General features: G+C 49.4%; 88 protein-coding genes (2 of these 88 only partly in view). 57 read left to right on the plus strand and 31 right to left on the minus strand.

Annotated features, from left to right (window positions below):
• The 10 genes from EXU85_RS21195 to EXU85_RS21240 form a co-directional block, all read left to right on the plus strand.
• On the plus strand, positions 1-740 hold the 3' portion of the coding sequence (locus EXU85_RS21195) for a RagB/SusD family nutrient uptake outer membrane protein (protein ID WP_142774007.1). It extends 904 nt beyond the left edge of the window; 740 of the gene's 1,644 nt are visible here — the last part of the coding sequence; its start codon lies off the left edge, out of view; the stop codon is at positions 738-740.
• Positions 741-849: 109 nt separating this feature from the next.
• Positions 850-1,611, plus strand: coding sequence for a rhamnogalacturonan acetylesterase (locus EXU85_RS21200; RefSeq protein WP_142774008.1), 762 nt, complete (start codon positions 850-852; stop codon positions 1,609-1,611).
• A gap of 216 nt (positions 1,612-1,827) precedes the next feature.
• The gene (locus EXU85_RS21205; RefSeq protein ID WP_142774009.1) at positions 1,828-2,529 is read left to right on the plus strand and encodes an NUDIX domain-containing protein; all 702 of its coding nucleotides are present in this window, start codon (positions 1,828-1,830) and stop codon (positions 2,527-2,529) included.
• Between the two features lie 185 nt (positions 2,530-2,714).
• Entirely contained in the window at positions 2,715-4,346 is a 1,632-nt protein-coding gene (locus tag EXU85_RS21210) for a ribulokinase (protein ID WP_142774010.1), read from the plus strand.
• A 168-nt stretch (positions 4,347-4,514) separates the two neighbouring features.
• Positions 4,515-5,999 (plus strand): L-arabinose isomerase, encoded by a 1,485-nt coding sequence (araA, locus tag EXU85_RS21215; RefSeq protein WP_142774011.1) that lies wholly within the window; start codon positions 4,515-4,517, stop codon positions 5,997-5,999.
• A 67-nt stretch (positions 6,000-6,066) separates the two neighbouring features.
• Complete coding sequence (locus EXU85_RS21220) at positions 6,067-7,608, plus strand: alpha-N-arabinofuranosidase (protein WP_142774012.1); 1,542 nt, start codon at positions 6,067-6,069, stop codon at positions 7,606-7,608.
• Between the two features lie 89 nt (positions 7,609-7,697).
• On the plus strand, positions 7,698-8,396 hold the full coding sequence (locus tag EXU85_RS21225) for an L-ribulose-5-phosphate 4-epimerase (RefSeq protein ID WP_142774013.1): 699 nt from the start codon (positions 7,698-7,700) through the stop codon (positions 8,394-8,396).
• Positions 8,397-8,504: 108 nt separating this feature from the next.
• Positions 8,505-9,662, plus strand: coding sequence for an aldose epimerase family protein (locus EXU85_RS21230; RefSeq protein WP_142774014.1), 1,158 nt, complete (start codon positions 8,505-8,507; stop codon positions 9,660-9,662).
• 151 nt (positions 9,663-9,813) lie between these two features.
• Positions 9,814-9,954 carry a hypothetical protein gene (locus EXU85_RS21235; RefSeq protein ID WP_210422395.1) on the plus strand — a complete coding sequence of 47 codons (141 nt, stop codon included), beginning with the start codon at positions 9,814-9,816 and terminating at the stop codon, positions 9,952-9,954.
• Between the two features lie 355 nt (positions 9,955-10,309).
• Positions 10,310-10,795, plus strand: coding sequence for a hypothetical protein (locus EXU85_RS21240; protein ID WP_142774015.1), 486 nt, complete (start codon positions 10,310-10,312; stop codon positions 10,793-10,795).
• Positions 10,796-10,866: 71 nt separating this feature from the next.
• On the opposite strand, the gene EXU85_RS21245 is transcribed toward EXU85_RS21240, so the two are convergent.
• From EXU85_RS21245 to EXU85_RS21255, 3 genes are read right to left on the minus strand one after another with little or no spacing between them, the layout of a single operon-like run.
• The gene (locus tag EXU85_RS21245; protein ID WP_142774016.1) at positions 10,867-11,937 is read right to left on the minus strand and encodes a dipeptidase; all 1,071 of its coding nucleotides are present in this window, start codon (positions 11,935-11,937) and stop codon (positions 10,867-10,869) included.
• A 9-nt stretch (positions 11,938-11,946) separates the two neighbouring features.
• A complete protein-coding gene (locus tag EXU85_RS21250; protein ID WP_142774017.1) occupies positions 11,947-13,062 on the minus strand; it encodes a D-TA family PLP-dependent enzyme in 1,116 nt (371 codons plus the stop codon).
• 3 nt (positions 13,063-13,065) lie between these two features.
• Complete coding sequence (locus EXU85_RS21255; protein ID WP_142774018.1) at positions 13,066-13,542, minus strand: RidA family protein; 477 nt, start codon at positions 13,540-13,542, stop codon at positions 13,066-13,068.
• A 101-nt stretch (positions 13,543-13,643) separates the two neighbouring features.
• Between EXU85_RS21255 and EXU85_RS21260 the strand changes: the two genes are divergently transcribed.
• A complete protein-coding gene (locus EXU85_RS21260) occupies positions 13,644-14,045 on the plus strand; it encodes a VOC family protein (RefSeq protein WP_142774019.1) in 402 nt (133 codons plus the stop codon).
• Positions 14,046-14,233: 188 nt separating this feature from the next.
• On the opposite strand, the gene EXU85_RS21265 is transcribed toward EXU85_RS21260, so the two are convergent.
• The gene (locus EXU85_RS21265; protein WP_142774020.1) at positions 14,234-14,890 is read right to left on the minus strand and encodes a CoA transferase subunit B; all 657 of its coding nucleotides are present in this window, start codon (positions 14,888-14,890) and stop codon (positions 14,234-14,236) included.
• Between the two features lie 5 nt (positions 14,891-14,895).
• The gene (locus EXU85_RS21270) at positions 14,896-15,591 is read right to left on the minus strand and encodes a CoA transferase subunit A (protein WP_142774021.1); all 696 of its coding nucleotides are present in this window, start codon (positions 15,589-15,591) and stop codon (positions 14,896-14,898) included.
• A gap of 274 nt (positions 15,592-15,865) precedes the next feature.
• Here EXU85_RS21270 and EXU85_RS21275 point away from each other — a divergent pair, with 274 nt between their 5' ends.
• The 9 genes from EXU85_RS21275 to EXU85_RS21315 all read left to right on the plus strand — a co-directional run bounded on the left by EXU85_RS21275 (position 15,866) and on the right by EXU85_RS21315 (position 31,093).
• Positions 15,866-16,591: a hypothetical protein gene (locus tag EXU85_RS21275; RefSeq protein ID WP_142774022.1), complete on the plus strand. Its 726-nt coding sequence runs from the start codon at positions 15,866-15,868 to the stop codon at positions 16,589-16,591.
• 2 nt (positions 16,592-16,593) lie between these two features.
• Positions 16,594-19,365 (plus strand): TonB-dependent receptor, encoded by a 2,772-nt coding sequence (locus EXU85_RS21280; RefSeq protein ID WP_142774023.1) that lies wholly within the window; start codon positions 16,594-16,596, stop codon positions 19,363-19,365.
• A 3-nt stretch (positions 19,366-19,368) separates the two neighbouring features.
• Positions 19,369-20,490, plus strand: a complete 1,122-nt coding sequence (locus tag EXU85_RS21285; protein WP_142774024.1) for a DUF4249 domain-containing protein — start codon at positions 19,369-19,371, stop codon at positions 20,488-20,490.
• Between the two features lie 100 nt (positions 20,491-20,590).
• Entirely contained in the window at positions 20,591-21,709 is a 1,119-nt protein-coding gene (locus tag EXU85_RS21290) for a DUF4249 domain-containing protein (RefSeq protein ID WP_142774025.1), read from the plus strand.
• Between the two features lie 47 nt (positions 21,710-21,756).
• Positions 21,757-24,171, plus strand: coding sequence for a hypothetical protein (locus EXU85_RS21295; protein ID WP_142774026.1), 2,415 nt, complete (start codon positions 21,757-21,759; stop codon positions 24,169-24,171).
• Between the two features lie 18 nt (positions 24,172-24,189).
• Positions 24,190-26,805, plus strand: coding sequence for a glycosyl hydrolase (locus EXU85_RS21300; RefSeq protein WP_142774027.1), 2,616 nt, complete (start codon positions 24,190-24,192; stop codon positions 26,803-26,805).
• A gap of 218 nt (positions 26,806-27,023) precedes the next feature.
• Positions 27,024-29,186 (plus strand): PQQ-binding-like beta-propeller repeat protein, encoded by a 2,163-nt coding sequence (locus tag EXU85_RS21305; RefSeq protein WP_142774028.1) that lies wholly within the window; start codon positions 27,024-27,026, stop codon positions 29,184-29,186.
• A 102-nt stretch (positions 29,187-29,288) separates the two neighbouring features.
• Entirely contained in the window at positions 29,289-30,173 is an 885-nt protein-coding gene (locus tag EXU85_RS21310; protein ID WP_142774029.1) for an ROK family protein, read from the plus strand.
• Positions 30,174-30,283: 110 nt separating this feature from the next.
• Complete coding sequence (locus EXU85_RS21315) at positions 30,284-31,093, plus strand: sugar isomerase domain-containing protein (protein ID WP_142774030.1); 810 nt, start codon at positions 30,284-30,286, stop codon at positions 31,091-31,093.
• Between the two features lie 32 nt (positions 31,094-31,125).
• Here EXU85_RS21315 and EXU85_RS21320 read toward each other — a convergent pair whose 3' ends face one another.
• The 6 genes from EXU85_RS21320 to EXU85_RS21345 all read right to left on the minus strand — a co-directional run bounded on the left by EXU85_RS21320 (position 31,126) and on the right by EXU85_RS21345 (position 40,412).
• A complete protein-coding gene (locus EXU85_RS21320) occupies positions 31,126-31,872 on the minus strand; it encodes a redoxin domain-containing protein (protein WP_142774031.1) in 747 nt (248 codons plus the stop codon).
• Between the two features lie 119 nt (positions 31,873-31,991).
• Positions 31,992-32,474: a hypothetical protein gene (locus EXU85_RS21325; protein ID WP_142774032.1), complete on the minus strand. Its 483-nt coding sequence runs from the start codon at positions 32,472-32,474 to the stop codon at positions 31,992-31,994.
• A 133-nt stretch (positions 32,475-32,607) separates the two neighbouring features.
• Positions 32,608-34,866, minus strand: coding sequence for a TonB-dependent receptor (locus tag EXU85_RS21330; RefSeq protein WP_142774033.1), 2,259 nt, complete (start codon positions 34,864-34,866; stop codon positions 32,608-32,610).
• 87 nt (positions 34,867-34,953) lie between these two features.
• Positions 34,954-36,276 carry a tetratricopeptide repeat protein gene (locus tag EXU85_RS21335; RefSeq protein ID WP_142774034.1) on the minus strand — a complete coding sequence of 441 codons (1,323 nt, stop codon included), beginning with the start codon at positions 36,274-36,276 and terminating at the stop codon, positions 34,954-34,956.
• A gap of 127 nt (positions 36,277-36,403) precedes the next feature.
• The gene (locus EXU85_RS21340) at positions 36,404-38,695 is read right to left on the minus strand and encodes a DUF4331 family protein (protein ID WP_142774035.1); all 2,292 of its coding nucleotides are present in this window, start codon (positions 38,693-38,695) and stop codon (positions 36,404-36,406) included.
• Positions 38,696-38,720: 25 nt separating this feature from the next.
• Positions 38,721-40,412 carry a DUF4331 domain-containing protein gene (locus EXU85_RS21345; protein ID WP_142776786.1) on the minus strand — a complete coding sequence of 564 codons (1,692 nt, stop codon included), beginning with the start codon at positions 40,410-40,412 and terminating at the stop codon, positions 38,721-38,723.
• A 950-nt stretch (positions 40,413-41,362) separates the two neighbouring features.
• Here EXU85_RS21345 and EXU85_RS21350 point away from each other — a divergent pair.
• From EXU85_RS21350 to EXU85_RS21370, 5 genes are all read left to right on the plus strand, one after another.
• Positions 41,363-41,995: a TetR/AcrR family transcriptional regulator gene (locus tag EXU85_RS21350; protein WP_142774036.1), complete on the plus strand. Its 633-nt coding sequence runs from the start codon at positions 41,363-41,365 to the stop codon at positions 41,993-41,995.
• Between the two features lie 428 nt (positions 41,996-42,423).
• Positions 42,424-45,249, plus strand: a complete 2,826-nt coding sequence (locus tag EXU85_RS21355; RefSeq protein ID WP_142774037.1) for a M14 metallopeptidase family protein — start codon at positions 42,424-42,426, stop codon at positions 45,247-45,249.
• Between the two features lie 322 nt (positions 45,250-45,571).
• The gene (locus EXU85_RS21360) at positions 45,572-48,382 is read left to right on the plus strand and encodes a M14 metallopeptidase family protein (RefSeq protein ID WP_142774038.1); all 2,811 of its coding nucleotides are present in this window, start codon (positions 45,572-45,574) and stop codon (positions 48,380-48,382) included.
• 207 nt (positions 48,383-48,589) lie between these two features.
• On the plus strand, positions 48,590-48,952 hold the full coding sequence (locus EXU85_RS21365) for a DUF4180 domain-containing protein (RefSeq protein ID WP_142774039.1): 363 nt from the start codon (positions 48,590-48,592) through the stop codon (positions 48,950-48,952).
• Positions 48,953-48,972: 20 nt separating this feature from the next.
• On the plus strand, positions 48,973-49,386 hold the full coding sequence (locus tag EXU85_RS21370) for a hypothetical protein (protein ID WP_142774040.1): 414 nt from the start codon (positions 48,973-48,975) through the stop codon (positions 49,384-49,386).
• 95 nt (positions 49,387-49,481) lie between these two features.
• Here the strand turns inward: EXU85_RS21370 and EXU85_RS21375 are convergent, their stop codons facing one another.
• Both EXU85_RS21375 and EXU85_RS21380 read right to left on the minus strand, forming a co-directional pair.
• Positions 49,482-50,966, minus strand: a complete 1,485-nt coding sequence (locus tag EXU85_RS21375; RefSeq protein WP_142774041.1) for a HAMP domain-containing sensor histidine kinase — start codon at positions 50,964-50,966, stop codon at positions 49,482-49,484.
• Positions 50,963-51,688, minus strand: a complete 726-nt coding sequence (locus EXU85_RS21380; protein WP_246859181.1) for a response regulator transcription factor — start codon at positions 51,686-51,688, stop codon at positions 50,963-50,965. Before EXU85_RS21380 ends, EXU85_RS21375 begins: the two co-directional genes overlap by 4 nt.
• A 232-nt stretch (positions 51,689-51,920) precedes the next feature.
• On the opposite strand from EXU85_RS21380, the gene EXU85_RS21385 reads away from it, so the two are divergent.
• The gene (locus tag EXU85_RS21385; protein ID WP_142774042.1) at positions 51,921-52,136 is read left to right on the plus strand and encodes a pentapeptide MXKDX repeat protein; all 216 of its coding nucleotides are present in this window, start codon (positions 51,921-51,923) and stop codon (positions 52,134-52,136) included.
• A gap of 163 nt (positions 52,137-52,299) precedes the next feature.
• Here the strand turns inward: EXU85_RS21385 and EXU85_RS21390 are convergent, their stop codons facing one another.
• Both EXU85_RS21390 and EXU85_RS21395 read right to left on the minus strand, forming a co-directional pair.
• On the minus strand, positions 52,300-54,438 hold the full coding sequence (locus tag EXU85_RS21390) for a tetratricopeptide repeat-containing sensor histidine kinase (protein WP_246859182.1): 2,139 nt from the start codon (positions 54,436-54,438) through the stop codon (positions 52,300-52,302).
• Positions 54,347-55,081: a LytTR family DNA-binding domain-containing protein gene (locus EXU85_RS21395; protein ID WP_142774044.1), complete on the minus strand. Its 735-nt coding sequence runs from the start codon at positions 55,079-55,081 to the stop codon at positions 54,347-54,349. The genes EXU85_RS21390 and EXU85_RS21395 overlap by 92 nt, the downstream gene beginning before the upstream one ends.
• 169 nt (positions 55,082-55,250) lie before the next feature.
• Here EXU85_RS21395 and EXU85_RS21400 point away from each other — a divergent pair, with 169 nt between their 5' ends.
• The 4 genes from EXU85_RS21400 (at position 55,251) to EXU85_RS21415 (ending at position 59,769) form a co-directional block, all read left to right on the plus strand.
• The gene (locus EXU85_RS21400) at positions 55,251-56,111 is read left to right on the plus strand and encodes a hypothetical protein (RefSeq protein ID WP_142774045.1); all 861 of its coding nucleotides are present in this window, start codon (positions 55,251-55,253) and stop codon (positions 56,109-56,111) included.
• Positions 56,112-56,211: 100 nt separating this feature from the next.
• Positions 56,212-56,823: a hypothetical protein gene (locus tag EXU85_RS21405; protein WP_142774046.1), complete on the plus strand. Its 612-nt coding sequence runs from the start codon at positions 56,212-56,214 to the stop codon at positions 56,821-56,823.
• 9 nt (positions 56,824-56,832) lie between these two features.
• The gene (locus tag EXU85_RS21410; protein WP_142774047.1) at positions 56,833-59,049 is read left to right on the plus strand and encodes a VWD domain-containing protein; all 2,217 of its coding nucleotides are present in this window, start codon (positions 56,833-56,835) and stop codon (positions 59,047-59,049) included.
• A 150-nt stretch (positions 59,050-59,199) separates the two neighbouring features.
• The gene (locus EXU85_RS21415; protein WP_210422396.1) at positions 59,200-59,769 is read left to right on the plus strand and encodes a DoxX family protein; all 570 of its coding nucleotides are present in this window, start codon (positions 59,200-59,202) and stop codon (positions 59,767-59,769) included.
• Here the strand turns inward: EXU85_RS21415 and EXU85_RS21420 are convergent.
• The gene (locus EXU85_RS21420) at positions 59,763-60,797 is read right to left on the minus strand and encodes a LacI family DNA-binding transcriptional regulator (RefSeq protein ID WP_142774048.1); all 1,035 of its coding nucleotides are present in this window, start codon (positions 60,795-60,797) and stop codon (positions 59,763-59,765) included. The two genes, EXU85_RS21415 and EXU85_RS21420, sit on opposite strands and share 7 nt — an antisense overlap.
• Before the next feature lie 439 nt (positions 60,798-61,236).
• Here EXU85_RS21420 and EXU85_RS21425 point away from each other — a divergent pair, with 439 nt between their 5' ends.
• The 4 genes from EXU85_RS21425 (at position 61,237) to EXU85_RS21440 (ending at position 69,145) form a co-directional block, all read left to right on the plus strand.
• Positions 61,237-61,830, plus strand: a complete 594-nt coding sequence (locus EXU85_RS21425; RefSeq protein WP_142774049.1) for an RNA polymerase sigma factor — start codon at positions 61,237-61,239, stop codon at positions 61,828-61,830.
• A gap of 388 nt (positions 61,831-62,218) precedes the next feature.
• Positions 62,219-63,334 carry a FecR family protein gene (locus EXU85_RS21430; protein ID WP_142774050.1) on the plus strand — a complete coding sequence of 372 codons (1,116 nt, stop codon included), beginning with the start codon at positions 62,219-62,221 and terminating at the stop codon, positions 63,332-63,334.
• A 444-nt stretch (positions 63,335-63,778) separates the two neighbouring features.
• Positions 63,779-67,324, plus strand: a complete 3,546-nt coding sequence (locus tag EXU85_RS21435) for a TonB-dependent receptor (RefSeq protein WP_168207841.1) — start codon at positions 63,779-63,781, stop codon at positions 67,322-67,324.
• A gap of 63 nt (positions 67,325-67,387) precedes the next feature.
• Positions 67,388-69,145 carry a RagB/SusD family nutrient uptake outer membrane protein gene (locus tag EXU85_RS21440; protein WP_142774052.1) on the plus strand — a complete coding sequence of 586 codons (1,758 nt, stop codon included), beginning with the start codon at positions 67,388-67,390 and terminating at the stop codon, positions 69,143-69,145.
• Positions 69,146-69,424: 279 nt separating this feature from the next.
• On the opposite strand, the gene EXU85_RS21445 is transcribed toward EXU85_RS21440, so the two are convergent.
• The 4 genes from EXU85_RS21445 to EXU85_RS21460 all read right to left on the minus strand — a co-directional run bounded on the left by EXU85_RS21445 (position 69,425) and on the right by EXU85_RS21460 (position 72,785).
• Entirely contained in the window at positions 69,425-69,766 is a 342-nt protein-coding gene (locus EXU85_RS21445) for an L-rhamnose mutarotase (RefSeq protein WP_142774053.1), read from the minus strand.
• A gap of 110 nt (positions 69,767-69,876) precedes the next feature.
• Complete coding sequence (locus tag EXU85_RS21450) at positions 69,877-70,689, minus strand: sugar phosphate isomerase/epimerase family protein (RefSeq protein WP_210422397.1); 813 nt, start codon at positions 70,687-70,689, stop codon at positions 69,877-69,879.
• Positions 70,689-71,726, minus strand: a complete 1,038-nt coding sequence (locus tag EXU85_RS21455; protein ID WP_142774055.1) for a zinc-binding alcohol dehydrogenase family protein — start codon at positions 71,724-71,726, stop codon at positions 70,689-70,691. The genes EXU85_RS21450 and EXU85_RS21455 overlap by 1 nt, the downstream gene beginning before the upstream one ends.
• Positions 71,727-71,837: 111 nt before the next feature.
• Entirely contained in the window at positions 71,838-72,785 is a 948-nt protein-coding gene (locus tag EXU85_RS21460; protein ID WP_142774056.1) for an aldo/keto reductase, read from the minus strand.
• A 598-nt stretch (positions 72,786-73,383) separates the two neighbouring features.
• On the opposite strand from EXU85_RS21460, the gene EXU85_RS21465 reads away from it, so the two are divergent.
• Positions 73,384-75,030, plus strand: a complete 1,647-nt coding sequence (locus EXU85_RS21465) for a hypothetical protein (RefSeq protein ID WP_142774057.1) — start codon at positions 73,384-73,386, stop codon at positions 75,028-75,030.
• Between the two features lie 93 nt (positions 75,031-75,123).
• Positions 75,124-77,514 (plus strand): DUF4962 domain-containing protein, encoded by a 2,391-nt coding sequence (locus EXU85_RS21470; protein ID WP_246859183.1) that lies wholly within the window; start codon positions 75,124-75,126, stop codon positions 77,512-77,514.
• Positions 77,515-77,540: 26 nt separating this feature from the next.
• Here EXU85_RS21470 and EXU85_RS21475 read toward each other — a convergent pair whose 3' ends face one another.
• The 4 genes from EXU85_RS21475 to EXU85_RS21490 all read right to left on the minus strand — a co-directional run bounded on the left by EXU85_RS21475 (position 77,541) and on the right by EXU85_RS21490 (position 80,045).
• Positions 77,541-78,167, minus strand: coding sequence for an MOSC domain-containing protein (locus EXU85_RS21475; protein ID WP_142774058.1), 627 nt, complete (start codon positions 78,165-78,167; stop codon positions 77,541-77,543).
• A 28-nt stretch (positions 78,168-78,195) separates the two neighbouring features.
• Complete coding sequence (locus EXU85_RS21480; RefSeq protein ID WP_142776789.1) at positions 78,196-78,645, minus strand: nuclear transport factor 2 family protein; 450 nt, start codon at positions 78,643-78,645, stop codon at positions 78,196-78,198.
• Positions 78,646-78,797: 152 nt separating this feature from the next.
• Positions 78,798-79,337, minus strand: a complete 540-nt coding sequence (locus tag EXU85_RS21485; RefSeq protein WP_142774059.1) for a carboxymuconolactone decarboxylase family protein — start codon at positions 79,335-79,337, stop codon at positions 78,798-78,800.
• Positions 79,338-79,484: 147 nt separating this feature from the next.
• A complete protein-coding gene (locus EXU85_RS21490) occupies positions 79,485-80,045 on the minus strand; it encodes a TetR/AcrR family transcriptional regulator (protein ID WP_142774060.1) in 561 nt (186 codons plus the stop codon).
• Between the two features lie 220 nt (positions 80,046-80,265).
• Here EXU85_RS21490 and EXU85_RS21495 point away from each other — a divergent pair, with 220 nt between their 5' ends.
• The 8 genes from EXU85_RS21495 (at position 80,266) to EXU85_RS21530 (ending at position 92,024) form a co-directional block, all read left to right on the plus strand.
• Positions 80,266-82,200 carry a glycoside hydrolase family 97 protein gene (locus EXU85_RS21495; RefSeq protein ID WP_142774061.1) on the plus strand — a complete coding sequence of 645 codons (1,935 nt, stop codon included), beginning with the start codon at positions 80,266-80,268 and terminating at the stop codon, positions 82,198-82,200.
• A 106-nt stretch (positions 82,201-82,306) separates the two neighbouring features.
• A complete protein-coding gene (locus tag EXU85_RS21500) occupies positions 82,307-83,524 on the plus strand; it encodes a glycoside hydrolase family 88 protein (protein ID WP_142774062.1) in 1,218 nt (405 codons plus the stop codon).
• 205 nt (positions 83,525-83,729) lie between these two features.
• On the plus strand, positions 83,730-84,497 hold the full coding sequence (locus EXU85_RS21505; protein ID WP_142774063.1) for an SDR family oxidoreductase: 768 nt from the start codon (positions 83,730-83,732) through the stop codon (positions 84,495-84,497).
• Between the two features lie 260 nt (positions 84,498-84,757).
• Positions 84,758-87,898 carry a DUF1553 domain-containing protein gene (locus EXU85_RS21510; protein WP_246859184.1) on the plus strand — a complete coding sequence of 1,047 codons (3,141 nt, stop codon included), beginning with the start codon at positions 84,758-84,760 and terminating at the stop codon, positions 87,896-87,898.
• Positions 87,899-88,065: 167 nt separating this feature from the next.
• Entirely contained in the window at positions 88,066-89,514 is a 1,449-nt protein-coding gene (locus tag EXU85_RS21515) for a DUF1501 domain-containing protein (RefSeq protein WP_142774065.1), read from the plus strand.
• Positions 89,515-89,634: 120 nt separating this feature from the next.
• The gene (locus tag EXU85_RS21520; RefSeq protein WP_142774066.1) at positions 89,635-90,729 is read left to right on the plus strand and encodes a 6-bladed beta-propeller; all 1,095 of its coding nucleotides are present in this window, start codon (positions 89,635-89,637) and stop codon (positions 90,727-90,729) included.
• Positions 90,730-90,810: 81 nt separating this feature from the next.
• Positions 90,811-91,545, plus strand: coding sequence for a hypothetical protein (locus EXU85_RS21525; protein WP_142773439.1), 735 nt, complete (start codon positions 90,811-90,813; stop codon positions 91,543-91,545).
• Positions 91,527-92,024, plus strand: coding sequence for a transposase (locus EXU85_RS21530; protein WP_246859644.1), 498 nt, complete (start codon positions 91,527-91,529; stop codon positions 92,022-92,024). Before EXU85_RS21525 ends, EXU85_RS21530 begins: the two co-directional genes overlap by 19 nt.
• An 88-nt stretch (positions 92,025-92,112) precedes the next feature.
• On the opposite strand, the gene EXU85_RS21535 is transcribed toward EXU85_RS21530, so the two are convergent.
• Entirely contained in the window at positions 92,113-94,389 is a 2,277-nt protein-coding gene (locus tag EXU85_RS21535) for a DUF5703 domain-containing protein (protein WP_142774068.1), read from the minus strand.
• Positions 94,390-94,557: 168 nt separating this feature from the next.
• Between EXU85_RS21535 and EXU85_RS21540 the strand changes: the two genes are divergently transcribed.
• The 8 genes from EXU85_RS21540 to EXU85_RS21575 all read left to right on the plus strand — a co-directional run bounded on the left by EXU85_RS21540 (position 94,558) and on the right by EXU85_RS21575 (position 104,530).
• Positions 94,558-95,490 (plus strand): AraC family transcriptional regulator, encoded by a 933-nt coding sequence (locus EXU85_RS21540; RefSeq protein WP_246859185.1) that lies wholly within the window; start codon positions 94,558-94,560, stop codon positions 95,488-95,490.
• 64 nt (positions 95,491-95,554) lie between these two features.
• On the plus strand, positions 95,555-98,062 hold the full coding sequence (locus tag EXU85_RS21545; protein WP_142774069.1) for a glycoside hydrolase N-terminal domain-containing protein: 2,508 nt from the start codon (positions 95,555-95,557) through the stop codon (positions 98,060-98,062).
• Positions 98,063-98,072: 10 nt separating this feature from the next.
• Complete coding sequence (locus EXU85_RS21550) at positions 98,073-99,023, plus strand: SGNH/GDSL hydrolase family protein (protein WP_142774070.1); 951 nt, start codon at positions 98,073-98,075, stop codon at positions 99,021-99,023.
• Between the two features lie 30 nt (positions 99,024-99,053).
• Positions 99,054-99,179 carry a hypothetical protein gene (locus tag EXU85_RS36010; RefSeq protein WP_256365994.1) on the plus strand — a complete coding sequence of 42 codons (126 nt, stop codon included), beginning with the start codon at positions 99,054-99,056 and terminating at the stop codon, positions 99,177-99,179.
• 194 nt (positions 99,180-99,373) lie between these two features.
• Complete coding sequence (locus EXU85_RS21560; RefSeq protein ID WP_142774071.1) at positions 99,374-100,426, plus strand: LLM class flavin-dependent oxidoreductase; 1,053 nt, start codon at positions 99,374-99,376, stop codon at positions 100,424-100,426.
• A gap of 116 nt (positions 100,427-100,542) precedes the next feature.
• Positions 100,543-101,799 carry a S9 family peptidase gene (locus tag EXU85_RS21565; RefSeq protein WP_142774072.1) on the plus strand — a complete coding sequence of 419 codons (1,257 nt, stop codon included), beginning with the start codon at positions 100,543-100,545 and terminating at the stop codon, positions 101,797-101,799.
• A 132-nt stretch (positions 101,800-101,931) separates the two neighbouring features.
• A complete protein-coding gene (locus tag EXU85_RS21570) occupies positions 101,932-102,759 on the plus strand; it encodes an alpha/beta hydrolase family protein (protein WP_142774073.1) in 828 nt (275 codons plus the stop codon).
• A 331-nt stretch (positions 102,760-103,090) separates the two neighbouring features.
• The gene (locus tag EXU85_RS21575; protein WP_142774074.1) at positions 103,091-104,530 is read left to right on the plus strand and encodes a GDSL-type esterase/lipase family protein; all 1,440 of its coding nucleotides are present in this window, start codon (positions 103,091-103,093) and stop codon (positions 104,528-104,530) included.
• A 119-nt stretch (positions 104,531-104,649) separates the two neighbouring features.
• Here EXU85_RS21575 and EXU85_RS21580 read toward each other — a convergent pair whose 3' ends face one another.
• On the minus strand, positions 104,650-105,699 hold the full coding sequence (locus EXU85_RS21580; protein ID WP_142774075.1) for a YafY family protein: 1,050 nt from the start codon (positions 105,697-105,699) through the stop codon (positions 104,650-104,652).
• Between the two features lie 344 nt (positions 105,700-106,043).
• Here EXU85_RS21580 and EXU85_RS21585 point away from each other — a divergent pair, with 344 nt between their 5' ends.
• Complete coding sequence (locus EXU85_RS21585; protein ID WP_142774076.1) at positions 106,044-107,570, plus strand: RtcB family protein; 1,527 nt, start codon at positions 106,044-106,046, stop codon at positions 107,568-107,570.
• A 45-nt stretch (positions 107,571-107,615) separates the two neighbouring features.
• Here the strand turns inward: EXU85_RS21585 and EXU85_RS21590 are convergent, their stop codons facing one another.
• From EXU85_RS21590 to EXU85_RS21610, 5 genes are all read right to left on the minus strand, one after another.
• Positions 107,616-107,999: a hypothetical protein gene (locus tag EXU85_RS21590; protein ID WP_142774077.1), complete on the minus strand. Its 384-nt coding sequence runs from the start codon at positions 107,997-107,999 to the stop codon at positions 107,616-107,618.
• A gap of 76 nt (positions 108,000-108,075) precedes the next feature.
• Positions 108,076-109,038 (minus strand): PHB depolymerase family esterase, encoded by a 963-nt coding sequence (locus EXU85_RS21595; RefSeq protein ID WP_142774078.1) that lies wholly within the window; start codon positions 109,036-109,038, stop codon positions 108,076-108,078.
• Between the two features lie 222 nt (positions 109,039-109,260).
• Entirely contained in the window at positions 109,261-109,653 is a 393-nt protein-coding gene (locus EXU85_RS21600; protein ID WP_142774079.1) for a hypothetical protein, read from the minus strand.
• 56 nt (positions 109,654-109,709) lie between these two features.
• The gene (locus EXU85_RS21605; protein ID WP_246859186.1) at positions 109,710-110,522 is read right to left on the minus strand and encodes a LytTR family DNA-binding domain-containing protein; all 813 of its coding nucleotides are present in this window, start codon (positions 110,520-110,522) and stop codon (positions 109,710-109,712) included.
• On the minus strand, positions 110,522-111,568 hold the full coding sequence (locus EXU85_RS21610) for a sensor histidine kinase (RefSeq protein WP_168207842.1): 1,047 nt from the start codon (positions 111,566-111,568) through the stop codon (positions 110,522-110,524). Before EXU85_RS21610 ends, EXU85_RS21605 begins: the two co-directional genes overlap by 1 nt.
• 211 nt (positions 111,569-111,779) lie before the next feature.
• On the opposite strand from EXU85_RS21610, the gene EXU85_RS21615 reads away from it, so the two are divergent.
• The 4 genes from EXU85_RS21615 to EXU85_RS21630 form a co-directional block, all read left to right on the plus strand.
• A complete protein-coding gene (locus EXU85_RS21615) occupies positions 111,780-112,706 on the plus strand; it encodes a hypothetical protein (RefSeq protein ID WP_142774082.1) in 927 nt (308 codons plus the stop codon).
• Complete coding sequence (locus tag EXU85_RS21620; protein WP_142774083.1) at positions 112,703-114,154, plus strand: radical SAM protein; 1,452 nt, start codon at positions 112,703-112,705, stop codon at positions 114,152-114,154. The genes EXU85_RS21615 and EXU85_RS21620 overlap by 4 nt, the downstream gene beginning before the upstream one ends.
• A 111-nt stretch (positions 114,155-114,265) precedes the next feature.
• Positions 114,266-115,114 (plus strand): bifunctional 2-polyprenyl-6-hydroxyphenol methylase/3-demethylubiquinol 3-O-methyltransferase UbiG, encoded by an 849-nt coding sequence (locus EXU85_RS21625; RefSeq protein ID WP_142774084.1) that lies wholly within the window; start codon positions 114,266-114,268, stop codon positions 115,112-115,114.
• Positions 115,111-115,343, plus strand: the start of a protein-coding gene (locus EXU85_RS21630) for a methyltransferase (protein ID WP_142774085.1). The gene runs 442 nt beyond the window's last position; 233 of the gene's 675 nt are visible here — the first part of the coding sequence; its start codon is at positions 115,111-115,113; the stop codon falls past the right edge of the window. Before EXU85_RS21625 ends, EXU85_RS21630 begins: the two co-directional genes overlap by 4 nt.

Here is a 115,343-nt window from a genome sequence, read left to right on the forward strand (position 1 = left end):
CCGGTATGGTACGTGACATCCTGAATGGCCGTCCGTTCAACCGCTACATGCCCACCCGCTTCCTGCTGGATCTCTATAGCGACGATGATGCTCGTTACGAAGGTTCGTTTAATGAGGTTTGGTATGCCAATTCAACCACGCGTCCTGCCGGCATGAACCTGGGCGATACAGCCGTGTATTGCACCCGGAAAGAAATTCCCGATGCGTTTGAGGCTACCCGCAAATACCAGACGTATGACCGGAGCAAGATCTACAATGCCAACGGAACCGTAAAAGACAACCTGCGCTACCCAAGCCTGTCGAAGTTTATGGACCCAACCCGGCCCAGTCTGAACGAAGCCCAGAGCGCCCGTGATGTGTTTGTTATCCGCCTGGCCGAAGTCTACCTGATTGCTGCCGAAGCCCAGATGAAGTTAGGGAACTTGCAGGCCGCTGCCGACAATATCAACGTACTACGCACCCGGGCTGCGAAAGCAGGTAAAGCAGCCGCAATGCAAATTACGTCGACACAGGTAACGCTCGATTTCATTCTGGACGAACGCGCCCGCGAACTGGCCGGAGAGCAAATCCGCTGGTTCGACCTGAAGCGTACTGGCAAGCTGGTGGAACGTGTTAAAGCCTATGCGCCTGATAATGCCGTCAATATCCAGGATTATCACGTCCTGCGTCCCATTCCGCAAACGCAGTTGGATGCCGTAACCAACAAAACAGAGTTCGCCCAAAACCAGGGGTATCAGTAGACAATAGAATGAATGATAGATAATGTAAAATGGATAATGTAAAATGGACAATAGTTGCCCAATTGGCCATTATTCATTGTCCATTATTCATTATCCATTACTATATAGCATGAACCGAAGCCGCTTTCTCCAACTCACTGCCTCACTCGGCCTTACCGCTTTGCTGGCGTTTACACCCCCGCCCGGCAAAATCACCGTCTACCTCATCGGCGATTCGACCATGTCGATCAAGGACGTGAAGGCCTATCCCGAAACGGGTTGGGGAATGCCGTTTGCCCATTTTTTCAATGAAAGCGTAACGGTTGATAATCGGGCAATGAATGGCCGCAGTACCCGAACCTTCATTGAAGAAAACCGCTGGCAACCCGTAGCCAACGACCTGAACGAAGGCGACTATGTACTGATTCAGTTTGGTCATAACGACGAGGTAAAAACCAAGAAAAGCTATACCACTGAAGACGAGTTCAGGAAAAACCTGATTCGATTCATCACCGAAAGTCGGGCCAAGAAAGCCAATCCGGTACTCGTCACCCCCGTTGCCCGACGCCAGTTTGATGCAGCCGGGAAAATCGAAGGCACCCATACGCTTTATTCCGAACTGGTGCGGGCTGTGGCCAGTGAATACAAAACCCCACTGATTGATTTAGACAAACAAAGTCAGGAACTCCTCCAAACCTTCGGCCCCGAAAACTCTAAACTGCTCTTTCTCCAGCTAGCACCCGGCGAGCATCCAAATTACCCCGATGGTAAAGTAGACAATACGCACTTCAATGAACTCGGAGCCCGCCGAATGGCCGAGTTAGTATTGGCTACTATTCGAACGTTAAAATTGGATCTGGCCGATCGGATTGTGAAACGGGAAACGAAATAGCAGGAATACCCAACCAACGTTTTGCACTTTATCCATTTATTGCGATAACCCAGGAAAGGAATTTACCAGAAGCGTATAAATGTTTTTTAGAACGAGTTATGTAAACTAAAAATTCATCCCTCAACAGTATATTGGCCTGCCTGATTAGCTTAAAGCACTAATTAGCTTATCCTGTATCACTATTTTCGGGACGCACGCTTTACAACCCGTTGCCCTATGATTCATTACACACACCCAAACCGAATTCTGGTTGCATTAGATTGTATCATTTTTGGTTTCGATGGCGGAGAACTGAAGCTACTACTCATTAAACGAAACTTCGATCCCGAACGTGGCAAATGGTCATTAATGGGTGGCTTTTTGAAGGAAAAAGAAGACCTGGAGGCTGCCGCCCAGCGTATCCTGTATGATCTCACAGGGTTAACGAATAACTACCTCGAACAGTTACAAACCTTCGGCGCGATAAACCGTGATCCGGTGGAGCGAACCATTTCGGTCGTGTATTACGCGCTGGTCAATATTCAGGAGCAGGACGTCAATGCTATCAACGCGCATAATGCCTACTGGATTAACCTGAGTGAAAAGCCGGATCTGATTTTTGACCATAATGCGATGGTTGAGCAGGCAATGCGCCAACTGCGATACAAGGCGGCCTTGCACGCTATCGGCTTTGAACTTATGCCCGATAAGTTCACCATTCCGCAGCTTCAGAAGGTGTACGAAGCCATCTACAACACCCAGCTCGACCGTCGGAACTTCAGCCGGAAAATTATGTCGACGGAACTCCTGACTGATACCGGAGAGAAAGACACGAACTCGGTGACCAAAAAAGGAAAGCTCTACAAACTAAACACCGAGAAATACCAGCAATACCTGACCGATTATGTCAGTTTCTTCCCGGAGTTAACACTTTCATAAGGGGCTCAAAAAGCGATACAAACCGCTTTCCTTAACGCAATCCAGTATAAACAAATAATAATTGCATTTTCCATGAAAATAACACAAAAGCGCTGTAATATTGTGTCACAAACACACTATTCAACAAAACTGTAAATCCCTGCTACTAAAACCGTACTTTTTAGTCAACCCGAGTACCTTTATCTATGAATAATCAATACGTTATCGGCGTCGATTTTGGTAGCGATTCGGTCAGAGCCTTAGTTGTGAATGCCCAAACGGGCGAAACCGTAGGAACGCATGTTCACGAATACACTCGCTGGAAACAGGGACTGTACTGCGACCCAGCCAGCTCGCAGTTTCGGCAGCACCCACTCGACTACCTCGAAGGACTAACGGAAACCGTCACCGGCGCGTTAGCACAGGCTCCCGCCGAAGTTCGCCAGCAGGTGGTAGGCATTTCCATTGACACCACGGGTTCTACACCCGGCCCCGTCGATGAAACCGGCCTCCCTCTAGCCTTACGGCCTGATTTTGCGGAGAATCCAAACGGCATGTTCATTCTCTGGAAAGACCATACCGCCAACGCCGAAGCGGAGGAAATCAATACCCTGGCACACCATTGGGATACGGATTACACCAAATATGTTGGCGGTATTTATTCTTCAGAATGGTTCTGGGCCAAGATGCTACGAACGCTCCGGGTCGATGAAGCCGTTCGTGAACACGCGTTTTCCTGGGTCGAACACTGCGATTGGATATCGGCTGTGTTGACGGGCAACACCAACCCGCTAACTCTCCGACGCTCCCGCTGTGCAGCTGGCCATAAAGCGCTCTGGCATAGCGAGTTCGACGGACTTCCTTCTGACGAATTTCTGACTAAACTTGATCCGTTACTCAGTGGATTACGTGATCGGCTATTCACGGATACGTATACTTCCGATCAGGCCATGGGCAAGCTATCCCCTGAATGGGCAGAAAAACTGGGACTGTCGACAAACGTAGTGATCGGTATAGGTGCCTTTGATGCGCATATGGGTGCGATCGGTGCCGAAATTGAACCCTACGCCTTCGTGCGCATCATTGGCACCTCCACCTGCGACATTCTGATGGCCCCCAACGAGGAAATCGGCCACCGGCTTATTCGGGGAATTTGTGGCCAGGTCGATGGGTCGGTGGCACCGGGGATGCTCGGCCTGGAAGCAGGACAGTCTGCGTTTGGGGATGTGTATGCCTGGTTCGCCCGCTTGATCACCGGTCCGGTGCGCGAGTTACTGGGAGCAGAAGCCGCCGAAACGCTAAGTCAACAACTAATTCCGCATCTATCGGCACAAGCCGCTAAGTTGCCCGTTACCGGGAATGATGTCATTGCACTCGACTGGATCAACGGTCGCCGGACACCCGATGCCAATCACACGCTTAAGGCGGCCATTGCCGGATTGAACCTGGGTACCGACGCCCCCAAAGTGTTTAAGGCACTGGTTGAAGCAACGGCCTTTGGCTCCCGTAGTATCGTTGACCGGTTTATTGAGGAAGGTGTCCCCATCAAAAAGGTAATCGCCATTGGCGGTGTAGCCAAAAAATCGCCCTTCGTCATGCAAACTCTCGCCGATGTGCTGAATAAGCCCATCCAGGTAGCTAGTGCCGACCAGGCTTGCGCCCTCGGTGCGGCCATGTGTGCATCCGTAGCGGCTGGCGTTCACCCGACAATGGAAGCCGCCCAGCGCGCTATGGGCTCCGGTTTCGATGCCGAATACATCCCCCGCCCCGACAACGTGGCGGTGTATGAAACGCTGTATACGAAGTATTTGACGTTGGGGAAGTTTATTGAGAATTGATTTTGTCATGCTGACGAAGGAAGCATCTTAAGGCATCCAGACTATTTAATAGACATACTTTAAGATGCTTCCTTCGTCAGCATGACAAAAAAGCATACAGTCATGTTAGCGGAACCGCCTGCATCGTTCTCAAAACTGGCACTATAATACCAAAAAATAAAAAGTACAATGATTGACCTGAAACAATTTGAAGTCTGGTTCGTAACCGGAAGCCAGCATTTATACGGGGAAGAAACCCTGAAGCAAGTCGATGCCCACTCGCTCATCATCGCCAATTTTCTGGGTGATAAAGTACCGGTACGCGTGGTTTTTAAGCCCGTCGTGAAAACGCCAGACGAAATTTATGCCATCTGCCAGGAAGCCAATGTAGCGCCCAACTGCGTCGGTATCATTACCTGGATGCACACGTTTTCGCCCGCCAAAATGTGGATTCGGGGGTTGAGCATCTTGAAAAAGCCACTTCTTCACCTACATACGCAGTTTAACCGGGATATTCCCTGGAATGACATCGACATGGACTTCATGAACCTCAACCAGTCGGCGCACGGCGACCGGGAGTTTGGGTTCATCATGTCGCGGATGCGTTTGAACCGCAAAATCGTCGTTGGTTTCTGGCAGGAGCAGGATGTGATCGACAAGATTGCTTCCTGGAGTCGGGTCGCAGTGGCCGCTTTTGAGCTAAAAACCATGAAAGTGGTTCGGTTTGGTGACAACATGCGGCAGGTAGCCGTAACCGACGGCGATAAAGTAGCCGCCGAAATGACCTTCGGCATGTCGGTGAATACGCATGGTATTGGCGACCTGGTAGCCGTTATCAACCAAGTGACGGACGCCGAAATCGACCGGCTCGTCGCCGAATATGCGGATAGCTACACGCTAATGGACTCACTGTTGAAAGGGGGTGCCCAGCATAGTTCTCTGCGCGATGCCGCCAAGATCGAGATTGGCATGCGGGCCTTCCTGAAAGATGGCAACTTCACGGCCTATACCGACACGTTTGAAGATCTGCACGGCATGACTCAACTACCGGGTATTCCTTCGCAACGCCTGATGGCCGATGGCTACGGCTTCGGTGGAGAAGGCGACTGGAAAACGTCGGCGATGGTTCGCACGATGAAAGTGATGGCTGCTGGCCTGAAAGGCGGCAACTCGTTCATGGAAGACTATACCTATCATTTCGATCCGGTAAATCCATTGGTGCTGGGTTCGCATATGCTCGAAATCTGTCCCTCTATCGCGGCAGGCAAACCAACCTGCGAGATTCACCCATTGGGTATTGGTGGCAAAGCAGATCCTGTTCGCCTGGTATTTAACGCACCGGCTGGGCCAGCCATCAACGTATCGCTCATCGACATGGGCAACCGGTTCCGACTACTGGTCAACGAAGTAGAAGCGGTTGAGGTGCCGGAAGCCCTACCGAAACTACCCGTAGCACGTGCCATCTGGAAACCCATGCCCGATATGCAAACCGGCTGTGCAGCCTGGATTCTGGCGGGTGGTGCCCACCACACGGTTTACAGCCAGAATCTGACGACCGATCAAATCGAAGACTTTGCCGACATCTTCGGTGTCGAATTAGTAGTCATCGACCGAAATACCAACCTTCGGCAGTTAAAGAACGAACTGCGCTGGAGCGAAGCCGCTTACCGGTAGCTTTGAGATAGCGCGATAGCGCGAACGTCTTCGTTCGCGCTATTCACAAGAAACCCAACCTTTTCCTATGAAAAAACAACTCCTAACCTTCCTTGTTGCCGGTAGTAGCCTGATGGCTTCAGCCCAGAACAAAGCGACGATCAATGCCAGCGAGGGCAAACACGTCATTAGTCGTCATATCTACGGCCACTTCGCCGAGCATTTGGGCCGTTCTATTTACGATGGTTTTTATGTGGGCGAGAGCAACACGAAAATCCCTAATAAAAACGGGGTTCGGCTGGATGTGGTCGATGCACTCAAAAAGCTAAAGATTCCGAACCTCCGCTGGCCGGGTGGCTGTTTCGCCGATACGTATCATTGGAAAGATGGTATTGGTCCCAAAGCCAAACGGCCTAAAATTGTCAATACCTGGTGGGGTGGCGTTACCGAAGACAATAGTTTCGGCACCCATGATTTCCTAAATATGTGCGAACTCCTGGGAACGGAGCCGTATCTGGCCGGTAACGTGGGGAGTGGCACCGTACAGGAATTGTCGGATTGGGTCCAATATGTAAACTTTGAAAAGAACAGTCCCATGTCGAACCTGCGCCAGCAGAATGGCCGACAAGCTCCCTGGAATGTGCGCTATTGGGGTGTAGCCAACGAAGCCTGGGGTTGTGGCGGCAATATGAAACCGGATTTCTATGCCAACCTGTACCGTCAGTACAGCACCTTTATGAACAACCGGGTGGGCAAGGAACGTATTTTCAGGATTGCGTCAGGAGCCAGCGACAACGATTATACCTGGACCGAAACCCTCATGAAAAATATTCCCGCCAGCATGATGGAAGGTCTGGCCATGCACCATTATTCCGTTCTGTCGTGGGGCGAGGGCAAAAAAGGTTCGGCTACGCAGTTCTCCGATCAGGAGTACTTCAAAACCATGCAACAGGCGTTATTGATGGACGAGTTAATCGAAAAGCACTCGGCCGTTATGGACAAGTATGACCCGGAGAAGAAAATAGCTCTGATCGTGGATGAGTGGGGTGGCTGGTACAACGTAGAGCCCGGCACCAATCCAGGGTTCCTGTATCAGCAGAACACCATGCGCGATGCCGTTCTGGCGGGAGCCACGCTCAACATTTTCCATAAACACTGCGAACGTGTCCGCATGGCGAATCTGGCACAGGCCATCAATGTATTACAGGCGGTCATTCTGACTAAAGGCGACAAGATATTGCTAACGCCTACTTACCACGTCCTGGAAATGTATAATGTCCATCAGGACGCAACGATGCTGCCCGTTGACGTGAAATCGGATGATTTTGTTATGGATAAGGAAAAATTACCTGCCGTATCCGTTTCCGCGTCCCGCGATAAGGCCGGTAAGGTGCATATCTCACTCGTGAACATCGATCCGAACAAACCGCAGGATATTTCGGTGGATCTAAAGGGGTTAAAAGCCGCGGGAATCACCGGACGCATCCTGACCTCCGCCAACGTACACGATCATAACACGTTCGAGAACCTGACTAAAATCAAGCCGGTCGCCTTCAATGGTGCCAAACTCTCCGGCGATAACGTAACAGTAACTCTGCCGCCGGTTTCGGTGGTAGTGTTAGAACTTTAAAGAGTGAAAGAGTGAATGAGTGACAGAGCGAATCCGTGTCTCGAGTACTCATCCACTCTTTCGCTCATTCACTCTTTCGCTCTTTAACCATGTACACATCCTTAAAAGAAGAATGTTACGAAGCCAATATGCAACTCCCCAAGCTGGGCCTGGTGTTGTTTACGTTTGGCAATGTAAGCGCCGTTGACCGTGAACGGGGGGTATTCGCAATCAAACCCAGTGGCGTTCCCTACGACGAACTGACGCCTTACGACATTGTCATTTGTGACTACGATGCGAAGGTGGTTGAAGGCACGATGCGTCCGTCGTCGGATACGAAGACCCATGCCCTGCTCTACAAAACCTGGGAGAAAATTGGTGGTATTTCGCACACGCACAGCACCCACGCGGTGGCCTGGTCGCAGGCGGGGATGGACATTCCTATTTTCGGAACCACTCACGCCGACCACACCCATCAGGACATTCCCTGCGCCCCCGCCCTAACCGACGAGATGATTCAGGGCGATTACGAGCACGAAACAGGCCACCAGATATTTAATGCATTTGCCGAGAAAGGGCTGCTGTATACCGAAATGGAAATGGTGCTCCTGCAAAATCATGGCCCATTTACCTGGGGCAAAACCGCGGAGAAAGCCGTCTATAATTCGGCCGTACTCGAAGAACTCGCTCGTATGGCGTACCTGACCTTGCAGATTAACCCAAACACACCCCGTATCAAAGACACCCTCCGGCTGAAACATTACGAACGCAAGCACGGGAAAGATGCCTATTACGGGCAAGGGTGTTGAGGCATTGATTCTATTTTTGTAGTAGTATAGCCGACAAACAGACTTTGTTTGTGGTGTCGGGTGGCGTACCACAGACAAATGTCCATTTCCCAAACCCCTTACTCGTTCATGAAATTTTTGACTCAATTTTTATCTCTGGCCCTGTTAGCGGGTTGCGTGACCATGAATTCCTGCACTTCCAAAAAAGAAACAACCGAGCAAAAGCCGGGAATCGAAAAAGCCGCATACGGCCAACTGCCCGATGGCCAAACGGCTGATTTATACACGTTGCATAACGAATCGGGCATGACCGTCAGCATCACCAACTACGGCGGCATCATTGTGTCGCTAACGACGCCTGATCGAAATGGCAAATTTGAGGATGTTACCCTGGGGATGGATTCACTGGCTGGCTACGTAAAAGGAGTACCTTATTTTGGTGCCTTAGTGGGTCGGTATGGCAACCGTATTGCCAAAGGGAAGTTTACGCTGGATGGCAAGCAATACACGCTCGTTACCAACAACTTTGGCAATCACCTGCATGGAGGTACCAAAGGGTTCGACAAAGTTCTCTGGACCGCCACACCCGTTGAAGGCGACGAACCCGCGCTCAAGCTTACCTATGTATCGAAAGATGGCGAAGAAGGTTATCCGGGCAATTTATCGGTAGAGGTAACGTATACATTGCAAAAAGATAACGCCCTCAAGATTGATTACCAGGCAACTACCGACAAGCCAACGGTTGTCAACCTGACTAATCACACCTACTTCAACCTGACTGGCGGTGCTAAACGCGATATTCTCGACCACGTTGTAACGCTCTACGCCGACAAGTTTATCCCGATTGACAAAACGCTGATTCCAACGGGCCAGCTACAACCTGTTGCGGGGACACCCTTCGATTTCACGAAGCCAACGGTTGTTGGTACGCGCATCAACGATTCGACCGACACACAGATCAAATACGGCGGAGGCTATGATCATGGCTGGGTGCTGAACGGTACAGGCGATTCGCTGAAGCTGGCAGCTACGGTTTATGAACCCACCAGCGGACGCGTCATGGACGTGCGCACAACGCAACCTGCCATTCAGTTCTACACCGGTAACTTCCTGGACGGAACATTGACTGGTCGTGAGGGATTCCCCTACAAAAAGCGGTATGCTTTGTGCCTGGAAACAGAGCACTATCCAGATTCACCAAACCAGCCTAACTTCCCAACAACGACACTACGGCCTGGTGAGACTTATAAATCCACAACGATTTACCAATTCTCGTCGAAGAAGTAGATTTTTAACCGCAAAGGGCGCTAAGATTAACGCAAAGAACGCTAAGGGTATGTCCATTGCGTTCTTTGCGTTAATCTTAGCGCCCTTTGTGCCGGGCCGACGATTCGGTTAAAATCCAATGTCAGATTAACCCATTACCGAACGGGCTACCATGCCCAGAGGTTACAATCCTATGCTGGAACGACGGCTCCAGGCTGTTGCTGATTATGGCAACTGGATTGCCGCCATCGGTGAGTCGGTGACGGTTTATTTGCTGGCTGTTGAAGCGCAGCAACCGATTGTTAGTCCATAATTTCAATTTTGGATTCGGCGTTTCCATTAACTCACCTAAGTACATTATGGCGACCAAATACCTTAGATTTCAACACATTGACAATCTTTTTGAGCTTATTCTTGTTGCTAAAAAAAAATACGTTTGTATATTCGGCATAGTTAGAGATAACAAAGCGCCTTTGCCATGGAAGAGCTAAAGCATTATAATAGCTTTGAGGAACTGAAAGATCACTCAGAATCGATCAATCCGGCTTCTGCTAAATCGATGGAACGTCATGATCGATTTGAGGAATTCATAAGTCTCTTGAGGAACGCACATGTCAGTGATACCCCGTCTACAGAGAATAATAAGGCAGTAGACAAACATACTGTGTATGCAGTATAACAGTGCCATACTTGAGATATTCGCTATATTTAAAAGAAATTTTGTAGAATATATGATTGTGGGCGGCACTGCCGTAGCGTATTATGGGTATTCTAGAAAATCAACAAATACAAAGGGAGAAATTGTAGACAAACCTGACTTAGATTTTTGGTACAATCCAACCTATTCGAACTATTTCAATCTAATTAATGCCTTAGAGGAGCTAGGGAAAGATGTAACAAAATATAGAGACGATTTTTCCCCTAATCCTAAGACTTCTTTCTTCAAATTAGAATTTGAGGATTATACGCTTGATCTTCTTCCAACTATAAAAGCCCCCTTAAAATTCAGTGTATCTTTTGCAAAGAAGAAAGTGGCTCAATATGATGGCGTTGACATTCCATTTATAAGCTTAGACGATTTAATCCAAGATAAACTGACTACACCAAGGCAAAAGGATATAGATGACATTGAGCAGTTGAGAAGGCTTAAATAGCTTCAATGATAAAATCTGCGAAAATCGTAATCATCATACTAGTCCGCCGTGTCCGCCCATGCGGTTCTACTTTACGCCCATACTCTCCGCAAAAACCGTAACCAGTTACCGTGCATAACATTGGCAATATCTTCCTCGGTATAACCGCGCTGGCGTAGTAAATCCGGCACTTTCTGTAAGTCGGCAATGGTTTCCAGATCGTAGGGTGACTGTTCCTTGCCGAAGGCACCGTCTAAATCCGAGCCGATGCCGATGTGGCGGGCGTTACCGGCAATCTGACAGATATGATCCAGGTGATCGATCATTTTGGCCAGATTACAGTTCATGCTTTCGGGGGTCGATTGACCGCGCACCCAGCCAGGCACCATCATCCAGGCATCCAACGCCCCGCCAATAACGGCATCACGAGCAATGAGCTCCCGAAGTTGTTCGTCGCTAAACTGGCGATTGTGGTCGACCAGTGCGCGACAATTATTGTGGCTTGCCCAAACTGGCCCTGTGAAGAAATCGAGTGCTTCCCAGAAACTATCGTCGCAGAGGTGGGTGGCATCCAGGATCATATTGAACCGTTGCATTTCCAGCAACAGATCCCGTCCGGCCATCCCTATGAAACCTATGGCATCGGTGCCCTGTGCGTAACGTCCCGGCCCATAGTGAGCGGGTCCAATAGCCCGCAAGCCATAGTTATAGGCCGTTTCAACATAAGCGGGTGTCACCATTGAATCGGCCCCTTCCAGGCTTAGTATATAACCCACCGGTTTTGACTCGTTCGGCGTTCCATCGTTCCAGAGCGTGAGGTGTTTCTCCAGACCTGCCAGATCCCGGATTTGAATCATCTCACCGGCGGCTTCCATTTGTTCATACCAGATTCGCTGCGCCTGTGTTTGTGCCCAGGCCTGCTCTGGCGAATGCCAGCCGGGAAGTGGGTTATCAGGGGCAACATAACGACCAATCTGTGTAGCCACAACTAACCCAATGTTACCCTGGCGTAAGTCAGGCAACGATACAGTACCCTTGGCCCGGTCTGGCTTATCGGTCATACCGTGTTCGCGTTCGCGCAATCGCGCAACCGGCTGTCGCAGGTCGCGATTCCACTCCATCGCGTTCATACTCAGGTCGAGGTGGGCATCTATTGTAAACATGAAAGAAAATTAAATGGTAATGACCCGATCCCGGGAAACAGCCAGCCATTCACCCGTAGTGAGGCCGTTTTCGATGGTATAGCCCCGTTCGTACAGGGCAACGGTTGGGCAAACGTGGTTGGGTATCCCGTAAAATACATCACCCACTTTGTAGGAATGCCCCTCCCCTGCTTCCAGAACCAGATGCTCTTCACTCTGACCAACGGCTTTCAACTCCGGCGCATTCAGAAACGTGACCCGACTGAGTAAATCGCCTTCGGGAGCGATGGATTTATGCCCCAGATCAACGCAGATTTTCGAGGATTCAGGCAGAGAAATTACCCGCGACACAACCAACGCGGCTGGCAGAAACCCCTGCTCCGGCAAAATGGTCTGGTAGCCTTTATCCCAATAGATAAACGTACCGGGGCTACACTCAACATCCGGCCGTTTGGCATGAATCGGGAACGTGGGGCTACCCCCAATTACAATGACCGGTTTTGCAAATCCGCGTGCAGTCAGGGTTTCGCTGAGCAGTTGCACGGGCCAGAAAGCCGCATCACATTCAGACGTGCGAATGGCCAGGTCGGAATTCCGAAGGTGACCGTCGTAAGCATGTAAGCCTACTGGCCGAACGCCCGGCAGTTGATCAAGTTCGGAATAGAGCGTTAGTACAGCCCCGCCCGGCGCAATGCCTGTGCGGTTCATCCCTACGTTCAGGTCGATGTATACGGGCACAACCAGGCCAGCCGCCACCGCTAGTTCTGATAGCGTGGTGGCGGTAGTAATAGTATCGACCAGACACGAAAAATGCGTATCTGGGTAGGCTTTCATCAACGCCAGCAGGCGATGCATTTTGGCTTCGTTTGGCTGATAGGCCAGCAACACATCGGGGGCACCGATCATGGCCAGCATTTCGGCTTCGGCAATGGTGGCACATTTGAACTTCCGGATACCCGCTTCCAGCAGCAGTCGGGAGGCTTCCCGCGATTTATTGGTTTTTACATGCGGTCGCAACCGACTCACATCACCGATCATGCTTTTCAGCAGGGCGATATTGTGCTTCACCCGGTCGGGATACAGCACCAGTGCGGGCGTATCGAGTTGGGCAACATCATCAATCAGGTACCAGGGTGCTTGCTCCATCGATCAGACCAGTTCAAATAAGGCTTCTACTTCAACCGGAATATTGTCGGGTAAAGAACCCATCCCCACTGCCGACCGTACACCAATCCCGTTATCGGGTCCCCAGACGGCAGAAAACAGTTCGCTACATCCGTTGATGACATAGGGATGACGGCCAAAATCAGCCGTACAGTTCACCATACCCAGCACCTTTATAACGCGTTTCACCCGGTCGAGGCTCCCTAAATGGGTTTTGATGGTCGATAAAATGGTCAGACCTACCTGACGGGCGGCCAGTTTCCCCTGCTCAATATCCATATCGGCCCCAATGCGGCCAATAATCAGGCTTTTGTCGTCCTGCACAGGGCCGTGGCCTGATACATATAGGTATTTGCCATCGATCAGATACGGTTTATACACTCCTAATGGCTGGGGAGCGGGTGGCAACGAAAGGCCGGTTTGCGCAAAAGCTGCTTCGGGCGATAAAGTGGAAGTTTCCATACGAATTGGTAGTCAGTAATCCCTCTAGGCATAGGGTTTGCAAACTTAATCGAAACTCTGCGTCCGGTTGCTATCTTGCCCTGTATTTACAAAACCACAACATGAAACAACGAATTGCACACATTGCCCTCGTCGTGGATGATTATGATGATGCCATCCAGTTTTACACCCAAAAGCTCAACTTCACCCTTCTGGAAGACACGACCTTGAGCGAGACAAAACGCTGGGTGTTAGTGGCTCCCCCTGGCTCTGCCGAAACCTGTTTGTTGCTGGCCAAAGCGGATGGCGAGGAACAACGAACCCGAGTTGGGAATCAGACTGGCGGTCGGGTGTTCCTGTTTTTATTTACCGATGACTTCTGGCGGGATTATCATAACATGCGGGCAAACGACATTCATTTCGTAAGAGAGCCTATTGAAGAAGCCTATGGCACGGTAGCAGTCTTTGCCGATTTGTACGGAAATTTGTGGGATCTTTTGGAACCGAAAAGTGTAACGGTGTAAGCTGTTATATCTTTCGGTGGTGTTGGTTACTACCGTTAGTACTGTCGGTTACTCGTTAGTGCTGTCGGTTACTAATAACCGACATACGAGGTTTCTCAAAACCTACTAGTGGCACCGTTAGGTTTTGAGAAACCTAAGCTGTCAGATGAAAGCATCTGACAGCACGAAAACCCAATAGCCAGCTTTGCCTAAAACTGCATCTCCGGAATCGTCCCCTCCACAATCAACCTACCTTCCGTAGCCTGCCGAACCTCCTCGATGGTTACACCGGGGGCAGTTTCCAGAAGTTTAAATCCACCTTCGGGGAGCACGTCTAGTACGGCCAGCTCTGTAATGATTTTCTTGACACAACGGAGTCCCGTCAGCGGTAAGGAGCAGGCTTTCAGGAGTTTCGATTGACCCGCTTTATTGACGTGTTGCATGGCCACAATGATATGTTTGGCCGAAGCCACCAGATCCATTGCCCCACCCATGCCTTTCACCATTTTGCCCGGAATTTTCCAGTTAGCAATATCGCCGGTTTCCGAGACTTCCATCGCCCCCAAAATCGTGAGGTCGACGTGCCCACCCCGAATCATCGCGAAGCTATCTACCGAACTAAACAGCGATGAACCCGGTAGCATCGTAACCGTCTGTTTGCCCGCATTGATCAGGTCAGGATCAACTTCATCTTCGGCAGGAAATGGCCCGATTCCCAGCAGTCCATTTTCAGATTGCAACACCACATTCATGCCATCAGGAATGTAATTGGCCACCAATGTGGGAATGCCAATGCCCAGATTGACGTAATAGCCATCGCGAAGTTCCTGTGCAATTCGGCGGGCAATTTGATGTTTATCCAGCATATTAGTTACAATCTGACAGTCCGTTGTTCGATACGCTTTTCGTAGTTACTACCCTGAAAAATCCGGTGAACACAAATGCCCGGCGTATGAATCTGATTAGGATCGAGTTCGCCAGCGGGTACCAGTTCTTCGACTTCGGCAATGGTGATGTGGCCCGCAGTCGCCATCATCGGGTTGAAATTGCGGGCGGTTCCTTTAAAAATCAAGTTGCCGGCTGTGTCGCCTTTCCAGGCTTTCACCAGTGAGAAGTCGGCTTTAAGCCAGCTTTCGAGCAGGTACTGCTTTCCATCAAACTCACGAACTTCTTTTCCTTCAGCAACTTCGGTCCCCACACCAGCGGGGGTAAAAAACGCAGGAATGCCCGCGCCACCTGCCCGTATCCGTTCAGCCAGCGTGCCCTGTGGAATTAAATCAACGAGTAACTCGCCCGACAGCAATTGGCGTTCAAATTCCTGATTTTCACCCACATAGGACGAAATCATTTTTCGCACCTGCCTCGTTTTCAAGAGCATACCAATACCAAAATCGTCGACCCCCGCATTGTTTGAAATGCAGGTCAGATTTTTTACGCCCGTTCGGAGCAGAGCTGCAATACAGTTTTCGGGAATGCCACACAGGCCAAAACCACCCAGCATCAATATGGCTCCATCGGGAATATCGGCAACAGCCGCATCGGCCCCGGCTACTACTTTGTTTATCATTAGCTTACACGAATACCTGAGATTGAATTGGGGTAATTAATGCCACAATATAGCAAGACCACCAGCAAACAAACCTAAGGTTTCTGTGGATTTTATAACCGCCCCTAGCAGTCAGTTGAAATTGTCTGTTTTAAGCCAAGTAGAAATTCATTTGGCCTGTTTTTTTAGATTAGAGCACAAATTCTCCCTGCAAACACTGTTTTCTGCGCCCTCTATACTATCTTTTGCATCTGAATTGGCAACTTGAATGTTGCGTTTACGCTAACCAGGCTCTATGCGGTATACGATACTGACCCTTTGTTTTATCTCACTAGCTACCCGAGCCGCCGGGCAGACTACCGCTCCAGACAGTTCATTTGTGCTGCTTGCCAAAGAACAAGCTGTCCGTTCATACGAGCAGGCTATGTATAAGCAGGAACATGTTTACGAAGGCAATGGGTACATTAACCATGATCACCGGATAAAAATCCATCCGTATTACCTTGTTGATAGTTTACAGGCCGGAACAATCACCTATAATGACGTACACTATCATGATGTGCGTATGCTCTACGATATTGTTCGCGACGAACTCGCCATTCAACCACCCGAAGGAGGCTATCGGCTTCAGTTGAATAGCAACAAAATCAGTACGTTCACGATTGGGCAACACCAGTTTACCCGACTCATTGGGGATAGCGCCCTGGGCGTCCGTACGGGCTTTTACGAGATCCTGTATAACGGAAAAGCAAAGGTGCTGGCTCACCGCGTAAAAACGGTTCATGAGGATATTTCCAGTGGGACATATAAAGCGGACTACTTGTTCAAAGACCGATTTTATATCCAGAAAGAGGGCAATTACCATGAAGTGAAAACCAAAGGCTCTTTTCTGGCTTTGTTTCCCGACCAGGCAAAAGCATTACGAAAATACCTTCGCGCCAATCGACTTAAATTTAACGACGAACAACGCGAATCGGCTATTACCCAAGCGACTAAACGTTATGAGGAATTAACCCACTAACCATGGTTTCATTTTACCGCACCATTTTCCTGGCCCTCCTATTCATTGGGTTTAGAGCAACCATTTATGCACAAAAACCCGTTGAAAAGCCTCTTCGGGGTACCTTTCAGAACCAGCGTTTTGAGCAGTTTGTGCAGGCGATTGAAACGCAAACACCCTACCGTTTTTTCTACAACGCAGCTGATGTAGATAGCCTGATCGTTGACATGCAGGTCGATAATCAGCCCCTGCGAACGGTACTCCAACAGCTTTTCAATGGAACCAAATACAGCTATGCAATTGATAGTCAGCAGCGGGTGTATATTACCGTTAACCGACTGATTCGTACCGAACTGCCCATTGGCTTCTTTCAGCGAGGAGGTACAAACGCTGGAGTTGACTCAACGTCAAGCGCCTATCTGACCGAAAGTCAGAAAAAATATATTGAACCTGAAACAAAGGTGTATGATATCGGGAAACGTACAAACCCCATCCGGCCGGGCCGTTCAACCATTGCGGGATTCGTACGGAACGTAGCCTCGGGCGAGCCAATTGTAGGGGCCGCCATTTATATTGAAAACCCACGAATTGGCACCGTCTCCGACCAGTTTGGGTATTATTCGATTACACTGCCCCGCGGGCGACACGAGCTAAAAATACGCAGCATTGGCCTTAAGGACACCCGGCGCCGGATTATCCTCTATTCCGACGATAAGTTCAACATCGAGATGGAAGACGATGTGATTGCCCTGAAAGAGGTGGTCATTGAGGCCGAAAAGGACAAGAACATTTCGGGCCTCCAGATGGGTCAGGAGCGGGTGGATATCAAAAGCATCAAACAAGTTCCTACTGCCCTGGGCGAAGCCGATCTGCTCCGGGTTATCCAGACACTGCCGGGCGTAAAAACCGTAGGTGAAAGTTCAACAGGTCTTAACGTGCGCGGGGGCGCTACCGACCAGAATCTGATTCTGTACAACGACGCTCCAATTTATAACTCATCACACCTGTTCGGGTTTTTCTCCGCCTTCAATCCCGATATGATCAAGAGCGCCGAACTCTACAAAAGCGCCATTCCAGCGAAATTTGGCGGGCGGCTTTCGTCGGTGCTGGACGTACAAACCCGCGACGGCAACAAAAAGAAGTTTGTTGGCTCGGGCGGCATTGGCTTGCTCACCGGTCGCCTGACACTCGAAGGGCCATTGATCAAAGATAAAACCTCGTTCATTGCGGGCATTCGCACAACTTACTCCGACTGGTTGCTGAAACAGTTGCAAAATGCAGCCTATAAGAAAAGTGAGGCCCAATTTTACGACCTGAACCTGCACATTACGCACGAGATGAACGAACGAAATACGTTCTATCTGACGGGCTATTTGAGTAAGGACAAATTCAAACTAAACAGCGACACCGCCTACAGCTATCAGAATCAGACCGCTACCCTGAAGTGGAAACACATCATTAATAATAAGCTTTACAGCGTTTTTACGGGAAATTACAGCGGCTACAAATACAACGTATCGAGCGATAAAAATCCGGTTAATGCTTATGATCTGGGCTTTTCCATTAATCAGTCGCAGTTGAAAGCCGATTTTAACTATTTCCCAACCAATCAGCACACCGTTGATTTTGGGATTAGTTCAACCTACTATAAACTTTCTCCCGGCAATTTTCAACCCAGGGGCAGTGAATCGCTCATTCTGCCCGACGTAGTACCTACGGAGCAGGGGCTGGAGAGCGCTGTTTATATTGGCGACCGGTTCGATATCAGCCCTCGTCTGTCCATTAGCGCGGGGCTTCGGTATTCGTTCTATACCTATTTAGGGCCAGGGTCGGTGTATCAGTATGTTCCGGGCCAGCCTAAAACGATTGATACCATTACCGATACGCTCAGCTACGAAAAAAATAAGGCGATTAGTAATTATAGTGGACCCGAGTACCGGTTTGCCATACGCTATGGGCTGTCGAACACGGCGTCGATAAAAGCCAGTTTCAACCGGACACGGCAGTACATCCAGATGCTCTCGAATACAACGGTCATCTCGCCCACCGATATCTGGAAACTGAGCGACCCGAATGTTAAACCGCAGATTGGCGATCAGTATGCCATCGGGTTTTACAAGAACAACCAGTCCAATACCATCGAAACATCGGTAGAAGCTTATTATAAAACCATGCAAAATCGGCTTGACTACCGGAGCGGGGCTTCGCTGATCCTGAATCATCACATCGAAACCGACGTGGTCAATGCCGAAGGAAAAGCCTATGGCATTGAGTTCCTGATCAAAAAAATGACGGGAAAACTCAATGGCTGGCTAAGCTACACCTACTCACGAACCTTGCTGCGCACTAATGATCAGCTTGGCAATGAGATCATTAACAAGGGAAGTTATTACCCCAGCAACTACGACAAACCGCACGATGTTACGATGATTGGGAATTACAAGATCAATCGTCGATTTAGCATATCCCTTAATTTCACCTATAGCACCGGGCGGCCAATTACCTTACCGGTATCGAAATACGTATTGGATGGCTCACTCAGACTACTGTATTCAGAGCGCAATCAGTACCGGATTCCCGACTATTACCGCGCCGATCTGGCTATGAATATTGAAGGCAATCATAAAGTTAAAAAACTGGCGCACAGTTCGTGGACCGTTGCCATCTATAACCTAACCGGACGGCATAATGCCTATTCGGTGTATTTCAAGTCGGAGAATGGCCGGATCAACAGCTACCAGCTGTCTATTTTTGGCAATCCAATTCCGTCAGTTACGTATAATTTTAGGTTTTAAGTTATGGGATTTAAACACACGTCTATAAAATTCCTGGCCTGGCTTCTGGTTCTGCTGGTAAGTGGGTGCGTTGACCCCTATCGGCCACCCGAAATTACGTCGCCCGCCAGCTATTTAGTGGTGAATGGCTTCTTCAATAGTGCAGCCGGAACCACCACAACGATCCAGTTATCGCGTACCCAAAACCTGGCCGATCCTAAAGCCCCGTCGGCCGAAACCAAGGCGATAGTCACCATTGAGAGCGCCCATAAAGACATTTATACCCTGAAAGAAGGTACGGTTGGATCCTATACACTTACCGGCGTAATACCCGTAGCCAATGAAACGTATCGACTGCATGTTAAGACGACGAAAGGGACGGAGTATTATTCCGATTACGTGCCCGTACTAACAACCCCGCCTATCGACAGTATTACCTGGCATCCGGACAACGAAGGGTTGCAAATCAATGTGAACACCCACGATCCGAAAAATAATACGCGCTATTACCGGTATGAGTATGAGAGCACCTGGGAGTATTATTCTGAATACACATCATCGTTTGAGATCAAGAACAATAAGATTGTTGATCGTACAGAGAGCGTCTTTCAATGCTGGGGAAGTGAGAACTCGTCTACGATCATTACAACAACAACCAATCGACTGAGTCAGGATGTTGTCAGTCAGTTCCCGATCACGCACATACCCAGCACTTCACTTAAACTACAAAGCAAATACAGCATTCTGATTCGTCAGTTTGGGCTAAGTCAGGAGGGATTCAACTATTATGACCAGCTAGCCAAAATAACGCAAAGCATTGGTTCCATTTTTGACCCACAACCCTCACAAATTACCGGCAACATTCACTCATCGGTAAACGATGGTGACCTTGTGCTGGGCTTTTTTCGGGTCGGAACCGTCGAAAGTAAACGCATATTCATTCGTAAAGCGCAGTTGCCTGCCTGGTATACCAACAACGGTCTGGGGAGTTGTGTAGTCGACACAATGAGCACCGGCGACGTGCTCAAAGAGCAACCCGGTATTATTAGTCTTTTAGTACCAGGCCAATACCTGACAACCAGTGAGCCTTGTCTTGATTGCCGCCTACGGGGAGGAGTCATCAAAAAACCTGATTTCTGGGAGTAGATAACTGAGTTTTTTTAAACACAGAGACACAGAGAATTAAATTACTGATTTTTAACTCCTTAATTCTCTGTGTCTCTGTGTTTAAAATCAACTTTAAAAAATGACAAAAAACAGGTACATAAACGGGATTTCATGGGCAATGCTCCTGCTGGTTGGCGGGTGTGTTGATCCATATCGCCCACCTGAAATCACTTCCCCTGCCAGCTATTTAGTGGTGAATGGGTTCTTTAATAGTGCAGCCGGAACCACCACAACGATTCAGTTAACACGCACCCAGAATCTAACCGATACGAAAGTACCTACCGCCGAAACCAAGGCAGTGGTCACCATCGAGAGTCAGAACAAGAGCACCTATACACTCAAAGAAGGTACCGTTGGCTCGTATACACTAACTGGCGTAACGCCTGCTGTAGGCGAAAGCTATAGGCTTCATATCAAGACCACGTCGGGAGGTGATTACTATTCCGACTACGTGCCGGTTATACCAACGCCACCCATCGATAGCATTAGCTGGTATCCCGACAACGAGGGATTACAGATCAATGTAAATACCCACGACCCCAAAAACAACACCCGCTATTACCGCTGGGAATATGACCAGACCTGGGAATACAATTCGGTTTATACCTCGGCGTTTGAGATCCTGAATAACAAGATTGTTGATCGTACCGCGAGTGTATTTCGCTGCTGGGGCAGCGAAAATTCGTCCAACATCGTATTGGCAACAACATCGCGGCTCAGTCAGGACATTGTCAGCCAGTTTCCCCTAATTCACCTTCCGAGTACGTCTGATCGACTGAGTGTCAGATACAGTATTCTGGTTAGGCAGTTTGCGCTGAGTCAGGAAGGGTACAACTATTATGATCAGTTGGCCAAAATAACCCAGAGTATCGGCTCTATTTTCGATCCGCAACCTTCTCAGATTACGGGCAACATTCATTCGCAGTCCGACGGAACTAATCTGGTGCTGGGCTTTTTCCGGGTCGGAACCGTCGAAAGCAAGCGCATTTTCATTAACAAATCGCAATTGCCACCCTGGTATCCCAATTCAGGGGTGGGAAGTTGTGATATCGATACCCTGAGTGGTGGCGATATACTACGAGACCGGCCCGGTATTATTGATCGGTATTCGCCTGGTTTATACCTCACTACCAATGAAGCCTGCCTCGATTGTCGTTTACGGGGCGGGGTGATCAAAAAACCTGATTTCTGGGAATGATACGATTTAGAACTAGCCATGCCATGCACATCATCCACCAGCCCAGTATGACAACAAAGATACTTCTGCATAGTACCAGAGACCTACTGGCTGGCCTGTTGCTATTGACCAGCCTGGGCAGTTTCGGCCAGTCGGCGGAATCTGCGAATGCTCTGGTACAATCCTTTGATACCTACCGCAGGCAGGCACTACAGGAGAAATTGTTTGTCCACACGGATCAGGGCTTTTATCTGGTCGGTGAGACACTCTGGTTTAAGGCCTATTATGTGGATGGCTCACTCCATCAGCCGCTCGACCTGAGTAAAGTTGCTTACGTTGACTTGCTGGATACAGACCAAAAGTCCGTTCTGCAAACCAAAGTTGCGCTGGCCGCTGGCGGTGGAAATGGGAGCATTTTCCTACCGGCCTCCCTTAATTCGGGAACGTATCGGTTGCGGGCTTACACCAACTGGATGAAGAATTTTAGTGCCGATTTCTTCTTCGAAAAAAAACTAACGATCGTTAATCCATTTAAGCCGTTAGGTCTACCCCTGTCACCCCAGGTACCGGACTACGACATCCAGTTTTTCCCGGAAGGTGGTAATCTTGTGCAGGGCCTGACGAGCAATGTGGCCTTTAAGGTAGCCGATGCCGCCGGCCGGGGAGCCAATATGCGGGGCTGGGTCCTGAACGGGCAGAACGATACCCTTTCCCGCTTTACCACGCATCAATTTGGAATTGGCACGTTCGCGATAAAACCATCAGAGAATACAACGTATAAAGTCCTCTTCCGCGACGATAAAGGTCGGACTGTTACCCGTTCGTTACCTGCCATACAACCGCAGGGCTACACGATGAGACTAGAAGACAGCGGTGCCGATCAGTTAAAAATCACCGTGGCAACTACCCTTGACGCGCCCTCTTCGGTTTATCTGTTTGCCCACACCCGCCAGGTCATTAAAGCGGCAGAAATGCGGTCTATTCAACGCGAGACCACGTTTTTACTCGACAAAAAAGCCCTTGGTGAAGGTGTTTCGCACCTGACAATTTTTAGTGCCGACCGAAAGCCGGTTTGTGAGCGGTTGTACTTCAAACGACCCGCCCAACAATTTACCCTCGCGCTGAAACCCGATCAGAACCAGTATGCCACCCGAGCCAGGGTAAGCATCGACGCTTCGGTGCTGGCTCCAGCCACAAAAACCAGTCAGGCCGCCCTCTCCATGGCCGTCTATCGGATCGATTCGCTGGCCCCGGTCGGTTCAGGAACCATCCTGAGTTACTTATGGATGACCTCCGATTTGCAGGGCACTATCGAATCGCCGGAATACTACCTCCAGCCCGAAACAGCCGAAATTGCTCAGGCAACTGATAATTTGATGCTGACGCACGGCTGGCGCCGGTTTCGTTGGAACGATGTATTGTCAACCCAGCCGAAGCCAGTGGTCCGCTTTATTCCCGAACACAATGGCGCGCTCGTTCAGGGGACCGTAACCGATCCGGGTACAGGGAAACCCATGCCCAATATACAGACCTATTTATCGACACCTGGCAAACCCGTTCGACTCTATGTGTCCCGCTCCGATACGGCGGGACGTATCAAGTTTGAAATGCAGGATTTCTACGGGCCCAAAACGCTTATCGTTCAAACAAACCCAGCAGATAGCCTTGCCAGGCTGACGATAAACAGTCCGTTTGCCGATGCCCCTCCGGCCAAACCACTCCCTGAACCTGCGATTACAGAAGCACAGGCCGACCAGTTGCTGAACCGTAGTGTGGCCATGCAGGTGCAGTCAACCTATTGGGGTGATCGTGCCATTCAATATAGCTATCCGGCGGTTGACAGTGCGGCATTTTACGGTCCTCCCAGCGAATCGTACCTTCTCGATGTCTATACGCGATTTCCCCGTATGGAAGAGGTTCTTCGGGAGTATGTGCTGGGGGTAATGCCTCGAAAACGACAGGGGCATTTCCGCCTGAATGTATTGAATGGGCCTTACAGAGCCATTTTTGAAAACGAGCCGCTGGTACTGATGGATGGCGTACCCGTGTTCGACATGGATAAGGTTATTGAATTCAGTCCTTTGAAAATAAAGCAGTTGGATGTAGTCACTAACTACTATTACCTGAGTCCATTCCTGTTTCATGGCATCATCAGCTTTATGACCTACAAAGGCGATTTAGCGGGCTTTCCGCTAGATACTCGTCTGGTAAAGGTAGACTATGATGGCCTGCAACTTCAGCGTGAATTTTACGCACCCCGCTACGACCGAACCCCAACCAAACAGACCAGCCGCCTGCCCGATGCCCGAACGCTTCTGTATTGGAATCCAAGCCTGCAAACCAACACACAGGGAAAAGGTCGGGTTGAATTTTACACCTCCGATCAGGTCGGCACCTATCTCGTAGAGGTCAACGGATTAACCAAAGACGGGGTTGCCGGGAGCCAGCGGGTTATGTTTACCGTACTAAACACGCCGAAGTAGGTGAGTACAGTAAGAATTATGAAATACTCGTTTATCACTAGTTTATTGCTTGTTAGTTTGGCGAACAGCTCCGTCGACATACAGGCCCAATCCAACCCTAACCCAACTTCCCAAATTGCCAGGGGCACTTCAGCCCGAGGCAACACCACGCGCCCCTGGACGTACTGGTGGTGGATGGGAAGCGCGGTCAATGAAGCCGATATTACTCATCAACTCGAACAGTTTGCCAAAGCAGGTCTTGGTGGTGTTCATATTATTCCTATTTACGGTGTAAAAGGCTACGAAAATCAATTTATTCCATTTCTAAGTGATCGTTGGCTGGCCGTTTTTGCGCACACCGTTCACGAGGGCAAACGGCTGGGTGTGGGTGTTGACCTGACCACCGGCACTGGCTGGCCATTTGGCGGGCCGGGCGTATCTACCCCAACCGCGGCTAAAGCCTGGAAAGTGGTGGATGGTAAACTCACGACCGTTCTGACAAAGCAACAGGTGAAACGTCCCGCGCCCGGTGGCCAGGGTCTGGTAATTGACTACTTCAACAAAGAGGCCGTTCAGCAGTATCTACAGCGTTTCGACTCAACGCTGGCCCACTTACCTGAACAACCGCGTGCCGTTTACAACGACTCGTACGAGGTATACGGTGCCAACTGGTCAGCTAATTTTCTGGATGAATTTAAAGCCCGGCGAGGGTACGACCTCACTAGTCAGTTAGCCGCTTTTTTAGATACAACCCGAACTCCCGAAAGTATCCTCGTTCATCAGGATTATCACCAAACGCTTGCTGAACTTCTCCACGACGGGTTTGCGTCAACCTGGGGTAGCTGGGCCAGTAAAGCGGGCTATTTATCCAGAAACCAGGCGCATGGTTCGCCGGGGAACCTCATTGATTTATACGCACAGGCCGCTATTCCCGAAACCGAATCATTTGGTTCCAGTCGCTTTCCGATTCCAGGGTTACGGGTCGATGCCAACTATGAGGTCGACCGATTTGGTACGCCGAATCCACTGGCCATGAAATTTGCATCGTCGGCCGCCAATCTGTTAGGAAAACCGCTGGTCAGTTCAGAAACCGGCACCTGGCTGGCCAACCATTTTCAGGTGTCGCTTTCGCAATTAAAACCGCAGATGGATGAGTTGTTTGCGGCTGGAATCAACCATATTTTCTACCACGGTATCCCCTACTCACCCAGGGCTGAAGCCTGGCCGGGCTGGTTATTTTATGCCTCAACCAACTATGGCCCATCGTCTCATTTCTGGCCACACCTACCTAAGCTTAATCAGTATATTGAACGCTGCCAGACGCGTTTACAAACCAGTAAACCCGACAACGATGTGCTGGTTTACTTCCCGATTCATGATCTATGGGCCACAAAGGCAAAGTCAGCGGGGGGCATTCATCAGTTGGAAGTCCACCATGTGGAGCAGTGGCTCCTTCCCCAGCCATTCGGCAAATTGTGTGAGCAACTCACGCAACGAGGCTACTCGTTCGACTATGTTTCTGATGAGCTACTCAAGGGGTTAACCGGGAGCAAACAGGGCATTCGAAGTCCGGGTGGTGCCACGTATCAGGTCGTACTGGTTCCACACAGCACGTATTTACCCGAAACTTCCCTCCGGCAGTTGGAGCGGTTAGCCCGGCAAGGTGCCCGCATTGTCTTCGACGGATTACCGGAGCAGGCACCGGGTTTTCATAATCACCAGGCGCGTTCGACTACAGTTCAGCAACTCGGACAAACGCTCCGGCAACTAAAAACCGTAACTGTCAGTACCGATGTATTCAAATCCTTACCACAGCTGGGCGTCCGGGCAGAACCGTGGGCAGGTGAAGGCCTTTCGTTCATTCGAAAAAAATCTGGCTCTCAGCAGGATACAACGCAATATTTTATCACGAACCTGGGCAACCAATTCCACCAGAACTGGATTGCTCTTTCGGCAACTGGTCTCGTAAGTCGGTATAATCCCCTCACAGATCAGACGGAGATAATACCCGTCCGAAAAAGGCAAGGTGGAAAGAACGAAATCTTTTTACAGCTTGAACCGGGTCAATCCTGTTTTATACATGTTTACTCAGGAACGCCAACAGTCCTAAACGAAGCAGCGCAAAAGCGGCTAACGTCAACCTCGAATGGCCAGTCCATCCGCTTAAAAAATTCCTGGCAGGTACAGTTTCTAAAGGGCCGTCCGGCGTTGACAACCACAGCCACAATGCCAAGCCTAACATCCTGGACAAGTTTAGCTGATTCTGCCGGTTATTTCTCCGGCACCGCCCGCTACACCACAACTTTCGACTTACCCGCCGGAGTCAACGTATCATCCTACCAACTCGATCTTGGCGACGTACGGGAAGTCGCCGATGTAAAATTGAATGGTCAGCCTCTGGGAACCGCCTGGTGCATCCCCTTCCGATTAACCATTCCGGCAGACCTATTAAAGCCCGCCGGAAATAAACTGGAAATTGACGTTACGAACCTATCCGCCAATTACATGCGCTTGTACGATAAGCTGAATCCCGGCTGGAAGAAATTCTACGACATCAACATTGTGGACATTCGCTACCGCCCTTTCGATGCCACTCGCTGGGAAGCCTTGCCCTCCGGGCTGCTGGGGCCAATTAAGCTGACTGCTAAAAAGTAAATCCAATCAAAAAAATACCTCTTAACGTGATGTCGGTTACGTCTAACCGACATAGTTAGGTTTCTCAAAACCTAACGGTGCTGCATAGTAGCAGCTGTAAGCATCTGCCATCACAATAAGGGCCGATAAATCTAAAGAAAATCGGTTCACTTAACCTCCAATAGGAGTACAGGCTCCTGCCAAACAGTATATTTAGGCACTGACTGTCTCCTACTCCTATGAAACGATTTTTGCTTCCCCTAATCCTTCTGTCGGCCACAGTATTTATAGCCGCTACCTTTATAAACCAACTCGGCCCACCCAGTTCCAGCAACGATTGGCCGGAATATTTAGGTGGTCCAGATCGGAATCACTATTCCACGCTTACCCAAATCGACACTGCGAATGTGAATAAGCTGAAGATGGTCTGGGAGTACCATACCCTGGATTCAGGACAGATTCAGTGTAATCCAATCATAAAAAATGGTGTTCTGTATGGCATGACGGCCACCACCCAGCCCTTTGCCGTTAATGCCGCTACGGGGGAGCAAATCTGGACACGAAAGGATACGACATCGGTACGGGCAATGGTGCGTTCGGGGAGTACCAGCCGGGGGGTTACGTACTGGGAAAGTGGAAACGACAAGCGTATTCTGTTTACCAATGGCCCCTGGCTGTATGCCATCGAAGCCGCCACCGGTAAGCCCGTCAATTCCTTTGGCGATCAGGGACGTACCAGCCTGAAGGCGGGACTGGGACCCACAGCGAAAGATAAATCAGTTATTTCGAACACGCCCGGCACCGTTTATGGCGATCTGATTATCATGCCCATGCGCCTGTCTGAGGGGGCCGATGCGGCTCTGGGCCATATTCAGGCCTTTAATATCCGGACGGGAGCACTGGCGTGGGTGTTTCATACCATTCCGCAACCGGGCGAGTTTGGTTATGAAACCTGGCCAAAGGATACCTACAAAAATACAGACGTAGGCGCAGCCAATAACTGGTCGGGCATGGCGGTTGATCGGCAGCGGGGTATCCTGTACGTACCAACCGGTTCGGCAGCGTTTGACTTTTACGGGGGCAATCGACTAGGGAAGAACCTATTTGCGAACTGCCTGCTGGCCCTCGACGCCAAAACGGGTAAACGACTCTGGCACTTCCAACTCGTCCACCACGATATTCTCGACCGCGACGCTCCTGCACCCCCAAATCTGGTGACGGTTACGCACAACGGCCCCGACGGTCGGCCCCGACGCATTGATGCCGTAGCGCAGGTTAGCAAGCAAGGCTATGTTTTCCTGTTCGATCGTGTTACGGGCAAGCCCTTATTTCCGATCAAGGAAGTGCCCGTACCGGCTTCTGATATCGACGGTGAAAAGGCCTGGCCAACGCAACCTATTCCCACGAAACCAGCGCCCTACGCCCGGCACAGCCTGACCGAAGTTGAGATAAGCGATTTAGCTTCAAATCGGGAGGAGTTACAGGCTACACTCCGTAAAAGTCGTTATCAGGGAGCCTTTACGCCCCTGAGCAAAGAGGGAACCATTATTTACCCAGGACTCGACGGCGGTGCCGAATACGGTGGTGCGGCTGTGGATCCCGATGGTATTATGTACGTGAACAGCAATGAGATGGCCTGGCTGATTTCGCTGAACCGGAAACTGTCCAACGACCAGCTTGCCCAACTCAGCCCCGGCCAGCGGGTGTATACCACGACCTGTGCCCAATGCCATGGTGCCGAACGAAAAGGAAATCCGGCCAGTGGTTTCCCGTCGTTAGTCGACATCAACAAACGCAGGAATAGGGCCTTTGTCAACAACATTGTCACGAACGGAAAAGGGATGATGCCTGCCTTTCCCAGCCTGTCGGCCAAACAGAAGCAGTCATTGCTGGCGTTTCTTTTCGGGGATGAAAATCAGGAGCCCGGCATGAATCATGATCCCGAACCAGGGCTCAGCAAAGCTGAGCAGGCAAAAACGAAGGTTCCGTATCAGATATCGGGCTACAGCAAATTCCTGGACAAAAACGGCTATCCGGCAGTTCCCACGCCCTGGGGCACGCTCAACGCCATTAACCTCAACACCGGCGAATACGTCTGGAAAACCGTTTTGGGAAATTATCCAGAGTTAAAAACCAAAGAACCTACGGGCTCAGAAAGTTACGGCGGGCCAGTTATTACGGCAGGCGGGGTTCTGTTTATAGCAGGCACAAAAGACGGTTTATTCCGGGCCTTCTCCCGAAAAACGGGCAAGCTACTCTGGCAAACCAAACTTCCAGCCGCAGCCTTTGCCACCCCCAGCACCTATGAGGTTAACGGGAAACAATACGTCGTTCTGGCTTGTGGGGGTACGAAGTTAGGTGCCGCAAAAGGAGACAGTTACGTAGCATTCGCTTTACCTTAGTTAGTTTGAGGTTTGGAGTTTGACGTTGGCTGGTGAGTCATTCAACGTCAAACCTCAAACTCCAACCCTCAACCCTCCAAACAACTTCCCTATTAATCACCTATGAATCAATCCATTGGCATTGACCTAGGCGGTACGCGTATCAAAGGCGTACTCATTGATACACGTACCGGCGAGGTTTTAGAAAAACGAATCACGCCAACCAACGATGGTGAAACGAATAGCTGGAAATCGGTTATTGCCCAGACCGTGCTAGACCTGAAAGCCGCAGCCAACGAACCCATCCTGGGAGTAGGGTTAGCAGCACCTGGCCTTCCTACCGTCGATAATTCAGCGATTGCATGTATGCCGGGTCGATTACCGGGCCTGGAAGGTTTCGCCTGGGCCGACTTCCTGAACGAACGTGTCTGGGTCCTGAACGATGCCCATGCCGCATTAATGGCCGAAGCCCGTTTTGGGGCAGCCCGCAACGTCGCCAACGCAGCCATGCTGACCCTGGGAACGGGCGTTGGCGGTGGACTGCTTGTCAATGGCCAATTATATCAGGGCTTTTTCCAGATGGCAGGACACCTCGGCCACATGTCCGTCGATGCCGACAGCGACCAGCTCGATGTTACCCACGCACCCGGCAGTCTGGAGGATGCTATTGGCAACGTGACCGTTGGCCGACGCTCGTATGGCCGCTACCAGAGTACGCATGAACTCCTGGATGGCTACGTACAGGGTGAGCCGGTGGCCACACTCGTCTGGCTAACCTCCGTACGCCGGTTGGCAGTGGCTTTGGCTTCCATAGCCAATTCGTTTTCGCCTGAACTGATCGTGTTAGGCGGGGGAATCACGCAGGCCAATGACGCCCTGTTCACCCCTTTACAAACATTTATGGACCTATTCGAATGGCGACCAAGTGGAAAAAAAACAACCATTTGTAAAGCCCATTTTGAAGATTGGGCCGGTGCTATTGGAGCAGCGGCCTGTTTTCATAACTAATTGTTTGCAGTTTGTAGTTCGACGTTTGAAGTTAGCTGTCGCGAAAGCAACTGTATGGTCAGTAAACTTCAAACGTCGAACTACAAACTGCAAACCTCAACCAACAACCCATGTCCCTTACCTCCCAATACATTCAAAAATCCAGAGCGATTCTGGATACTGTTGAGCAACAATCAGACGCTATTCAGCAAGCTGCACAGTGGTTTAGTCAGACGATTCTGGCTGGGCGTATGGTGCATTTGTTTGGTAGCGGCCACAGCCGAATTATGGTTGAAGAAATGTGGCCCCGCTATGGCTCATTTCCCGGCTTTAATCCCATTGTCGAACTATCCCTCTCCTTTCACAATCTGGTAGTGGGCGCAAATGGCCAGCGACAGGCTATGTTCCTGGAAAATGTACCGGGGCTGGCGCAGCGCATTCTCCGGAACTATGATCTTTCGGAGCAGGATTCGGCCCTTGTCATTTCGTCCAGCGGTTGCAATGTCGTTCCCATCGAAATGGCGGAGTTGTTTCAGAAACAGGGCGTGAAAGTGGTGGCCCTGATCACAAAACAACATGCTGATTACAGTACCAGCAAACGGGCCGATGGCAAAAAACTAAGTGACTTTGCCGACTTGGTGCTGGACACGGGTGCAGCAATGGGTGATGCCATGGTCACCGTTCCGGGACTGGATACGCCTGTTGCTCCGGGCTCAACGGTTGGCGGGGCCGTAGTGGTCAACTGCCTAAAGGCCGAAGTGGCTGGTTTACTTACTCAGGCAGGTTTCCCCCCCAAGGTGTTATCAGCCGCAAATGTAGTAGGTGCCGAACGGGCCGTTTCCCTGTTTGAAAGCGCCTATGATGAACACGCCCATCGGCTGGCAAAGCTCTACGAACGGGTGGGGATACCATCTTATGTTAGTGAACCAGGTAAGCCATAGAAACAACTACAAGGTTTAGATTGAACGGGCAATTAGTTCCGACTCACATGCTGTATGACTTGTTTTAACTGATCGTAATCTGACCCATTAACAAAAGCGGCTATGTTCCCGGCCTTGTCAATCACAATAAAACTCGGGATACTAGCCACTTGAAATTTTCGATTAAAACTATACGAATCCGGAATCGGCATAAATGGTAGCGTTTGAGTAGCCATCACATTCGCTATCTCTTCTTTCGACTCTCGTAAAATGCCTAATGAAATGAGGCCATTATCTGATTGATATGGCCGTATCACATCGGCAAATTGGTTTGCCTGACTAGGCCCCCAGAACGGTTTACTCAAACTGACCCAAAAACTAAGGATAACCACATGCCCTTTCAAGTCGGTTGATCGGTACACCTTGTCATCTATACCCTTCATGACAAATAAAGGGATGGGTTCGCCCACTTTGGGCTGTAATGTTGGGTCTAGTTCATTGTAAAAAATGTGGGTTTCCCGTTCTTCCGCCGTCGTTGGCCGAATCATATAGGCACTGGCTTTACCATACTCATCAAATACGGGCATCACATGGTAGCCATATGGGTCCTTCTGCATTAATTGCCGATACGCCTGATAGGAAATCTGTTTGCCGGTAGTCTTGTCAACGATTTTCGTGCTCTCGTCGATGCGTACCTCCTGCCGAATGCCCGCCTTACTAACAACTACCTGAGCTAAGGTTGAAAAGCAAATCAATGCCTGAACAGCCGTGATAAAAACGACTATGGAAACGTGTTTCATAACGGGTGAATATAGTGCTGAGATGACTCAAAGTAAGGAGATCACCCTTTTTGACGCAAGCACCCGCTTACATTTAACAATAAACTAATGCAGATGGCTACTGAAGTAAACGTCAATCCCTATTTCCGTGCTGCTATAATAACGCCTTCCAGGGCTGGATCAGCAGGCGTTTTTAGCGTGTAGCCAGGAGGCACTACAAAAATACCAGGACCGCCCCGTACTGATCGTTCGTAGAAGGCATTCCCTTCTATCCGGCATTCATAAAGCTGAGGAGCGGAGGTTGCAGCTGTAAGTTGAAAAGAGCCGTTCGTCTCGCTAACACCAACATCTTTTATGTGAATTTGTGACCCAGCCTCGCCAATTGTTTTGTAGACACTCCCGATCCTGACCGAGTCAGGCCCTTTACGATCAACAATGATATAGAACTCACTGACACCAAGCTTATTGATCCCCTTGCTTGTGTAGAGTGTATCTCCATTGAGTACATACGACTGAATTACATACTTACCAGCAGCACGAGCGGCCACATCATTTGGTGTAGTATCCTTTGGCTGACAACTTAAAAAGCCTGAAAAGCACAACAGTAAAAGCAGTTTTCCCATAGAGCTGAGCGTTTATTCAGTTAACGCATGAGCAATTTATTTCATACAAATGCCCATGTATTTAGTTAAATAAACAGTAATCTTCTCAATGATCTATACGATTGGGCCTTCTTCATCAAATCTGACCAATCTCTTACCAGAAAAACGTCAGACTCAACCTTGCAAAAAACGGGGTGCCGGGGGTGAAGTGAATTTCATCGACGGGAGCGGCTTCCCCTTTCAGGCGGCTCTCGGTGGCAAACTGGGTTTCTTTCCAGCGCGTATTGAACAGGTTCTGTACCGATAAACCGAGCGTGTAGTTTCGTCGGGCGTAGTTGGCCTGCATATCCGTTACGAAATAGCCCTGAGCTACAATCGAGTTGTCTTCGTTAGCCGGGCGATTAGCTATGTACCGATAACGCAACGAGCCACTGAATCCGTGGTGCGTTTGCACCGACAAGCCACCCGTTGAGGTAAACGTTGGTGCCAAAGGCAGGTAGTTTTGGCCTGCTTCGGCGTCGAGGGAACGGGGTTTCGCCGTGTTCAGGTCCAGATCGGCGTATAGAATTTTACTGATCTGGTAGCGAACCGACAGATCGACTCCCGCCCGACGCGACCGGCCACTTGGTTCCACTACACCTTCATCGCCAACATACACAAACTCCTGCTGTAACCACAAATACCAGGCAGCCGCGTTGATGAGCAGTTTTGGAACGGGTTTAAAAATAACCCCCAGGTCGGAGCCATAAGCAGCGGGCAAAATCTCCCGGCCGTTTTGAGCCGTTACCACCCGCGCATCGTTGGAGTGAAACCCCTTACCTGTATTGAGGTAAAGCTGAAGTCGAGGATTCAGGGTATAGTACAAATTCAGCTTGGGTGATACAATGGCCTGTGTAGCACGTTTGATTGTTGCAGGTGCTGCGAGCAAATCCTCATACTGGCTCCGAAAATAATCGACTCGAACACCGGCATTGACCGTAAAGCGGGCCGAAACCTGAATCAATTCATCTGCGTAGAGAGCCGCGTTGATTTCATTAATATTCCCAAATTTGAGTTGATTCAGGGTTTCAACGCGATTTTTCGTGTGCGACAACTCCGTATGGTAGGTGATGTCCTGCCGATACTGCGCCCCCAGGGTTGTGGTCCAGTGGCTTTTGCCGATATTAGTTTCGGTGGAATAGCTGCCGTTGTAGCCAAACAGATTTCGGTGCTCTTTCTGACGGATCTGATCGCCATTGACGGTATCTTCCTTGAAAAACGTAAAGTTGGAATATAGCTCAAAATTGTAGTTGCTGTAGAACAACTGATTCTTGATGACATGATTCCGGGGCGTAACTGTTACGAGTTGCGCATTGACATTTGTCCGGCTGGTTTCCCCTCCTTCGCTTGGGTCAATGGAGCCGAAGAAATCCGTTAGTCCAGACGCTACCGCCCGATCGGGAATTTGTCCCGAGTGGTTCCATTTACTCCAGAAGGTCGAGCCGGTTAACGTCAGGTTGGTGTTGGCCGCCAGGTGGCCGTGGCACTTCCCAATCACATTCAACCGCTTGAAATTCTGCGGATTATCAAAATATGAATTGGTATACGAATACTCCGACGCCAGATAAGCAGATTGGTTTTTAGCTTTCCCTTTTGCGCCCAGCAAGTCCAGTCCGGCCACAGCGCGATACGTATCGTACTGCCCGGCTTCGAGTTTCACAAACGAGCGATCCAGAGCCGTCTTTGTCCGAAAATCAACCCAACCTGCGGTTGTCAGATTACCCTTATCCGCACGGTATGGGCCTTTTTTAAAATCAACCCCTTCAACTAATTCAGGAATGACAAAATGGAGATCGGCATAGCCCTGCCCGTGGGCATGCGACACCATATTTACGGGCATTCCATCGACCGTCAGGCGGATATCGGTACCGTGATCGAGATCGAAGCCGCGCAGGAAGATCTGTTCGGCTTTCCCCCCACCCGCGTGCTGACCAATAAACAAACCCGGCACCATCCGCAAAATCTCCTGCGAGTTGGTTATGGGCCTTAGTTTAATATCAAGACTACTAATGAGTTGCTGATCGTGCGCCCGTTGCGACGAGACCACGACTTCGCTCAGTTCTACAGAAGCCGTAGCCAGTAGGGTATTGACCGTAATTGTCTGATCGTCTAAAACCGTCACTGCAATGACCTGCGTTTTAAACCCCACATGCGAGAGTTCAACTTTGTAAAGAGCAGCCACCAGACCATCGAAGCGATACTGGCCCAGCTCATTGGTGACCATTGCTTTGCCGAGTCCGGTAAGCTGTACGGTTACCCCCGGCAAAGGCAGATTCGTCGCCTGGTCATATACCTTCCCGGCCAGATTGCCGAGGTGCGCATAGGCCTGGATACTAACCAGAATCACGATCAGAAAGGAAAGAAAAGGTTTCATACTACCTGCAAACTTACGATGCATTACGTAATCATACATACTTGTTTCCAAGGTCTGTATCCTCCCAGACCATGCGTTATTAACACCCTACAACGTAAACTTCGGGTTGGTTTTCCGGGCGGTTGCCACTAGTTTATCCCGCTGACCAGCGTTACCCAGCGCCAGCTCAATAGCGCCAGCCTCTTGTAACAATTCCGGGTCTTTACTACCTGTACGCAAGGCTATCTGCATATGTTGCTGTGCATTTTTAAGATCATGCTGATTGAAATAAACCCAGGCCAGTGCATGATTCACGTCAATGTTTTTAGGCCGCTTCCTGTACTCTATCAATCCGTATTTTTTTGCCGAATCTAGCTGGCCCGATTTTGTGTAGAGTTTACAGAGTTCGAGGTCAACAGCGTGACCAGAACGGGCATCTTCATCCAGCATCTTTGCTACCTCCACGTATTTCTTTTTGGCTTTTTCCTGATCACCCTGCAAGGCATAGATCTCGGCCATCTGCTCATGGAAGGAGAATTCGGGCATGATCTTAGCTGCTTTTTCCAGCGTGGCCAGCGCCAGAGGGTATTCCTTCCGGGCTTTCAGAATCCGGGCTTTTCCGGCCAACGCAAAGGCATAGCTGGGCCGCATCACCAGAATGCCATCGTACTGTTTTTCGGCGTTGTCCAGCTGGCCGGTTGTTTCGTACAGATGGCCGAGGATATTTTTGCTCCAGCACTGAGGCTCTGAACCCGGCAAGCCAGCCTGAACGGCCAGTTTCATAGCCTCAATCGAACTGGGGTAACTTCCGTAGATCTCCCGCAGGTACGAAGCCCGTGAGTACGATTCCAAAGAGGGCTTCAACGCCTGCATCTTATCCGACATGGCAACGGCTTCTTCGTAGTTACCCAGTTCCACATTGGCATCAACCAGTACGCCATACACATAGGCATTGTTTGGGTTAATCTGACGGGCTTTTTCGGCTAGTTCACGCGCTTCGGCAAACTGGTGCTGCGACATTTTCACCGATGCGTTAAAGGTGGTAGCCTCAAAGTTCTTCGGGTCCATAGCCAGTACGCCATCCAGAATTTTCAGGATAGCCGGGTAATAATAAGGGTGTTCACCCGTAATCCGCGCTTCCGACAGATAGATCACGGCGATCTGTAATCGGGGCTTTACGTCATTGGGTTCTTTGCGGATTTTCCCGTTCAGGTCCGCAACTTTTTCTTTGGTTCGCTGCCATTCAACGGCAGAAGCCAACTCACCCCGGCGCTCAAACAAGGGGGGTATATCCATGGTCGAGCTAACGTCTGTGGATGCCGTTTCCTTCGGGCTTTTGGTGCAGCTAACTTGTACGAAAACCAGGAAAGCAAGTAAAATAAGCCCTAAAACGGGCATGAGTCGGTTTATTACTAAGGTATAGATTTTCATAAGGGTACTGTTTTTTAGGTTTGTAGCTTAAGGTTTATAGTTTAAGGTTTGTAGTCTGAAGTTTGAAGTTGGCTGACGCGATCTTATTCCCTATGTTAACCAACTTCAAACTTCAAACTCATACGGATTACTGCCGAACCATCTTAATAATCTTCCGTTCGGTTGGTGTTGTTACTTGCAGGAAGTAAAGGCCGGATTGCTCGCCCAAACGTAGCGTATGGCGTTCAACACTACCCGCCTGGTTAATCGTCTGCTGACCCATCGACTGACCCTGGCTATTGATGACACCCAGCTTCAGTACCTGCCCTTCGGCACCCGTTACTTCAACGGTTACGTCACTGTTCGTTGTCGGGTTGCCCAGTACACGTACCAGCAGAGGTGCCACTTTTTCAGGTGCCCCAATACGTGCCTGGCCGCAAGGCGTACGGAAATCGAAGTCGAAACTCACTTTAGAGCCCGGATCGCCTACATAACGGGCTTCTACTGTCAGGAATCGACGGCTATTGGCATCCATACGCAAGGGCGCTTCAATCTGGCGATTCACGGTTGTACCCCAAACCCCATTGACAACCCCCGCAGCCTGGTACTCAACAACACGGTTAGGATCACCGCCGATTCGCCCAAAGGTGATATCGCCCGTGCTACAGTTGTAGCTCAACACGGTTACCGATAGTGGTTTTGCCGTGTTCTGGTCTGGACCCACATACCCTCGCCCGATAAAACCTCTCCAGGGGTCCTGCACAAATGGGAAACTAGCCTTCAGCGTTGTATCATTTTTGACAACACCCGCATTGAAACTAAGTACTTTGCCTAAGCTTGCCGTTACGGGCGACTGACCGGGTACAAAATCATCGTACCACAACCCAATAGCCGCCAGCACCACACCACCCACCGCCTGCAACTCAATGGTGGTCACGTCATCCTCTAACCGACGACCATTCGGAAATCCATCCATGTTGGGAATGAACTGAAGGTTCGGATTGGCATAGGTCGCATCGGTCAAGCCCAACACGGCTGCCTTCACCAGACCCAGCGAGCTGAAGTTGGGGTCGTTGCGGGGGGTAGCGGGCACGGCCATGTTCAACCGCAGCATATCGCCCAGGGTAGGCAGGAAGTTGTGAATGAAGGGTTTACCGGCTGCCAGAGGATTGCCTGCTTTTCCTGTTGCCAGTTGATAGGGCTTCAGGTTAGGCACCCCTGTATAGAAAATAGGCAGCAAGTCAACCGCTCGTGGGCTGGCATTGTCAGGCAGTAACACTTTACCGAAAGCGGCTTCGGCCAGGGCTGTTCCATCCAGGGCAGCATTGCCTTTAAGACCAAACAAACCGGGCTTGCCATTGCGGAAGTCAAACGAACCCAATGATTTCGACTGAATACGGAGTGCCGACAAACCGGGAATGGCCGCACCAAACTGCGAATCGTCCATGTAGAGGGCTAATTCAGGATTGGTAAAGTACTTGGCAAACTGCAGATCATTGCCACCATAGGGGGTAAACGAGTTCCACTTGTCTTTCATGCCAATAGGAATAACCGCTTCGTTGGTCAGGGGCATACCCAAACGGGATACCTGTACCCAGCCACCATCGTAGCCTACGTCGCCACCGTTATAAATGGTTTTGATCTGACGACGGCTCGACGAAGCCCACACTCCGACTACATAATCAGGGTCCAGAATGTTAGCCGCCTGTGCTACCGTTTTACCACTCTTTTGCAGCGTCGATACGGGCACTTCAATGGCAATTGTATGGCAGTTAAAGTGGTACAATGCATCCCGCGCCTGCGCTGTGGATCGGAAGTTTCCGACGTCGAAGATGCCGCCCAGATCAACGAAGAAGGGATCATCAATTGGTCCGCAGAAAATCCGCTCCCCTGTCGAGGATGTCGTGATTGCCTTGGTTGCCAGTTCATTGTACGATGCAGCGCCCAAACCAACGGCTTTATCTTCAATGGAACGAGGCCCAATGTTTGCTGGTGGCACTACGCCATTGCTCACAATCGTTGTCCAGCTCTGACCACCATTGGTACTGCGTTCGCAGGTGTAGGTTGTTTTTTGATTTTGCTTACCTAATCGGATATTAAAGAAGGTAGTTGGGTCCTCGTTTTTGATCGAAAACGTAAATCGGTACGTAATATCGTCGCCGGGTGTAGCCGCATTGTTCTTGACGTGAATTTCATACCGGATGTTCTCCCCGAAGGTGTACCAGTTAGGCCCACCAGCTGGATCTTCAAACGGGATGTAGTTAGCGATCAGCACTATTTTTTCCGCGTCGGTTGGGCTTTTGAACGCATATACGTCGGTATTGTCGGCCAATGGATCGCTGGAAATTAACGGGGCTTCGCGGTGCGACGATGCCAGCAGCTGACTATAGGGCATATACGTCAGTACCGCCGTCAGCAAAATGTGAAGTATCTTTTTCATGATTATTGCTAGATGGTTGACGTGATTAGAATTTGGTCACTTTGGTATAGTTAAGACCACGCCAGGGTGTTTGCACGTAGGGGAAGCTAGTTTTCAGCGTCGTGTCATTTTTGGTAACGCCCGCGCTAAACTTCAGCACGTTCCCTAAATTGGCCGTTACGGGCGACTGACCGGGTACAAAATCATCGTACCACAACCCAATAGCCGCCAGCACCACACCACCCACCGCCTGCAACTCAATGGTGGTCACGTCATCCTCTAACCGACGACCATTGGGAAAGCCGTCCATGTTGGGAATGAACTGAAGGTTCGGATTGGCATAAGTGGCATCGGTCAAGCCCAACACGGCTGCCTTCACCAACCCCAGCGAACTGAAGTTGGGGTCGTTGCGGGGGGTAGCGGGCACGGCCATGTTCAACCGCAGCATATCGCCCAGGGTAGGCAGGAAGTTGTGAATGAAGGGTTTACCGGCTGCCAGAGGATTGCCTGCTTTGCCTGTTGCCAGTTGATAGGGCTTCAGGTTAGGCACCCCTGTATAGAAAATAGGCAGCAAGTCAACCGCCCGTGGGCTGGCATTGTCAGGCAGTAACACTTTACCGAAAGCGGCTTCGGCCAGGGCTGTTCCATCCAGGGCAGCATTGCCTTTGAGGCCAAACAAACCGGGCTTGCCATTGCGGAAGTCAAACGAACCCAATGATTTCGATTGGATTCGGAGCGCTTTTAACGACGGAACGGCTCCACCAAACTGTGAATCGTCCATGTAGAGCGCCAGCTCTGGGTTCGTGAAATACTGCGCAAACTGCAGATCATTGCCCCCATACGGCGTGAGCGTATTCCACTTGTCTTTCATGCCGATGGGTATCACCGCTTCATTGGTCAGAGGCATTCCCAGGCGCGATACCTGTACGTATTCGCCATCAAAGCCTACATCGCCACCGTTGTAGAGCGTTTTGATTTTCTGACGACTTGCTGAGGCCCATACCCCAATCACAAAGTCAGGATCAAGAATGGTGGTTGCCTGCGAAACGCTCTTGCCATCTTTCTGCAACAGACTGACCGGAATTTTCAGGGCAATCGAATGCACGTTGTAGCGGGCCAGTCCATCTTTCGGTGCATTGACCGGGTTGCCATCGGGTCGGAAGTTACCCACGTCGAAGGCTCCGGCCAGGTCAACGAAGAAGGGATCATCAGCGGGACCGCAAAAGACTTTCTCGCCGGATGAAGCCGTAGCAATGGACTGTTCAATGAGTTCGTTATACGATTTACCTAAACCAAGACCCGGTGTGTCGATAGAGCGTGGCCCGATGTTATAAGCGGGTACTACGCCGTTACTAACGATTGCCATAAAAGGGCCGCCGTTCACACTTTTTTCGCAGACGAAGGTCGTTTTCAGGTTTTGCTTACCCAGGCGGATGTTGAAAAACGTGCTTGGGTCTTCGTTGTTGCGGAAAAACGTAAATCGATACGTAATGTCGTCGGTTGCGGTATTCGCCTTGTTTTTAATGTGAATCTCATACCGAATCCGTTCGCCAAAGGTGTAGTAGTTCGGGCCGCCATCGGGCAACTGAAACGGAATGTAGTTCGCAATGATCGTAATTGTGTTCGGGTCGTCAGGACTTTTGAACGCATACACATCGGTATTATCAGCCAGCGGATCGTTGGAAATCAGCGGGGCTTCACGGTGACTGGAGGCATACCCTCCAATCGTTAGCAGCATCAAAGCACCACTCAGAAGTAAACTCCTAAGTCGGCCAGAGCACAAAGGAAACGTGCGCATAGATTTTTTGTGTTTAAACGTGAAAAAATTATATAAAAAGGCAATAAATTCTGAGAACAGGCAACAGTTTCCCTTACCAAGCCAGGCGCTTGTCAGGAGCATCAGGTTGTACTAAGAGCGTTGAGAGAGCGGACGATTAATGCCGAAAAATAGAACCTGGAGAAATGGGTCCCTCTGGCAGAAAGCAAGAACAAAAACACTGAAAGTCAGGTAGATGGGTGTATATGTTTTTTATTTCATTTTAGAATGGTTAGAGTATTTTTGCTTAGTTGAACGTATATACTCCTAGTGTCTCGAAATAGTTTTAGTGGTATTTCACTTTATGAAAATAGTAATATGTAATTAGAAAATTTTTTCAAATGAAAGTATTTTAATGTAGTCCATTAAGACATCATCCTGGCCGACTTCTATCGCAAGAATAACATCAATCAAAAAGGCCTCTGTTGTCGAAAAAGGGGCTTTTTAGGTCGTATTTGGATTCCCTTCGAAGCTCATTTTTACCCATTTTCGGACAGAATCTACCTTAAAAACAGCCCGGAATAACCTATTAAATCTGGCAACTGTTGCTCGTTTTTAAATCCAGGTACTAGTCATATTACGTTAGTACAAACAGATATGAACGCAAAAATTCATTACTCAACACCATTGTTATGACTATAGAAACCACTAATCAATTTGATTACCTGATCAGCGGCTCATTATGAAGTACGTTCTGGTATCCATTCAAGGTAAACTGACTAGTCATGCTTGAATGTCTTGCCCCATTAGCTGGTTTCAGTCTGGTAAAATCATAAGTTAACTTCCTGGAAACAACATCCACTCTACCTTCCCAAACGAAGAGTATCAGGCTACCTTTTTTCTTCTAAAAACATAAACCCAATTCATTACATATGGGAACCCGATCCCAGGGCGATATTAAAACCAAGCTTCTCGCAGCCGCTTTGTATTTATTTAACCGATTCGGCTTCGTAAGCGTCCGGCTTCAGCACATTGCCGACGAAGCTGGTGTTAGTGTTGGTAATCTGGCCTATCATTTCAACACAAAAGATGCCCTGGTTGAGGCTCTTTATCAATCCATTCAACTCGCTCAGGAAAAATTACTGTCCGATTTACGCCACCATCCACTCTTCAGCAGCCTGGATCAGTATATCAGAAACACGTTCAGTTTACAACAACAGTACAGCTTCTTTTTCACGGATACGCTAGAGTTAATGCGGGCTTTTCCCAGCCTGAAACAAGCGCACAGAAAGCACCTTGACTGGCAAACCAGACAGGTTGACTGGCTCTTAACATTTAGCTCGGCCAGAGGTGCTTTACGAATTCCAGTAGCCCCTGACTCTTCAGTACTGTTAGCTCACCGATGTATGCTGTTAACAGAGAGCTGGGTGAATTTCGAGCGGATGCGGGGCATTGGTGCCCATGAGCTAACAATAACTAACTATCGTCTTGCCGTTTGGTCGGTATTGAGTCCCTACTTTACCACAAAAGGTATGCTGGAGTTTAAGCATCTCAATTCTCAATAACTAGCATTCAGGGTGTTTAAAGAAAGGGCGACATACGCCATATCTGGGAGATATGGCGTATGTCGCCCTTTCTTTAAACACGGTTAAGACACCCCACAACTCATCCAGTAACAAGTCACGAATGCACCAGTATTTTTACTCAGTTTTCTCCTCCTGCTACACGCATTTTCCTTGACATTCACCTGTATACAAACAAAACTGGTTCAGGGGCTGTCTTACCAATCTGTTACCAGTATTTATAGAAGATAACGAAGATTATATTTGAATTAAGGGGTTATTAAAAATTATATTCTCCCTGCATACCCATTCATAAAATCCAATAAATTATATTGACTTCAGATCTGATCTATATCCATTGGCTCAGTTTTCAGGCAAAATCAAACACCCCTAAACTAACTCGTACAAAATCCCCAATCAATCCATCAACAATGCGTTATTCTACTTATTCATTCCTGGTTATGCTGCTGGTCAGTTTGAGCACAGCAATGGCTCAGACACTCCCCTCTCCCAAGGAACATTTCGGGTTCGACATCGGCGATGATTACCAGCTCGCGACCTACACCCAAACCGAAGCCTACGTTAAGAAGGTAGCTGCTGCTTCTGACCGGACCAAACTGATGGACATCGGCCTGACCGAAGAAGGTCGTCATCAGTTCATGCTGATCGTTTCGTCGCCAGCAAACTTAAAAAACCTGGCGCGCTACCAGGAGATTTCGCAGAAAATGGCCCGTGCAGAAGGTCTCTCCGATGATCAGGCGCGTACGCTGGCGAATGAAGGCAAAGCCGTTGTCTGGATTGACGGTGGTCTGCACGCAACCGAAACCGTTGGTACGCATCAGCTCATCGAAACCATCTATCAACTGGTGAGCCGCAAGGACTCCGAAACCATGCGCATTCTGGATAATACCATTATCCTGCTGACGCACGCCAACCCCGACGGACAGGAAATCGTATCGAACTGGTACATGCGCGAACCTAAACCAGAAAAACGGTCGCTGGATAACCTGCCCCGTTTGTATGAGAAATACGCTGGTCACGACAACAACCGCGATTTCTTTATCATGAACCTGAAGGAAACCCAAAACATTGGCCGTCAATTGTTTGTCGAGTGGTTTCCGCAGATCATGTATAACCACCACCAGGCGGGCCCAGCGGGTTCTGTACTGGCGGGTCCTCCTTACCGCGATCCGTTCAACTACGTTTTTGATCCGTTGATGGTAACGGGTATTGATGCACTGGGTGCCGCGATGATCAACCGGATGAATGTTGAGAACAAACCAGGCTATACTCGTTTGGGTGGTTCTGTATTCTCGACCTGGTACAACGGTGGTCTGCGCACAACGACGCACTTCCACAACATGATCGGGTTGCTTACCGAAATCATCGGGAATCCAACGCCCGAAGAGGTTCCTCTGGTCCCTAGCCGCCTGATCCCTAACGGAAATACGCCGTTCCCGGTTACTCCCCAAAAATGGCATTTCAAACAGTCGATCGAGTATTCGGTATCACTCAACTACGCGGTACTGAACTATGCCTCCCGCTATCGCGACGAATTGTTGTTCAACATCTATAAGATGGGTAAAAACTCCATCGACCGGGGCAGCAAAGATTACTGGGGCCTTTCGCCAAAGAAAATCGACGCGATCAACCACGCGTTTCAGACAGACCCGAAGAAACCAACCTCTACGTCTGCAAACGCGGCTCTGGCACAATACGGATTTATTCCGCGCGGAGGGGGCATGCCGGTTAAATACTTCGATACGATCATGAAGGCCCCTGTCCTGCGCGATCCTCGTGGGTTCATCATTCCAGCCAATCAACCTGATTTCGCAACGGCCGTTAAGTTTGTCAATGCGTTGATCCGCACCGGTATCCAGATTCAGCAAGCCACCGCCGACTTTACAGTAGCGGGCAAAAAGTACCCTGCCGGTTCGTACGTCGTGAAAGCCGATCAGGCATTCCGTCCGCACTTGCTCGACATGTTCGAACCACAGGATCACCCGAACGATTTCCAGTATCCAGGTGGCCCTCCGGTTCGTCCGTATGATGCAGCTGGCTGGACACTGGCGTACACCATGAATGTTCAGTTCGACCGTATTTTAGATGCGTTCGATGGTCCCTTCAAGAAACTACCCTATGGCGAACTTCAGTCGCCGACGGGCCACGTAACGGGAACGGCGGGGGGAGGCTATCTGCTCAGTGCCAAAGCCAACAACTCCTTCATCGCCGTCAATGACCTGCTGGCCTCGGGTGTCGATGTATTCCGTCTGCCCAATGGTGTGGGGGGGAAATCGACGGTCGAGTCGGGTGCGTTTTTTGTGCCCGCTTCAGCCAAAGCGAAATCATTGCTAGACAAGTCGGCAAAAGATCTGGGTATCGAAGTAACGGGCGTTGCTAAAAAACCAACCACCTCGATGACCAAAGTGTCGCCCATGCGAATTGCCTTGTGGGATACCTACGGTGGGTCGATGCCCTCAGGCTGGGTACGCTTCCTGATGGAACAGTACCACTTCCCAATGAAAGTGATTTATCCTGCCGATATCGATGCGGGTGATTTAAAGAAGAAGTTTGATGTCATCATATTCGTAACACGGGCTATTCCACCCGCTACGGGCGCCGATAACGACATTTTCAGAGGTCTGGAACGTGAGCCAAAAGAAGAAAGCACACCGGCTGAATACCGTCCGTGGTTAGGCAAAATCACGGCGACCAAGTCAATCCCACAAATCAAAGCCTTCCTGGAAGCGGGTGGATCGGTGGTAACGATTGGCACCAGCACCAACCTGGCTTACCACCTGAAATTACCCGTTAAAAACGCCCTGACCGAAATGACCGCTGCGGGTACGGAGCGTCCTTTGCCAAACGAGAAATACTACATTCCAGGTAGTGTTCTGCGCGTAAATCTGGACTCGACTCAACACGCCACCTGGGGTATGCCTACACTGACCGACGTCTATTTCGATGCGAGTCCGGTGTTTAAAATTGCGCCTGAAGCCATCGCCAAAGGCATTGTGACCCCACTCGCCTGGTTTGACACCAACAAGCCGCTTCGTAGTGGCTGGGCCTGGGGACAATCGTATCTGCAGGATGGCGTAGCCGCCTTTATGGCACCTGTTGGATCGGGCAAGTTCTATGCGTTCGGACCCGAAATCACCTTCCGGGCACAGGCACAAGGCACTTTCAAACTGCTCTTCAACCAGCTTTACGGCTCCGGCAAGAGCGGATCGCAAGGCAGCGATGTTGTTAGCGAGTAAGTACTCGCTGAACTAAAGAAAATTACACTTCCTCAATAACTAAAAACTGGTAACCGCGTCCGGTGTCACACTCAATTCAGATGTGGTGCAGGGCGCGGTTTACTTTTGATGGCGCCGTGGTGTCGGTTTCTTAAAACCGACACACCGTTCTCGCTTGGCTTCGCCGAGAGAGGTCTATTTTTTAACGGCCTCTGGCCGGTGACGTATAGCAAAAACGGGCCAGAGGCCCTTGAAAAAATAATCCTCACTCGGCGAAGCCAAGCGAGAACGGTGCACGAATGAAGACGTTCGCGCCATCGCATTACCTAACACTTCCTCCATCATGACCAGACTTTTCCAACTCCTTAGCCTGCTCCTGCTGCTCAGCCGAATAGCGGGGCAGGCGCAGACAATCCCGTCGCCCAAAGAGCATTTCGGATTTAACATCGGCGACGATTATCAGCTATCAAACTACACGCAGACTGAGGCCTATTTCAAGAAACTGGCGGCTTCGGATCGGACTAAGCTGGTCGATATTGGCCTGACGGCAGAAGGTCGGCATCAGTACATGCTGATCGTTACCTCGCCTGATAATCAGAAAAAACTGGCTCGCTATAAGGAAATTTCCCAGCAGCTTGCCCACGCTGAAGGGCTCTCTGAGGAGCAGGCACGGGCGCTGGCTAACGAGGGGAAAGCCGTTGTCTGGATTGACGGTGGATTGCATTCTACGGAAACTGTAGGCACCATGCAGCTCATTGAAACGGCCTGGCAACTGGTAAGCCGCAAAGATCCCGAAACGTTGCGCATTCTGGACAACGTCGTTATTCTGCTGACCCACGCCAACCCCGATGGGCATGAACTCGTTGGCAATTGGTACATGCGCGAGTCGAACCCAGAAAAACGTTCGCAGGAGTTTCTGCCGAAACTGTACCAGAAGTACATCGGACACGATAACAACCGCGACTTCTTCATCATGAATCAGCGAGAAACCCAAAACATTGGTCGTCAGCTATTTGTCGAGTGGATTCCGCAAATTCTGTATAATCACCACCAGCGCGGGCCAACCGGAACCGTACTGGCGGGCCCTCCCCTGCGTGACCCCTTCAACTATGTGCTCGATCCGCTGACGGTAACGGGTATGGATGCGCTGGGATCGGCCATGATCAATCGGTTAAACACGGAAAATAAACCGGGTTATACGCGACTGACAGGTACGCCCTACTCGAACTGGTTCAATGGAGGATTGCGCTCCACGACGCTCTTTCATAACATGATTGGCTTGTTGACGGAGATCATTGGCAACCCAACGCCGGAGACCATTCCGCTGGTACCTGACCGATTGATTCCCAATGTGAATTCGCCTTTTCCAATAACCCCCCAGCCCTGGCATTTCAAACAATCCATCGACTATTCGCTATCGCTCAACTACGCCGTACTGGATTATGCCGCCCGCCAGCGGGATCAACTGCTGTATGGAATCTATCGGATGGGCAAAAACTCTATCGAGCGGGGAAGCAAAGATGCCTGGACCCTCTATCCAAAACGAATTAATTCCATTACCCCGAGCTATCAGACCGACCAACGCAAAAGCAGCCCCGCCGGTAGAGGGGCCAGCGAGCTATCCTCGCGCGTCAGTGAAATCCCGACAGCTTATTACGATACCCTTGTAAAGGGGCCGCTGTTACGCGATCCTCGTGGATTTATTATTCCCGCCAATCAACCTGATTTCGCCACGGCCGTTACGTTCATCAACGCCCTGATCAAAAATGGCATCCAAGTCCAGCAAGCCACCACCGACTTTACGGTAGCGGGGAAGAACTATCCGGGTGGTTCGTACGTGGTAAAAACGGATCAGGCCTTCCGCCCGCACGTCCTCGACATGTTTGAGCCCCAGGATTACCCCAACGATTTCCAGTATCCGGGTGGCCCTCCGGTTCGTCCGTATGATGCAGCTGGCTGGACACTGGCGTATACCATGAACGTCAAATTCGATCGGGTACTGGATGGCTTCGATGGGCCGTTCAGGAAGCTGCCCATCGGTGAACGTCAATCACCAGCAGGGCACATTACGGGAACGGCGGGTGGCGGTTATATCCTCAGTGCCAAAGCCAACAACTCATTCATCGCCGTCAATGACCTGCTGGCTTCGGGTGTCGATGTATTCCGTCTGCCCAATGGTGTGGGGGGTAAATCAACGGTCGAGTCGGGGGCGTTCTTTGTGCCTGTTTCAGCCAAAGCCAAGTCGCTGTTAGACAAATCGGCGAAAGATCTGGGCCTTGAAGTAACGGGCGTTGCCAAAAAGCCAACGAGTTCGATGACGAAAGTATCGCCCATGCGGATTGCGTTGTGGGATACTTACGGCGGTTCGATGCCATCCGGTTGGGTGCGTTGGTTGATGGAACAATACCATTTCCCCATGAACGTCATCTTCCCGCAGGAAATCGACGCTGGTGAGTTGAAGCAAAAATTCGATGTGATCGTGTTTGTGAGTCAGGCCATTCCAGCCGTTAGTCGGGAGAATGAACCGTCGGGTTTTAGTGCCCGACGAGAACCAAAACCCGACGAGATACCAGCGGAGTATCGCCCCTGGCTAGGTCGGATCAGCGCGGCCAAATCCATTCCGCAACTCAAGACCTTCCTGGAAGCGGGTGGAACAGTAGTTACTATTGGTAGTAGCACCAATCTGGCGTATCACTTAAAATTGCCGGTTAAAAACGCGCTGACCGAAATGACCAGCGCTGGGCAGGAACGGCCCTTGCCAAACGAAAAATTCTACATTCCGGGCAGTGTTTTGCGGGTCCGTTTAGATTCGACTCAGCACGCTACCTGGGGCATGTCCACGCTGACCGATGTGTATTTCGATGCCAGTCCAGTGTTCAAAATTGCGCCTGAAGCCATTGCTAAAGGCATCGTGACTCCACTCGCCTGGTTTGACACCAGCAAGCCCTTACGCAGTGGCTGGGCCTGGGGACAATCGTATTTGCAGGATGGTGTGGCGGCCTTCATGGCACCCGTGGGTGCGGGTCGATTCTATGCGTTCGGTCCTGAAATCACCTTTCGTGGGCAAACCCAGGGCACCTTTAAATTACTCTTCAACCAGTTGTACAGCATTGGCAAAGCGGGTCCGCAAAGTGGCCAGGCTGTAAGTGAGTGATGTACTGACAATCAGGCGAATCTGAAAAATTCCGGTAAACATATAATCGACATAGATGCTTATCTGTTTGCCGGAATTTTTGCGCCATAGTGTCGGTTTTAAGAAACCGTTCCGCCGTTCTCGCTTGGCTATTTTGTAAAAACCAATATAGCATTTATTAGAAAGCCCTAACACACAGATACCACTGAAAGTCCTCAAACAACCCTAATGGAAATCAAACTACACCAACGAAACGAACTTAACATTCCTGAAGTGATTTCAGAATCTATTGTCATTGATAATACTCAGGACGCGGTCGATTTGTTAGGCAATATATATTACCAGGGTTTTGACAATATCATTGTTCATCAGAAAAACATCACGCCAGATTTTTTTGATTTGAAAACGGGAATAGCGGGTGAAATACTTCAGAAATTCTCAAATTATCGAGTTCGTTTAGCCATAGTTGGCGATTTTAGTAGTTATTCGAGTAAAAGCATACAGGATTTTATGTTTGAAAGTAATAAGCTCGGGCAAATTAACTTTGTCGAATCAGAAGCCGAAGCTATAGATCGGTTGTCAAAAAAATAACCCCTTATTCACTTACCGCCATGAAATCCCACTTCGAGCTTAGCGATGAGTTGTTTGCCGAGCAATTCAAGTCCTGCCGGTTAGATCCAGCTATTTTCAGTCATGAGGCTCACTTGCGATTAGCCTGGATACACATACACCAATACGGTGTTGATACCGCAATCGAAACCATTTGCGAGCAGTTAGTGGCTTTCGTTGACGCACTCGGTGCACGCGATAAATACAATAAAACGCTGACGATTGCGGCCATCCGAGCTGTCAATCATTTTATGAACAAATCGGATGCGAATAACTTCTACGATTTCATCCAACAATTCCCCCGATTAAACTACAATTTCAGGGAGTTGATTTCGGCTCACTATCAAGTGGATATCTACAAGTCTGAGCTTGCCAAACAGGAGTACCTGGAACCAGATTTATTACCCTTTTCGTAGAGATTTAACCACAGAGGCACGGAGAGCACAGAGTTAAAATAGAAGCTGTTTTAACTCTGTGCTCTCCGTGCCTCTGTGGTTAATAAATCCCTTCTTTACTTCACATAAACCGGCACCTCAAACGAAAAACAGATTTCTGTTTCGGATGGATGGCTGATACGTAGTTGGGAAGCGTGCAGGGTCAGAATCTTCATCACAATGGCCAAACCCAGGCCTGAATTGGGTGGGCGCACGACGGTATCCACATTGTCGATCTGATTGATCGCTGATAAATAATCCTGAATGGCCGTTGGCAGAAGCCCCACCGAATTGCTTACCGATACAGTTACGAATTGCCCGTTGCTGGCCAACTGAAGCTGCACATGCCCGCCCTCCGGGGAATAATGAATGGCGTTTTCCACTAAATTCTGCAAAACGTGCTCAACCATATTGATATCTGCATAACAAACCGACGGCACTTCACAATTGACGCAGGTAAAAGCAACACCTTTCTCCTGCGCCATTAGTCGAAAATTCGTGTAGGTTTCCGTGACCAGATCAGACAATAAAAATGGCTCTTTTTCGGGTTGCCGCTCTTTAGCCTCCAGTTTCGATAGCTCAAACAGTTCGTTTATCCGCCTGGTCAGTCGGTACGAACTTTGCAGAATTGCCCCTATATACTGTTTCTGAGTGGGATTGAGCGATGCATCCATATCCAGCGTTTCGGCATACCCGCGAATCGACGTCATGGGCGAGCGCAGATCGTGCGAGACATTCGCCACCAGATCGCGCCGGAGTTTTTCGGATGTTTGCAACTGGTCAAGACTTCGCGCCAACTGATCGGCCATGGTATTGAAAGCGTTGGCCAAGGGCTTCAAATCGCTGGTGGGTTTCAACTGGGTGCGGGCCGTTAAATCGCCATCCCGAAATCGCATTACGGTTTTGATGATGTGCGTTAAGTCGCGGGTGAGTAAGTTGAATACCACGAAACCAACCACCAATGCCGCCAACAGCATAAACAACGTTGTTTTAAGCCCCCATTCGAAGGCATAATCCTGAAGCAACTGCATCGACGTGGTGCCATAGCTCTCTCCTAGCAACACCACATACACATAGCCCTGCAAGCGTCCCTGATCACGTACTTCGGCTGCCGAAAACACCTGTTGTCCATCCGTCAGCTTTGGGTCATCGCCCTGAATAAACACCAGGCCTTTTGTCTGAATAAACTGGCGTATGGGCTCCAGACTAATCTGGTGTCGTTTGATTTTTTCGGCAGGAGCCTCATACACCATCACTCGCCCAGTTGTGTCGAGCAGGTACACTTCGGCGCTGGGGTTGGTGACCATCGCGTCGAAAAAGATGCGCTCGGTAGCTTTCTGGTTTACATGCATCCCAACAAAAGGCTGGGAAAATTTGGCAATGTGCGTGGCCACCTCCCGGTTAAGTCGCTGGTGGGTGGCTTTGAAGTACCGAATCGCCACAAACCCGGTGAGTACACTATATCCAGCCACCAGCAGGAACACCAACAGCGACAGCAGAACCGCCAGCCGACCATAGGTCGCTGGATACAATCGGCTGGGTTTGACGTTTACTGCTGTCATGCAGGGGTGGGTTTTACAGGTTCGGCGAATCGATAGCCAATACCCCAGGTTGTCAGAATATAGATTGGCCGGGCAAAATCGGATTCGATTTTGTTGCGCAAGCGATTAATGTGAGCAGTTACGGTATGCTCATAGCCGGAAAAATGGTAATCCCAGACCAGATGAAGCAGCTCTTTCCGACTATAACTCTTACCGGGATTCTCGGCCAGCAACACCAGCAAATCAAACTCTTTCGGGGTGAGTTCAACCCGATTACCATCCAGCGTTACAATCCGATCTGCTGTATGAATCCATAAGGTATTGTGGGTAATAATTGATGAGGGTGTTGGCGTGGCAGTAGTACCCAAACCAGACCGACGTAGCATGGCCCGCACTCGCGCCATAAATTCCTGAATGCCAAATGGCTTTGTCAGATAATCATCGGCCCCAGCTTCCAGGCCGGCCACTTTATCGGCTTCCTGCGTTTTAGCTGTTAGCATCAGAATCGGCGTAAACGTATCACGCTGGCGAATTTGACGGCAAATGTCGATGCCATCCATATCCGGTAGCATTACATCGAGAATGCATAAGTCAACCGTCTGCTGTGCCAGTTGGGCCAATCCATCACGACCAGACCCGGCGGTGACAACGTCAGCAGGTAAGGTTCGAAGATGGATACGAACCAGATCGACAATGAGCGGATCATCTTCAATAATCAGGATTTTCTTCATGGCAGTGTTCATACAGGCTTCGGCTTTGTCAGATTCAGGTTATTCAGCAAAATTCCTGATTCTGACTGAACAGAAAAATTTGATTATCAAAATGTTAGACTTCCGTGATAACTTTTCAAATCAGGAAAGGCTTCTATGTACAGCACCGGTGGTGGCTTTCGTATTTCCAAAATTATGGATTTCCGAAGCCAGCATCTGATTCGATCAACACAAGTTTCACCCTGTAAAATCAATCCATTTTCTCATGAAAAAAGTAATCGCATTAGCTTTCGTAGCTGCAATGACCCTGTCCACGGCCGTATTCGCTCAGGACAAAATGAAAGCCGACAAAATGAAGAAAGATAAGATGTCGGACGGCAAGATGATGAATGATACGATGCGCAACAAGAAAATGTCAACGCACAAAATGAAGAAAGACAAGATGAAAATGTCGGACGATAAGATGAAATCGGGCAATTAGTGATCTGTGTGTAAGGGCGTTGAATGTCAGACAACGTAGTGATGATAGTTGCATGATCGCTACGTTGTCTAACATTCCGTCTGACAACTAACTCATCTAACCGAAAGGCTTTTCGTGTAAAAAGCGCCTGAACGATGACAACTACCAGCACGTTCATCTTACTTTACGCAAACGTCAGCCGAAACTCGGTACCGGTTCCCTGCTCCGACCGGACACTGATCTGGCAGGCAATGGCACGGGCTAAATCGCGAATCAAGTGCAGCCCCAGCCCACTCTTGCCAAGTATAGCCGCATCGTTGGTGTAAAGTGCCTTCAATTGACTTTGCGACATACCCGGCCCATTATCCGTGATAGTTAGCACCACGCGTCCATTTTCAGGACGGGCCTGCCACTGAATGTAGGCGTCAGGATTGTTTTTGAGGGTCTGAATGGCATTGCTGGTCAGGTTCTGCATGATGGTGCGCAGGTAATCTTCATCTGTGGCTACCTGCAAGCCTTCGGGCGTATCGAAGGTGAATCGCACAGTAGGTACACCCACAAAGAACCGTTGCAGATAATCATACAGGCTTTCCACGGGAATGACTTTTATATCGGGCTTAAATTGCTGCATTTGCCCCTTGCTCCAGAGGAGCATCGACTCCATCGTATCGAGCAGGCCCTCAGCGGCTTCTGTAATATTTTGCTGATGGCGGGCTACCTGATCGGGGGGTAACAGGTCGGAGTTTTCGCGCTGGAGATGCAGAAAATTAATCAGGTTGGCAATCGGACCGCGCAGATCATGACTCAGGATGGCGAAGAATCGGGTCTTTACCTGATTGGCTTCATCGAGTTCCTGATTCAGATGGAGCAGCGTTGTATTGGTTTGCTGGCGGGTTCGGCTCTGCCAGTACAGTAATCCTCCGATCACCACTAGTAGCCCAATACCCACCAGCAGGGCTAGTTGCTGACGTTCCTGCCCGGCAATGACCAGCCGATTGATTTCGAGCTGCTTATCGCGCAGTTCCAGTTCGCGTTTGCCTTCCAGTCCGGCAATTTTATTTTTGTTTTCCTGCGAATACAGCGAGTCCTGAATAGCCTGATAGGCTCTGAAATTCTGATAGGCCGCTTTGTAATCGCCACGTAGGGCTTGTAATTCGGCCAGATTCCCCCGAAAGTAGGCCTGATCACTTACCTCGCCCTTATCGGCACTAAGCCCGATGGCTGTATTGAGGTAGTCCCCGGCCAGTTGCAGTCGTTTCTGCCGGTCTTGGGGTTGGATACGAACCGTGTTCAGGGAATCATAACGGACCAGGTCGAGATAAGCGATACCGAGGTTTGCGAGGTTATTGACTGCATCGAGGTGTCGGGGGTTGATACTGTCCCAGAGCTGCTTCGCTTTCAGCGCATACCTGATCTTCTGACTATACTCGGTTTGCATCGCTACAGCCAGATTGCCGTAGGTTTTGGCTAATCCCTCTTTATTATCCACTTTCTCATGCTCGGCCAGGGCCTTTAGACCGTACTGGCGGGCCTTCGTCCAGTTTTTCATCTGGGTGTACAGAGCCGCCATGCTGGTCAGTGAAGCCGCCAGTTCACGACGGGCATTAATGTCGGGGTTATGCTGCTGTTGCCGGAGCGCCAAGGCCCGCAAGCCAAATTGGAGTGCTTTGGGGTAATTTTTCTGAATCCGATAGATTTCCGAGATATTATCGAGATTGAGACCAATAAGGTAGTTGTCGTGGGTGGCCTCTGCGTAACCTAAGGCTTCGAAATAATAGTGGGTAGCGGCCGGGTAATTGGATCGGATGTTCTGTTCGGCCACGCCGATGTTGTTGGTGGTGCTGGCCAGATTCCAGGTGTCGCCCAGAGTCTTATAGATACGTACCGCTTTTTTAAAGTAGTATAGGCAAGAGTCGTAGTTGCCTTTATCGCTGTAGGCTCGACCAATGTACCCATTGAAAACCCCGATGCCCCGCTCCCACTTCATACGGGTGGTGTGCTGCAAGCCTAACCGACTGTAGTGCAGGGCCTGGTCGATATTGGTAAAAAACCATTCTTCGGCAATAACCCGATACAACCGACCTTTCACGGTGTCATTGCCAGCCTTAGGCAATTCAGCCACTAACGAATCGATGAGGGCGCGTCCCTGCTTCTGTGCCTGCACAGGGGCGCCAATAAGCAACAAAAGAACCAGCAGAAGCCCGTACATTGAACGGGTCGATTGACAAACCTCATGACAATCGGTTGGCCTGCCGATGGGTATATACCCCTTCGAGTACCGCCCGGTAGCTTCGCCCAACCGGCAATATAAACCCTTGAACATAAACCTGTTGACTAACAACTTTATCAATATAATGCGGTTGTACCGCATAACTCCGATGAATCCGTAAAAACGACTGGAACGGCACCTCCTGAAGCAGCTTTCCAATGGACGACAGCACGGTATACTGCTGGGTGGTCGTTACGATACGGGTGTAATCTTTTAATCCCTCCAGATACACTATTTCGTAGAGGTTCAGCTTAATCTGCTGATGCCCATCCCGAATGAAGACCGTATCGGCCCCTAAACTCAGGTCAAACAATTGTGCTTTGCGCGTCAGGTCAAAAAACGCCTGAACGCGGGCCATGGTGTGGCCAAACCGTTCCGCCCGAATGGGTTTCACCAGATAATCGAAGGCATCGACGGCAAAACTTTCGGCGGCATAATCGGGATAGGCGGTAATGAATATGCAAACGGGCACCTGCATCAGGCTGGCCCGTAACTCCAGCCCACTCAGGTCGGGCATATCGATATCGAGCAGCAACACATCGACGGGCCGTTTTTGTAACACGGGCAACGCTTCGGTGGCCGATGAAAACACCCCGTCGATGGTGAGTAACGGGTACTGCCGGGCATGAGCCAGTGTGGTCAGCCGATCAATTTCGTTGTCATCGACAATAATACAGGAATAAGTACTTTGAGGCATTGGCTTACCAACTGGTCGGTTACTCAAATGTATGTGCTTTTTGTATTGCAAATTAACCGCTCGCTCAATTCAACCGGCTGTTAGTCGATTCAACTGGTCGTTGGTCGAGTGTGTATTGCGAGCCTAGGCGAATTCGGGCAATTTCGGCTACCAAACGTCGATTTCACCCATGAGACACCTCTTGTTTCTGCTACTGCTGGCCAGATGCAGCAGTCCTGCCAATGACCCCAATCCGAGTAATCCAGCCAATCCCATCGACCCAAACCCTGGTGGCAACGGAACCACGGGCAACGGGCAGGCGGGTGTCGTGGGCATCAGTGGGATCAGCGCCTGGGACAATCTGTCGACCACCGAAAAAACGAAAGTGACGAGCTGGAACAGTCTGTTCGTCCATGCTTCGGTTGGAGGGGATCTGGAAGATGGCAGTCAGCATAACGGCTTCAAGTTTGAGTTCTATGACGGCGATAAGCTGAACGACGGGCTGAACGGAACCGACTGGAACTCCATCAACAACGGCAATAACATCTCGAACGGAGAGCCCGAGAAAAAGCTGGCTGCTTTTAAACGCGAAGCACTCCAGCAAAAAGATAATCTCCAGATTGCTATTTTCAAGTTTGGTTACGCCGACATCACCGACGCCAACGTAGCGAGTGTCAAAACAGCCTACAAGCAAATGATCGACGAACTACGGTCGAGCGGGATCAAACGGTTCGTACACATCACCCCTCCCCTCATTTACATTGTCACGAAAGACGACGGCAATGCCGCCAAAATGAACGTTGGTCAGTGGATGAAAGACACCTTCAAGGCGCAGGACGTCGTGTTCGACTTGCAGGAGATCGAGTCCGATAATGGTGCCTGCAAACTCGGTAGCGTCTGGAGTATCTGCGATAAATATCGCTCCACGGCCAATTGCCCCAGCAAAGGTCAGGGCATTGATGCGCCCGAAGGCCAGGGCCATATCTGCGAAAAAGAAGCCACCCGCATTAGTAAGGCATTTTTGATGGCGATTTACAACGCCGGAAAATGATTAAAACGGAACGCAGATCGCTATGATCTTTATGATATCCTCGGATAAATATCATTTTTAAATCATACCGATCATACGAATCAGCGTTCCATTAATTTTTATGACAAAAGGCACAAAATTAATCTTGTTTTTCCTGGCATTGGCTAGCCTTAGCTGGGGCGTGTATGAATGTAAGTATTATTACAGCTATTACACCGACCTGAAAGACCGTCCCTGGGCTTACAGTCGGGACAAGAACGCCAAACTGCTTGTCGGTACATGGCAGGGCGAATTCAGCGACCCAAATAATGTAACGAAAACGATCCGGCTCACCATTCTACCGCCTGTATCGGACGAAGAACGGGCAAAAAAAGCAGCCAGACAGAAACGCAAACGCAGTGGCTTAGGGCCCAGAACCGATAAAAAACGGTTCGATGGAATCGCTACCGTGACCAGCCCGCGTGGGCAGGAAGAATACGAACTCAACGGCCATGTACAAACCGAAGCAGGAAACCGACTCGCTGTCATTCACTTTCAGGCGGGCGATGAGTTTCAAAGACTACGGAACAATTTCAACCTGCTGTCGGCACTCGAAGGGGGGCAATGGCAGGGCGACGACCTGACGTTTACGCTGGCGTTTGCGTACACGACGGCAACCGGCTCAAGCTATTCGAGCAGCAGTGACCCCCGCTACGAAAAAACAGTACCTGTTCATCTTTCGCGCATAAAATAAGCTCTATCTATGAAATCCTTTCTTTCGCTTACCTGTCGCCGGGCACTACTCTTTTCGGGAACATTGCTATTCTTTTTATTCCCGCAAGCCTGCAAACAAACCGACGACACGCCAGCCGCTACGGCCGACGGGCCAACGCAGATTCGGTACCACCAGCTCATCATTGAATGTACCGAAGCCACCACCCAGAACAAAGGGGTGGCCATTCTCGACTTCCGATTCGATACGTATGCGGATCAGCAGGTTGTTGGCTATGGGGCAGGCAAATACCTGGCCTTCAGCACGACCAGCCTCACGGGCATCGACGCGGCCATTCAAACGGCCAATGCCGACATAGCTAATAAGGCGGCCGAAGTAACAACGTTTTCGACAATGACCGATTTCGTAGTCAGCCGACTCACCAACGTAGCGGGGTATAGCACCACCAAAAGCCTGGGAGCCGATGCCGTCTGGGGTATTCTGGCGAATGAAGAAACCACCCTTGCTAAACTTCATAACGTCCGAAAACCATTTGATTTTGGTGCCTTCCTGGCCGCTATTGTTGCTACGCCAGCCCATGCTCAGCAACTGGGGCGTCATGTCTATGGCGATGGGAGCCAGAACTATCATAACTCCTATTACTATAGCCCGCCACCTCAACCAGGAACACTGCCGGAGTATAAAATGAATTTACCCGCTACCGTAACTGCCCCAATGCCGTCGACCGGATCGCCGGTGCAGCGTAATTCGCGGGGCGAAACCCCTGCCGAACAGGCCGCCCGCGAAGAAGCGGCCCGTCAGGCTGCTCAGGCAGGTCGGGCCAACCGGGGACCGCGCGATATTGGGGATATTTTCAACGGTATTTTCGATCGGCTGGGCAATGCGCTGGGCTTTCCATCGGGCCAGGGTGGCTCTTCGGGCGACCCCCATATACGGATGCACGATGGCTTAGGCTATAGCTTTCAGACCGTCGGTGAATTTGTGGCCACAAAAGGCACCAATCTGGAAGTACAGGCCCGGCAGGAGGATATTCACAAAACGAATCTGGGTACGGTGAATACGGGCGTAGCGGCTAAACTGGGGAGCGATGAAATCTGTCTTCTGGTGAACCCATCAGACCTGAAGGCCCCACGCCTGTTTGTCAACAAAAAAGAAACCGCGCTCTCAGCCCTGGCACAAGTGTCGCTGGGTGGCGGCAACAAACTCCAGTTGGCCGGAACCGAAAAGCTGTTTTTTAGCAACGCCCAGAATGAAGGGGTGATTATTTACTGGAACGCACCCTACCTGAACTACTCTGTTGTATTAGGTGATCCCCGAAAAGGGAACGTAATGGGGCTGATGGGCAATTACGATGGCAACTATGCCAACGATTTTTTACTTCGTGATGGCTCTTCCGTGGAGTCCATTTTCTCGGTTATTCATGGCTCGTTTGCCGATAGCTGGCGCGTCACAAACGCAACCTCCTTATTCGTGTATGAAGCAGGCAAAAACACCGACTCCTACACGGACCGGACATTCCCGAAAACATTTCCGGTCGTTTCGGCGGAGAAATTAGCCTGGGCCGAAGGGGTTTGTACGGCGGCTGGTGTAACACGGCAACCCGAACTGGGCCAATGCATGTTCGATGTGGGACTTACGGGCGATACGCGTCTGGCACAGTCGGCACTGCTGAGTCAGCGGGAATTTCCGGCCAGCCCCGACGTAGCCACCTTTGCCAATCTCAAACTGGATCTGAAAGAAGGGCAGTCTAACGATCCACAAACCCGCAATCTGCTCGATCTCGACAAGGGCACGTTCTATTCATTTGCCAAAGGCGCATCGGTGGCTTACGACATCGACGTCGTGTTCGATTATTATTCGGGCCCCTGGTTTGCCGGACCGCGTGCCGTCAAAAACTGTGGGGTTTCCTGTGGAGCGTATACCATCTGGCCCTATATCGACGCGCAGAAATGGCCGTATTTCCAGAACACATTCCTGCGTTACACAACCATCCCGGCCAATCAGTGGGACACGTTTGTGACGGCCGCCGATTTGCGCCGTGCCTGGACGTTCGATTCGGGAGCTGACGAAAAATCGGAGTTAGTTAGCTCGCTGGTCGATCTGAACACCGCTCAACCACGCTCGCAGTACTTGTGGTCATTTAAAACGCAGCAGGGCAAAAAAGGGCTGATTCGGTTCACACAGGCGCAACATAACAAGACAGGCAGCACAGCCTCGTTTACGTTCGACGTCAAAATTGAGCGGTAATACATCTCGTTTTCTCAATGAAAACAAAGGGAGACAGGCAGACTCCAGGTAACGAGGGCGTTCGCAATGGGAAGTAAAAGCTTTGGTTAAATCCGTATCGGATTAAACTTCGTTGATATGTACTATACATAACATGCTAACTCAACGAATATGAAAACCCTAACGAACCTCTTTAACCAATTCGATCAACTGGATACGGCAATCAATCGCTGGTTGGTTGCCAATAGCATTTTCATTCTGCGCGTGTGCATGGGAATTATCTTTTTTGGATTTGGCATACTAAAGTTTTTTCCCGGAATTAGCCCCATCGAATCCCTGGCCTCCCGCACCACAGCCGTCTTGACTCTTGGCGTATTTACAGGAGCCAGTGCCCGGGATTTTGTTGCCGGTCTCGAATGTATTATTGGTATCTGCTTTATCAGCGGTCGGTTTTTACGGGTGGGCGTGTGGCTGATGGCCGCGCAAATGATTGGCGCAATGTCGCCCCTGTTGATCTTTCCGGGCGAACTGTTTCCGGGCCCACAGCATTCGCCCACGTTAGCGGCTCAGTACATCATAAAGGATATTATTCTGATAGCTGCCGGTATGGTGATTGCCTCCACCTGGACCGGAGCCCGCATTGTGGCGGAACCCAAAAGCCTACGCAGTTCATTACGCTCACGCATTTCCGGCGTTCACCGAGCACAACGCACAAACGTATCCGTAAATCAGTCCTACTGAACAGTCAGTTGGCGCATTGATGAGGCCCTGACAATTAGCTGGGTTTCCATCACTTTAGTTTCCTTCGGAATATTCGTATCGGTGGCATTCAATTCGCGCAGGAGCAGCCGTACAGTTTCGGTTCCCATCTCCTGGATAGGCTGGCTAATGCTGCTCAGGGTCGGTGAAAACAGGGCCGACACCGGCTCATTATTAAAGCTTACCACAGCTACATCTTCTGGAATCCGTATGCCCTTCTGCTTCATGGCATACATCGCCGAATAGGCCATTCGGTCGCTGATAATCACGACGCCGTCGGGTGGTTGTGGCAGGCTCATCAGCGCCAGTGTCTGCATGATCGTGTTTTCCTGCGTATAATCGCAGTGAAATACATATTGCTCGCCAACTGACAGCCCATGTTTGGCCAATGCTGCCCGATAACCCGCCACCCGCTGGTTACTCAATACTAACTGAGTGGGGCCCGCCAGAAACCCAATTCGTCGGCAACCATTTTCAATTAAATGTTCGGTCGCCTTAAAGGCCGCAGCATGATTATCTACGATGACTTTAGACACGTCGATGCTCTCCGCATAGCGGTCAAACAGCACCAGCGGAATATTCTTGCGCACCAGCCGTTCTACATGCTCGTAATTGTCGGTATCGCGCGATAACGAAATAATAAACCCCTCCACCTGACTCCGCAACAGGTTCTGAATATTGGTGGTTTCCCGTAAATACGACTCGTTCGTCTGGCAGACCAGCACACTATAACCCGCCTGTAAAGCTGCCTCCTCAATGCTGTTGAGCATGGCGGAGAAATAATGGTAGCTCAAATTGGGAACAATGACTCCAATGGTTTTTGTCCGGCTCTTGGCCAGATTTTTGGCGAGCTGATTGGGCTGATAATCCAGCTCTTCGGCCAGCCGCATCACTGCCTTGCGCGTGTCGGGATGAATCTCCTGCATGCCCCGTAAGGCCCGCGAAACGGTAGAGATCGAAATGTTCAGCGACCGGGCAATGTCTTTGATCGTAACCGGGGTATTTTTCATAGGCTTTAGCCTGATTGTCTAATTATCACTTTTACAAGATAGGACTTGATTAGACAGGGATGTACGACGCTTTTACTGAAAACGCGATTAGCAATTATACGAAGAAAACTTTACTCTTTTTAAGTTCATTAGGTCGTGTGCAACCGTTTGCGGTAACGGTTGCGGCAACGTTTGCAAATAAAAAGTAATTTCATGCAGCAAAAAGGACTTGACATCTTGTACTAAGCGGGTATATTAGTAGAAGATACTCAGAAAAAGGCTTGGTAGTGGGTTTTGCAAAGTTTGTTCTAGCTTTGTGGTTCCGTTTATCAATATTGTACTTTATCTGGAAACAAGAGTAATAAAAGACACTATCTGATCTATAAAAATCGGGCTTTTATCTTGTAGAACGTGTCTGTCACACACAGCAAAATTCGTTAACCTTTTTACGTAAAACGGTATGGCTACCTCTCCGTCAATTCCTTCCGATGAAGTGCTCATGGCACAACTCTGGGTTCGTTTTAAAGCCGACGACGAGAAAGCATTCGATCAACTGGCAGAGGCCCGGTATCGCCTGTTATTTAACTACGCAACCCGGTTTACTAAAGACCGTGACCTGATTAAAGATTGTGTTCAGGACCTGTTTCTGGAGCTGTGGAATCGGCGCAAAGCCATTGTCGAAACGCCCTACGTAACCATCTATTTAATTAAAGCTCTACGCAACAATCTACTGCGTAAACTACGCCGGGAAACGGGCTGGCGCTCAACGACCGAAGAGGGCATTGAAGCCGAATCCATGCTCACCGACGATCTGACGGCCGAAAACGAGTGGATTGCCGGCGAAACGCTGATCAATACCGAGCAAAGTCTCCGCCGGGCAGTTGCCCAATTACCCAAGCGTCAGCAGGAAGTTGTGTTCCTGAAATTCTACGAAGGTCTTTCTAACGACGATATTGCGCAGGTAATGGAAATTGAAAAACAGACCGTTGCCAATTTCCTCTATCGCGCCATGAACCAATTACGCACCTTCCTCCCCGTGCGTATTTTCTCGTAAAAAAATTTAACCACAGAGGCACGGAGAACACAGAGAAAAGGAAAAACCATTCTTCTCTGTGTTCTCCGTGCCTCTGTGGTTAAACTGTATTACAAGTGATCAAGTGATGTCAGGTTCTTCAACCTGACACCTAAGGTTTCTCAAAACCTACTTTACAAAATCACATAGGTTTTGAGAAACCTTAAGTGTCGGATTTAAGAATCCGACACCACATTTAAGAATTTTCTCTGTGTTCTCCCTGCCTCTGTGGTTAAACCTTTTTTTAGCCTTGTCCCCTCCTTCGCAGATCCCTGCAAGAAAATCACAAAAAAATTTTGTTCCGAACGAGTATGGCCGAAAGTGAGCTGTCTACTTCTTTATAAAAAGGGGGAAACCGTCAGCCTTTCGTATGCCTGATTATACCAACTATACGTTCGAGGATTTTGTACTGGATAGTCGGTTTCGGCAGTGGGTGCTGAGTGATGACCCAGCCGGTCGGGACTTCTGGAACAACTGGCTCCAGGCCAATCCGGACAAACTCGATCTGGTGTTGGCAGCCCGGCAGTTCGTGAGTCAAATGCAGCAGGCTCAGGAAGAACTATCGGATGACGAGTTAACCAGCGAAGTAAATCGCATACGCATAAACAGGCAGCAAGCACAGGATTGGGAGGGTCGTGTGGCGTACCAACGGAAGGTCGGATGGTTACGCGTGGCCGCTGCGGTCGTGCTTGTCGGGTTGGGAAGCTGGTTCTTTTTTTACCAGCAATCGAACGATACGCCCCTGAAGGTTTATCAGCAGCTAGCGGAACAGCAAACAGGTTCGCCATTGACCGAAATCAAGAATGAAACCAAGGCTAATCAGCTCGTTCGTTTGCCCGATGGAAGCCAGGTAACACTTCACCAGGGTAGCCAGATTAGTTTTCCGCGTGCTTTTTCAACTCGGCAGCGCGAAGTTTTTCTCATTGGCGAAGCGTTTTTCGATGTCGTCCGGCGGCCTAAGCAGCCGTTCCTGGTGTACACGAACCAGCTCACAACCAAAGTGTTAGGCACAAGCTTTACCGTTCGCGCTTATGCCAATGATAAAGAAGCGAAAGTGATCGTTCGAACGGGGAAAGTGTCGGTTTTTAACACCCCAGCCAACGGAAAGCCGGGGGAGTTGGCCAATAAGGAACCAGCGTTTATTCTGACGCCGAACCAGCAGGTCACGTTCGATTCACAGGAGAAGCAGATGAAACGCTCATTGGTAGCTGCCCCTGAGCCCATTGCAACGACCACCGCTCAGGCGCAGCTTATGGTGTTCGAGCACACGCCGGTCGTAACGGTATTCAAAAAGCTCGAAGCCACCTACGGCATTCTGATGAATTACGATGCCGATCTGCTGGCCGACTGCGAGCTGACCGCTGAATTTGGTTCAGAGTCCCTGTTTGAGAAGTTAGACCTGATTTGCCGGGCAACCGAATCGAGGTATGAGGTGATCGATGCGCAGATTGTTATCTATAGCAAAGGGTGTCGCCCAACGAAGTAAGTGCTGAAGCTGTTTAAACTTTTCAAATTAACCGCAAAGAACGCTAAGGCAAAGCGCAAAGCGCGCAAAGAAATTCAGTCAGCAAGCTCAGCGTTCTTTGCGACTTTGTCTCAGCGCTCTCTGCGGTTAAACTAAAGCGCATTGGAGATATAAAAAATAAAGTTTAAACAGGTTCGCTTATAATCCTTAACCAATCCTACTAACATCAGTATGCGAAAACGCTCCCAGTCACCAATTGACCGACCATCGTAGCGCCGTTTCGGCTGCCAGAACAAGCTCCATGTAAGCGAAACGCTTAATTCGTCTCCCAACATCCACCATTTCAGGCTTTTATCAACCCAGTTAACCTGGGTAAGGGAATTCTTTGTGCTAAACGTTTACCAAGTACCTTTTCTTACATTTATGACAACCACTACAAAACCACGGGTGCTATTCGGAAAAATCATGCGAACAGCATTTTATCAGGTCTTTATCCTGGCCTGGTGTTCCAGCCTGGTACTGGCCTTGGACGGAAAGGGGCAGGAGGTACTGAACCGCCCAATTTCAGTCACGATCGAAAACCAGCAGGTCGAACAGGCGATCAAAAAGATTGCGAAGCTGGCATCGGTCAGGTTCATCTATAGCCCGCAGGTGATTCGCTCCGATCGGAAAGTGAACCTGTCGGTGCAGAACCAGCCGCTTTCCGACGTACTCAATACGCTATTGACACCCCTACACGTCACCTACGAAGTCGTTGGTTCACAGATCATTCTGCGTACTACCAGTACTAACCAAAGTTCTGTAACCCAACCCGTACCGGTGAAAGAGGCACCGGTGGCCCCAGCGGACCAAAGCGTAGCCGGAACGGTATCCGACGAAAAAGATCTCCCCTTACCCGGCGTCACCATCGCCGTAAAAGGCACCACACGCGGCACCACAACCGACGCCAACGGCAAGTATTCACTCACCGTGCCCGACAACGCCGTGCTTGTGTTCTCTTTTGTGGGCTACGAACGTCAGGAAGTGGTTTTAGGGAAGCAGACAACCCTGAACATTCAGTTGAAGGCCGAAGCAAGGGGGCTGGATGAAGTGGTTGTCGTTGGGTATGGCTCGCAGAAACGGACAACGTTGACGGGTGCCATTGCTACGATCGACAATAAAGTATTTCAGGACAGAGGGGTTGTTGAAAACCCATTGTCGGCCTTGCAGGGCCAGGTACCGGGCGTTATGGTAACCCGTTCATCGGCAGCTCCGGGCCGGGCTAGCTGGAACTTCCAGATTCGGGGCGCTTCCTCAACGAATGGTACCGAACCGCTGATTATTATCGATGGTGTACCCGTAAGCAGTCAGGCAGCCCTGAACTCGATCAACCCCAACGACATTGAAAATATGTCGTTTCTGAAAGATGCTTCGGCGGCTATTTACGGTGCCCGCGCTGCGGGTGGGGTTGTTCTGGTAACGACCAAGCGGGCCAAATCGGGCAAGACCGTGGTTCAGTACGACGGTTCCGTATCGCAGAAAGTACTGGGTTTGCAACCGCATTTGCTGAATGTGCAGCAGTTTGGTCAGGGGCTCATTGATGGCACCACCAACGACTATTATGGGGTACCGCCAACGTCTTTTATCTGGTATAAATTGGGGCAGCTGATGGTCAATCCAACAGCCTCAGGTTTCATCGATTACACGATGAGCAATGGCCAGCCTGTTTCACCCGCGAACAACCCGCTGAATCCCGGCTTTGGCGACGTGAAAGATCAGACGTTTTTCAACACCAATGCGGTCGATATTCTGTGGGGCAAAGCGACCTCTACCCAGCATAACCTGAGCGTTTCGGGGCGGGGTGAGCGATCTGGCTATCGGGTCTCGCTGGGTTATTTACGGGATGGCAGTTTGCTGCAATGGGGCCAAAACTCCAACAGCCGCTATAATCTTCGGTTGACCCACGATTATCAATTCACCAACAAGCTGAAACTGGAATCCAATATTTCGCTGGAAAAGAATGATATCATTCAGCCAACGCTGATTGGTACGGTCATGGGCCAATACTCCCAACCGGGCTTCCCCGTCTCAACTGTCGATGGTAAGCCCTATGCCTGGGGAACGCAATACAGCCCCAACTGGCAGGCCGAACTGGGTGGCGAAAATAAAGAATATAACAACCGGGTTTTCACCAACTTCCGCTTAACCTACCAGCTCAATAAGAACTTTACCATAGTGGGTCAGGCGGGGTACAACTGGACCGCTACCGATATTAAGGAACAGCAGAAGGTGATTCCCTGGTACAACTATTTGGGTACCATTCAGGCTGCCGATAATCCAACCCGGCAGAACTCGTATTACTTACGCCGACTCAATAAAGACGCGTACGCCAACCTGAACGCCTACATCAACTACGCCAAAACCTTTGCGCAGAACCATGATATCAGTGTGACGCTGGGTACCAACTACGAGCGCGACGAGGTCGACCAGTATCAGGCGCGTACCAACTACATAGCCAACGACAATGTGCCCTCGCTGGGCCTGGGCATTGGCGATGCCACCACCAAAAGTGTATTAGAAGTCCAAAACCACTATGCCATCGGCTCGTATTTTGGCCGCTTCAACTACGCGTATCAGCAGAAATACCTGATCGAAGTGAATGCCCGCTACGACGGTTCGTCGAAGTTCGATGCCTCCAATCGCTGGCAGTTATTCTATGGTATATCGGGCGGCTGGCGTATTTCGCAGGAGAATTTCATGAAGAACCTGGCGTTCGTGAGCGACCTGAAACTCCGCGCTTCTTACGGAACCGTGGGTAACCAGAGCGGTATCGGCCTCTATGACTACATCCAGCTGCTGAACGTGACGGCCACAGCCGGGGCCACCAGCGCAGGATTCCCCATTATTGGTGCAAGCCCGGCGGTTATCGTATCGCCTACTTCGAGCCTGGTGAGTTTAAACCGGACCTGGGAGCGGGTTGAAACGACCAACTTCGGGCTTGATTTTTCGTTCCTGAACCGGCATCTGTCGGGTAGCTTCGATTACTTCGTGAAGCACAACCGCAATATGTTGCTGGGTCAAACATTCCCGGCGGTTTTGGGTGCCACAGCACCAACGGCCAACATCGGTCACCTCAAAACCTGGGGCTGGGAAGGCAGTATACAATGGAACGATCGGGTTGGCCAGTTTGGCTATCGGGTTGGTGCCAGCCTGACTGATAACCAGAACACACTGGTGAGTTATGGAGGAGCCAACGTGATCAACCAGGGCTATAACACAGCCGTTGAAGGTTATCCTATCGGCTCTTATTTCGGGCTGGAATATGCCGGACGGATTCAGACGGCCGAGCAGTTAGCTACGTATCGGCCCTTAGCTACGGGCAACAACATCAGCATGCCCGTTACAACCGCTACAGTACCGGGGGTGCGGCTGGGCGATAACATGTTCCGGGATCTTAACGGCGATGGTAAACTGACCGTACCGGGCGATTTGAAATACCTGGGCCGCGATGATCCCCGTTACAGCTTCGCCATTAATCTGGGTGCCGACTGGAAAGGCTTTGATTTTCAGGCCGTTTTTCAGGGTGTAGGTCAGCGTACGATTTTCCGGGAAGGGAACTGGCGGGTGCCGTTCGGTTCGATCTTCCAGGGCCAAACCGATTTCTGGGTGGGCAAAACCTGGACCCCGACCAATACCGACGCCTATTACCCGGTGCTATCGACGGGTCAGAATGGAACGACCTACAACACCTACAACTACCAGATTTCGGATTGGTCGGTGGAAAATGGGGCTTATGTGCGCCTGAAAAATCTGGTTGTGGGCTATACGCTCCCTACGAGTATTACCCGCAAAATTGGGGTGGATCGGTTCCGGATTTACTACTCGGGGAACGATCTGTGGGAAATTACCCACATTCGCGATGGCTGGGACCCAGAAGCAACGCGTAACGTGGGTCGGGCCAACAGCGAGAACGGCATTACCCGGTACCCATTTTACCGACTGCATACGGTAGGTGTAAACTTAACCTTTTAGTTGCTGGGTTTACGACCGATTAACGGCCTGCTGTAAACCCGAAACCCCAAACTTCGTTAAACTATGAACTCCTTTCGTAAACTATATCTGCTCCTGCTGGCCGGTACGCTGACGATCACGCAGAACGGTTGCAATAAAGTGCTGGATCTGGACCCGCTGGATCAGCTTTCGGATGCCTCCTACTGGCAAACGGCCAACGATTTTATGCTGGCGGCCAACCAGTTTTATACCTACGAGCGCACGTTTGCCGATGTGCTCTACGATACCAATCCGAACAACGCGGCCATCCAGAATTACCATTCCGATTATAAAAGCGACTTTCTGGCTTCGCAAAATCCGTACAGCCGGGGGCTGAATACCGTACAAACCACAGATCCGAACTACTCGACCGATTATACCCGGATTCGGAACATCAACTACCTGCTCGACAAAGCACAGTCGTACGGTAATCAGGCCGAAATTGCCAAATATGTTGCCGAAGCCAGGTTCTTCCGGGCTTATGTGTACTTCGATCTGCTTCAGATTTATGGCGGAGTTCCCATTATCAGCAAGCTTCTAAGCACCAGTTCGGCGGAGTTACAGGCTCCTCGTAACACCCGCGACGAAGTCGTTGATTTTATCCTTAAAGACCTCAACGATGCCATTGCGGGTCTACCCGCTAAAACGGCGCAGAATGCTGCAACGGAACTTGGTCGGATCAATAAAGAATCGGCACAGTCGTTTCTGGGTCGGGTAGCCTTGTACGAAGGCACCTGGCAAAAATTTCGCAATAATTCGGGGCGGGCCAATACCTTGCTCGATGCGTCGGTGGCTGCCAGCGGTGCCGTCATTACGGGTGCTCAATATCAGTTGTTTGCCCCCGCTGCCTTAGGCGATTCGGCACAGAAATACATGTTCATTCTGGAAAATCAGAAGTCGAATCCGGCCAACATTACCAAAACGTCGAACAACGAGTACATTCTGGCCAACCGCTACGATTGGACGCTTCGGCAAATTCGAAATAACGTGTCACGCCAGGCAAACAATGCCAACCCGACCAAGAATTTTGCCAATCAGTACCTGAGTCAGGACGGACTACCAATCGAAAAATCGCCCCTCTTCAAAGGCTACGCTACGTTGAATTCGGAGTTCGCGAACCGGGATAACCGCATGCAATACAGCCTGAAACAGGCCAATGGCTATTACTGGTTTGGTATCAATAACCCACGTGTCGACTGGACGGGTGGAGCCGCCGATAAAGCCACGGCCAATGCATCACCCTTCAAACCCTACGCGAATACCTTGAGCGGGTATGCGAACCAGAAATGGATTTCGGAACGGGCCGTGGCCGATAACGAAGAAGCCTACGATTATCCCGTCATCCGATACGCCGAAGTATTATTGAACTATGCCGAAGCCGTCTTTGAACGCAACGGAACCATCAGTGATGCCGACCTCGATAAATCGCTGAATCTGGTTCGCCAGCGTGTCAACAAGAAAATGCCGAAACTAAGTACGGCCTTTGCGGAGGCAAATGGGCTGGATATGCGTACCGAAATCCGTCGGGAGCGCAACGTCGAGCTTTTTTACGAAGGTTTCCGGGTCGATGATCTGAAGCGCTGGGCCGCTGCCGACGTACTGAAACAGCCGTTGGTTGGCGTTAAATGGACCGGTACTGAGTTCCAGTCGCTGTGGCCTTCTCAATCCTCTACCGCCAAAGATGCCGACGGGAATATTATCGTAGATGGCAGCCGCTCGTTCACCGACAAAAACTACCTGATTCCCATTCCAACGCAGCAGATCCAGTTAAACCCGCAGCTTACCCAGAATCCAGGCTGGTAATTTTTCATCATAGGTTAGGTAAAGTAAATGGCCCGTTCAGTTTTGACCGGGCCATTTTGTGTTTAGTCTACTTTCTCAAACTCTGTTCTCGCTTGGCTTCGCCGAGTGAGGACTATTAGTTCAAGGGCCTCTGGCCCGTTTTCACTATACGTCACCGGCCAGAGGCCGTAAAAATAATAGTCATCACTCGGCGAAGCCAAGCGAGAACATAAGAACCCGGCATCGGTTCCCGATTAATTAGGGTTTAATTTTTCAGACTGTTAGTAACAGCCAATTCCCTCACTTCTCAAACTGAAAAATCTGATCCATCAGCACCCACTTTTCCCCTTCTTTTGCCCAGGGTAAGGGTTGCTGAAAGGTCCACATGAGTCGTTCCCACTCCTGTACGTGTGGACTATGGGCATCCAGTTCGGCTTTCTTTTCGAAGCTAAACTGATCATCGGTTTCCAGAATCATGAACATCCGGTTGCCCGTCCGGTAAATCTGAAGGTCCTGAATGCCCGCCTTCAGATCATTGGCGCGCACTTCTGCCCAGCCACTTCCTTTGGCATGCCAGCGTTCGTATTCAGCAATCAGGTCGGGGTCGTCTTTCAGGTCGAGCGATAAACAAAATCGTTGCATTGGGGATGGGTTTATGAATAGTAATTAGAGTCGTCAATAGTATTTTTTTTGTCATGGCTCCGGCCACCCGGCTCGACGCAAGGAGAGATGACAAAAAAACTTCTCGCTACTCAGCCGAAATAGCGATTAAAGGAGTCGATTGTTTGCTTCGCGGCCTGGTCGGGGTCAGGATAGGGAAAAGCCTCTGCCGATATAAAACCGGAATAACCGATTTCGTTGAGCGCAATGGCAACGTCATCCATGGCCGTATGTCCCATACCTATTGGCCGCCGATTGCTGTCAGCAAAATGCACATGACCAATGAACGGCCCTGCCAGGCGGATGCTTTCAGACAACGACGTCTCTTCGATGTTCATGTGGAATAAATCAGCCAGTAACACCACCTGCTTCGTAGTCAGACTATTGAGCAGGGCAACACCCGATTCGAGCCTGTTTATCAGATTCGTTTCATAGCGGTTGAGCGGTTCATAAATCAGGTTTACGCCTTGCTCGCCAGCCCGATGCCCCAGTGTGTTCAGGCCATCGGCCAACCAGTTCAACGCCTGTTCATGCTCGACACCCGGCGCTACGTTGCCCTGCATCGACCCGATGATCGCTGGTGCGCCAAGTTTCGCCCCGAAGGCAATCATGTCGGTAATGAACGCTACGGCTTGTGCCCGAATAGCGGGGTCAGGATCGGTCAGGGTTAGGCCATGAATGACTTTCCCGGCACCAGTACCCACGGCACCGATTTGCAGCTTGTACTGATCGGCCAGTTGGGCTACCCGTTGCGGAGAAATGGCCTCGGCCGATGCGGTAAACAATTCAACCCCATCGAATCCTAATGCCGACGCTTTGGCCATACTGGCCTCCAGGTCGTTCCAGTAAATCCAGGGGCCTGTTTTAATTTGAGGGACTAACGCAATGGTTACGCAGGATTTCATCAGTTAGATTCAGAATCAAAATTCACCATGATTTTCGTTATCGGCCCCGGATTTGCGGACCAGTCGGCCAGGGCTGCCCCGGCCTCGTCCAATGATACAACTTTACTAATAACGGCATCGACCGGAAACTTTCCGGCTTCCAGATAAGAAATAACGTCCGGGAAATCGCCCAGGCAATTGCGCGAACCCAGAATCTCGATTTCTTTCCGAACAAAGGTTCCGGTATTATAATCGACGGGCTTTTTGGCGTACCCAATGTACACCACACGACCGGTATAGGCCACTTCTTCTACGGCAGCGCGGTATGTAGCCGGATTTCCAACGGCTTCGATAATGACATCGGGGCCATCGCCATCCGTAATTTCCATCAGGGCCTCGTGCAGATCCACCTTTGTGGTATTGATTGTATGAGCCGCCCCCGCCAGTTTGGCTGTCCGCATTTTCGCGTCGTCAATATCAATGGCAATGACGTCGGCACCCCGGCTTACGGAAGCGGCCACAGCGCCCATCCCCACAATGCCGCAGCCAATAACGGCTACTTTTTCGCCCGCCATCACCCGCCCTCTGGCCACTGCGTGAAACCCAACCGTGAGCGGTTCTACCAGCGCCAGTTCCCGAACCGATAAGCGATCAGAGGCATGCAGTTTTTGCCAGGGAACGGCAATGAAGTCGGTCATAGCTCCCGGCCGACGAACACCCATCGTTTTGTTATCCTGACAGGCATTTGGCCGGCCCTTCCGACAGGACAGGCAGGTTCCGCAATTCTGATAGGGGTTTAGAGTAACTTTCATGCCGGGTTTGAACTGATCTGGTACCTGGCTACCGGTTTCCACAACGGTTGCCCCTACTTCGTGGCCCAGCACGTTGGGGTATTCCTGCAATTCGAACAAGCCGCGAAAGCCGTTGAGATCACCCCCACAAAAGCCAACCATGTTGATTTTCAACAAAACTTCGTCGGCGCTCAACTCCGGTATATCAATGGTGCGTACTTCGGTCCTGCCGGGTTCGACCAATACTAAGGCACGTTGTTTATTCATAGTATGTAAGGGCGTAATGGATAATGAATAATGGACAATGGACAATGAGTAATGCTAGGATTATTGACGTTTTGACCATTGTACATTATCCATTATTAATTGTCCATTAATTTAAAAAGTTGGCTTAGGAATGTTATTTCCTGGTTTTCCTTCAAACCACATCTGGTTTTTGACCGGAGCAACCAACGTTTCGATCCGTTGACGAAGTTCATCAGGAATCGTGAGCTGTAACGCCCGCAGGTTTTGCTCGACCTGTCGCTGCTCCGACATACCAACGATCGTGGTCGCGATGACAGGGTGATCGACCGCATATCGTAAGGCGACATCACTCAACGCCAGTCCATATTCGCGACACAAAGCCAGCAATTTAGGCTGCATATCCTTAACGGCCTGCGGTGAACTTTGCCAGACAGGCACCGGCGCATCCGACAGAATTCGTTGCATCAGGGGCGCGGCATTCATCAGACCAAACCCTTTCTCCTGGGCAAGCGGGACCAATTCATCATTGATTTCGTCTTCCAGCAGGGTATAATGTCCCCAGGACAGCACCGTGTCCACCTCCACTTCACGGGCAATCTGGGCGAGGTAGCGAACCGGCAATCCGGAGAAACCCACGTAGCGGGCTTTCCCCATTTCTTTAAGTTTCAGAACGGCCGGAATGGCTTCGTTAAGGACCTGCTCCCGGTCGCCGAACTCGATATCGTGGACCTGCAATAGATCGACATAATCGACCTGCAACCGGGCCAGGGATTCGTCAATGCTTCGCATGACGCGCTCGTACGAGAAATCGAAGACACCCTGTCCGTACCGGCAGCATTTCGTGGCCAGAAAAATGGAACTTCGCTTTGTCTTTAGCGCTTTCCCAAGTCGCGTCTCGGCCAGGGTATCGCCGTAAAAGGGAGCTACATCAAAAAAGTTAATGCCCTGATCGATGGCTGCGTGAACGGCCCGTATACCCTCATTCTCATCGGTCTCATCAAATACATTCCCTAATGGAGACGCCCCAAAACTGAGCTGCGAAACGTTCAGGTCTGTCTTCCCTAATTTACGATACTGCATAATCTGCTTTATAATTTACAAAAACCGGGCTTTCAACATTTACACACCGGCTCAATTGACTTGGAACCTGTTTAAACTTTATTTTTTATATCTCCAATGCGCTTTAGTTTAACCGCAGAGAGCGCTGAGACAAAGTCGCAAAGAACGCTGAGTTTGCTGACTGAATTTCTTTGCGCTCTTTGCGCTTTGCCTTAGCGTTCTTTGCGGTTAATTTGAAAAGTTTAAACAGCTTCTTGACATAAATAACTGCCAGGAGAATACGTGTTTGATTAACGTTTTTGTCCACGGAGCGGTCCGCCGTTGCGGCACAGAGAACACGGAGGTATAACGGATTGAATTAAAACTCTGTATTCTCTGTGCCGCAACGGCGGACCGCTCTATGGACAAATTTATTATGTAGTTTCTTCTCCTCGAACTGTGAAGATACGATGGAAGCACACCTGTCTATTAATAATCAAAATCCTCTCGGCTCTACTCCTTTTTCAGCAAAAAACTTGCATGAAGTTCCAATAAAATAATTGCAACCTGACGGTTATCAACCTCAGTCAACCGACTATTTACAGCTAGTCTCAGGCATCGGACAACAAGCCATAAACTTATGAGTAAGCGGAAAATATATTGGCTGTGGTTGTGGGTATGCTTCGGATTTATCAATCCTACTAAAGCTCAGGTTTGGCAATGGTCAGCCCCGGTTCAGTCCGTGATTTCGCCCGAGACCAACGACCATCCGCAGGCTTTTTTATGGATTCCGGAGGATTGCCAATACGTACGGGGCGTGGTGGTCGGGCAGCACAACATGCTTGAAGAAGGAATTTTTGAGCATCCGGATTTCCGAAAAACCATGACTAAACTGGGCTTTGCTATCGTCTGGGTGACGCCTATGTTTAATCAAACTTTCGACTGGAACCCAACTGCTACCACAAAAGACGCGGGCGTTGCGTTTACGGACATGATGAATCGGCTGGCCGATGTTTCCGGCTATCGGGAACTGACATTTGCGCCCGTGGTGCCCATTGGCCATTCGGCGTTGGCTAGCTATCCCTGGAATTTTGCCGCCTGGAATCCGGGCCGTACCCTCGCGGCTATTTCCGTGCATGGCGATGCACCGCTTACCAAACTCACCGGCAGCGGCCGTCCCAATCCAGATTGGGAAAATCGCACAATTGAAGGCGTTCCTGGCCTGATGGTCATGGGCGAATACGAATGGTGGGAAGACCGACTCAGTCCGGCTTTTGCCTACGTGGCCCAACACCCCAAAACGCCGTTTAGCTTACTGGCCGATGCCGGACGTGGGCATTTCGACAATTCAGAGCAGATGGTGAACTTCCTGGCCTTATATATCGAAAAAGCGGCTACCTACCGGTTGCCCAAGACATTTGGACAACAGGATAGCGTTGTTCTTAAACTCATTGATCCAAAGAAAGGCTGGCTGATTGGCCGGTGGCGAAAAGACAGTTTGCCCACGGCCAGTGCAGCTCCTTACGCGTCGTATAAAGGCCATAAAGCAGTTGCAACCTGGTGCTTCGACAAAGAAATGGCCGATGCCACTGAAGCGATCTACCGGCAGTCCAGAGGCAAAACGGCACAGCATCTGGGTTTCCTGCAAAACGGCAAGTTCCTGGAGCCGAAGAAAACCCACGGCAATTACCAGATCTCATTTTTGCCCGATGCAGACGGCATTACGTTCCACCTAAAAAGTGCATTTACGGATAGTTCGCGGGTTCGTCCTACAGCCGATCATGCCAGCACCCGCATCTCAATAGACCGAATTTGCGGCCCGGTGAAGAAACTGAATGACAGCACCTTCCAGATCAGCTTTTACCGAATGGGGTTTAACAACCCTAAACGATCCAACGACATCTGGTTACTGGCTTCCAACAACGGAGACAAAGCCTACAAAAGCATCGTCCAGCAAGCCGACATGCGGTTTCCGTTAACCAACAAGGAAGGCCAACCCCAAACGATCAATTTTCCGCCAATACCGAATCAAAAAGTTGGCGTAAAAGCATTAACGCTCAAGGCCGTTTCAGATTCGCAACTGCCCGTGTCTTATTACGTAAAGGAAGGCCCGGCGATCATTGAGGCTAATCAATTGGTCTTTACCACAATTCCACCGCGCAGCAAACTGCCGATGAAAGTAACTCTAGTCGCCTGGCAATATGGTACCAGTGTGGGCACGAAAGTACAATCGGCGGTGCCCGTTGAGCGAACGTTTTTCATAACAAAAAAAATAGTAAGTGATTGATAATTAATAGCCGGTTTGTCATTCCTCCTGAAGTCGGAATGACAAACCGGTGCATTTGTAGCACACACTTAATAGTTTAAACAGAAACCTTTTGTGAGCAACTCAACCAAACCTTACCTGTTTCTTTTAACCATCATTCTGCTTTTTGTGCTTCAACTCCCCACACAAGCGCAAACGGCCAAAGCCCACCCCTACCTGTTCTACACGCCACAACGTACGGAGCGCCTGAAAGAACGAATCAAAACCGATACGCTCCTTGCCAATCGCTGGAACGCCATGCAGAAACGCTGCGATAAGTGGATCGGTGAGCCAAAAGGGGGCAATATGGAGCAACTGGCAATGGCCTACACCATGACGAATGACAAACGCTATGTCGACCGGGCCAAAGCGTTGCTGTTCGATCTGGTAGGTCGCTCAGCCTGGGACGGTATGGACGACCGAACTCCCCGCTGGAATGCGGGACTCGGCACCAGCCATAACAACTGGACCGCTTCTGTCACCTACGATGCCATCTATACCGCCCTCACCAAAGAAGAACGAAAAGCCATTGCCGAAAAGATTGTAAAGCTGGGCATCGAGCCGTCCATTGCCGACTGGGTGTCGAAAGACAAGCGCATCCAGTCGCTGAACAACATGGGCCACAACTGGTGGGCGGCTGTGGTATTTGAAGCAGGCATTGCCTCGCTGGCCGTGATGGGCGAGGTACCGGAAGCAAAAAAATGGGCCTCCGATATCATGCAGGACAGCAAGCAATGGTTCGCCTTTACGGGAAGTGTATTGGAAAACAAGCCGTCCAATTTCGACCCCGACGGTGGATTTTATGAGAGTGTCAGCTACGCTAACTATGGCGTTTCGGAATACCTGCTGTTCCGGGTAGGGTATACGAATGCGCTAAGTCCGATTAAAATGCCCTATGATGCGCTCTTGCAGAAAACCGTCGACTGGTTTATGAATGTTTCCTATCCTCGTTCTCCGAAACCTCTCCTCTCATTGAACTTCGGCGATAGCAACGATTTTGCTAATGGCGACCGGCCCGCTAAACTATTGATTGCCTTAGGTTTGGGCAAAGATGATTATTACTGGTACCTGCAACAGACTACCCGTAACCAGTTTGGCGAAGACCTGAATGTGGCCACGCCGATGGGGATGCTCTATCAGCCTGAGAACAAGCCGGTTCCAGCAGTTCCTACCCTACCAATGTCTGCCCTATATTCGTCATTAGGTTGGGGCATGCTTCGTTCGTCGTGGAAACCCGATGCCACAATGCTGGGCGTAAAATCTGGATTTACCTGGAACCATGCCCACGCCGATGCAGGCTCGTTTGTGCTGTACCACAAAGGCGAAAATCTGCTCATCGACGGGGGCGATGTAGGTTACGGCAATCCGGAATACAGTAGTTACTTCGTCACCAGTCGGGCACACAACGTCCTGCTGTTTAACGGCGAGGCACAGGACCCGCGCGATCAATACAGCGCCGTGAAAAACCCCGGTCATTTATACCACATGCTGGATGGTGGCAATGTGAAGTATATGCTAGCCGATGCCACCGGCCCGACGTCGAAAAACTTCCTTAGAAACTACCGCAATTTCCTATGGATCGGAAATGTCATTCTGGTGATCGATGACGTAAAAACCTACGAGATCGGCAAGTTCGACTACCTGCTGCACTTTGCCGACAAAGCCGTAAAACGTGGCCCCGATCTGGAAATCACCAAAGACAGTGCGGCCATCCTGTTCCGCCCCTTATATCCCGAAACATTGCCCCTCGGCTATCCGCACGACTTTCCCGAAAAAATGAAGTACCGCATTGAACAGGGCATTAAGGACAGAACAACCAATGTGCAGATTCCCTATTACGTTCTATCTCCCCCCGAAAAAAGCGACCGTACCAAGTTCGTGAACGCCATCATTTTGCTCGACGAAACCAACAAACCCGTTTCGACGTTCACCGGCTCATCGGGAGCGAGTGGTGGGGCAGGACGAAGCAATCTGCCAGTGATTGAAAAGTTTGAAGGCACGAATTACATCGGTATACGCATCACTCAAAATGGGCAGTTAACCGAAGTATACATCAACCTGTTAGCCGACGGCCGGTTAATGCACCGCAATGCCAATGCAACCATAAGCCGTACGACCGGTACGCCGGAGCGGGACCGTACTTGGGAAACGGACGCTTACATCTCGGCAGTAACCTTCCCCGAGGGCGCTGACCAGCAAGATCTGTCGAAACTAACCTCTTTTTTCATCAGCAATGGAAGCTACCTCCGCCAAAACGGAAAGCCCTTACTGAGTTCACTCTCTAAAGTTTTCATGTATGCCGAGAAGGCTGGTAGTCAATTGAACGTGCAGCTACAAGGCCAACCCTTAATTCAGGCGTCGTTAGGGTTCGATAAAATCAGTAAACTGACTGTCAATAACAAAGCCATCGCTCCCCAGTATGATGCGGATAAACTGTTGGTGATTGATCTGGAAGAGGGAAAATAGGTTATGGTGGCGCGGCAATAGACAGGTCAGCGCCCAAACTGACTCCTCAACGAATCCGGCAAATGCGGAAGCGCTACGATTTCGGCCAGCACGTTCGCTTCTACTTTTCGAGTTAAAACGATCTGGTTAATTACGTTAATGGTAATCGTCGTATCCGCAGCTTCGACTAGTTCAATCGAGTCGCCTGCCTGCACGGTTCCTGGTTCAACAACCCGGAAATAAATCCCTGATCGACCTTCTTTTGCGAAGTGTCGGGTCATGCCGGGATCATCGAATCGAACGCTGAGTTTATAGCACGGGAAACGGGGTTGAACCGCCCGAAGCAAAGCCGACCCAACCCGAAACAGATCACCGATTCGTACCTCGGTTTCAAGTAATCCCTCCGTCGTCAAATTCTCACCGAATAAGCCGGGAGCCCAGTCATCGCGCTCAAGTTGGTGCATCCAATGCGTATAATGCGTGCTATCGTAGGCATAAACGGCCTTGTCGGGTCCACCATGAACCGTCAGATCGGCCTGCTGATCACCCAAAAAATTGAGTAGGTCGAGTGCGACTGGCCCCGCAACGGGCTGCTTGAAAAAACCAGTCGTAATCGTCCGACCTCTCCATTCCACCGAACGAGGTAAGCCAACATTGACAGACAGGATATTCATGGTCTTCGGCGCGTTAGTAGGTTAGACATCAGACCAATTGGCGTTCGCTGGCCTGAATGGGTAAGTCATTGATGCTGGCAAACCGTTTCCGCATCAAGCCGTTTTCATCGAATTCCCAGAGTTCGTTGCCGTAGCTGCGGTACCACTGTCCAGCGGCATCATGCCACTCATAGTTGAACTGGACAGCCATCCGATTCTCCCGAAAACCCCACAATTCTTTTTTCAATTTGTAATCGAGTTCTTTTTCCCATTTACGTGTCAAAAATGCTTTGACAGCCTCACGTCCGTTAATGAACTCGGTACGATTGCGCCATTCGGTGTCCTCCGTGTAGGCCAAAGAAACTTTTTCAGGGTCTCGGCTATTCCAGGCATTTTCCGCTAGCTGCACTTTTTGCAAAGCCGTTTCAAGGGTAAACGGCGGCACAGGTGCCCGCAAGGCCGGATTGTACGGAGGCTGAGCCAGTACCTCATCCCACATATCGTCGCCACAGGCTTCGTTAACAAAAGGCAAACCGTCCTCAAACGGTTCAATAGACTCGGGCGTGTTCATGATTTTAAAAGTTGATTTTGTTTGAAGAGAAAAGTTGTGCAGCCAGTGCCTACTACCTGCACAACCTATTTACATTAGTACTAAACCGTTTCGAGTTCGGCAGCTATTGGAAAATCAATGGGAATCTGCGTCAGGTTATGCAGATAATTCATGGCAATCTTATCGCTTATCTGCAAAATCACGTCAACCAGATTACCATCTGTATACCCTGCGGCATAAAAAGCCGCCAATGCGTCCGATGATGCACGCCCTTTGTTTTCAGTAATATCTTTGGTCAATTTAGCCAGTGCATCTAATTTCGGAGTCGTGCTTTGTCCACTCCGAAGATCCAGAATTTGTTCGTCCGAGAATCCATTCATCTTCCCCAGTACGGTATGTGCACTTAGGCAGTATCGGCATCCATTGACTTCGCTCACAACCAAATTCACCACCTCTTTTTCTTTGTTACTCAGAGACGTTTTGGCACCCTGAAACGCCAGGTATTTTGCCAGCCCATTATCGGAGTGAGCAATTGTAGCGTACAGATTAGGTACGAAACCAAGCCCTTTTTGCAGGTTGTCAAATAAAACCTGGTTGTTTTCTGAGACCTCGTCCCGGGTAGGTACTGTAAAAGTTTTCATTGAAGGAATTAATTAAACGTGAAAAAACAGAAAAAACATTAACTTTTAACAAACTGAAAATCAAAATCATACAAAAATAAACTAGTCAATCTATGAACGGGGTTTGTTAAATTACAGACCGGTCTGTCTATATTTTGACAAAAAAAATTAGAGTAGCTTTTCGAGCAACGCGTGAGCCGATTGAACCGGCCAGATAGCCTGTTGCGTCTGCCCGGCAATCAATGCCCCCTCAAAGAGCACCGTAACGGCATCTGCCAGCTCCGCGTGAGCTGTTTCTGCCAGCAAGTCGGTAAAAAATTGGCGCATTTTAGCTTTGTGGGTGCGGATCACCGAACGAACAGTCTCACTTTCCAGGGGAACTTCGGAAATGATATTCTGAAAGTTACAGCCGCGAAACGAGACGGATTCCGAGAAGTTAAGCAGCAGATCAAAGGAAGCAAGCACTTTGGCTTTAGGCGTGTCGTAGGGAGATACGTGCTCCGTTAACTGGTCAAACCATTCATTACTGGTCTTGGTCAAATAGGCAATCAGTAATTCTTCTTTTGACGCAAAGTGCTGATACAAACTGGCTTTGGCCACGCCCGCTTCATCGATCAATTGATTGATTCCCGTGAGATTATAGCCCTGCGTATAGAATAGTCGCGCAGCGGTATCCACAATGCGCTGACGGGTTTCAGAGGGACGGAGTACAGAAGCGCTCGATTTCATGTTAATTCCTGTTGCTTTCTCATGATACAGACTTGTCTGTCTATAAGTTCACGAACAACTAAAATTTCGAATAAAAATGATTTTCGAAGCGGCAATAAATCGCAATCAGCGAAAATTATCCTGTACAACGGTTATCCAGACGCCCAACCGGTCTATTTACAGCTAGCAGATTGACAGATTCGGTCAGTGCCGTCTGTGCCGAACTTACCGTTTTACCCAAATGACCATTCAAACCAAATTCCAGGCTTGCTTTCTGATTTTAATCGCTACACTCCTGAGCGTTAGGCCAACCTTCAGCCAGGGCACTGAAACCCGCCTTCAATCGCCCGATGGCAAGTTGGAACTGGTGTTTTCGCAGAAAGAAGTCAGCCCTGGTAAACGCCAGATGCTGTACCGAGTCGATTACCAGAAAAAGCCGGTTATTCTCGAATCAGGTTTGGGTATTCAGATTGATAACCACGTGTTTGAGCACGCGATGGCGCATAAGGTGACCACCCCTCCCGGAACTCTCGGCGTCAACTGGTGCGATAATCTGGTCATTAAAAACGTCGTTACCACAACCAAAGACACCACCTGGAAACCCGTATACGGCGAACGCAGCCAGATTCGGGACAACTACAACCAGGTCGAAATTCAACTTCAGAAAGAAGATAGCCCCGATTATACCGTCAGTGTTATTTTCCGCGCCTACAACGCCGGAATAGCCTTTCGCTATTTCTTTCCCGAACATCCAAACGGGATGTATTATCGCGTAATGGCCGAAAACAGTGAGTTCGCCTTGCCTGCCAACACCAAAGCCTGGTACACAGCCTGGGCGCAGGGACCCTATTCAGCGTTGCCCCTGGCGAATTGGCCGGAAAATTCGGAGCGGCCCTTGACGCTTTCGTTGCCCAATGGTTTGTATGCGAGTCTGGCCGAAGCGCAGCTGACGGATTACGCGATGACGAAATTCAAACTCTCGCCCGATAAGCCGAGCACAGTTCTTACGTCCATGTACGAAAGCGCCGATCTGATGTCAGATGTGGGTACGCCCTGGCGGGTGATCATGGTGGCCGAACGATTGGGGCAACTGCTCGAAAACAACGACATCATGCTGAACCTAAACCCGCCCACCACACTCCAGAATACCGACTGGATCAAGCCGGGTAAGGTGATGCGCGAGGTAACCCTGACCGATGCGGGAGCCAATGCCTGTATCGATTTTGCCGCTGCCCACAACCTCCAATACATTCTATTCGACTGGAAATGGTACGGCCCTGCGTTTAGCTTCAATTCCGATGCGACAAAGGTGGTCGCCAAAATGGATCTTCAGAAAATCATTGACTACGGCAAGTCAAAGGAACGGTCCGGCGCTCCGGTTGGCGTGATTCTGTACGTCAATTTGCAGGCGCTCTACAAACAGATGGACGAGATTTTCCCGCTGTACAAAAAATGGGGTGTAAAAGGGGTCAAGTTTGGCTTCGTTGAAGTAGGCTCTCACCGCTGGACAACCTGGCTAACGGAGGCCAAGCGCAAAGCCATGGAAAACGGCCTGATGGTGAATATCCACGACGAATACCGCCCAACGGGTACCAGCCGCACCTACCCGAACGTGATGACGCAGGAAGGCATTCGCGGCAATGAAGAATTCCCGGATGCCACGCACGACACCGTTTTGCCCTTCACGCGCTACCTCGCCGGCGCGGGCGACTACACAATTTGCTACTACGATAAACGGCTGAAAAATACCCATGCCCACCAATTGGCCATGAACGTGATTTCCTACAGTCCGCTGCAATCGGTGTTCTGGTACGATAAACCTGAACTCTACGGCGGTGAGCCCGAAATCGAGTTTTTCGCCAAAGTGCCCACCGTTTGGGATGACACCAAAGTCATTCACGACGCCATCGGTGAGTACGTGACCATCGCCCGCCGACGTGGCGACGACTGGTTTGTGGGCACCATCAGCAACAACGATGGGCGAAGTCTGACACTCCCACTGGATTTCCTGCCGAAAGGAAAAACTTACACCGCCCATATTTATTCGGACGATCCGACGGTGAAAACCAAAACACAGGTACGCGTAAGCACGAAGAGCGTAAAAGCCGGACAATCGCTGGATATGAACCTGCTGCCCCGCGGTGGGCAGGCCGTTTGGATTTCTTTGGACAAGTAAAGTTAAAAGGCAGAGGAACAGAGATTTACGCAGAGATCACTGAGATTATTTTGTGTTCATTAACTCCTGTGTTCTCTGTGTAAATCTCCGTTTCTCTGTGTTTATTATGAAGTATATAAAAATTCTCCCATTTCTCCTTTTAGGGCAGGTACACGCTCAGCCGAAACTCAATGTCGATCAGGCATTAACGTATTGTGTAGATCAGGCAGCCAAAATATCGGCAACGCTCCCCACAACAGCACCAAATCTGCCCCGAAACATCCTCAACGGCAAAACGCAGTGGAAATACATCGACTACAAAGACTGGACGAGCGGTTTCTGGCCGGGGACGCTGTGGTACGTATACGAGTACACGAAAGACCCGAAATGGAGGGCCAAAGCCGATTCATTCTCGCGTGAATTGACGCCTTTAGCCTACAGCAAAGCCATCGACCACGACCTGGGCTTCCAAATGTATTGCAGCTTTGGCAATGGCCTTCGACTGACGGGGAATCCAGACTACAAGAAAATTCTGCTGGCAACAGCGGACACACTGGCCACCTTGTTCAATCCGAAAGTGGGTACGATTTTGTCGTGGCCTCGCCCCGTACCCAATATGGAATGGCCACAGCACAACACGATCATGGACAACATGATCAACCTCGAACTGCTATTCTGGGCCTCAAAAAATGGGGGATCAAAAAAGTTGTACGATATCGCCGTTTCGCACGCAACAACGACCATGAACAACCATTTCCGACCTGATTATACATCTTACCACGTTGTAGTGTATGACAAGGAAACCGGCAAAAAAATTAAGGGCGTTACTCACCAGGGCTATGCGGACAACAGTATGTGGGCCAGGGGCCAAAGCTGGGCTATTTACGGCTATACGATGACCTACCGGGAAACCAAAGACCCCAAATTTCTGGAGTTCGCTCAAAAAGTGTCGGATGTGTATCTGGAGCGCCTACCGCATGACCTGATTCCCTATTGGGATTTTAGTGCGCCCGGCGTGGATTCGCCTGACCGACCAAATGCGCCAAAAGATGCCTCAGCTGCGGCTGTGACGGCGTCTGCCCTGCTGGAACTCTCTACTTTTGTCCTTGACAAAACGAAAGCGCAGATGTACCGAACCAAAGCGGAGCAAATGCTGGCAACACTGTCGTCTGCTGCCTACCAGAGTCGCTCTGTAAACGATGCCTTCCTGCTGCATAGTACCGGTCACAAACCCAATAATAGCGAAGTAGATGCATCGATCAACTACGCCGATTATTACTACATCGAAGCGTTGTTACGGGCGAAAAAACTGCGAGAAGAGAAGGGTATTTTGTCAAAACTATAGTTGCTTTTTTGTCATGGCGTCGAACCGAGGATACGGAGAAAGGAAGGGGGTTTTGTCTAAATTTTAATTGTATTTTTTTGTCATTTCGACGTCAGGAGAAATCTCAAGTCTCGTAATAATCAAGCTTGAGATTTCTCCTGACGTCGAAATGACAAAAAACGCAATTCCAAAAAACACAATTGAGTCAATTTAACCAGTATCATCAATGAGTATTTTAAACCAATTCAGCCTTGAAGGTAAAACGGCCTTGGTGACCGGGAGTAATACCGGATTAGGACAAGCGATGGCTATTGCGCTGGCCGAAGCTGGGGCCAATATTATTGGCACATCCAATTCCGGTGTCATCAACGGGGGAGACACCGAAAAAGCCGTCACGGCCCTTGGTCGCACGTTCGACGGGTATCAGGTTGATCTTTCAGATCGGGATGCTCTGTATCAGTTTATCAACGCCGTAAAAGCAGCCCATTCCATTGATATTTTAGTCAACAATGCGGGGACAATTCTGCGCAAACCCGTTGCCGAACACCCCGATGAATGGTGGGATAAGGTGATCGCGGTCAATCTAGATGCGCAATTTATTCTGGCCAGAGAGTTTGGGAAGGACATGATTGTCAGAGGGTCGGGCAAAATTATATTTACCTGTTCGCTATTGAGCTTCCAGGGCGGCATCAATGTGCCGGGTTATACCGCCAGCAAAAGTGCCGTAGCCGGTCTAGTTAAGGCATTTTCGAACGAATGGGCGTCTAAAGGCGTGAATGTGAATGGCATTGCACCGGGTTACATTGCCACCAACAATACCGAAGCCCTACGTGCCGATCCTGATCGGTCCAAATCGATTCTGGATCGTATTCCCGCCGGGCGCTGGGGCGAACCTAACGATTTCAAAGGGCCAATCGTATTCCTGGCCTCGGACGCAAGTGCCTATGTCCATGGCACCATCCTGACGGTCGACGGGGGCTGGATGGGGCGCTAGTCGGATTTGTGTAAAACAACCTCTTATTTGTGCATTTCGATTTGCCCGTTTAAATCCTATTTTTGCTACCGATTAGACAATTGGTAGTGATAATGGAAAAGGATTCGTTTTCAGGGTTGTTGAAAAGGGGTAGGACTGGATATACCATATCTCCAAGATATGGTATATCCAGTCCTACCCCTTTTCAACAACCTTTCTTTTTTCTTCTAACAAGCTTCGCTTGCCTCGTTACCATTGGCTTGCTACAAAGCTGCAACCGCGTGGAGAAACCCGCAGCCATTGCAAAGCTGGCGGATAAGCTTCCTGAAACCGTCGATTATAACCTCCACGTCAAGCCCATCCTTTCCGACAAATGTTTCTTTTGCCACGGCCCGGACAAAAACAGCCAGAAGGCAGGTTTAGAACTGGCTACGCCAGAAGGTGCCATGGCCGCGCTGAAAAAAGCCAAAGGCAAACACGCCATTGTACCCGGCGATCTGGCCAATAGTGAAGTTTATCACCGCATCATCACCGCCGATGAACATGAGATGATGCCGCCCAAAGCCTCGAACCGCGTTTTGTCGGATTACGAAAAAGCGGTGCTCATCAAATGGATTGAGCAGGGAGCCGAATACAAACCGCACTGGGCCCTCATTAAACCCCAGAAACTGGACTTGCCAACTGTGACTGACGCACGCTGGCCCAAAAACGGGATTGACAACTTCGTGCTCCAAAAAATGGAGGAAAAAGGATTAAAACCCGCTCCCGAAGCCGACAAAGAAACACTGCTCCGACGGGTCTCACTCGATCTTACCGGCCTCCCGCCTACCCTTGCCGAACTGGACGCTTTTCTGGCCGATACTTCACCAAACGCCTACGAAAAAGTGGTTAATCGGCTGTTGGAATCGCCCCATTACGGGGAGAAAATGGCCGTCGACTGGCTCGATCTGGCCCGTTATGCCGATACACATGGCTACACCGTTGACCGCTACCGACCTATGTGGCCCTGGCGCGATTGGGTCATAAAATCATTTAACCAGAATCAGCCGTTTAGCCAGTTTCTGACCTGGCAATTGGCGGGCGATCTCCTCCCCCAGCCCAGCCGCGAACAACGCCTGGCTACGGGCTTCAATCGCAACCATTCTCAAAATACGGAGGGCGGCATTATTAACGAAGAGTTTCGGGTGGAATACGTTGCCGACCGTACCAACACGTTGGGCACCGCCATGCTGGGCATAACCGTAGAATGCGCCCGCTGCCACGACCATAAGTTCGATCCTATTTCGCAGAAGGATTATTACAGCCTGTTTGCCTTTTTCAATAACGTAGACGAAGCCGGTCAAATCTCCTGGGACGATGCCATGCCCGTGCCCACAATGCTCCTCTCTGAGAAAAAACAGGACAGCCTGCTCACGTTTATCGACACTAAAATAAAATCGGCTGAAACCGCACTGAATCAAACGAAACAGGCCGAACAAACTGCTTTTACCCAATGGCAGGCAAACACTGGCAACAACATCGCGTTCGATCTACGTAAAGGTTTGCAGGCCCGGTTCACCTTTGATAAGCTGGTGGATGGAAAGTTTGTTAGTGACGTTTCATCCACCGACAAAGGCACTGTACTTGAGCCGGTTTTGGCAGCGGGCAAATTCGGCCAGGCGTTTCATTCCAATGGCGATGATATTCTGAACCTTGGCAAGGTGGGTGTTTTCAACCGGTCGCAGCCGTTTTCGATTGGTGTGTGGGTAAACATTCCCAACAACCTCAACAAAGGCGTCATTCTGCACAAAGGCCAGGGCGATATTCTGTATAATTTCCGGGGTTATTTTCTGAATATCCGCGATGGAAAAGCCGAACTCCTGATGGCCCACACCTGGCCTTACAACAGCATCATTAAGGTGAGCCAGCAACGGCTACCGAAGCAAACATGGGTTCAGTTGACGATGACCTACGATGGATCGAGTAAGGCATCTGGCCTGAAGCTCTACATCGATGGAAAAGAGGCCGCGATGGTGACCGAAAAAGATAATCTCTACAAAGACATCATCTGGCCCAAAGGCAAACATATGGGGAAAGATCAACCCGGTTTGCAGGTCGGGGCCGATATGCGGGGAACGGGTTTTAAGAATGGGCTGGTCGATGAACTGGTTGTGTACAGTCGTGAACTCACCGCGCCAGAAGTAGCTCTATTGCCCATATCAACGGGTGTTACGTCGCCTATACCAGTCAAAAAACCGGATACTAAGACCCTGTTTCCCTACTACTTAGCTAACGTATCGGCGTCTTATCAGCATCAACGCGATGAACTGCTGAAACTTCGGGCCGAGCGCAACCGGGTTGTCGAAGAGATACCGGAGATTATGGTGATGGAGGACATGAAAACACCGCGCCCTACCTACCTGCTCAAGCGGGGGGTGTACGATGCCCACGGCGAACGGGTTCGTCCTGATGTTCCCGCCAGTATCCTCCCCTTCTCACCCGAATTTCCCCGCAATCGGCTTGGCCTGGCGAAATGGTTGCTACACCCTGATAATCCACTCACAGCCCGCGTCGTGGTTAATCGCTACTGGCAGACTTATTTCGGAACGGGGCTTCAGAAATCGTCCAATAATTTCGGAAATCAGGGCGGCTTGCCCACCCACCCCGAACTACTCGACTGGCTGGCCATTAACTTTAGAGAGTCGGGATGGAATGTAAAGGCGATGCAAAAGCTGATCGTACTATCAGCAACTTATCGACAATCGTCCCGTGGCACGCGGGAAGGCCTGGCGAAAGATCCCGAAAACACCTGGTTATCACGTGGCCCACTGTCAAGACTAACCGCCGAAATGATTCGGGACAATGCGCTTGCGGCCAGCGGATTGCTGTCAACAAAAATGGGTGGGCCGAGCGTTAAACCCTACCAGCCCGAAGGTCTGTGGGCCGTCAACAGTGAAACGTATGAGCAGGACAAAGGCGAAGGTCTGTATCGGCGGAGTCTCTACACATTCTGGCGTCGGACAAACCCGCCCCCGAGTATGAATACCTTCGATGCGCCGTCCCGCAGCTACTGCGTGGTACAACGGCAGAAAACCAGTACGCCTTTGCAAGCGCTGATTCTGCTCAACGACCCTCAGTTTGTAGAAGCCGCCAAAGTGGTTGCCGAACGATCAATGAGCCAGTCCAAACCCCTACCGGACCGACTCATGGAGGTATTCCGGCTTTTGACCAGTCGGAAACCCCGGCCCAAAGAACTGGCGATTTTAACCCGACTCTACGAGCAGGAATACCAGACGTTCAGGAAAAGTCCGGCCAAAATGCAGGGCTGGTTGCAGGCTGGTGAGCATAAATCAACAGGCATTAGCGACCTACCAGCCTTAGCCGCCGGAGCCGTGGTAGCGAGTACAGTCATGAATTCGGAAGCGTTTGTGACGAAGCATTGAGAGCGCCATGTGTGGTGTAGTCTACACGTGATGTCGGTTACTTATAACCGACACAGCGAGGTTTCTTAAAACCTATTTGTACAAACAGTCGGTTTTGAGAAACCGCACTAAGTGTCAGGTTTAAGAACCTGACACCACACTCAACCAATATAGACGAACCAAAACCAATGACCAACAAACTAGCACAAACTCTGGCCGACACATTCAACCGGCGGTCGTTTCTGACCAAGGCTTCTATTGGCTTAGGCTCATTGGCCTTAGGTTCGTTGTTGCCGCGCAACCTATTCTCGACTCCGGGTCCAGAGTCAACGTTGCTGGTTCCGCATCGGGCACCGAAAGCCAAACGGATTGTGTATCTGTGCCAGAGTGGTGGGCCGTCGCAACTGGAGATGTTCGACTATAAGCCCTATCTGGAGAAAATGCACGGTAAAGACCTGCCCGCTTCGGTTCGGAAAGGACAGCGGCTAACGAGCATGAGTGCTCAGCAGTCGGTATTGCCGCTGGTGAGTTCGCCCTATAAATTTGCCCAGTACGGGAAAAGTGGGGCCTGGCTCAGCGAATTGATGCCCTACACAGGCAAGGTCGCGGATGAGTTGTGCTTCATTAAGTCGATGTACACCGAGCAGATTAACCATGACCCTGCGCTGACGTTTTTCCAAACGGGAAACCAGTTGGCCGGACGGCCCAGCATCGGTTCCTGGATCAGTTACGGGCTAGGCTCGGCCAACGAGAATCTGCCCTCCTTTATCGTACTGGTCTCGAATGATGCGCCTAAGGACCAGCCGCTCTACGCCCGGCTTTGGGGGAACGGCTTTCTGCCCTCCAAGCATCAGGGTGTGCAGTTTCGCTCGGGGGCCGATCCGGTATTGTACCTCAACAACCCGAACGGCTTCACCACCTCCGACCGACGCTATATGCTCGACGCCCTGAAAGATCTGAACCAGGTGCAGGAAGGAATTTACGGCGACCCCGAAGTGGCGAACCACATTGCCCAGTACGAAATGGCGTTTCGGATGCAAACGTCGGTGCCCGATGTCAACGATATGTCTGATGAACCTGATTGGGTATTTGACCTGTATGGCCCCGAAGCGCGTAATCCGGGAACCTTTGCCGCCAATTGCCTGATGGCCCGCCGATTACTGGAACGCGACGTCAAATTCGTGCAACTCTACCATCAGGGCTGGGACCAGCACGGCGATTTACCAAAAGGCATCGCCCGTCAATGTAAAGCTACCGACCAGGCATCGGCGGCCCTGGTACAGGACCTCAAACAACGGGGATTGCTGGACGATACGGTGGTCGTTTGGGGCGGAGAATTTGGCCGAACGAACTATTCGCAGGGGAAACTGACGAAAGACAATTACGGGCGCGACCATCACCCCCGCTGTTTCACGATCTGGATGGCCGGTGGCGGTATCAAACCCGGCATTACCTACGGCGAAACCGATGAGTTTGGGTATAATATCGCCCACAATCCGGTGCATGTACATGATTTCCAGGCAACATTGCTCCATCTGATGGGCATCGATCACGAGAAACTGGTTTACGAATTTCAGGGCCGACGCTTCCGATTGACGGATGTGGAAGGCAAGCTCGTGAAGGGAATTTTAGCGTAAACAATGGCCCGCAGATTATTCTGATTGTTATGATTTTCGCTGATAAAATCTTTTAAATTCATAACAATCATAATGATCTGCCGGGGCCGCCCGTGCGGTTCTATAAAACCTAAACCAACCATGACTCAAACTCGCAGAACCTTCCTTAAAAACTCGACTGCTTTGGCCGCCAGCACGATGGCCGTGAATCCCGTTGGCTACGCTCGAAATACCGATCATGAAATTATCGGGCATGGTGATTATCGGTATCGGGTCAATAAAGAATGGGGTGTCCTGGACCCGACTAAAACGCACGTTTTCAACTGCCACGAAATGGTCAAGGACTCGAAAGGTCGATTGATCATGATTAATGATGAGGTCAAAAATAATATTCTGGTGTACGATAAATCGGGAAAGTTGCTCGATTCCTGGGGAACGCGTTATCCCGGTGGTCATGGCCTCACACTGGCACCGGAAGGTGGTGAAGATGCGCTATTCATTACCGATTGCGGGTATTTTTTCGGGCGGGATAACAAGTGGCACGCGCAGTCGGGAGGGGTTTTCAAAACCACTGTTGATGGAAGTCTGATCTTTAGCATTGGCCACCCGTCGACCATTGGCGTGTACAAACCGGAGCAGAAATTCATGCCTACGGAAGTCGCGGTAGCCCCCAACGGTGATTTTTACGTGGCGGATGGCTATGGCTCCGATTACATCATTCAGTACAATCACCAAGGGCAATATATCCGTCATTTTGGCGGCCATGACAATAAGAATCCCGCTCACAACCTCAACAACGCCCACGGTGTAGCGGTCGATTTACGGCAACCCAATAACCCAAAACTCATCTGCACCTCCCGGGAAGACAACGCCTTTAAATTCTTCACCCTCGACGGCAACTACCTCGACACCGTTCAACTACCCGGCGCTTACGTTTGCCGCCCTGTCATCAACGGGGAAAACATCTTCGCAGGGGTTTGCTGGTCAAAATCACGGGAAACGGGCAAGCGGTTCGACAATTCGGGTTTCGTGACCATTCTGGACAAGAACAATCGGGTAATATCGAATCCGGGCGGAACACAGCCCGAGTACAAGAATGGGCAGTTACAGCAACTGTTTCAGGACGGGAACACCTTCTACCACGGCCACGACGTCTGCCTTGACGAAGATCATAATCTGTACGTTTGCCAGTGGAACGCCAACCGTACGTATCCGGTGAAATTGGAACGGGTGTAGTTGGTGCGGTGGTGTCGGGTTCTCAAACCAGTATTGTCCGAAATGTTTTTTCTTGTCGATTTGTTTTAAGTCTAAAAACCAATGAACACCGCCAAATTACCCGTAAAAACGCTGTTAGGCTATTTGCCGGATGAGGTGCTGGAAACATTAGCCCTAGACTATCAAGTCGATAAACACGTCAAAAAACTCCGCGGAGCCCTGGTTTTTAAGTTATTGCTCTATGGCGTTCTGACCACCAATGAGTTGAGTCTGAATGTACTTATGGCCCTGCTGGAAAAAGTGGGCATTCGCCACTTAATCGGCGTGGATGCTCACTTTACCACCAAACGAAACTCCTTAGCCGACCGGCTGGCTCAACTCGATTGTGGCTACCTGAAGGCTATTTTTAAGCAAGTTCTCAAGTTGGTCAACCAGCACTGGCCCACACCCACCGTCCAGGGCTATCAACTCCATCTGGTTGATTCAACCCTAGTGGCTTGTTCAGCCAAACTCTTGGGCCTGGGTATTCAACTGGGCCGTAAAGCCAACGATGAAACCCATCGTTATAAGCATATCAAATTTAGTATCGGCTATGATGGCTTAAAGCCCGAAACGATTCGATTTTATGATCAACAAACCCATGCCAGCGATGAAACACCCCTCAAAGAAACCATTGAATCGCTGGCTTTCTCGGCCAAAGATGTAGCCGTTTTTGACGCTGGGCTGCAAAATCGACTCACCTTTGAGCAGTTCAATAAGCCCCTGAGGAGAAACGTTTTTTTGTTACCCGCATCAAAGCCAACAGTCGTTACCAGCTTCTGGCTGAGCAGCGTATAGATAGCTCGACCGACACACTTGTCTTAGAGAAGGAGTCGTTGATCAAGCTCTATACGAGTTCGAATCGACTCCTTACGGACTCATTTCGCCTGATTAGTGCTCACCTACAAGACAAACCTGAGCAATCTTTGCTGTTTTTGACCAACCTGCCCGATTCGCTCAGCGCATTGGAGGTGAGTCAGATTTATCGACAGCGTTGGCAGATCGAGAAATTCTTTCGGTTCATCAAGCAGCAGATGAATTTTTCTCATTTTCTGTCCCGATCCTTTAACGGGATCAAAATCATGGCGTATGTGATGCTCATTGGCGCTATGTTGATTGGGTTATATGGTCGGTTTAATGATCGGCCTGGGTTCAAGATCAACAAATTGCTGTTTGTCTATGAACTCGAAGCTGATCTGGTCAAAACACTTATTGTAGCATGCCACGGGGAGCCAACCTTACTGGACGATGCCTTGAAAAAACATTTCGGACAATAATGGTTCTCAAACCCGACATTTTGCGTCAGCAATTGCGTCGGGTTTGAGAACCCGACACCACAATAATACCCGGACGTAGCCGTCCAGGCTACTTAGGCAAAATCACATCCTTAGCTCGTTCCTGCGGGGTTACGGTCAACTTCTCAACCTTACCATTCACGACACGGCCTTCTACAATGGTGTTGTAAGGCGCGTGTAGTTTGAATGTTACGTTCCAGTCCTTAGGCCAGGCGGGGAGCAGCCGGATGGTTTTTCCATCGGTTTGCATCAGCATTTCCTGCAAACCGATCATGGCCGAACCACCCCAGTTATGGTCGGGTGTCCAGTCGAAGCCGGGACCCCAGAACGTCGGGAATCGGTGCGATGAGTTTTTGAATTTCAGTTTGGTTAGGCTGGCGGCTTCTTCTGTAAGGCCCAGGCGAGCGGCAAAAATGTTATGCTGCCGCCAGCCAACGTGACTCCGGTATTTAACAACCAGTGTATCGTAGTTCCAGGTATTGATGGCTATGTCTAAATCGGGTTTCTCAAGGCCGTAAATGCCCCACGGATAGACGGGATACAGTTGTGGCGATTCGGAGTTTTGGATTCGGGCCCAGGCTACAGCGGGTGCTAATGTCTTATGTCCATCATAGTCCTGAAACGGAAGTGGTGGAATCCGTTTTAACATCGTTCCCCATTTTTCGCGCTGTTTCGTATCCAGGTACTTATCAGGCAGTTCCAGCATTCGGCCCAGAATTACCTTCAGGGCCGAAATCACCGTCGCCGAATTATAGGTCATTTTATACGTCTCGCAGGCTGAACTTGGGTACAGAATATAGTGTCCCTGTGCATCGAAAGGTCGGATTCCTCGTTTTTTCGCCAGTTGCTGGTAATGCTCATCATAAAACGTCAGGCAACTTTCAATGAATGGAACGTACTCGGCAATGTCGCGCCCCTCGTAGCGTTCGGTTTCCAGCATCATCAGGCAAAACTCGAACACGGTGTCCCATTCATACTCAAGCCAGGCGTTGTATTCCATGCCGGGATCGTAGCCGTCGGGGCGTTTCGTGCCGTATTCGGTGATATTCGGCAAGCCAAAATTTTCAATTTGTTCCGTAAAGCAGGCCCCATTATGCTGCCAGTACACCTGACTCCGAAGCTCGGCGTTGGTCTGATTCCGCAGGTAAAAATCGAACTGAGATTTAAGCATGTCGAAATCTCCGCTTTTCAGCATCGGATGGTAGACCAGCCGCTGATTCTGAGCCGTCATGGTGCCTCCGCCCCAAAGTCGAAAATCGGGCGAGTACGCGTATTTGGCATCGACGTATTCCGGGTCGAAGGTGAACAGGCCACCGTTAAATTTAGTCGGCCATTTTCCGTAGGCATTGCAGCCCAACTGATAGCGAAACAGTTGGTAATTTCGGGAGATCGCAGCCACTGCTGTGTCTTTGCTGTCAATCGAAATATAGCTCCGATTCCAGAATTGCAGCCACCAGTCGCGGCTGGTTTGCTGCGCTGTTTTCTTCGCCCGGTCAGCCTCGTTCATGATCCTGGTTAACCCAGCCTTCCACTCATCAAGCGTCGTAGTTTGGGCAACGTTAAGACCTATTTCTATCTCCTGCGAACGTACTGGTTTTGCGGTAGCGATCATCCAGGCCCTGAAAGGCGCGTGTGCATAGGTTCCCGTATCTATTCCAACGGGCTTCATACCATGCCCCCGCATCAACCCACCAAACGTGTTATTGATCAGCGGGTTAAACAACTTTCCTTTCACCGAGTCCATGCCTTCCAGCCGCACGGTATAATCGAAAATACTTTCGATGTCGTTCCGGTTTCGATGATAAAACAAGACATCGTTGCCCTGAAAAGCAATGGCATCCTTCCGTGTTATCACATCGAATTTCTGCGGGGCTTTGTAGGAGTTTGTTCTGAATTCGGTGCCTTGCACAACGTGGTCTTCGTATCGCCAGGATTCATAAGCGGCTGTGATACTAACGGGTTTGGCACTCTGTAGAGCCACATGCACCACGGACCGGAATACATCGACCCAGAGGTTCACTTGTGTATTGCCTCCGCTTATCGTTATGCCCCCTTCGGTCAGCTTTAGCTCCTGCTTAAAATCGGTTCCATTAAACGGGTTGGGCGATAATTTCAGCCGCACACGTCCGAGTTTGAGCATGGCGTTGTTCTCATCGAATGTGCCACTTCTGGATAAATAGAACAGAACATCTCCATTCTCCACCCACACGTTCAAGCCGATATCACCACCTCCACACGGCATCGACTCCGATGAGTTTTTACTTTGGCTCGTCCAGATTACGGGCTGCGCTAATCCAGGCAGATAACCAGCGAAAATCAGCAACAGGCTCCAGAGAATGTAGTTCATGGTGGAAGAAAAAAGGGTTTTGACAGGATTTACAGGATGAACAGGATTACGTCGGAACAATCAATCCTGTTCATCCTGTAAATCCTGTCAAAACCAATCTTTATCCTCTTTTTAAGCGATAAGGAATTGACTACAAAAATAGATCGATTTTATCCCATTAGTAAATTCATGATAACGGCTTTCTTTTACACGATTCCGACTTTCACTGTTTACCGACTCTTACTATCTGTGTTCGATATCATCAAAAGTTTGCAACTGAGCCTTCTGCATATGGGCTTTATCCAGTTGGATTCTCGCTGGCAGTACGACAACGTAATCAGCCCCTTCTCCCGGCTTTACCTGATTACGGCTGGCGAAGGTTGGGTTTTGCATAATGGCCAGAAGTTTATTCTGAAACCGGGCTATCTCTATCTTATTCCCAGCTTTACCTATAGCCGCTATCACTGCGACCAGTTTCTGGAACAGTATTACATTAGTTTCTTCGATGAATTACAGGAAGGTTTGTCGATTTACGACCTAAAATCAATGGCCTATGAGGTCGAAGCCAGTCCTATTGACTACGCACTGATGGAACGGCTTTTAGCCCAGAATCCCGGCCGAGCGATTACCGAATCGGACCCTAAGACCTATGATAATCGACCGGAAGTGTTGCCCTTTAATCAGCCGAAATCAACTCAGTCGATGAGTGCGTATGTTGAAACGCATGGTATCCTGCTCCAACTATTTTCCCGCTTTTTAGGCGCAGAGAACGATAAAGACCAACAGCGGGCCAAGGGGTTTCATCAACTAGCATCTGTCTTGCAATACATCGAAAGTCATCTCCACGAAAAATTAACCGTGGAGCAACTAGCCCGAAAGGCGAACTTGAATGCTGATTATTTCTCTCGCTTATTTCTGAGCATTGTGGGCATCCGCCCAATGGATTATCTGATCAACAAACGATTAGAGCGGGCACAACGCCTGATGATGACTTCCTCGATGGCCCTGAAAAGCGTTGCCGAATCGGTTGGCATTCCGAGTATCTATTACTTCTCCCGGCTGTTTAAACGTCGATTTGGTAGTCCACCCGGTCAGTATCGCGAAACGGCCTGGCATATGTAGACCCCTAACCCAGCTAGTACAGACGCATCAAGTAGCTAGCAAAGACAAAAGCCTTTACTAGTCAATGAAGACGTTATTCTCCCTACTCACAGCCGTACTCTTCGCCGTTCCGGCCTTTGCTCAAAGCCCAGTTCCATTAAAATTATGGTATGATAAACCCGCCAATACCGTCTGGACCGATGCCCTGCCCGTTGGTAATGGCCGATTGGGTGCTATGGTTTACGGCAACGTAGCCAATGAGACGATTCAATTAAATGAAAGCACGGTCTGGACAGGCAGTCCCAACCGCAACGATAACCCCGATGCCTTGGCTTCCCTGCCCGAAATCAGGCAGTTAGTCTTCGCCGGAAAACAGCGGGAAGCGCAGAAACTGGCCGAACAGACGATGCAGTCAAAAAAATCGAACGGGCAGATGTATCAGCCTGTGGGTAATTTACGGTTGCACTTTCCCGGTCACGAAACCTATACTAACTATTACCGTGAACTAGATATTGAGAACGCCATAGCAACAACTACCTATACGGTTAATGGCGTAAACTACACCCGTAATGTGTTTGCCTCTGTGCCGGCTCAAACAATCCTGGTTCGGCTGTCGGCAGATAAAACCGGAATGATTTCGTTTACGGCGGGCTTATCGACTTTGCAGAAAAATGCGATTATCGCCACTCAAAAAAACGGGCTGGTCATCAATGGCATGACGGCAGGCCATGAAGGTGTGGACGGAAAGGTTCGATTCAACGGCATTGCGCATATCCAAACCGAAGGCGGTACCTTATCAATCACCGATTCGACCCTTCAGGTTCGACAGGCGAACTCGGCCCTGATCACGATTTCCATCGCCACTAATTACGTGAACTATCACGATCTGAGCGCTGATGCCATTAAACGGTCTGAAAAATACCTGGCTGCTGCCACAAAACAGCCCTATCTGCAAGTACTGAACGAACATATACGTGCCTACCAAACGTATTTCAACCGGGTAAAAATCGATCTCGGCAGCACAGATGCGATTCGTAAACCTACGGATGTACGGCTGAAGGAATTTGCCAAGGCCAACGATCCGCAACTGGTAAGCCTGTATTATCAGTTTGGTCGGTATTTACTCATTTCATCCTCACAGCCTGATGCCACCCTGCATACCGGCGACGGCTTACATACGCAACCCGCTACGCTGCAAGGGCTCTGGAACGACCGCATGGACCCGCCCTGGGACAGTAAGTACACCATCAATATCAACACCCAGATGAATTACTGGCCTGCCGAAAAAACCAACCTGAGCGAGATGCACGAGCCTTTGTTGCAGATGGTCCGGGAGCTTGCCGAAACAGGACCGGAAACCGCACGAGTCATGTATGGAGCCAGAGGTTGGATGGCCCACCACAATACGGATTTATGGCGAATTACCGGCCCGGTCGATGCCATTTACTGGGGCGTATGGAGCATGGGCGGAGCCTGGCTTTCGCAACACTTATGGGAGCGGTATCTGTATTCCGGCGATAAAAAATACCTGGCATCAATCTATCCGATTTTGAAAGGTGCTGCCACCTTTTTTGTCGATGATCTGGTAGAAGATCCCAAACGCAAGTACCTGGTCATCAACCCTGGCACGTCGCCTGAAAATGCGCCGGATTTCCGAAAAGGGGTTTCATTCGATGCGGGCTGCACAATGGACAATCAGATTGTATACGATATGCTGACAGTAGCCATGCGGGCCGCCCGGACATTGAACAAGGATGACCGATTTGTTGACACCTTACTTGCCGTTCGGCAGCGGCTCCCGCCCATGCAAATAGGTCAGCATGGCCAGTTGCAGGAATGGATTGAGGATTTAGACGACCCAAAGGACAAACATCGGCACATTTCTCACCTCTACGGCCTATTCCCTTCGCAGCAGATTTCTCCCTACCGAAACCCGGACTTATTCAGTGCGGCCCGAACAACGCTTATCCAGCGCGGGGATATTTCGACCGGCTGGAGCATGGGCTGGAAAGTAAACTGGTGGGCACGGATGCAGGATGGTAATCATGCTTACAAACTAATTCAGAACCAGCTTACGCCCGTTGGCCTCAACGAAGGCGGAGGTGGTACGTACAACAACCTGTTCGATGCCCATGCGCCTTTTCAGATCGACGGTAATTTTGGCTGCACATCAGGCATTACCGAAATGCTGATGCAAAGTCACGAAGGTGCCATTCATCTCCTCCCCGCCTTGCCTGACGGCTGGAGAAATGGCCATATTTCGGGAATTAGAGCGCGGGGGGGATTCGAGATTGTCTCACTGGAATGGAAAGATGGCAAAGTGGCTAAAGTGGTTATCAAGTCAAATCTGGGTGGTAACTGTCGCCTGCGTTTGCCTAACTCTCTACGTGCAGATGGCCTTGAAGTTGCTCTGGCGCAGGGGCCTAACCCAAATCCACTCTACGCCATTGATGGCATTCCCAAACCGCTGATTTCACCCAAAGCAACGGCGATTCAACCCGTTGTTATTGCCGAAACTCAGTTGGTTGAATTCGATACGCAAGCCGGGAAAAGTTATACGTTGGTGAATGCAGGTACTGGCGGCAATAAATAAGGAAAAGGCCATGGAACGATACAAACCATCTATAAACCGCTTTATCCTAGTCTGTTACCTGCTCATTTCAGCCGCCTTTGCATGGGCACAAACCACTGCGCCTTTCCCGAAAGATACCAGGCGTATCCTGTTCCTGGGGAATAGCATTACGTATGCGGGTACGTATGTCACAGCTATTGAGGCTTATTTTATTGCCCACTATCCAACCCAATCCTTCGAATTCATCAATGTTGGTCTGCCAAGCGAAACGGTCTCCGGCCTGAGTGAACCGAATCATGCCGATGGCCGATTCCCCCGCCCTGATCTGCACGAACGGCTGGCCAGAGTACTGGAACAAACCAAGCCCGATGTCGTTTTTGCCTGCTATGGCATGAACGATGGCATTTATCTCCCACTTGATGAAGCGCGCTTCCGTCCTTACCGCGAAGGCCAGAAATGGCTCCATACCGAACTGGAGAAGATAGGCACCAAACGGATTATCTTCCTGACTCCCCCCGTTCACGATGATAAAAATATGGGCACACAAGGATATAACCTGACCCTGGACAAATACGCCGAATGGCTGCTCGCACAACGGGATTCATTAAAATGGGAAGTGGCAGACATTCATTTCCCCATGAAGCGTTATCTGGAAGAAAAGCGAAAGATAGACCCTTCTTTTAAGCTGGCCAACGATGGTGTTCACCCCGGCGACGAAGGCCACTGGCTAATGGCACAAGCGGTATTAAACTACCTCGGCGAGAACGTAGCGACTGCGCCGGATATACGAACTACGCTATTGGTCAACCCTCATGGGGAAGACATCCTGAAGCTGGTAAGCGAACGACAAGCCATTATGAAAGATGCCTGGCTTAGTGCTACAGGCCATAAGCGCCCTGAAATGCGCCAGGGAATTCCACTAACAGAAGCCCAAAAACGTTATGATGAATTGGAGGAAAAAATTCGGTCGGTGGTAAAATAGAGATAACCACAACAAGACCTCAAACCCGATGTGCTGAGTATATTAATCGGCATTAAGGATGGCATTCACCCAACCGTATTCGCCCAGGAGCTGATGGCACGGGAATGGCTAAAACAGGTAAGTACACGGCTGAAACTCCTGAAGAAATATCGGTAAGTTAAGTGAATGGATAGTGAGTAATGGATAATTGATAATGTACAATGAATAATGGACAGCCTCAACATATCCATTATCCACTATTCATTATCCACTATCCATTACTCATTATCCATTATCCATTATCCATTCACGTGTTGGGAACCGTATTTGGGTTTAAAGCGATTGTAACAGCATATCAGCAATAACCAATCATGGAATTAGGAATCAGTAGTTTTGGCGATGTCAGGCCGGATGGCGTAGCCGGTAAAGCGGTGAATGCGCATCAGCGTATGCAGGAGCTTCTCGAAGAAATAAAATTGGCCGATGAAGTTGGTCTGGATGTCTTTGCCCTGGGGGAACACCACCGCCCCGATTTTGTTATTTCCGCTCCCGAAGTGATTCTGGCCGCTGCGGCTTCGATCACCAAAACAATAAAGCTTTCCAGCGCCGTTACGGTACTAAGTTCTGCCGATCCGGTCAGGACATTTCAGAACTTTGCCACGCTGGATCTTATTTCGAATGGACGGGCCGAAATTATGGCTGGGCGCGGGTCATTCATTGAATCCTTCCCGTTATTTGGCTATGATTTACGGGATTATGACGAGCTGTTCACCGAAAAACTGGATCTGCTGGTTACTATCAATCAGCACGAAGTTGTCGACTGGGTCGGTAAACATAGGGCTTCCATACAGCATCTGGGCGTTTATCCTCGCCCTTATCAGGAGTCGATACCCATATGGCTGGCGGTAGGCGGTACACCTGCATCGGCCGTTCGGGCTGGCACCATGGATCTACCCATGACCGTAGCTATTCTGGGCGGCCCGCCAGACCGGTTCGTTTCGTTTGTCAACCTATATCGGCAGGCGGCTCAACGAGCAGGGCATGATGTGAGCAAACTTCAACTGGCCATCAATTCTCATTTTTATATGTCCGACGAATCGCAACAGGCTTCGGACGAGTTTTTCCCGACTTATGCTCTGCTGATGAATCGGGTTGGAAAAGAACGCGGCTGGTCACCCATTACCAGAGATCAGTTTGAGTACGGTCGCGAATACGGGCCACTGATGGTGGGCAGCCCTCAGCAACTTATTGACAAGATTCTGTACTTTCATGAATTGTTCGGCAATACCCGTTATCTGGCTCAGATGATCAGTGGACCCGATCTCTCGCATACCAAAATGCTCCACGCCATCGAACTATTCGGCACCAAAGTAGCGCCCGAGGTTCGGAAGGCACTGGCGCAGAAAACAACGATAGACCGCTGATTATCATGTTTTTTATGATGAGTGATGATTTAAAAATAATGGCAAAAAATCATGATCAATCAAAAGGATCATAACAATCAGCGTTCTATCATCCCAGTTTAACCTTACCTCCCGGAATGCTAAAAACAGTCCTTCTCTATTCTCTGCTTTATGGGGTAGCCCTGCCCCTGCTTGCCCAGAAGCACCCGTTGCCCGATCCACTGATTCTCAATAATGGCAAACGGGTAACCAGTGCGAACGAATGGCGATCTCAACGACGACCGGAATTACTGGAACGCTTTGCGAATGAGATGTATGGGCACTCGCCCAGTAAACCATCGGGTATGACGTTCGAGGTATTTGATACGGACCCAAAAGCACTGAGAGGAAAAGCAACGCGGAAACAGGTGGCCGTCTATTTTAATGGAAAGCATGAAGGTCCCCGAATGGATGTGTTGATCTACATTCCCAATCAGGTGAAAGGGCCCGTTCCAGCCATCGTCGGGTTGAATTTTTGGGGTAACCACAGCATTAATTCCGATCCCGGCATTCGCATTTCGCCAAGCTGGATGGAGTCGAACCGGGGGAATCCGTACATTGATGTTTCCTGTGTAGTCAACCACCGATCAACCGAAGCCTGCCGGGGCATCAATGCTCGCCAATGGCCCATCGACAGTATTTTGGAACGGGGATATGCGCTCGTGACCGCTTACCGGGAAGACATTGCGTCTGATGAACCGGCCACGAAGTTCACAACGGGCGTTCATACGCTGTACCCTGAACTCCAGAATCGGGGGGATAATTTTGGAACGGTTGCCGCCTGGGCGTGGGGCTTGAGTCGGATTATGGATTATGTGCAAACCGATAAACGTATTGATGCCAAACGGGTCGCCGTCTTTGGCTGGTCGCGACTGGGCAAAGCGGCTCTTTGGGCAGGCGTTACCGATGAACGGTTTGCACTGGTTATCAGCCATGAATCGGGGGCAGGCGGTGCCAAACTGTTCCATCGGGGCGTAGGCGAAAACATCCGGCGGCTCTGCACGGTATTTCCGCACTGGTACGCGGGTAATTTCAAAAAGTACATGGATCAGGATACGCTTCTCCCTTTCGACCAGCACCTGGTAATCTCCCTGGTTGCTCCTCGACCGGTCTATATTGCCAGTGCCGAGCAGGACAAAGGCTCTGACCCGGAAGGCGAATTTGACGGTGCGAAAGCCGCCAGTGCAGTCTACCAATTTCTAGGAACGACAGGATTACCAACGGCTCAATTACCGCCTTTACAACAGTCTGTGCAAGGGCAAATCGGTTATCATATCCGTCCCGGTGGTCATGACGTTACCAACTACGACTGGGCACAGTACTTAGACTTTATGGATAAACATATCAAAAAGTAACGAGGTAATCTTGCACTGGCAGAGACATAAAAACAGCTATTTTGGCATTTTTTTGTACAAATTATCCATCCCACTAAATAGTCAACTACTTTACGAATCTTCCTACTTTACCCTCTATTTTATCAAACCAATATGAATGCCCTTCGTACATTCCTCATCATTAGTCTTTTATCACTAGCCAGCCTTAGCCACGCAGCTAAGATCGATACGGTGTCTACTTATAGCCCGTCGATGAAAAAGACGATTAAAGCCGTCATCATGACCCCGGATTCATACACGCTTGGCAGCGAGCTCCCAGTGGTTTATCTGCTACATGGATACAGTGGCAATTACAGCGACTGGGCGAAAAAAGCACCAAATCTGGCACAGAGTGTTGATGCGCAGCAACTTATCATTGTCTGCCCCGATGGAAATTATGGCAGTTGGTATTTCGATAGCCCCGCTGATCCTTCGTTTAAGTACGAGACTTATGTAGCCAGTGAGTTGGTGTCGTGGGTAGACACCCATTACAAAACCATTAAAAACCGGCAGGCGCGCGCCATTACGGGACTGAGTATGGGTGGCCACGGGGCTTTATACCTGGCGTTCCGGCATCAGGATGTATTCGGAGCTGCGGGCAGCATGAGTGGTGGCGTCGATATTCGCCCGTTTCCGAATAACTGGGACATGGCCAAACGATTGGGTCCCTATGCCCAGTTTCCCGAACGATGGGAGCAAAATACGGTTATTAATCTGCTCCATTTGCTCACACCGGGAGCTCTGTCGCTAATCGTTGACTGTGGCACCGACGATTTTTTCTTCCGGGTCAATAACAACCTCCACGACAAATTATTGGAGCGCAATATTGCCCACGACTACATCACCCGCCCCGGCGCTCATAACTGGAATTACTGGGCCAATGCGGTAACGTATCAATTGCTATTTATGCGGCAGTATTTCGACAAACAGAAACGGGAGTAGGCCCTTTTTGAAATAAGTTTACAACCCCTAAATCCCCTGAAGGGCAGGGCTGTTAAGTGCTGAATTTAGGTTAGTAAAATTAACTTTTCAAACGCCTGTCCATTACCCCCCCAACCCCCTGAAGGGGGAGTACTCCGAAGTGGGTTTTCTCCCCCTTTAGGGGGCTGGGGGGTAAAATAAGCCAATAAAGAGGATGATTAAGTAAAGAAAATTCAGCACTTAACGGCCCTGCCCTAAAGGGGATTTAGGGGTTATGGCAGCATTCTAACTATTAAAAAGAGTAAGCAGGTTAAGAACAAGACTTTCAGTTTACTACTGTTATCAAAAGCACATGCTCCCTTTCCGCCGGTTCACCACCTTACTTTTCGTACTGCTTTCCGTATCAGTCTACGCCCAAAAGACAATTCGGATCGCCTGCGTTGGCAATAGCATTACCTACGGAGCTACCCTTAAAAACCGGGAACAGGATTCCTATCCCGCCCAGCTTCAAAACCTGCTTGGGGCTGGCTACGAAGTGATGAATTTTGGCGTGAGTGGCCGAACTCTGCTTCGGGATACGCCAAGTGCCTATACGGCGACGGAGCAATACAAAGAAGCGCTGAAAAGCAACCCAACTATTGTGTTCATTAAACTTGGCACTAATGATAGCCGGTTACCGTATCGCCTGAAAATCGACCAGTTTGTAGGTGATTATAAATCGCTGATTCAGTCGTTCAAAACCCTAGCTTCCAATCCCCGCATCATTCTACTACTGCCCGTAACGTCGTTTCTGACCGATACTACCCGCCAGGTCGATGCTGCCATCAGGAAACTGATAATTCCCCGCATCCAGCAAGTGGCTTTCGAGGAAAAGCTGGAGTTGATCGACTTACACGCCCTGACCGTAACCGACAGCCTTTTATTCCCCGATAAACTGCACCCATCCGCTCCTGTGATGACCACCATTGCCCGGCGTTTGTACGAAGCGGTTACGCTGAAAACACAACCGAATTTTGACATCTTCCCGAAAATCAAAGAGCCCATGACGGTCTCCTCTTTCTACGGGTATGATTGTGCCGATTTCACCTTCGAAGGCAGAGCCTGTAAGGTAGTTAAACCGCGTGTTGTGGCCGCCGGAAAACCCTGGATCTGGCGGGCGCGTTTCTGGGGACATGAGCCACAGACCGATATTGCCTTGCTGGATCGTGGTTTTCATCTGGTGTATTGCGATGTGGCCGAACTCTTTGGCAATGCGGAAGCCGTTTCGCTCTGGAACAAATTTTACAAGTACCTGCACAAAGCTGGCCTATCTGATAAAGTAAGTCTGGAAGGCTTAAGCCGGGGTGGTATCTATGCGTACAACTGGGCTGTTGAAAATCCGAAGAAAGTAGCTTGTGTGTATGTCGATGCGCCTGTTCTGGACCTAAAAAGCTGGCCGGGTGGCAAAGGAAAAAGCAAGGGCAGCCCAAGCGATTGGGAGATTTTCAAGAAAGATTACGGATTCACCACAGAGGAGGAAGCAGTTAACTTCAACGGGAATCCCTTAGACCGGGTGGCGCAGATTGTAAAAGGGAACTTCCCAATGCTACACATTGTAGGTGATGCCGACGATGCCGTACCTGTCAGCGAAAATACCGAACCGTTTGAAAAACAAGTGGTAGCGTTGGGCGGCAACATCACCGTTATCCATAAACCCGGCGTCAACCACCACCCACACAGCCTGCCTAACCCAACACCCATAGTTGTGTTCATTTTAAAATCGGCAGGGCAGTATGTGTCTTTTGCTCAATAAGCGGCAGTTGGTTCGAAGTAATTGGTTCATGACATTTGACCTCACGGCAGCGGCCCCCGTCCTCGCTTGGTAAAGCCAAGCAAGAACGGGGGTAACCAACTTTAGCCCCTTCCCTTATTTCAAGGGGAGGGGTTGGGTAGGGTATTATCAGTCCCTACAACTTTATAGGCATCCAGCCCAGCCTGTAATCGTTTCTGAATAACCCGCCGAAGTCGTTCAGGCTCAAGTACGTGCATGCCCTCACCGAAGCCCAGAATCTCCTTCTCCAGCTCAAAATTATGCTGTACCCGAAGTTGAATAACAATGCCCTGTTCCGTTCGCTCCACAACGTGCTGCGAATGGTGAAGCGGTTTAGTTTCAACATAGGGGGCATGCAGCCGATTAACAAATAACTTCACGTTAATAGGCCGTAGATTCTCGCTGACCGATACGCCAATCACGTCGTGATAATGTGCATTAGGGTCGATGCTCTGATTACATACATAGTCAACCTCAGGGTCAACACGAATAGAGAGCATCCGATCAAGCGCCAGGTTCATGAGATACCCTTTACCATCGCGCACGCCAACGGCAAACCAGCGGTTTTTAAACTCTTTCAGCCACCAGACATGAAAGCAAAAGGTTTGTGATAGCCGCGCGGAAAAGGACTGGTATTCAATCTGGAGAGTCCGCTTCTGGATAACCGCCTGATACAGCTCGTCCAGAAAATGAAGCCCTTTGAGGTGCTCGTTTTTCTCAAAATCAATAACCGGCACCGACTTCTGGGCCGTTGAATACACATGATCTTCCAGCTTCTGGACCACTTCGTTAAGTGCCGTAAAATGCGAAAATCCTTTAAATTGCTTTAAAACCTCTACGGCTTCGTTCATCCGTGACAAGTCGCCGTCCGACAGCGGAATGTTGGTAATGCTGTAGTTCGGGTCTTCGTAGGTATAGTATTTTTTATCCAGTACAACAATGGGAGCAAAGTAACCCAGCTTATCGCTTCGCATCAGTTGAAGGTCAGCCTGAACGGTACGCCGGCTGATGCCTTTGTCGATGCCTTCGTACTCATAAAGTGCTTCTGAAACCGCTTCAATCAGGTCATCGAGTGCCCATTTGCGCATCCGATTGCGTAGGCAGGCATCCAGCGTTTTGTAGCGTACAAGGGCATTTCGGTTAGCAGGCATATTGATTTACGACTTTTGACCGCGCGGGCGGCCCCGTTACGATTCACGAGGTCTGGTTGCTGGTCAGTTTATTCAGTGTATCGACTAAGTCTTCGCTTTTTTCAGAAAAATGAAAAAAAGTACCGAACTACGCAAAAAGACTGCGCAATAACCAGTAACCTTTGAGTCATAAAGTTAATCATCCTTCGAATTGCCGTGGGGAAGTTGACTTAACAGCAATAGAACGCTGATTTTTAGGATCAATATGATCTGTCATGATAAACTACAATTTTAGGCTAATTTATTGATTGGCCTAAATTATAATCATCCTAAAAATCAGCGTTCCAGCACAACAGTAAAAGACAATGGAAACACCAATTTCACTAGACGATCTATTAACATTGGGGCCAATCCCCGATCAGTTGCAGGGAACGTTTCTTCGCGTGGCAAATGGCCTGGTACAACGGGCCGGATACCCTAAAGAAAAAGTAATGGGTTTGCTGGCGCAGATGCTCCAGAATCCTAAAAAGTACGCTTACTCTAAAAACAAGGTCACTAATCTGGCCCAGTCGATCTATGCGTTGAACAAACAAGGTATAGCCGTTCCACTGAGCGAGACAGGCGTAACGTACCTGCCTCCTGACCCAGCACCGTATGTGGTAACCGCTCAGGGAGAACAAGCTGAACAAACCTTCGACCTGCGTACGGGACCACTCCCCTATGCTGTATTTGGGCGTGAGCAGATTGAAGAAGGTGCGTTAAAACAAATGGAAACAGCCGCTAGCCTACCCATTTCGGTAGCGGGTGCGCTCATGCCCGATGCCCACCAAGGGTATGGGCTTCCTATTGGTGGCGTACTGGCTACAGAAGCGAACACGGTCATTCCGTTTGCGGTTGGGGTCGATATTGCCTGCCGAATGTGCCTGTCGGTTTTCGATTTACCGCCCGCCTTTTTGAAACGCGAACCGCATTTATTGAAGAAGTCGCTGGTGGAGCAAACCAAATTCGGAATTGGGGGCGAAACCCGCGAGAAAATCGACGAGAGCGTTATGGATTTACCCGAATGGCAGGCCACCAAAGTGATCCGCGATTTAAAAGACAAAGCGTATCGGCAGTTGGGAAGCTCGGGCACAGGCAACCATTTTGTGGAGTGGGGCATCGTGGAGGTATATGCTCATGACGATCTCCTGAATCTGCCACCGGGCGAATACCTGGCCCTGTTATCGCACTCAGGATCGCGCGGATTTGGGGGTAATGTGGCAAATTATTACTCAAAACTGGCCATGCAGAAAACCAAACTACCCAAACAGGCTGCCCATTTAGCCTGGCTGGATTTGGCTACGGAAGAAGGACAGGCCTACTGGATTGCCATGAATCTAGCGGGCGAGTATGCCTCTGCCAACCATCATGAAATCCATAGAAAACTGGCAAAAGCCCTACGTGAAAAGCCATTGGTGATGGTTGAAAACCACCACAACTTTGCGTGGAAGGAGAAACTGGCCGATGGCCAGGAGGTGATTGTTCACCGAAAAGGAGCCACACCCGCCGGATCTGACGTGCTGGGAATTATTCCGGGATCGATGACACAACCGGGCTTTGTGGTGCGGGGAAAAGGCAATGCAGAATCGTTGAATTCAGCCTCGCACGGAGCTGGCCGACTGATGTCGCGAACCCAGGCGTTTAATACGCTCACCCGCTCCCAATGGAACAAAGCCTTAACAGAAGCCGATATTCAACTTATTGGCGGGGACCTGGATGAGGCCCCAATGGTTTACAAAAACATTGAGACCGTCATCAATGCGCAAAGCGACCTGGTTTCGGTGCTGGCAAAGTTCACGCCCAAAATTGTTCGGATGGCCGATGCCAACCGGAAGGAAGGACGTGAAGATTAACCCTATGAAGCGGTCGAACCAATTCGACCGCTTCTATTTTTAGCATCAGGACCGTTGCCGACGGCGTTCTTTTAGCTGATTCATCATCTCCTCTTTAATGGTCAGGTATTGCTTAAACTGATCTTTGTCCAGAACCTCCTTCAGTTCCTTATCCTTATTTTTCATAATGGATTTGGCTTCCCGTGCGGTTTTTAAATTTCGCCCACCAGTTTCGATCACCGACTGCATCTGTTTGGCATACTTAAGATTGATGTCAGACACGGACGTTTCCTGCTCGGGCGATAGCTTCAGCGTTTCTTTCATGCGGGCCGTTTGGCGCGTAGCTCGCTCTTCGGATGTGCCAAGTTGACTACCACGTTGGGCAAATGAAGCAATAGAAATGAGAATCAGGGAAACGGAAAGAATGAGTGTTACAATATTGCTTTTCATGATGATTTGATTGGTTTGAGTATTGTAGCGTGGCCGGGACTGGCAGACAAGATGCTGGTACGCCAGCCCGGCCGCGTTACTTAAGTGAATAATTCTTAAAAAAACTCCAGATGAGGTCATTATTGACGAAGGCTGTGGAAGGTTCATCGCCAATAAAACGAACGGCTTTCGTACCACCCGGCCAGGAATGCCCTCCATCTGCAGTCAGGTAATACTGAATTTCAGCCCCATCCTGACAACCCGACCATTTATAAAAGCTGTACTTGTCGGTGGTTTTGACAGTCTCCTTTGTGGTCGAGCACCCGGCTAGTTGCGCAAAAACAGTCAGTGTACTATCTACCGGCGAATTCCATTGCTTATTGATACTTTTCGTGCCAACGCCCCCTATATACGGCACATTCCGATCCAGTTGCGAATGAATGTGAAGAATCGGTATGACCCGGTTGGGTTTACAGGCAGTTTTTAATTGCATGGTTCCTGAATTGGCCGCAATAGCCGCCAGTTTATCCGGTAACTCACAGGCTAACCGGTAGCAGAGCATAGCACCATTGGAATGCCCCAGCGCATATACTTTCTTAGGATCGACTCGGCGGGTAGCCACTAGTTTATCAATCAGCTTTCGGATAAACCCCACATCGTCACTGTGCTGAACCGACGCAATTTGCCCACAACACGCGCCCGCATTCCAAGTGCGTAAGCCTAACACACCAGGGTTTTGCAGCCCATCCGGACAAACGGTAATAAATCCTTCCTGATCCGCTTTTTCGCTCAGCTTCGACTGTGATTCAAACTGCTGACCACTACCCCCTCCCCCATGCAAAGCAATAACCAGGGGCAACAGCTCATCATGTTGCTTGTAGGCAGGTGGCAGGTGTAGCCAATAAATTCGCGTCTGCTCATCATACCGCAACGTATCGCGAACACTCAGTTCTGGTGGCGAAACAGGTGCCAACTGTTGAGTTGAAACGTAATGGTTAATAGGCGAATACCGTCCAAGTGAAGCCCAAAAGGCCAGCATACTAAAAAGCAGCTTACTCATGATAAAACGAGTTTTGTCGTGTTGCCAGGTCTATACTCCCTAGTTGTTTCATAATCACAGATTGGTTTTAGTTGTTCGTCTGTTAGGTGATTTAGACGATACAAACCTATAGCTTTGACGAGGTGACTGCTGAAAAACAAAGGTGAAGACGACAAATTGGACAGTTAAACCGCTAATGAGCAAGTTGACTGTGGCAATGCTGGTTATACCAATCTACTATGATCAATGATGAGATATTGCTTTCTTATCCCGATGGTAGGAACGATAGGCAGCCACTAAATACGCTAAGCTGGCTACTACATAGGCAATGGGCAGTGCTTTTTTACCATCCTGCAAATACAGAATACTCACGATGCTTAAAACGATAGCCTCAACCAGAAACACCAACGCATCGAAGCTTTTGATATACTTTGCCAGTCGATGATGATAAATGGTTAAGCCGATGATAACTACGCCTATACCTATTAATACTGAACCCATTATCTCATGGTGATGCTCAATTTTATCAATCCCTTTAATACTGATAATTACACCTGCTAAGGCATGAGCCATTTGCTTCCGGGTTTCTTTCGATAAGGCCATCAGATCGTTTTTGGTAAAGAGTGTATAGTTCAATTAGCAGTAACAAATCGTATAAATTACCCTACGTAAGTATACAAATAAAATTAGTGTCAAAAGTCCTCCATCCATTTTTTAAATAGACTAACCCGCTCTTTACTAATAAACACCAGCTCTCTGGGCGTCGGTTGAAGCTTGAGTTGAAGACGCCCATTGACATACAGTTCGGCCTCCCGAATACTGTTTCGGGACACGATATATTGGCGGTTGGCCCGAAAAAACTGTTGTGGGTCAAGCTGGGCATCCAAGTCCTCCAGTTTCAGATCGATGGGATAACTGAGTGGGCGGTCCGTCGCACGGTGGTCCGTCACACGGCGGTCCGTCGTGCGATCAAAAAGGGTTGCCGAAACGACCCCACCGGCAATGGAACAATAGGCTACATCAGCCACTTTAAGCGGCAGCAACTTATCGCGAAACTGAATCAGAAAACTTTGCCGATACGTGGGAGTCAGGAAAGTCTTTCCGCTTAACAGGATTTTTACCTGCTGAACCAGTTCGTCGGCAACGGGTGTGGCAAGTGATCGGTATTTTTGTAGACTGGCTTGTAGAGCATCACGCTCAATCGGCTTCAGTAGGTAGTCTATACTATTATGCCGGAACGCCCGGATTGCATATTCATCAAAGGCCGTTGTAAAAATGATCGGGCAGGCTACAGGCACCTGCTCCAGCAAGGTAAACGACAGTCCATCAGCCAGTTGAATGTCCGAAAAAATAAGATCGGGCTTGGGTAGCTGAGGCCATTGCAGTTGGCCTTCCTCAATGCTATCAAAGACAGCGAGTACAGTTACCTCTGGCTCAAGTTCGTGCAGCAATGCCGCTAAATGGTTAGCCGCTGTCTGTTCATCTTCAATCAGGAGAACACGCATCAGGTTGCTGGAATAATGGGTAAATGGACGATAAATTCATCATCCGTGCGCAAAATTTGAATCGACTTGCCAGTTAGCAGGTGAAATCGACCGTCAAGATTCGTAAGCCCGCTTCCCATTCCATCTGAGGGGTCGAGCTTGGGCTGATAGGTATTACGCACAATAATACACCCCCTGGCAACATCCGCACTCAACTGAATTGTAAGGGGTCGACTGGTAGAAACGATGTTATGTTTTACTGCATTTTCAATCAGCAGTTGCAGCGACATAGGCGGGATCTTCCAGGGAGCATCCGTGGGCAATTGATTGTTGATGTACAAGTTGCTTCCAAATCGAATCGACAGTAGATAGGAAAATGCAGATGTGAATTGGAGCTCATCGGCAAAAGAAACCAGCGATTGTTGTTGAACCTGCAAGGAGTAGCGTAACACCTGCGATAATTTAGCCAGATACTGTTGGCTCTTAGGTTCCCCTTCCCGAATGAGCGAGCTAAGTGCGTTCAGCGAATTAAACAGAAAATGCGGATTTAACTGGTTTCTGAGCGTATCCAGTTGTGCCTGTAAACTTTGTTGTTTCAGTTGTTGGTTCTCAGCCTGCATCAGTCTGTTCTGCTGTAATACGTTCAGGAAATTACCAATGAGTAAAGCAGTTACCCAAACAAAAAAAGTCCGAAAATAAGAGGTAGCCATTACTAATATGGGTCGCTCTGGATACCAGGATAACAAGACAAAGGCAAATAAACCAGTCAGGAGTAGAAATAACAGGAAGTTGAGCGCATACCAGCTCAATACACTAAATCGGGGGTGATGGGGTTGATCCGTTAACCCATATCGGTCTTTCGTGACCCGGTCTTTCACAACGCGATTCAGTTCAATAAAGAGAAACGTGAATACAATATGAAAGCATAGACGACTCATCGAAAAACCTGCATCAGGAATACCCGGCATCCCAACCCAGCGAGAGCGGGCTGTTAAGGTGATCAACGGTAAATCAACTAATACAGCCACAATAACGGATGCAAACCCGGCAATCTGGCGCCAAGACATACGAGTATTCATACGTCCAAGATAAGAAACCAGGTCAGCACTTCTGGCCAGAAAGCAGGTAAAGCTGGAAAATCCGTTAGTCAACCAGATAAATTAGTGCCTAAAGATTCATGCCTCTTCTTCTCTTCTACTGAGTGAATTCTTTTTCGCCAACTACGCAACCATCCAGACGGCCCCAACGTACCGGGTAACATATCGAAGCCCGGTGACTATGCAAGACATAGATATAGAGGAATCAAATTTCAGCATTCGTACACAAGAAACCTTACAGATTCTTGTGTACTCTGATGTATTCCAGTATCCACTCACAAAAAAAGAAATTTATGAACGAGGCAAAATAACGGTCAACGAATTAGAACTATGTTTAAATAAATTAATTCAGGAGAACAAACTATATTTAATAAACGGCTTTTACACATTACATAATGACAACCAACTAGTTAGCACCAGGCTAAAACGAAATCAATTAGCCAAAAAATTTATGACCTCTGCCATTCTCATGACAAAGATTATTGCCAATTTCCCCTTTATAAGGGGTGTATTTCTGTCTGGATCAATGTCGAAAGAGTGTATGGATGACGATAGTGATATTGACTTTTTTATTATAACCAGCCCAAAAAGGCTGTGGGTTTCTCATTTGTTTTGCAGTTTATTTAAGAAAATATTTTTATTAAATGAAAGAAAATATTTTTGCTATAATTATTTTATCGACAGCGAACATCTGAAAATAACAAATAAAAGTATTTATACAGCAATAGAGCTAAAAACGCTAATTCCTTTATACGGATATTCATACTACAAGCAACTGCAAGATGAAAACAATTGGGCAACTGATTTTTTTCCTAATTATCCTCTTTTAAAAAACAATGACGTATTTACAAAGCAAACTTATTTTCAAAAAACACTTGAATTCGTATTAGATAATAAACTAGGGGATTGGATTGACCAGCGTTTTTTAAATTGGTCTGTAGCCAGGCGAAGAAAAAAGCTTGATCCAAAATTATTTCAAAATACAGATTATTATACTAACTTACAGAGTTACGTTGCTAAAGCGCACATAACAGATACGCACCCAAATATCATTAATGAATACGCTAAAAAGTTACAGTATTACTCTTACTTTGAAGCTGATAAATGAAAACAAAAATCTTATTCAGCAATACCTATTTTTATCGTTTTGACAAAAAACAGTGGGAAAGCAAAAAGCCGTATCCGCCCTATGGAACTATGCTTGCTGCTGCTATAATGCGGAGTACTGGTTATGATGTAGAATTGTTTGACGCTAGCCTGGCAAAATCACCTGCCGATATTAGTGATTGCTTAACTAAATTTCAACCAGACTATTTAGTCATTTTTGACGATAATTTTAATTATCTGAGTAAGATGTGCCTAACGGTGATGCGAGAAGCCTGCTTTGAGATGATACGGTTAGGCAAAAAAGCGGGTTGTAAGGTAGCTGTAAATAGCGCCGATGCAACCGACCACTTTGATAAATATGTACAAGTTGGCGCCGATGTAGTCATGTTGGGTGAAGCAGAACAGACTTTACAGGAATTAATTAGTCAAAATTTTACAAAGCCAGATACTATAAACGGAATTGCTTTTAAAGATGGAGAATATATAGTAACAACTCCAAAAAGAAAACCGTTTAATAAGCTAGATTCATACCCAATACCTGCATGGGATCTACTCTCAATAGGTGAGTATAAACAAATATGGGAAAAATCGCAAGGTTATTTTTCTCTGAATATAGCCACCACCAGAGGTTGCCCTTTTAAATGTAACTGGTGTGCGAAACCCATATACGGCAACAAATACAATTCCAGGTCTCCTAAACAAGTAGCTGAAGAATTAAAACTTCTAGTAGAAAAAGGAGCCAGTCATTTTTGGGTATGTGATGACATTTTTGGGTTGAAACCCGGTTGGGTAAACGAATTCAAAAAACACATACAAGAAATAGGCTTGAAAATAAAATTAAAAATTCAATCACGAGCCGATTTATTGGTAAAAGAAGATGCTATTCAAGATTTGGTAGACGCTGGCCTTAACGAAGTCTGGATAGGAGCAGAAAGTGGATCACAGAAAATTTTAGATGCGATGGACAAAGGCATTACACTAAATGAAATTGAAGTAGCCACACAGCTCTTAAGGAATAAAGGCGTAAAAGTCGCCTTTTTCTTGCAGTACGGATACATAGGTGAACAATGGGAAGATATTCAAAAAACGTTAACAATGGTAAAGAAACTATTGCCAGATGATATAGGCATTTCAATCTCTTATCCATTGCCAGGGACTTTATTTTACGACAAAGTAAAATCTCAATTACAAAGCAAACAAAATTGGGAGAACTCCAATGACCTTGCCATGATGTACAAAAGTACGTTTTCTCCAAGATTTTATCGGCAATTATATAAATATACGCACAAAGTTTATCGGAAAGAAATAGCGATGAATAACGTTAAAAATTATTCATTGCTGGCAGCTGTGAAGCTGCCTTACCTATGGTTACAAGAAACAATAAGTAAAAATTACATCTTACCATATTTAAGCGACAAAAGCCTCAAGAAGCAACAGTCGATTAATTAGCTTACCATAGCTATATCATATAGAACTAGCCAGCCCTAACCGATTTGTGAGGGAGCTAATAGTAAACAAGTTAATTAAGGCTTCCAAAGCCAGAAGAAATAATAAATAAAAATGAAAGAAAATAATACTAATACCAAAAATGCAAAAATTGCTTTTGATACTCAGTCTATCATATTTGATAACCTATATGCAGACAATTCAATTATAGACTATAAAAGGGCAAGAACTAGATCTCACTTAGAAAAATACCTGATAAAGGAAAGTAAATTATTAGAATTAAATGCAGGAACGGGCCAAGATGCTGTTTATTTTGCCCTTCAAGGTCACCGGGTCCATGCAACAGATATATCAGATGGCATGCTCTCCCAACTGGCGAAAAAAATAGTAGAAAAAAATTTATCTAAATCAATTTCATACGAAAAATTATCTTTTGATAAGCTTAGCAGCTTACAAAACAGAGGGCCATACGATGCCATATTCTCAAATTTTGGCGGATTGAATTGTACAGATAGATTAGATAATGTACTAGATTCATTCGCGCCATTACTTAAGCCAGAAGGAACAGCAACGCTAGTTATAATGCCTCCTTTTTGCTTTTGGGAGTTTATGATGCTTATTAAAGGAAACTTTAGATTAGCCTTCCGTCGATTATTTGCAAAAAAAGGCGCCAGTGCTCATATAGAAGGAGTATATTTTTCATGTTGGTATTACTGGCCTTCTTTTATAATAAATCGATTAAATACGAAATTTAAGATGGTGGAACTTGTAGGTTTATGTACAATTGTGCCGCCTTCTTATCTTGAGAAATTCCCGCAAAAATACTCAACGCTATATAACCTTCTTATAAATCTAGAGAATAAACTAAAAAACAGAAGCCCATTCAAGTATATTGGTGATTATTATATTATTACACTGAAGAAAAATGCACAAAATTACCACTTACCAAATTCTGCAAAATGAATGTAGTGAAAGGTATTCGAAAGGCTATTGGGATGTGGGTGTTGGTCCCTTTGACAAAACAGTATTTATCTAAGGACAGGTATGTGCAGATAGCAAATATACATTTGAAAGTACCAACAGGCGTTTTTCACCCTACTCTATTTTTTAGCACTAAATTCTTGCTTGATTACATAAATAGTCAGGTAGTATCGCAGGCAAGTGTCCTGGAACTAGGCGCTGGGTCGGGGCT

It is taken from the genome of Spirosoma sp. KCTC 42546, assembly GCF_006965485.1.
Lineage (GTDB): Bacteria > Bacteroidota > Bacteroidia > Cytophagales > Spirosomataceae > Spirosoma.

Coding starts and splice junctions, on each gene's coding strand:
- EXU85_RS21205 (WP_142774009.1), top strand. CDS start 1,828: ATGATTCATTACACACACCCAAACCGAATTCTGGTTGCATTAGATTGT.
- EXU85_RS21285 (WP_142774024.1), top strand. CDS start 19,369: ATGGGATTTAAACACACGTCTATAAAATTCCTGGCCTGGCTTCTGGTT.
- EXU85_RS21295 (WP_142774026.1), top strand. CDS start 21,757: ATGACAACAAAGATACTTCTGCATAGTACCAGAGACCTACTGGCTGGC.
- EXU85_RS21460 (WP_142774056.1), bottom strand. CDS start 72,785: ATGCAGTATCGTAAATTAGGGAAGACAGACCTGAACGTTTCGCAGCTC.
- EXU85_RS21515 (WP_142774065.1), top strand. CDS start 88,066: ATGACCAACAAACTAGCACAAACTCTGGCCGACACATTCAACCGGCGG.
- EXU85_RS21580 (WP_142774075.1), bottom strand. CDS start 105,699: ATGCCTGCTAACCGAAATGCCCTTGTACGCTACAAAACGCTGGATGCC.
- EXU85_RS21290 (WP_142774025.1), top strand. CDS start 20,591: ATGACAAAAAACAGGTACATAAACGGGATTTCATGGGCAATGCTCCTG.
- EXU85_RS21590 (WP_142774077.1), bottom strand. CDS start 107,999: ATGAAAAGCAATATTGTAACACTCATTCTTTCCGTTTCCCTGATTCTC.
- EXU85_RS21315 (WP_142774030.1), top strand. CDS start 30,284: ATGTCCCTTACCTCCCAATACATTCAAAAATCCAGAGCGATTCTGGAT.
- EXU85_RS21475 (WP_142774058.1), bottom strand. CDS start 78,167: ATGAATATCCTGTCTGTCAATGTTGGCTTACCTCGTTCGGTGGAATGG.
- EXU85_RS21400 (WP_142774045.1), top strand. CDS start 55,251: ATGAGACACCTCTTGTTTCTGCTACTGCTGGCCAGATGCAGCAGTCCT.
- EXU85_RS21495 (WP_142774061.1), top strand. CDS start 80,266: ATGACCATTCAAACCAAATTCCAGGCTTGCTTTCTGATTTTAATCGCT.
- EXU85_RS21280 (WP_142774023.1), top strand. CDS start 16,594: ATGGTTTCATTTTACCGCACCATTTTCCTGGCCCTCCTATTCATTGGG.
- EXU85_RS21565 (WP_142774072.1), top strand. CDS start 100,543: ATGCTAAAAACAGTCCTTCTCTATTCTCTGCTTTATGGGGTAGCCCTG.
- EXU85_RS21395 (WP_142774044.1), bottom strand. CDS start 55,081: ATGCCTCAAAGTACTTATTCCTGTATTATTGTCGATGACAACGAAATT.
- EXU85_RS21340 (WP_142774035.1), bottom strand. CDS start 38,695: ATGAAAAAGATACTTCACATTTTGCTGACGGCGGTACTGACGTATATG.
- EXU85_RS21225 (WP_142774013.1), top strand. CDS start 7,698: ATGTACACATCCTTAAAAGAAGAATGTTACGAAGCCAATATGCAACTC.
- EXU85_RS21435 (WP_168207841.1), top strand. CDS start 63,779: ATGCGAACAGCATTTTATCAGGTCTTTATCCTGGCCTGGTGTTCCAGC.
- EXU85_RS21355 (WP_142774037.1), top strand. CDS start 42,424: ATGCGTTATTCTACTTATTCATTCCTGGTTATGCTGCTGGTCAGTTTG.
- EXU85_RS21485 (WP_142774059.1), bottom strand. CDS start 79,337: ATGAAAACTTTTACAGTACCTACCCGGGACGAGGTCTCAGAAAACAAC.
- EXU85_RS21270 (WP_142774021.1), bottom strand. CDS start 15,591: ATGATAAACAAAGTAGTAGCCGGGGCCGATGCGGCTGTTGCCGATATT.
- EXU85_RS21320 (WP_142774031.1), bottom strand. CDS start 31,872: ATGAAACACGTTTCCATAGTCGTTTTTATCACGGCTGTTCAGGCATTG.
- EXU85_RS21350 (WP_142774036.1), top strand. CDS start 41,363: ATGGGAACCCGATCCCAGGGCGATATTAAAACCAAGCTTCTCGCAGCC.
- EXU85_RS21575 (WP_142774074.1), top strand. CDS start 103,091: ATGCTCCCTTTCCGCCGGTTCACCACCTTACTTTTCGTACTGCTTTCC.
- EXU85_RS21220 (WP_142774012.1), top strand. CDS start 6,067: ATGAAAAAACAACTCCTAACCTTCCTTGTTGCCGGTAGTAGCCTGATG.
- EXU85_RS21200 (WP_142774008.1), top strand. CDS start 850: ATGAACCGAAGCCGCTTTCTCCAACTCACTGCCTCACTCGGCCTTACC.
- EXU85_RS21425 (WP_142774049.1), top strand. CDS start 61,237: ATGGCTACCTCTCCGTCAATTCCTTCCGATGAAGTGCTCATGGCACAA.
- EXU85_RS21550 (WP_142774070.1), top strand. CDS start 98,073: ATGGAACGATACAAACCATCTATAAACCGCTTTATCCTAGTCTGTTAC.
- EXU85_RS21535 (WP_142774068.1), bottom strand. CDS start 94,389: ATGAACTACATTCTCTGGAGCCTGTTGCTGATTTTCGCTGGTTATCTG.
- EXU85_RS21615 (WP_142774082.1), top strand. CDS start 111,780: ATGCAAGACATAGATATAGAGGAATCAAATTTCAGCATTCGTACACAA.
- EXU85_RS21455 (WP_142774055.1), bottom strand. CDS start 71,726: ATGAATAAACAACGTGCCTTAGTATTGGTCGAACCCGGCAGGACCGAA.
- EXU85_RS21265 (WP_142774020.1), bottom strand. CDS start 14,890: ATGCTGGATAAACATCAAATTGCCCGCCGAATTGCACAGGAACTTCGC.
- EXU85_RS21490 (WP_142774060.1), bottom strand. CDS start 80,045: ATGAAATCGAGCGCTTCTGTACTCCGTCCCTCTGAAACCCGTCAGCGC.
- EXU85_RS21625 (WP_142774084.1), top strand. CDS start 114,266: ATGAAAGAAAATAATACTAATACCAAAAATGCAAAAATTGCTTTTGAT.
- EXU85_RS21525 (WP_142773439.1), top strand. CDS start 90,811: ATGAACACCGCCAAATTACCCGTAAAAACGCTGTTAGGCTATTTGCCG.
- EXU85_RS21210 (WP_142774010.1), top strand. CDS start 2,715: ATGAATAATCAATACGTTATCGGCGTCGATTTTGGTAGCGATTCGGTC.
- EXU85_RS21370 (WP_142774040.1), top strand. CDS start 48,973: ATGAAATCCCACTTCGAGCTTAGCGATGAGTTGTTTGCCGAGCAATTC.
- EXU85_RS21245 (WP_142774016.1), bottom strand. CDS start 11,937: ATGTTTACAATAGATGCCCACCTCGACCTGAGTATGAACGCGATGGAG.
- EXU85_RS21255 (WP_142774018.1), bottom strand. CDS start 13,542: ATGGAAACTTCCACTTTATCGCCCGAAGCAGCTTTTGCGCAAACCGGC.
- EXU85_RS21595 (WP_142774078.1), bottom strand. CDS start 109,038: ATGAGTAAGCTGCTTTTTAGTATGCTGGCCTTTTGGGCTTCACTTGGA.
- EXU85_RS21445 (WP_142774053.1), bottom strand. CDS start 69,766: ATGCAACGATTTTGTTTATCGCTCGACCTGAAAGACGACCCCGACCTG.
- EXU85_RS21520 (WP_142774066.1), top strand. CDS start 89,635: ATGACTCAAACTCGCAGAACCTTCCTTAAAAACTCGACTGCTTTGGCC.
- EXU85_RS21335 (WP_142774034.1), bottom strand. CDS start 36,276: ATGAAAATCTATACCTTAGTAATAAACCGACTCATGCCCGTTTTAGGG.
- EXU85_RS21260 (WP_142774019.1), top strand. CDS start 13,644: ATGAAACAACGAATTGCACACATTGCCCTCGTCGTGGATGATTATGAT.
- EXU85_RS21375 (WP_142774041.1), bottom strand. CDS start 50,966: ATGACAGCAGTAAACGTCAAACCCAGCCGATTGTATCCAGCGACCTAT.
- EXU85_RS21420 (WP_142774048.1), bottom strand. CDS start 60,797: ATGAAAAATACCCCGGTTACGATCAAAGACATTGCCCGGTCGCTGAAC.
- EXU85_RS21325 (WP_142774032.1), bottom strand. CDS start 32,474: ATGGGAAAACTGCTTTTACTGTTGTGCTTTTCAGGCTTTTTAAGTTGT.
- EXU85_RS21610 (WP_168207842.1), bottom strand. CDS start 111,568: ATGTCTTGGCGCCAGATTGCCGGGTTTGCATCCGTTATTGTGGCTGTA.
- EXU85_RS21230 (WP_142774014.1), top strand. CDS start 8,505: ATGAAATTTTTGACTCAATTTTTATCTCTGGCCCTGTTAGCGGGTTGC.
- EXU85_RS21440 (WP_142774052.1), top strand. CDS start 67,388: ATGAACTCCTTTCGTAAACTATATCTGCTCCTGCTGGCCGGTACGCTG.
- EXU85_RS21620 (WP_142774083.1), top strand. CDS start 112,703: ATGAAAACAAAAATCTTATTCAGCAATACCTATTTTTATCGTTTTGAC.
- EXU85_RS21450 (WP_210422397.1), bottom strand. CDS start 70,689: ATGAAATCCTGCGTAACCATTGCGTTAGTCCCTCAAATTAAAACAGGC.
- EXU85_RS21605 (WP_246859186.1), bottom strand. CDS start 110,522: ATGCGTGTTCTCCTGATTGAAGATGAACAGACAGCGGCTAACCATTTA.
- EXU85_RS21570 (WP_142774073.1), top strand. CDS start 101,932: ATGAATGCCCTTCGTACATTCCTCATCATTAGTCTTTTATCACTAGCC.
- araA (WP_142774011.1), top strand. CDS start 4,515: ATGATTGACCTGAAACAATTTGAAGTCTGGTTCGTAACCGGAAGCCAG.
- EXU85_RS21560 (WP_142774071.1), top strand. CDS start 99,374: ATGGAATTAGGAATCAGTAGTTTTGGCGATGTCAGGCCGGATGGCGTA.
- EXU85_RS21250 (WP_142774017.1), bottom strand. CDS start 13,062: ATGGAGCAAGCACCCTGGTACCTGATTGATGATGTTGCCCAACTCGAT.
- EXU85_RS21540 (WP_246859185.1), top strand. CDS start 94,558: ATGATAACGGCTTTCTTTTACACGATTCCGACTTTCACTGTTTACCGA.
- EXU85_RS21505 (WP_142774063.1), top strand. CDS start 83,730: ATGAGTATTTTAAACCAATTCAGCCTTGAAGGTAAAACGGCCTTGGTG.
- EXU85_RS21410 (WP_142774047.1), top strand. CDS start 56,833: ATGAAATCCTTTCTTTCGCTTACCTGTCGCCGGGCACTACTCTTTTCG.
- EXU85_RS21240 (WP_142774015.1), top strand. CDS start 10,310: ATGCAGTATAACAGTGCCATACTTGAGATATTCGCTATATTTAAAAGA.
- EXU85_RS21415 (WP_210422396.1), top strand. CDS start 59,200: ATGAAAACCCTAACGAACCTCTTTAACCAATTCGATCAACTGGATACG.
- EXU85_RS21275 (WP_142774022.1), top strand. CDS start 15,866: ATGCGGTATACGATACTGACCCTTTGTTTTATCTCACTAGCTACCCGA.
- EXU85_RS21380 (WP_246859181.1), bottom strand. CDS start 51,688: ATGAACACTGCCATGAAGAAAATCCTGATTATTGAAGATGATCCGCTC.
- EXU85_RS21430 (WP_142774050.1), top strand. CDS start 62,219: ATGCCTGATTATACCAACTATACGTTCGAGGATTTTGTACTGGATAGT.
- EXU85_RS21330 (WP_142774033.1), bottom strand. CDS start 34,866: ATGAAACCTTTTCTTTCCTTTCTGATCGTGATTCTGGTTAGTATCCAG.
- EXU85_RS21345 (WP_142776786.1), bottom strand. CDS start 40,412: ATGCTGCTAACGATTGGAGGGTATGCCTCCAGTCACCGTGAAGCCCCG.
- EXU85_RS21480 (WP_142776789.1), bottom strand. CDS start 78,645: ATGTGGGATGAGGTACTGGCTCAGCCTCCGTACAATCCGGCCTTGCGG.
- EXU85_RS21465 (WP_142774057.1), top strand. CDS start 73,384: ATGAGTAAGCGGAAAATATATTGGCTGTGGTTGTGGGTATGCTTCGGA.
- EXU85_RS21545 (WP_142774069.1), top strand. CDS start 95,555: ATGAAGACGTTATTCTCCCTACTCACAGCCGTACTCTTCGCCGTTCCG.
- EXU85_RS21585 (WP_142774076.1), top strand. CDS start 106,044: ATGGAAACACCAATTTCACTAGACGATCTATTAACATTGGGGCCAATC.
- EXU85_RS21500 (WP_142774062.1), top strand. CDS start 82,307: ATGAAGTATATAAAAATTCTCCCATTTCTCCTTTTAGGGCAGGTACAC.
- EXU85_RS21390 (WP_246859182.1), bottom strand. CDS start 54,438: ATGTTCAAGGGTTTATATTGCCGGTTGGGCGAAGCTACCGGGCGGTAC.
- EXU85_RS21385 (WP_142774042.1), top strand. CDS start 51,921: ATGAAAAAAGTAATCGCATTAGCTTTCGTAGCTGCAATGACCCTGTCC.
- EXU85_RS21310 (WP_142774029.1), top strand. CDS start 29,289: ATGAATCAATCCATTGGCATTGACCTAGGCGGTACGCGTATCAAAGGC.
- EXU85_RS21300 (WP_142774027.1), top strand. CDS start 24,190: ATGAAATACTCGTTTATCACTAGTTTATTGCTTGTTAGTTTGGCGAAC.
- EXU85_RS21235 (WP_210422395.1), top strand. CDS start 9,814: ATGCCCAGAGGTTACAATCCTATGCTGGAACGACGGCTCCAGGCTGTT.
- EXU85_RS21405 (WP_142774046.1), top strand. CDS start 56,212: ATGACAAAAGGCACAAAATTAATCTTGTTTTTCCTGGCATTGGCTAGC.
- EXU85_RS21305 (WP_142774028.1), top strand. CDS start 27,024: ATGAAACGATTTTTGCTTCCCCTAATCCTTCTGTCGGCCACAGTATTT.
- EXU85_RS21365 (WP_142774039.1), top strand. CDS start 48,590: ATGGAAATCAAACTACACCAACGAAACGAACTTAACATTCCTGAAGTG.
- EXU85_RS21360 (WP_142774038.1), top strand. CDS start 45,572: ATGACCAGACTTTTCCAACTCCTTAGCCTGCTCCTGCTGCTCAGCCGA.